Raw genomic sequence first — 115343 nt, 5'->3', positions numbered from 1 at the left:
AGCCTTCTTAATCAGCTAATAGCCAATTTGATCAGAGATTTTCCTCCGAAAATGATGTCCTCAAAAGAGTTAGTTAGAAATAAAAAGAGAAAAGAAGATGTAGACAATATTGTTGCGTATATTGAAAAAAACTATAAAAATAAAATTAGTCTTGAAGAACTTTCATCATTTTCAGGATATCATGAAAGTTATATTTCTCAAATTGTAAAGCAACAGCTCGGTATTAATTATTACGAATATCTCACAAGAATTAGACTTCGTGAAGCTACGTATGACTTAACGGATTTAAAAAGAAAAATTTCTGATATCGCTTTGTCACACGGTTTTTCTGATGTCAAGGCTTTTAATATTGCATTTAAGAAAAACTTTGGAAAAACGCCTTCAGAGTACAGGAAGCAGCTCCTCAAAGAAAAGATGCACGAGACTGAGTTGCGGGAAAAAAGATATTTAGAGGAGCATGAGTTTAATACGTTGCTTATGGGCAGGGAAGAAATGAAAAATAAAGTTGTTGCCGACCAAATCAGTAACAAGAAAATACCTAAAGGTTTGAGCGAAGAGGACTTTCTTGATATGAAGGAAATTATAGATAGTTTAGATGATTCTGTTGTTAAACTTATAAATCTATATGATAAATGGCGTAGAGAAGCAAATGATTAGTACTTGATCCTTCCTAATACCAAGCGTTGAAGACAAAAAGGCGAAAATCGCACCTACAAACAGGATGCGAGAAAAAGAAAACGTTTACAAAAAATCAAAATCACAGAAAATTAAAACAAAAAAGGAACCTTAAATTGGAAATAATAAATTTAACGATTTAAAAAAAAAAAACCAAGACCCAACCGCTGTTTAAATAAACAGATCGAATGCTGGATGCTTCCTGAGATTATCGAGCAACTTTATATGGGTGGCGGGCATGATAGTCTAAATGGAGAGCCAGCTTACCTTATTGCTGGTTCCTAGCTGGCAAGTTATGCCCACAGAGGATCCATGTCAAGTTGCTGGACGGCATGCTTCGCTTTTGGCTAAGCCCAAAAGGGATAGATTTACACATCTGCTGTAATTGTTTTGAACACCTTGTGGAAAAGAGAACCATACCATTTTTGTAAGTCAGCGATGGTAGCGACTATAGCTTCACTGTTCTTTCCGTTTATCTTAACGATCATTTCTCGGCACATCTTTCGCCCGGTTACGGTCATCAGGGTTTTATCATTGCACTTTTCTGATGACCGTGTCCATCTCCCAATGGCCGAATTCCTTGCGTTCTTCCCATTCCTGCGGGCGTTCTTCGATACTCCGTCCGAGGGTGCGCGTGTTTTTGCGACACAGTTTTTTCACCCTTGGTGCTATATAAAATCAGACAAGCAAAAAAAAGCCCTTGCATGAGGATCTCCTTAAAATGAAAGGGCAACGAAACATCAATAGGAGAAGTTCTCGTGCAAGAGCACTTTCATTTTACTACAGTCAAAAGCAATATGCCGCCATTTTCTTTTTTGTCTCCGCTCAACTGTGCATCTTCAACGCCGCAACCGTCATTTGGTAAAACAAGAAGATGACGAGATCATTGCGATTCACATTTTGGGAAAGCTGTTTGACTTTACTTCCGAACGAGCTTGGCACCGATTGGTGATCGGAAACTTATTTTCGAAAGATTTATTTCCTGAACGCTCTCGATATAACCGTCGTTGTTGAAATCTTGGCTTTGCCGTCAAATGGATCCGATATCAACTAGCCAAACGCGGACAACATTACGCTTATGCAGTAGTGGACAGCTTACCCATTGAACTCTGCCACCACGCACGAATGTATCGTGTCAAACGGTTTCAAGGAATCGCCGATATTGGGTATTGTGCATCCAAAAAGATGGCTTACTATGAGTTGAAGCTTCATCTTCAGATCACCGACCAAGCGCTTCCGATGGGATATGTCGTCACCGAAGCATCCTGCCACGACCGGACAGCTGCAGAAACCGTGATGACCCAACTTCCTCATCCGTACGCACTTGGTGATAAAGGATATGTGAGCCAAGACTTGCAAAAGAAGCTGTATGATGAATACAAGATCGCTTTTTGGACGCCCGTTCGGAAAAACCAGAAGATCCACCAATCGAAAGCATGGAAACGGTGGAAGAAACGAAAGCGCAAAGTCATTGAAACCGTGTTTTCAGTTCTTATTGATCAGTACCGGATCACAGAGATTCGAGTCAACTCTGTTTCTGGATTTGAATCAGCTTTGGATGGCATTTTACTAACTTATTCACTCGTGATTCTTAGGCTAGTTGAGCGTTAAAGTTCAACTAGCACCACGGGTTTCTTAATTATTTTTTGATTAGGATCATTTGTCCTTGTAATCCTTGTAATCACCTCCTTAAAGAGGGATAACTATATTTTGAATATTGGGAATATTAGGAATATTAAAATGATATTTTGTTTATGAGCTGCTCATGATACTAACTGACGGTCTTTTTTCTCACGCAAAAATCCGCCCGCACGCTTGTTTCGAAAAGCAATGATCTCAGCAAGAATACTTAACGCTATTTCCTGAGGAGACTCCGAACCAATATCTAATCCAACAGGATTAAATATGTGATCATATTGGTCAATGTCGTCTATTTGAAGAGCTTTAAATATTTTTTGGCATCTAGAACGCGGACCTAAAATCCCAATATACCTTGCATCCGTATGAAGTATATGTTTCAGAACATTTATATCTCGTTCAAGATGATGGTTCATAATGACCACATACGATTTGGAACTGACTTTTACCTTTTCGGGAATTGAGCTTGCATCTGCTAAAATTCTTTTCGCACCTGGAAAACGAGCTTCTGTTAGATAGGCTGATCTTGGATCGACTACGGTTGTATTAAATCCTAATCTAACACTAAACTCTGCTAAAGGAATGGCATCATGACCCGCACCAAAAATGATTAATTCAATCGGAGGAATATTTACATCAAAAAATACATCGACTTTTTCTCCGTTTGATAAGGTGAATGTTTTTGTTTCCGATTTTGGATTTGTATTTTGTAATAGATTTTTCGAAAAATCGCAGACGAATTGATGTAATTCATTATTGTCCAGCGAAGGAGCTACTCTAGATTGAGTATCAATCTCGCTAACTTATTGCCGGAATTGTGTGAACATCACAGAATATGGTGATGAGACAAAAAAATAAAGTTGTTTTCTCATTTTCCTTAACAATATAACTTTTACATTTTATTCGGATTTCTTCTGTGAATCTTTAAATTTATTAAATTTGTTGCTAATAACTGGGCTTTTGCTTTATTATTTGAAATAGATGTTGCTTATACCAATTTAATACAGTGGTCTCAACAATTGGGCTTTCTAATGTTTTGGGTATTTTTGGAATAATGGTATTTTATCCTTTTGTGTAAGAAGAATATGGACGGAACAGGCAAGGTGGCAGCCGATTTGAACTTTGCAACTATCTAAAAAAGAATTGGCGTGCTTTCATATTTCAGCTTTAACTTTACGTGATAAAGCATTGGGCATCTGCTCAATGCTCTATTGTTTGTTCATTTTACGCAGAGTGGTGAAAAGGTTATGGAATTTGTACTGATTGTATTGCCGGCTTTTATCATTTTTGCAGTCGGATATGTAGGGCAAAAAACAATTGGCTTTGACATTAAATCTATTTCGGTCATGACGACATACTTAATGTATCCGTTTCTTGTCTTCCGGACATTTTATACAAACAAAATTACACTTGATTATTTTTATATTCTTATATTTTGCTTGCTTTTATGTTTCATATTAATGGTTATCGTGAAAATTGTAAGTAAATTAAAAAAATTGCCACAATCGATAGAGTCTGCCATGATGTTATCAGCTGTTTTCATGAATAGCGGCAACTATGGGGCCCCAATTATATTGTTTGTTTTTGGACAAACTGCTTTTGATTATGCAGTCATCATGATGGTTATCCAGTCCTTTTTAATGAATACGATCGGTCTTTACTACGCTGCCATTGGCAGCAAAGAAGACAGCAGCATAAAAAGCGCCCTTATGAAAATAGTGAAAATGCCCGTTTTATATGGTTCAGCTGCCGGCATTTTGCTTCAAATCCTGCATGTTCCGGTGCCTGATTTCATCATGCAGCCTGTCGGTTTGATTGCCGATGCAACGATTCCGACCATTATGGTCATTCTCGGAATGCAGCTCGCCAACATCCAGCTAAAAAGTGTAAAAGCTGGCGACGTCGCTTCCATCTTTATCATTCGCATGATCATATCGCCTATTATTTCAATTGGTATTATTCTTTGTCTTCCGCTTGAAGACTTGCTTGCAAAAATTTTAATCATTCTTGCATCTATGCCTACTGCAGCCAACACGACAATGTTTGCTGTTCAATTTCAAACAGAACCAGATTTAGTTTCATTCAGCACATTAACCACGACGCTGGCCAGCATTGCTACAGTGCCGCTCTTGCTTGCGCTGCTCTCTTAAAAAAGAAACGAGCGAGCAGCATTACATGAACGGCAGCTCAAATGCGTCAAATGTGTCACATCTCTTTTTTATAATTTGCCATCATATTTTGCAAAATGTCCACCAGCTTTTCGATACCGACTTGCAAATCATGCTCGCTCAAATAAGAATAGCTGATGCGAATATAATGTTGTTTCGGTTCATGAAGAAAACAGGCGCTTCCGGGCAAATAAGAAATCTTATTTTTCCGAGCTGCTTCTTGCAATTTTATTGGCTGAATCACGGATGGAAGTTTAATCCAGGCATTCAATCCGCCTTTTGGTTTATAAATCATTACTTCCTCTAAACTTTTGAATGCGTCAAGAACCGTATTTCTTCTTAATTCAAGCGCAATTTTTAGTTTTTCCATATGATTTTTCATCCGCTCCGTCCGCAAAATGGGAAGCAGCGCTTTTTGCGGTAAGAGCGGGCTTCCGATATCCATCGTCGCTTTCGTGCCGTACAGCCAGTCGAATAAAACCCCATCCACAATGACAGCCGCAATGCGAATGCCTGGCGCAGTTGTTTTGCTAAATCCTTTAAGGTAAATGACGTGACCGTTTTTATCAAAGAATTTTATTGGCTTTGGCACCGTAATATTGTCAAATGAAACTTCGCTGAATGAATCGTCTTCTAAAATAAAAAAATGGTACATTTCTGCTAGTTCTACCAATTGCTTGCGGCTCTTTTCCGGCATGCATGTTCCAGTAGGATTTTGAAAGGTTGGGTTTACATATAATAGTTTTGGTTGATGCACCTGCAATTTATCCTCCAACTCATCCACTTTCAGTCCCTCTTCATCTACTCCAATCGATACGACTTGAAATCCTTTATTGACAAACACATCAATGGCCGCACCATAACAAGGGCTTTCAACCATCACAACATCCCCTGGACTTAACAAAGTTTGCGCCACTAAGTCAATTCCTTGCTGTGCACCGCTTGTAATGATCATTTTGTCGTGTTTAACAGATAAGTGATGGAAGTTAAATAAGTAATTGGCAATTTCATACCTTAATTCTTCATCTCCTTCAATAGGACCATATGTCGACAACACAAGGGGATGCTGCTCCAATATTTTTTTCATTTCTTGAACAAGGAAGTGAGATGGAAGCAGCCTTGGATAAACGACTGCTTGGGAAAAGTCATAAATCTCTTTTTCACGATAGGCGAGATATTGTGATCTTGTTCCATTCATCTTCATCTGATGCTGCCAGTCGAAAGATTCAGAGTGCTTTTCATATGATTTTTTCTTTCCCGCTGCAACAAAAACACCTTTACCTTGCTGAATCTGTATATATCCTTTCAATTCCAGCAGTTTGTAGGCTTTTTGCACCGTCAGAAAGCTTACATTAAGTTCATTTGCTAACAATCTTAAAGAAGGAAGCCTTTCACCGTGAAGAAGCATGCCCGATTGAATCCGTTCTTCGATTTGCCTGCTGATTTGTTCATAATATGGGGTGCCTAATTTTTTATTAATCGATAATTGCATTGTCTCCCCTCCCATTACATAGAAGACAAAAGATAAAAGCGCATAACTGTTATACAGTGCATTGTACTGTTATATACCGTTGTCGTTATAATATCAAAAAACTTAACAAAAAGGAGTTATTCGTCGTGGTTATTTTGAATTACTGTTTTATATGCTTAATTTTTGGAACAACTTTTTTAGCTATCAAAATCGGAATTGAAGCAGGGGCACCGCCGTTTTTTTCAGCGGGAATGCGATTTTTTGCCGCTGGGGTGATTATGATGGCCGTCTTTAAAATGCGGAACTATCGATTGAAAACCGTTTTATTTTCCTCTTCGCTCGTGTTTAACGGTTTTTGCTTAACTTTTATCACTTTTGCTTCATTATATTGGGCTGAGCAATTCATCCCGTCCGGACTAGCTGCTGTATTATCTGCAACAGGCCCGATGATGGTGCTGCTCCATCAGGCAAGAGAGAATAAACAACCGATCAAAAAAGAACAATTAGCAGGGATGGCGGCTGCTTTAATAGGCGTCTTTCTGATCTCTTCACCGGGGTTCTCTTTGTCTGTCTCCGGCATGTGGGTTTTGGCTTGCTTTATGATCATATTAAGCGAGTGGTTTTATGGACTTGGGACAGTTCGGGCAAAAATGTTTACAAGCAAACATCCGGATATCTCGCCATTTCTTTCAAATGCCGTACAAATGTTTTACGGCGGCATTTTCTTATTGGCTGTATCCTTTTTAACGGGCGAACAAGGCAAATGGCTGCTGCTGGCAAGCTATGAAACGGTGTTATCACTGCTCTATTTAATCATCATCGGCTCCATCGTCGGCCACGGGCTGTATTATTGGCTTGTTTCAAAAACAAATCCGGTTTTTCCGTCAACTTGGCTTTACATTTCGCCTCTTGTCGCGCTAATCGCCGGCTACATAATATTAAATGAAATCATGAAACCCATTACGCTGATCGGCGCCTTCTTGATCTTATTTGGTGTATTTTTAACTAATCGATCAACTTTTTATGAGTATTGGAAAAAGGGAGCGCTATTTCACAGGACCGCTTCAAAAAATTTTGATTGAAAACTCTGGAATATTTTAAAAAAAGCCGTTAAATCCCTGCGACAAAAACTTTCAGTGTGCCATTTCATCCATAGCGATTTAAAAAAATGAGGCCAGCTTGCCTCTCTCATTCAGAGGACAAGCTGGCCGGATTCTTTTGCACAGCTCTCTTAATATGTTTTAAATTTACCCATTACTTGATTTTTTTCAGATCGGCCACGTTGCGGCAAATGAAAGAACGACGACTTATCTATGTGCAAAGTGGGCTATTTTCAACAATAAAAAAGCTTGCAGAGAAAAAATACTTCTTTCTCCGCAAGCTGATAGGAAAGGAGAGTTCTATTTAACCCTCTTCAATCCATTAATTTTTTCTAAAAAAGTCAGTAAACGCGTTGAAAATTTCCAATCCTTGATAAGACAATAAAGAGAGAGCTGTAATTGAAAAAAATGCTGTTAAAAACATACGTAACCATATCATGGTACTCATCCTCCTTTGAATGATTTGTTTATGATTCATTCAAGCAGGTGAGACCACATAATTCGATTCGTAAAAGACGGGATTTAGCAAAAACCGTCTTTTGACAGATTGCACAAAGCAATAGCAGAAATAAGTGGTGCTTAACGCTATAAAAATGTAACTGGCAATATCAAACCAAGAGTCTTTTCCTATATCTGGTCCATCAATCGGAGCAAAATTTTCTGCCAAATGATCGATGGTGCTAATTTCGTGTACAGCATTTATAGTATGACTGGAACGATCACTAGAAATGTATAAACAGGTAATACTTATAAAAATAAAAATTGTCAGGGCAACGATTTTTTTCATGTATTCACGCCCCTTTAACATCTTTTCTTCATTATATACTTGGTTTTAATATTTTAAAACAAAAATGTTTTTCTGTCTTCCCCTCTGTTTGATTATTTAACGAACAATTTCTTTTCCTCGATTCTGCCATCTGCTTTAGTTCTGTAAGATTTCACTGTTGAATCCGGGAGGCAATCCGCAGTGCCTTCAAAAAACTTCACCTGTTTCTGTACAAATTTCCGAAATGCTGTCTGTCGGCAGGTTTTATTTTTTGAGACTTATTAAACGAATCAGTGAGGAGACCAAAAAAGCAGCAGCAACAGCTAGAAGAATTTTTCCGACAAGCAATGCTGTTATTTTCAGCACGAATACTGCCAAAATCATGACTAAACTGATTGCGATCATAATGAGAGAATAAGTTTTCATATGAGGTTCATCTCCTTTAGCTGTCTGTTTTCAAGCAGAAAAAATCGGCTGCCTAATTCGGCATAAATATATCGCTGGTGACTTGTAAATAAAAGGCATTGTTCCTTGAACGCTTCTTTCAGCATCATGATTGACTGCTTTTGTGAGTTCTCGTCTAATGAAGTAAAAGGTTCATCCAAAATAATCAACTCAGGTGATCTTGCTAACATACTAATAAGGAATAGTTTATATTTCATGCCTAGAGAGTAATGTTTGACCGGCTTTTGCAAAGCATGTGTCAGATCAAACTGTTCACAAAGCTCTTGGAATTTTTCTTCATATGCAGCTCTTTTTTCTTTTTTGATCCTCCAAAGTGAAAGAATAAGCTCTTTATTTTCAAATCCAGTTAATGCATCATAAACAAGTGGTTTATCAGGAATATAGGCCATTGCTTCTTTAAAACGATCTGTTCCAGGCTTATACTGTTCATTAAATAAAATGTTGCCTGAATCCGGTTGGATTAATCCCGCTATTAGCCTTAGCAAAGTTGATTTGCCGCTGCCATTTTTTCCGATGATACATGCTCGGTCTCCTGCATGTAATTGAAAAGAAACATTTTCCAGCAATGCTCCTTTTTCTGCAGTTTGTTCATACTGAAAAGCCAGTTGTGAAACTTGAAGCTTAACCATATAGAAATCCTCCAATAATCAACAAACAGTTTATAATCCAATAAAGCGAGACAATACGCCACAGCTCCTATTCTGCTTCCTTTTAGCGTAAGAAACTATTCCGTAATAAAGCAGAAATATCAGATAAAGGGATAAGTACTTTTGACTGAAAAAATAAATAGTCCCGGTATTTCAAGCACTGTGTGAGAAAAAGGTAAGTCCTACATGACAGCGGTCATATAAGTCGTGATTTCCCTATGAGAATCGTTGTAAAACAAAGTGACTGCGGTCATCTTCCATCAAGTCAACGAACCAATTCCAAACATTGATAGCTCTCTAACATAAAAATAACTGCGAAAGAAAAATTGTTTCCTAGTTGTAAATTTGGAATGCACTCATTGCGAGTATATAGCAGCGATTTCAAACACAAGAAATAAATCAGTCCCAGCGAGGCAATCACTTATTCAGTAATAGAAAGGATTTTAACTTTTTCAACATGGTCAATTCCTTTTTTCATTGTGTTCTTACAAACAATTAGGTAAATGGCTGAAACTATCATAAAATATAGAACAGATATGTAGTTGACAACACCTGCCGCTTCCCTCAATACACCAATAAATAGTGATGCGAGCAAGTAATAAATAAAAGGCATGACGAGAAAGTTCCTCATAAAAGCTTGGCCGTTATTTACTATGCTTTCCTCTTCTTCAGTTGTTCCAATCTCGTATTCATGAATAAAATGGAACTTGGTGATAAATGGAAACAAGTATAATTGAATAAATGGAAAAATGAAAAAAGAGATAGTTATTCCAATAAAAGGAATGATCATCCTGAGATCAGCTATTTGGAAATACGTAAGAATCATTATATTCCCGATCGTCAAAAAGAAAGATGGAATTAAATATAGGCAATAAAACAATTTCAATTTTGCCCAAAAGAATTCAGTTAACGAAGAAAATGATAGTTGGTACATCCATATGTTTCTTTTTTCGGTGCTAAAAGAAAAGAAAGAAGGAGTCAACATTCTCATTTCCATTGCTTGGTTAGCCAAAACCATCAAGTTCAATGTAAATAATAGCTGTATTTGGAGAGCCGTGTTCCCTGTCGCTGACATACATGCAGTAAAGAAACCTATATAAAAAAATGCTTCGTAAGATAAGAGCATATAATTAAAAAATTCTTTTGAGAGCAGCCATCTTTTTTCACGTATGATTTGTAGATCTTTATAAATCAGTGCATTCTTCGGCAAAAAAATAGAACGTACCCAATGCAGCAGCTGTAGATAGAAGTGAAAAAAGTCACGAAATCTCTTAATCTCTCCATGATCTTCAGTTGGAATCATTTTAACAGGCAAGGAAAGTACGCCAACTAGAAGGAAAATCAGAGGCCCTAACATCCATGGAGTCCCAATAAAATGTTCAATCTGCAAATATAAAGAGCCGTCTGAAAATAAACTCTTTTGAAAGGAGTTTATTTTATTCCCATATAGATTGATCAGCTGCTGAGATAGATTGACCCAAGCTGCATCTTCAGCTGCAGCCAAAAAGGATGGAAAATTATCCTTAAATGTTTTGAAAATAGGGACTAGAAGACCTGACACAAGAACGCGCCCCAGCATAAAAAAAGCAGTTGAGACAGCGGCGAAAAATACAAAACGGACCCACCCTATTTTTTTTACTACAATGTTATGAATATAGGCACCTGCAAGTTTATTGCTCGTCATAAACAACAGAGCGCCCAGCAGCAAAATATTCAACTGCTTCATCCAGAATAAAGCATCTAATGATTCCGCAATTCGTGATTGAAATAAAATATAAACAAAAAATAGGCTGGAATTTGTAAAAATGCTCCATACCAGCTCTAAAGCAATAAATGTGATATGTATTGATTTGAACGAGACTGGAGCAGCCTGAATAAGATCCATAAACGGTGGAATATGAGTTCTTCGATAAGCTCCGGCTCCCTTAAAAATTGAATAAAGAAGAAAAAAGACAATGAAACCACTCTCCCATTGCTGGCGATATTGCTGGGAGTATAGCCATTTGTACAAAACGGATACAATGAAGAAGGCAAGCAAAATATCAAGAATAAAAGAAAACATCATATACTGTTTTGAACTAAGTTTTCTTAAAAAGGGCGCTTTTTTAATAATGAATTCGATGACAGCAGAATATTGCTGCTGCATTCTAACCGATAGCATAAGTGATAATAGCTTTATTAACATTCTCTCACCTGTATTTCAAAATATGAAAATTCTTCATCGAAAAATAGTTTGACTTTCAAGCGATAATCACTTTTCTTGATTTCCTTCTTTAGATATTAACGAATTGCTGCTTAACCTGCTGCAGCGCTCAATGAACGTCCGCTGAACCAACTGCTGTTGGAATAGAAACGAGTGCAGTAAATAGCTCCGCCAGTTTCAACAACGTTTAAGACAACCGCCGCTACACTTTCACGATCTGCATCTGGAAACGCTGAAGAGAGTGAGCACAGTGCAAACGTTAAAAAGCCGACTGCTAACGCACTAAAAGAAAAGACAACTTGTTTTATTTCTTTTAGCCATTAACAGTAAATTACTTACTAAAATACTTTTTATTACCACCTAAGTTTAAGATATATTCAGACCACTATCAATACATCTTTGTAAATTTTATTCACAAAACTTTCACTCAAGTTTTTAAATTTTTTACAACACTCTAACCCAACAGATCAGGCAAGTATGAACTTCTATCCTGCTTGGCTTGGTAGGGATCTTATTACTATCGCAGATGATTTTGTAGTCATGGAAGGGTATCATTCCGCTTACGAGGCAGCATTATATCTGATAGGAAATAATGAAGGACAAGGAATCTTTTTTTCTGTGAAAATCAATTAACCATGGCTGAAGCGGTATACCCCACAATCAAATTGGATACCCTATTAACGACCAAAAAAAGGAAATAGGAAAGCAGAGCTACCTTATTTTTAGGTATCTCGTATATTTCTGAACCTTTTTGGTTATACTAATTTATTTACTGCTCTCGAAACGGTTCTTTTCGAGAAATGATGCAGTAAATGATGGTAAGCATTCGGTGCGCGATCGCAACGAGTGCTTTTTTCTTTCCCCTGCGTGCCGCCAATGACCAATATTTCGCTGCCAAACGTTGATTCCTACATCGAGACAAAGCCCAAGCCGCCTCACATAACGCCGATTTGATATGCGGATTCCCCTTCGTCGTTCGGGTACTTTTTCGTTTTCCAGCACTTTCATGATTTCCCGGCGCGACTCCCGCCCATGAAGCGAGGTGTTGAGACGTTGGAAATTGTCCCATATCGACTCCGATTTCAGCGATAATCACGGCAGCGGTTTCCTTCTTGATCCCCGGTATGGTCACAAGAAGCTCCATCTCTTGTTTGTATACTTGTAAGAGTTGGTCGATTCGTTCTTCGATGTCTCGAAGTAAACTTTCCAACGATTCGATGTGCTTCCACGATTGGCGAATCATGAACAGTTGATGGTTGGTCAATGTACCAAAGAGAGAATCCTGAATTTGTTGTTTTTTCCTCTTCATACTCCTGTGAATGCAAGCATCGACTTCGGTTTCTTCGATGTATCCCTGTTTCATTAAACGTTCCAGTAGCTTTCGCCCAGATACACCAAATACATCCGAAATCACGGAACTTAACTTGATATTGGAACATTCCAACACTTTTTGAATGCGGTTTTTCTCCGCGGTTAACTGCCCGATCCATTTTTTGCGCAAGCGAGTTAAATCCCGTAATTCTCGAATGTTCTCAGGAGGTACGAAACTCTTCTCGATCAATCCGTAACGCAACAATTTGGCGATCCATTCTGCATCGGAAACATCGGTTTTTCTCCCCGGTACATTTTTGATTCGCTGAGCGTTGGCAAGTGTAATGTCAAAGTAATCTTCCAAAATATTGAACACAGGTTTCCAGTAAACGCCCGTACTCTCCATCGCAATATGAGTGACACCACGATCTTCTAACCATTTCAGAAGACGAAACAAGTCTTTCGTGAAAGTAGGAAATGTTTCAACTTCCTTTTGAACGTGTTCTTCCTCTCCAAGAAGAGCACAAACGACAATTGTTTCGGCATGGATATCTAATCCTGCACAACGATGATAAAGAACATCCATGATTCTTACTCCTTCCATCGATAAATTCGCAAACAGGGAGTCCATTTGCACGTTAGGCATTTTTCTGTTCGTAGTCACCTTTTCACACGAAAAGGGCTGACAATGGGTGGAACACCAAATGGACTCAAACAGTTTTTATTACAGGGTCGAACCACCATTAAAGAGAACGTCTTTCAAAACTGTTTGCGTTCATATCCATTATGGGAAGGAATGATGGATTTTCATGCATGGGTGGGGAGTAAAATTACTCATGGATGTTTTTATTATATGTCTTTTCATTATAGGTCAAAAAATGCCTCTATATAACTTTATTAAGACAAAAGTAGAGCCGATTCTTTAATAGACAGACTCTAAAGTAAATTCATTCAAATTTCGTCTTAACAACTTATACAAAAACAAATTTTCCACAATTTAAGAGATATTCTTCCTTTTTCTAGAGATTTCATATTCTGAAGAAACATCTTTGGATAAGATGTTATTTATTTCTCCGATCAAATCATTTCCTAGCTCCTGAAATTTTTCCCAATCGATATTTTGATACTGAACACGATTCGTTAGTTGGTTAAATACATCATGATAACGAGAAATAAAGAGAGATAATTCATCTTCATTGTTTTCAGCTGTTTCTTCATTTTGTTGTCCTGTATTCGTTGAAGAAAGATTCGATTCATTACTCTTCCCATTACTAGCTTCATTAGTTGACTCTTGATCTTTTTGCCTGACATTTTTTCTTCACTGTTTAAAAAATAAAAAGCAGATAGACTGACAAACAGAAATAAACCGCACAACGATAACACTGCTACTTTTTTTGACTTCATTATTCTATTTTTTGATCTATTCTAAATATATAAAATTTTAAATCTATAAAAAATGACAAAAAAGCACCCATCTCATTTGAGAGGGTACTTTCAAGCAGATTAGACCAAACTTAATCTCCATCAAGACAATCAAGTTTACACAGAACTTTGAATCTTTTATGTTATACAAGAACTGCTTCTTTTTTTATTACAGTATTTTGAAGAACGAGATTGACCGGATCTCCAACTTGAAAGCGGGAAGTATGTTGAATCAATTCATGTACCGTCCATTCTTCTTCACCTACTTGTACGATGTAATACATTTCTTTTCCTTGATATTGAACAAATTTTACCACCCCATGCGAAGAACCTTCTTTTGCTTTAGACAGCGCCCATTGATCCGGACGGACAGGATATAGACCCTTTTTTTTCAAATTAATAGATACTCCTATATCCGGCCATTTTTCATTAGGAAATGGCTTCGGAATAAACATTTTTTCCTCCCATTTACCTTGAATTAAATTGCATTTGCCTACAAAAGTTGCAACAAATTCTGTCTCCGGCCTTGTAAAAATCATTTCCGGCCGGTCAATTTGTTCAATTTTCCCACGATTCATTACGACAATTCGATCTGCCATCGCAAATGCTTCGCTTTGATCATGGGTAACATATACAATGGAAGCATTTGTGTGACGATGAATGTGTTGAATCTCCTTTCTCATTTCCATTCGAAGTTCAGCATCTAAAGCACTGAGAGGCTCATCCATTAATAAAAGACCTGGTTCTGGCGCAATTGCACGTGCTAAAGACACCCGCTGTTTTTGTCCGCCGGAAAGTTCATGAGGATATCGTTGGGCTAGCGACTCTAACCCAACCATTCGTAAAACATTTTTCACTCTCTCCTCCCGCTGCTCCTTATCAGCCTTTGGAGCAAACGAATGATGCATTAAAGGAAATTGAACATGCTCATATACTGTCATATGCGGCCATAAGGCAAACGATTGAAAAACCATCCCTATGTTCCTTTTTTCCGGCGGGAGGACGGCTTCCGCTGAAGCAACAACAGTATCATTTATCGTAATGGTTCCGCTTGTCGGTTTCATAAAACCGGCCAGTAATTTTAATAATGTAGTCTTTCCACAACCAGAAGGTCCCAAAATGGCGATAAATTCTCCATCCTTGATTGTTAAATCAATGGAATGCAAAGCTGTGACATCCCCATATGATTTTGAAATCCCATCAAGCCGAATCATTTTGTTTTCAACACCTTTCGTCTCCAAACTTTTTCAAGGCTGATAAACAAAAAACTGCCGAACAAAATTCCTAAAACAATTAAACTTGAAAATGCTGTGGAATAAGTGGTATATCCAGCCTGTTCGTAGTTAAAAATAACAACTCCCACCGTTTCGGCTCCTGTAGACCATAGAAGGCTGGAAACCGTCAGTTCGGTCAAAGAGGTTAAAAAGACCAACAAGGCTCCGCCAATGATACCCGGCAAAAGAAGCGGCATGAGAATTCGCCGCCATTTGACCAAAGGTTTAGCCCCTGACGTACGAGCAGCTTCTTCAATGGAAGGCTCTACCTGTGTCAGCGCCGTGTAGCTTCCCCTAACCTGTAAAATGATAAATCTTGTAATGTAGGCAATAATTAAAATCCAAATGGAGCCGTAGATACCCGGGTTCCATCCTGGCAACGGCTGCATCCATGAAAAGATCATACTGAGAGCAAAGACAGTCCCCGGCAGTGCGTAAGGTATCGTTACAAACAGCTCCACTAACTTTGTCCATCTATTTGGTGATTTATAGCGAAGATACGCAATGGCCGTTCCGACAATCAATGAGACAATTGTCGTTAAGATCGCAAGCTTCATGCTGTTGCTGATCGCTGACATTGTTTTTGGATCAGAGAATAGAATGTATCGATAGTTTTCTAGTGATAAATTTTCTAATTGAAAAGGGAGCCCGTAAGCTTTTATTAATGATGTCGTACCCATTGAAACGAACGGAACGAAACTCGTAAACAACAAAAATGCCCAAACGGCTATTTCGATCAAACGCTTCCAAGTCAAAGATAAATGAATGCGAGGTTCTTTATCCCGTTTGACCGTTTCAATTACACGGCTTCGCCTTAAAAGAAGCCATTGAATAGACAGTCCGATTAAAGCAATTGCTCCCAACAAAATCGATAGAACGGCCGCTCTTGCAAAGGCAGCCGGTCCAAATCCGACGACTTCTTCGTAAATATACGTACTTAGCACACGAATGTTTGCCGGGATACCTAAAAAAGCAGGGATCCCAAAGTTATCAAGATTTGATAAAAAAGCGAGCATCCCGCCGCTGCAAATCCCGGGCAATGCTAGCGGAAGGATGACCTTACGTATAATAGTTCCTCTTTTAGCACCGCATGTTTGTGCCGCTTGCTCAAGCTCCAGAGGAATTTTTCTAAACACTTCCACCGTTAGTAAATATACAAGCGGATAATGAGACAAACCTAAAATAAAAATGATTCCACCTATGCTATACAAGTTTGGCAGCTTCCAATCTCCCGGAAGCATATGAAGAACAGCTGCAATTGGTCCATTGCCGCTAAAAAACTGAACCCATGCAAGTGTTGTAATGTATGAAGGAATAATAAACGGAAGAAAGATAAACAGCTGCATCCATTTTTTCCCGTTAATGTTTAAATAGGCGATAACCCATGCCATCGCAATCCCTAAAATAAGTGAAACCAAAGTAGAACCGATGACGATATAAAGCGTATTTTTCACAGTGATCCATGTTTGTTCTTCTTTCAGCACTTCTGAGTAATTCGAAAGTGAGACGGCACCCTCTTCTGTTAAACTTAATAAGATAAGGCGAAAAACGGGAACTATAAAAAATAAAATAATCAGTAAAAACCCGAAACCCATCCACAAGTTTTTCAATGGGAAGAAACGAGAAAACGAGGACGTGCTCCTCGTCATCCCTTTTGTTTGCTCTTTACCAGGAAACATCGTCCTCTCTCCTTTAATTATTGTTGACCAAATATTTCACCAAATTTTGCTTTATCTTCTTCACGAGATTGATAAAGCTCAGATATGTCTGCATTCAGTACGTTCAACTCATCAATCGTTTTTAATCCCTCTGGAGCATTAACGTCTTGGCGAATCGGTGTATATCCAAGTTCAGCTGCTAATTTTTGTCCTTCTTCTGATAAAACGAAATCTACGAAAGCTTTAGCTGCTTCTTCATTTTTTGTATCCTTCATAATACCGATCGGTTCAGTAATGACAGGAACGCCTTCTTTCGGATAGATGAATTCTACAGGTGAACCTTCTTTTTTGGCTCGCGCAGCGAGATAATCAACAACGATTCCGTATGCCTTTTCCCCTGAAGCAACCGATTTTAACACACCGCCATTCCCTTTCGTAACAGCCATTCCGTTTTCTTTTAAACGCTTGAAGAAATCCCATCCTAAATCGTTTTGTCTTGTAAACACTCCAAGATTGTATGCAGCTGCTCCTGAATAAAACGGGCTTGGCATAATCGCTTTTCCTTTTGCGTCGCTTTCCGTCAATAAATTCCAGCTATCAGGTATGTTTTGCACACTATTTGTGTTCACTGCAAGAACAGTTGCCATCACTTTTGTGCCTGTGTACATGCCGTCGCTGTCAATAAACTGACCCGGAATTTGTTCTGCTTCTTTTGATTTGTAAGAAAGTAAAAGATCGTCATTTTTTAAACTTTCAAACGTTACAGCGTCTGCAACAAGCAAAACATCTGCTTGAATGTTTCCAGCTTCTTTTTCAGCTTGTAATTTTGCAATCACTTCTTCCGTTCCTGACCGGAAAGTATTGACTTTTACATCAGGATATTTTTCATTAAAAGCTGTCACTAATCTTTGAGCATCTTCATCAGGCTGTGAAGTATAGAAATTAAGTTCCCCTGAGACTTCCTTCTTTTGTTCTGACTGCGTTTCTACATCATTGCTTGATGAGGCATTATTGCTGCTGCCACAGGCAGCTAATACAAAAAGTAATGTGAATATAGTGAAAGCGGACAACCATTTACGCATTGGAATGTTCCTCCTTACCCTCTTTTAAGAAATTTAAAGAGCATTTTCGAAACCAGCGTTCAATCTGTTCCATTTTCCGTTTGTGATGAACGGGAAACTCCACAGGTGAAACGGTAATATAACCTTCCTTTAGCTTTAAATAATCACTGTTTTCGTTGAGGTTTACTAATTGGTTTAATTCATCCTTTAACCAAAAATATACTTGACCGTGCGGATCGTTTAGCCCTACGTATCGATAACGGGAAACTGTCAAATCTAAAGGAACTACCTCAACACCTTTACAAAGATAAATCGGAATATTCGGTAAATTGATGTTTAAAAAAACTCCTTTAGGAATTCGGTTTTGTAAAATAATTTCAACCGCTTTATACAAAAGCTGTTTTGTTTTTAAATAATTTACCTTCGCTTCATCAAATTCGTTCAACGATACTGATACGGCTGGAACGTTGTAAAGAGAAGCCTCAACCGCACCTGCCAATGTACCAGAGTAATATAAATCCCTTCCTAAATTCGGACCAAGATTAATACCTGAAAACAAAATATCAGGCGGAGTCTTTAACAGTACTTCCATCCCAAGTTTGACGCAATCGGCCGGAGTACCGTTTACGGCCCATGCCCCTTTCGTTCCAGAGAATATTTCCACAGGTTTCACTTTTAATGGTGTTCTGAGAGTAATGGAATGGCCGACTGCGCTTCGCTCTTGGTCAGGACAAACGACATAAACTTCACCAAAATGCTGAAGAACTTCTACAAGTGCTTCGACTCCTGGCGCAAAAATTCCGTCATCGTTTGTAACTAAAATTCTCAACGGACGACCTCCTTCAATCGATTTCCGTTCCGTTTTATATACAGTACATTTTTCTTTAACACCATCAAATCTTTTGAAGCATCAAACCCTTCAATAATTACTGGAATATTCTCGATAGTTAAAAATTTGTTTAATATTTCTTCTCCGATATCACCGTCACCTAACGGTAAATGAAGAATTTCTTTTGTTGCATCACTAATATGAATTTTGTTTACCTCCGGCATTTCATTCCAGATAGAAAAAATGTCTGCGTGTAATGGAATGTGGGCGACATCAAATGTCGTTTGAATTTGCGGGAAAAAAGGTACAATCACTTTTTTTACGGCGGCTGGTTTAATAATAAACTCTTTCGCCTTCCATTCCATCATTTCTAACGATAACGTGAGTCCTTCTTGTCTAGCTTTTCGATCAAGTTCTTCCATTGATTCGAACAAAAGCTCTTCATGGATAGAAACGTCTGAATCCGCAAGAGTCAGCTTTCCTGGATGAAATGTAATATTATCAGCTCCAATTTGTGAAGCCAGCTCAATAGATCGAATAATTTCATGAACGGACTGCTTGCGAATGCCATTATTTAGAGAGCTTAAGTTTAAATCCCAGCTTGCTGCGTGCATCGTCAGCTGCATGTTTGTTTCTTCTTTGACCTGCCGGATTCGTTTAGGCATGCTTTCATATTTCCACACATGCTCTGCCCAAACCTCAACACCGACAAATTTTAACTCTTTTGCCAGCCTAATCACTTCCTCAACCGGAAATGCCCATGCAAGTGTAGAAGCAAAGCGTATATTCATCGAACTGATTTCCTCCTTTCTTATTTTTTAATGAAATGGAGAGATTCATTTTTACATTGCCGATTAGAGAAAGGTTTCGTGAGTTAAGTCCATGAAAATCACTTCCTCCTGAATCAACAATTGATTCTGACAAGCAATTGGAATATGTATGTCCACTTCCTTTTCATCTATCTTAAGTTTAGAAAAGATTTGTTAAGGAACACTTAAAGGCGGTTTGAACTTTTGTAAACATTCTGTAAATGAAAAAATAAAAATAAGAAATGAAAAAGCGGCTTCAAATCGCAATTATGCATCATTCTCAACTTAGAATGTAAATTGTTTGTAAATTTTTTACGATTTATTCATATTCTTTGCTAAATACACTCTTTTTTGTTTAGATATCACATGTGTTGTCATATTATAAAAATCATTGCGGACGTGATATTTTCCGAGTTTACTAGCAGTTTCCCACACAGATGAAAAAATTCAGTTTATTTTTCCAAATGAGATTGATCCCGGAAATAATCGCAAAATATTTTATATGCCCCTTTTGAGGACGCTAAAGGACATTTCGTTCAATGCGAAAATCCTTGCCGACAGTGGAATCTAAAAATTCTCTGCCTCTTCGGTTGTAGTACTTGAACTTAGCCTTCAATGCTGAATTCGCTGCTGATACAGCTTCAAAAAAGACAATGAAAAAGCGCTCAACACAATAAAATTTGACAGGCTCTGTTTGAGCGTGATATAGTTTGTTTTGAAAATACAGAAAATTTTTTAAATAATTAAAATTGTAAGCGCTTAAAGGGGGTAAAGATATGACAAGACAAGCAGTAAAGGATGCTCTCAAGGAAACTCTTGACAAGGTGTTGGATACCGCTGTAGGCAGGGCTGGAGGAGCCCCTGGTGTAGTTGCAATGGTAACTGACCGGGACGGAAACATCTATGAGGGGGCAGCCGGTGTACGCGATCTTGGAAAGAAAACACCGATGACCACCGATACAGTGTTCGCTCTTTTTTCGACCACGAAGGCCATCACCGGTACGGCATTGATGAAATTGGTCGAGGAAGGAAAAGTCAGTCTCGACGATCCGGTCAAGAAGTATGTACCTGAGATTGCCGAGATTCCAGTTCTCGAAGGGTTTGACAAAGACGGGCAGCCAAAACTAAGGGAAGCAAAAACCGACGTTACGATCAACATGTTGATGCTTCACACTGCCGGCTTCGGCTACGAGTTCTTCAGTCATGAAGATCGAAAATACCGTGAAGCAAAAGGAGTACCTTCCATTCTCACTAGTACATTTGACTCTGTAAAGAGCGTGCTTCTATTCGAGCCAGGTGAACGCTGGAACTATGGCGTCAACATCGACTGGGTTGGTAAAGTTGTTGAAGCCGTATCCGGTAAACGACTGGGCGAAGTGATGGCAGAGCGTATTTTTGCTCCACTCGGCATGTCCGACATCGGTTTCACGTTATCACCGTCGATGATGGAACGCCGCGCAACCATCCACAGCCGCAGTCAGGATGGTCAACTCACACCAAAACCTGAGCTTATTCTCCCGCAATCTCCAGAAATGGATATGGGAGGACATGGTTTGTATGCGAGCATTGGCGAATACACGAAGTTTATCCGAATGATTCTGAATGACGGTGCGGGTGTACTCAAACCAGAAACAGTCGCGCAAATGTCTCAAAACGGACTTGGGGAATTGAAGAGCGGCGGATGGATTTCGTCCGATCCAACGCTGGCTAATGACGGCGAGTTCTACCCCGGCGTACAAAAGTCGTGGTCTTATACATTCCAGGTAAACGATGAACCTACCCCTACAGGTCGTCCAGCAGGCCAATTGATGTGGTCGGGATTGGCTAACCTGTTTTACTGGATTGATCGCAAAAACGGGATTGGCGGATATTGGGCTACGCAAATATTTCCGTTCCAAGATGTGGGTTCATACTTAGGCTTCCTCGAATTCGAGTCAGCAGTCTATAGTACGTTGAAACGGTTCGGTCAGATTACGACTTGATCTAGGGAATGGAGACTATACAGATGACTCCCCCGCTTACTCCGTATCATGTCACAAAGTGCGGATGGATGATCATATAAAGTATTTTCTTTCTAACATACACTTCAGCGGCGGAAGCCATAGCTTAAGAGCTTGTTAGAAATATATTCGATAGCGCTTTCTTTAAGAATCCTTTTATGCACTGCATTTATCAATATCAATCATTGAATATCGGAGATTTTCCGGACCAATCTTTTTGCCTATCCAGCAAACTGAAACAAATTTTTAAGGGGCTTTCTAATAAGTCGATTTTCCGGCTTATAGACGCCCCTTTAATGTTTTAGAAACGTTGATATATCAACGCTTATGATGCTTCGATTTCAGTGGATTTTGACTTGCTGGACAGCCCCTGTTTGTGCTTCGAGCAGCCTTTATTGTCTTTTACATTATGACTTCGGTGAAATCTGTCAGAAATGTATATTTCCATCAAAATCACGAATTAGACTTCAATATATTAGATGAAATGAAAATTTGTGAGCGTCATAAGATACAGTCTTTACAACTTTCGTTAGAAATTCAACCTTGGAACCACCATATCGTAACAATAGTTAGAAATAAAAGATATATGAATGATATAATTCGGAAGAGCCTTTTTTTATTTTTAAACGGCGGCTTCCACATTATGACGATAATGGCAGGAGCAAACAGCGTGATTAAAATGAGTTTTATCTCAATAAATGCTATACATAAAGCTAATAATATGGAAACGTAAAAAACGGGTATAAACCATGTGCTTTTTTCATTTTCTTCATCATCTGACCCATTATTCGAATCATTCAGCAATTTTTCTAAGTTTAGTTTTTCCCATAGCATATGCTTTACACCTCCTCATGAAAATTGGGCCATTAAATATGGAGTGATCTTAGCCTCTACAACGGCAGCGATAAATGTCAAAATGATCATTAGAAAAAAGAATGTAAAGATGTCCTTTAAAAAAACGGAATTTGATTCTCCCCTCATTTTGGCAATGACCGCATCAATCAGTTTAAACCCAATAGAACCCGCAATAATCATAGCAGGAATCTCAAATATACCATGTGGAACTAGGGCTGTTACAATCTAAATTAGATCGTTCCCATGTTGAAGACTGTGCATGATAGATACACCAACTAAAAAACCATTGACTAGTAATAAAGCAGCAGAAAAAATTCCAAAAGTAAATATAGTAAAGCTTATGAAAACATCCGCAAGTACGTTATGTATAAAATAATCAAATATAGTACGCCCAACATTTGGTTCCTGTCTTTCTACAGGTAAGATATTGCAAAAAAAATACCATGATAATTCCAATCACGTATATTATAAACGCCACTGATAAAACCCGCTTATTTCGCAGTAGAACGTTTTTTATTTAACCAAAATCTTCCATATCGTTAATAATCATATTTTCGAAATTTATTATGTTTTTCATGTTCGTGTATTCCTTTAATATTTCCCCATTGATTAAAACTCCTACACGATCGCATAGATTTTGAGCAACATGCACTAAATGAGTAGACATGAAAATAATTTTTCCACTATCTGCGTATTCCCTTAAAAACTTTTTCATAAACATTGTTGTCGGAGGATCAAATGAGCTTAGCGGCTCATCTAGTAAAAGCACATCCGGTTCATGAATGATAGCACCGGCAACAGACAGCTTATGCTTCATACCAAAGGAAAGAGTTGAAATCATTTCATTTTCCTTATCTTTTAGTGAAAAATTTTTTAACAACATTTGAATACGGTCAGTTTTTTGCGAATCGGGTACTTGCTGCAGGTCAGCTATAAAATCTAAATATTCCTTTGGAGTAAGATAATTATAAATAAAAGGTGTGTCCGGCACATAACCTATATATTGTAAAAATTCGGATCGATCATCATCAATTGTCTTACCGTCAATAAATATTTTTCCAGAGTCTGGAGTGACCAATCCGATTATACATTTAAGCAAAGTGGATTTCCCAGCACCGTTTGGCCCTAATAGTCCATATATTTCTCCTCTTTTTAATGTAATATTAATTGATTTTAATACATCATACTCCTTATACCTTTTCGAAACATCTTTTATAATCATCTGCTCATCTCCCAATGAGAAGTACCGACTCGTTTAATCCAAAAGTAAAAGAATATAAAAAAGCTTATGAATAGCAAGGAAGAACCTGAGATTGCCAACACATTAAAAAGAATGCTGCTGATGTAGTTTTTCCAGTAAAGAACCCCCAACAGCCCATATATTTCTAAATTTAATATTAAAACAATTCCAAGAATCGTGTGTTCAAAAACAGAAGCTTTAACGGAAGAGCCAACATCTTCAATATGTTCCCAATCCAGACGCGGATACAAAAACGTTCCAATAATTTGAGCACTGCTGATGATAATAGCGGTAGTATTTACAAGGACAAATATCATAATGACAGTACTTAGTTTCAGATGAAAAAACGATACAACACATATAAATAAAACGTTCATGACGATCAAAATAGGAATAACATGTAAAATCGCCTTGCTTACGATTAACTGGTTCAAAGAAGAGCCTGACCCTTTATATAAAAGCAAGTTCTCCCTTTCAGCATCAGCTGATGTAATCCCTAATAATCCGTCTCCTAAAAACGAGACATTTAACGAAACTGCAAAGATGATCGGATATATTACGAAAAAAGCCGGGAATTCAAACCAATTTTGCATCATTCCTAATCCGAGCAATAAACCGATTTCGGAAGCCAGCATATAGATAGATAAATAAAACCTCTTTTTTATTAAAAAGTTCGCTCGAGTGAAAGCGATGAAATCTTTTTTCATAACCGCCAAAACTTTTCTTGATAGAAGTTTTTTTAGTTTCCTATAAACAAAGTTAGGAAAAGATCTGTTTTTTATTATGTTGACATTTGTTTTTTCATTGGAAAGCTGCGAAATATCTTTTACGTCTAAATACTTATTTACAATAAGATACGAAATATAAATTAGAATGATTCCAATAATCAGCAACAGCGGTTGATAATAGAGAAAGTATTCTACTTCCATTAGTGTATTAAATAACCAATTAGTAGGCAGCACATAACCAGTCAAAATCACATCAAGATTGAATCTAGAAATAGAATGAACGATTGATTCTATAAAGTTTTCCTCATAAAAGTAGCTAAAACCTAACCAGCCAAATACAATCGTAGACAGAAATGATAGCAGCATAACAAAAACGAAAGAAAGTACACTTTTCACAGCTGACTGAAAAACAACATGCAAAACCTTTGAATATATTATGTACAATCCTGAAGAATAAAAACTGACGACCCCAATTAAAAAAAGAACATAAAATGGAAAAGATACAAATAACAATAGCCGAGAAGTTATTGATTCTTCTGCAAAATTTAAAACGTAGAACAGGATTGGATATAAAAAGAAAAGAGTCGAAAACAGTGACTTGAAAATGATTTGCGTAAAAAATCTTACCAATAATATATCTTTTGGATCTGTTTTCACAGAGTATAGTAAGAGAAAATCTTCCGGATAAACAAACCTTTGCAAAATATCATGAGAAGAACGAAGATTGTTGATTAAATTCCATAATACTAGCAAATTGACTATCAAAACAGCTGTTTGAGAAAAATAAAGAATGATCAGTTCTACTAAATGATATAGGATAAAATTGTATACTCCAAAAATGAAAACAAATAAAACTAGTAATATTTTTTGATTCAATAAATTTTCCCCAAACGGAAAGAAAAAAAGAAATCTATTGACATAGCGCCTAAAATTCAACTTGAAATTCGAATAAAATAGATTAGATTTTAACATACTGCCCCCTGAATTTAAAATCTAGGGTGATGGCAAAAATTATTTCGCCATCACTCGATTTTTTTAATTTGCCATTTCGAGCCCATTCTTTATCTAGATTGAATATATCATAAATAATAGAAAAAATTCCATATTCTGATAAATTTTATTTTAGGGGAAATGCCCGCGCTTTTTTAATAAGCGTCCATTTTACAGAGATGATTTGACGATTACATGAGAGAGTTACAAAAAGTGAACTGGAGCAGGTTGCCTTTTGCCGTTGAAGTAGCTTCAAGTGCTGAAAGATGAGGGGAATAGATTGACAGAACTTCTCTTTAACATGAGATTCTTTTACCAGTAATTTTGTTGAAGCCCTTACAGAAAATCATAATTAAAGGATGAACGCAAAACGGAATGTTTAATAAGTTGTCAGTTTCTGTATTCTATCTTCCAAACCGAAATGCTGAAAGCCTAATGATAGGGAAAAGAGTAAAAATTGTCAAAAAAGCCGCAGTTATTGTTCTCATTGCTGAGGGAGCTCTTGCACGCTGCAATTTGGCAGGAACAATGAAAAGGGAGAAAAGAAATTGAATAAAGGACTTTTTTTATATGTAAGTCCTTTATCCGTTCAAAACGATAATAATCGGAAGGCAAAAGGCTGTAAATTGTTGTTAAAATAATCGCCGAAATAAAGAATCAATTTAATATTCATCTGTTTCCCACTGTTAATGACGGAACATATTTTTTACACACTACAATTATTGAAAAGAGAAGCGTTTTATGCCCGAATTATATTCCTAACTTGGCTCCAAAAAAAATGAAAGTTGAGAGCTTCTTACATTTACGATAATGTTTTCTTGCTTTCACATAGCTTTTGATAGCGTTCGAGAAGTTTTTCATATCGAACCATTCCGGCATCTTTGCTGCCTAGTTCAAAATTTCCATAAAAGCCGTGAAAATCAGATCCTCCTGTTTCGATCAGCTCGAATTGGTCCGCATAATATTTGACAAGTTCTTCGTCCTTAGGTCCATGCAAAGGGTGAACTGCTTCGACGCCTTCTAAGCCAATCTCAACCCACTCGGGGATTGCATCAAAATTGTTGAATTGTTTTGGATGGGCAAGTACCGGCAGACCGCCCGCCTCGCGGATGGCAACAATCGCATCTTCCACATCGACATACTGTATAGGTATGTGCGCTAATCCTTGCGGCTTTCCTTCCCCGCCTTTTGAAAAAAGCTTATCATATAGATCGCCATAGATTTTGTCAGCGTATCCTTTGTTTATTAAAGCATGCATAATATGCTGTTTGTATACCCCTGTGCCGTCTTTGGCGAATTGTTCTACTTCTTCCCATGAAATGTTAAAACCTGCTTTCATAATTCTTTTCGTCATTTCATATGATGCTAGGTGTCTCATCTTTAACAGCGGGCTGCACAGGTTTTCAATCGCTTCGTGATGCGGTTCCACAAAAAAGCCTAAAATATGGGCTCTCCGTTGTCTTTTATAGTCATAAGCCGAAATCTCGATCCCTGGAATAATGGTTACTCCGAGCTGCTCTCCTATATATTTCGCTTCCTTTAATCCTTTTGTCGTATCATGGTCCGTAATTGCCAAATGGGTGATTCCTTTTTCTTTCGCAAGAGAAATTACTTCAAATAGACTCATTGAGCCATCTGATATATTTGAATGACAATGTAAATCAATCATTACGGTCAACACCTGCTTTCACTGTTTTTATAAAATAATTAATGAGTTTCACGCAAATTTACCTTCATTCTTGTCGAAACAAATTCGAAAATGATCGCTAAAACAAGAATGAAGTAAGTAATCATTCCGATTTCCCTTAAATCAAAATAAAATCCGCTCGCCATAAACAAATCAAATCCGATCCCGCCTGCTCCTGCGGCAGCACCCATCGCAACGGCAACGGAAAAGTTAATCTCAAATCTCATAAACGTCCAAGAAATTAAATATGTCATTGACGAGGGGATTACCGTCTGAAACACAATTTGCCACCAATTGGCCCCGCAGCCCTTTAATGCTTCGATCACACCTTCATCCAGCTCTTCGAATGATTCAGAATATGCTTTAATCAAATAGCCAATGGAGTGAAACGTCATGCCAATAACAGCTGCAACACTTCCTAGACCAGCAGCGACGGAAAAAATCAGCACCCACAAAACAGTAGGAACGGCGCGAATAAATGCAACAAAGGCTTTAATGGTATTGGAAACAACTTTATTTGATAAATTTTGCGCTGCCAACAGCCCTAGAAAAAGTGCAATAACAGCTCCGAACACTGTCGTCAAAAAAGCAAGCCCCAAGGTTATCAACACTTGATAGATTGCTTCTGTTATAGTTAAACGCGAAAAGCTTGCTTCGAAAAACATTGTTTTAAAATTCGCAAATGTTTCTTTTAATCCAGACATGAAATTTGTATCGCCATAATCAAACATTGTAAAGCCATAAACAGTAATAACGAATAATGCTGTCAATGTCAGCCGGATGGCAATTGCCTGCTTCGTCAACGGTTTCACTTTTATTTTCGAAGAATGCGTTAATTTTCCGCTGTCTTTCAGAGTGCTTCCAGTTTTCATCAACCATTCATTATTCATATCATCACCCTTTCTTCCTTAAATTTTCATTCATCGTTATAAAATGACCCTTCTTATCAAATTCGAAAGATATTCAATGACAAATACCGTCAGTATGATAGTCATGACAACCAAACTCGCTGCACTATAATTGGAGCTTTTATAATACAAGTCAAAAGAAAAACCAATTCCAGTACCGGTTAAAATTCCAACTAAAGTCGCGCTGCGAATATTCGTTTCAATTTCAAATAATACCCAACTGATCATCTGAGGAAGGCTGGATGGAATGACCGACTGGAAGATGATCGAAAAAAATTGGGCGCCGGTTGCACGCAATGCTTCAACGGAACTATTGCTAACTTCATCGATCGTTTCTATAAATGCTCGCGTTAAAAAACCAAAGGAGGCGAAGAACAAAGCAAAAAATCCGGTAATGGAGCTTTGTCCAAAAGAAAAGAGCAGAATCAATGCCCATGCAGCTACCGGAATATTACGAGAAACAGTTGCAATTCCTCTGCTTATTGCACTTAATAAACCATTCACTTTCGTCGTCTTCGAACCGCATATTGCGAAAAAAGTTGCAAAAATAGCTGCTGTTGTCGTGGAAGCGACTGATATTAAAACTGTTTCTTGTAATTTACTTAAAATATCCGGAAGCTTTTCCATCGCTTTTGCATCAGGAAAAAAATTTGTCACTCCCCACTCTACTGCCTTTGCAACAGAGGCGAGTCCTTTCACAAGCTGAAAATCTGTTATCAACATAGAAAGATACGTTAACACAATCAACAATAAAAAAAATAAGGAGAAGCTTCTTCTTCTTTTTACAAAGATATCTGCTTGCATGATCTTCACCTACATTAAAGAATCAGATTCTTTACTTCAGACCCATAAATATTGCGAACAATATCTTCTGTTATTTGTTTCGGCGAGCCATCGTACACTTTCTTTCCATTATTAATACCGATAATTCGATCAGAGTACTTCAAAGCGACATCGACTTGGTGCAGGTTGACAATACAAGTAATTCCGAGTGTAGAAGAAATATTTTTTAAATGATCCATAATGATTTTGGCTGAGTTCGGATCTAAGGAGGCAATCGGCTCATCACACAATAGCATTCTCGGATTTTGAATTAAGGCTCTGGCAATTCCGACGCGCTGTTTTTGTCCGCCGCTTAGCTGATCACACCGTTTATACACTTGATCCTCCAGCCCCAACAATCCGAGAATATGAACCGCCTGCTTTTTCTCCTCCTCGCTGTATAAACCGAATGCTCCTGCCAAAGTTGACTTATAGCCGAGCCTTCCGTGGAGCACGTTTTCAATTACGCTTAATCTAGTGACAAGATTGTAATGCTGAAAGACCATTCCAATGGTTGCTCTCACTTTTCTTAAGCTTTTTTTGCCAAGCTTTAAAATGTCGACACCATCAAATATGATTTCACCGCTAGACGCTTCGATCATGCGGTTAATACACCGGAGGAGGGTTGATTTCCCCGCCCCCGATGGACCAATGATCGAAACGAATTCCCCTTCTTTTACAGAAAAGTTCATGTCTTGAAGCGCCATTGTATTGCTTCCATAACGTTTTGACACGTTATTTAATGTTAAAATGGCTGTCATCGTTTATCCCTCACCAAATCCTTATTTAGACAATTCTCTGATCGGATCAAACCAAGAATCCTCTACTTCAACGAAACGCTCATTAGCTTTTTTCGTAAACAAACCGCTAAAATCAGAATCCTCCGGCACGAAAATCTTCGTATTGTTGGCTACTTCATCAGAAACAAAAGCTTCCACAAGCTTTTTGCGATCTTCTTCAGATACGGTTTCCGTATTGACAACAAACGGAGCATTCAATACCGGTGTGACTGAAATTAAGACAAATTCCTTTCCAGGCACAGTATGAAACGGCTCAGCAGCATCTTTTTTGACTTTATATACCGCTCCCGGTTTATTTTGCTCACCGTCAACTAATTCAATATAGTTGTTCACACATGTGTCGCAAAATGCTGCTACATCTACTTTTCCAGACAGTAAGTTAACCGCAGACCCTTGATGAGAGCCTCCATATTGCACTTCGCTGAAAAACTTGCCCTCGCCGCCTTCTAATAAGTCGTCAACAGTTAAATCTTTGTACTCTTCCTTTTGGCTAAAGTACGAAACGATTTCGGTCGATGGAACTTTAAAGCCTGATGTGGAGCTGTTAGACACAAATGAAAATTTCTTTCCAGCTATATTATCAATGGAAAACCCGGAGCCGCTTTTGTACTCGTCTTCATCCCCTTTATTTACAGCAAGCCAGCTGTAGTACATGGCATCATCAAGTGTGCCGGATTCACCGCTCGGAACGACGAGAGGAAGCACTTTTTCATTTTTGTCATGAGCCTCTATGTATCCCTGTGCACCCATAAACGCTAAATCAGCATTTCCGTTTGCAATCGCCTCAATGGCAATAATGTAATCAGTTGTCGTCTTATGCTCGACTTTCTTTCCAGTTGCTTCTTCAATCAACTTAGCGATTTCGTCACGTGCCGCTTTCAAATCTTCGCCGGATTCATTCGGGTACCATGCAATTGTAAGCATATCGTCGCCGCTTTTTTGAGCGGAATCGCTTTCTGTTCCTGCTGATGATGAACAACCTGATAAAAAGATGACCAAGATGAAAGCGATGCTCATAAACCTCAACATTTTTTTCATATTCATTACCCCTTTTCCTTTCAAAATAGATTATTTTTCCATTTATAATTGAATATAAAGGATGAATGTAAAGGCATTGTTAATTCATATCGTTGAATTACTAAAGAATTTTTAATGTTTTGTAAAGGGATTTTTTTCAGAATACTTGATGATTTCCCCGTCCAGCATTCGGTATTCTACATCACATAAATTTTGCATGAACAACATATCATGAAAAATTCCCAGCATTGTTGTCCCTTCGCGAACGAGCTGTTCCATCAATACTCTTACTTTTTCCTTCGATTCATCATCTAAACTTGCCGTCGGTTCATCCAATAAAAGTAGTCTCGGACGCTTTACCATTGCTCTAGCGATGTTCAACCGCAGTTTTTCACCTCCGGAAAAAGTAGCAACATAACTATCCCAAAGCTGAGGATCCAGTTCAAAATGCGTCAATATTTTTTCTGTTTCTTCCTCCGCATACTTATCGTTATGCCCCATTTCTAATATCGCTTGTTTGACTATTTCCCTGGCCGTTATACGCGGCAAAGCATTTAAAAACTGCGATACGTATCCGATCTCATGCTTTCGTAAATAAATCATTTCTCTTTCCGTCGCTTCTCGCAAATTGATTAGGCCAAACTTTTTTGAGTTGTACCAGATGTCTCCACTTTCAGGCAAATATGTGCGATAGATGCATTTTAAAATGGTTGATTTACCGCTGCCGCTTTTACCGGTAATACCGACAAATTCTCCTTCTTTTACAACAAAGCTAATCTTGTTAATTGCGCGGATTTCCTTGTTTACACTGTGCAATCGAAATGTTTTGGACAGGCTCTCAACCGTTAAAATGTTTTCCACTGAATTCCCTTCTTCCCTCATACTTATCTAGAAATGTTTCAATATGTTGAGACAAGTCGTCAATTCGTTCTTTCAACGTTTCATACGACCAGTCCCACCACTTGATTCGTTCCAATCGTTTAACCGTTTGCTCATCAAATCGGCGCCTTAGCGGTTTGGCTGGTATTCCAGCAACGATTGTATAAGGCTCTACATCCTTTGTCACAATGGCTCCGCTGCCGACTACTGCACCATTGCCGATTTTTACACCAGGCATGATGATGGCCCCATGACCAATCCATGTGTCATGGCCGATATAGGTGATTTGTGCTTTACGCCATGATAAAAACGTGTCATCGTCATGAGTATCAACTCCATACATTTTTCTCCGATACGTAATATGGTGCAAAGTAGGGCGATTCATCGGGTGAGCGGTAGGACCGATTCGCACCATCGCAGCAATATTGGAAAATTTTCCGACTTCAACATTTTGCAGGATGCAAAACTGTCCTGTATAAGAAAAGTCCCCCATTTTTACATTTTCTAAATAATTGTGAGCCCCTATTTCTGTGTATTCACCTAATTCTGTATGAAACAACTGGCAATGTTCATGGATATAAGGTTTTTTTGACAGTTTTTTCTCGATCATAGAAACTCCCTTTCCATCATCTTTAAATTCTATAATTTGTTTTCAAGATTAAACGGCCGTCCACAAAACAAGACGTGATAACCGGAAAATCTAAGTCTATTTTTTCGATGATGACTATATCCGCTTTTTTTCCTTCCTTAATTGATCCAATTTGATCATCCAGTTTGACAGCTTTGGCCGGGTTAATCGTCACAAGCTTAAACATTTCGACTAGGTCGATATCGCTTTTTTCGCTCATTTTAAAAACAGCATGAAGCAGCGATGGAGGATAATAGTCACTACATAAAATATCGATACACCCGTGTTGAATGGCTTCTTGTGCAGATAAATTTCCGCTGTGGGACCCTCCCAAAAGAACGTTCGGAGCCCCGGCTACCGTCAGCATTCCTTTCTTTTTCGCATTTTTAGCAATTTCCAAGGTGATTGGAAATTCACTGATCGAAGCCCCAAAGCTTTGCACAAGCTCAAGTTTTTCCAACGTGTCATCGTCATGAGAAGCGATAGCAATACCTTTTTGTTGTGCCAGCGTTGCAATTTCCTTTATTCCCTCAAGTGTTAATTTTTCCTTATGCTGATGTTTTGTAATGACTCTATCAATCTCTTCATCACTGAGCTCTTGGTAGCCTTTTATCGTTTTTCTGTAAACCTCTAAATCTCTATATTGTCCTTGACCAGGGGTATGATCCATAAACGAAATTAAGTGCACCTTGCTCTCAGCAATGTACGATTTTAAGTTTTCAACTTCTTCGATGCTGTCAATTTCAAACCGTGCATGGAACCGATGTCGTATTAAATGCTTTGTATGATGAGTTTGGTGGATCATTTCAATAAATTTTCGGACATTTTCCGGCTCACGGATCGGTTTATGTGAAAATTCCGAGCTTTTATAAATAGAAAGTGAGTGAAACATTGTTGTAATCCCATGGGTGATTAATTCTTTTTCCGCTTCGCGAAGACTTAAATGAAAATTCATTAACGATGTCGGTCTTGGTGCTGCCATATGTTCAATATAGTCAGAATGAAGATCGATAAACCCAGGAGCGACATATCCGCCCGCCGCATCGAGTACTTCCATTCCTTCTTTCCAAGCGATTTTCCCTTTGCCATCAATTTTGCTAATTTTATCTCCTTCAATAAGAAGATCGTAACCATCGAGAATGGTTTCTTCCGTTATAATTCTTCCGTTTGTTATGAGATACACGTTTTTTCCTCCATTCTCACAAGTCCAAAAAATTGATCATAATAACGAATGGACGAGCTGCTGTGTATAAGGATGCTGTGGATCTTCCAAAATTTGATCGGTCAACCCTTGCTCGATAATTTTTCCTTCCAGCATGACGAACGTTCTGTCTGCAAGCATTCTGATAACGCCTAAATCATGGGAAACAACGATCATGCTTATCTTCAGTTCCCTCTGTAAATTCCGTATCAAATCTAAAACATTTGCTTGAACGGACAAATCAAGACCGGTCGTTACTTCATCGAGAAGAAGAATCGGCGGATTATTCGACAATGCTTTGGCGATTTGAACTCTTTGCTGCATGCCCCCCGAAAATTTTTGGGGCTCCTCCTTCATCCTAAATAGCGGAATGTTTACCTCCTCAAGCAGCACTTGTCCTCTTAACACCATCTGTCCAACATTCCTGTTCCCTGCCGCAATTAATTTTTCAGCAATATTGCCGATGGAGGAAAAGTTCATGCGCAAGCCGAGAAGCGGATTTTGGTAAACTTTCCCCATCAGATGGTTGCGAATGTACCGTTTTTGTTGGGAGGACTCGTTTAATACGTTTTTTTTTCCATCATGATAAAATCGGATATACACTTCACCGCTTGTGGCCTCTTGATCAAAATATAGCTGTCTCATTAATGTTGATTTACCGCTGCCGCTTTCACCTACAATGCCTAATACTTCACCGGGATAGAGATCAAACGAAATATCACGGCAAGCATATACCGTACCGCAGACAGGGCAAAAGTTTTTCACCAAAACGGCGGAATCCGCCTTTCCGCATTGGCTGCATCCAGGTCCGAATTGTTTGTTTAACTTTTTGACCGATAATACTGGATTGCTTAAATCATCCATGTTGAACACCTCTTGATTCTGATTGCTCATTTAATCTTGATAAACAATAGCTTGTATCATTGCATTGGTAATAGGTTTCACCTGTTTCCTCATTAAACAATTCATCCAAATATACTCCCGTAGCGCCGCACAGTCTGCAATGTTTATCTTCAAAGCTCTCCACTTCAAACGGATAATCGTCAAACGCAAGTGAAACGACTTTCGTGTATGGTGGTACAGCGTATATCTTCTTTTCACGACCGGCTCCAAGCAAAATTAATGCCTTTGAATAGTGCATTTTCGGATTATCAAACCTTGGTATAGGACTCGGCGCCATGACATACCGATTTTCCACCATCACAGGATGATCAAAATCCGAAGCCATATGCCCGTATTTCATGATTTGTTCAAAAAGCATCAGCCATGCGCCGCTGTATTCTTTCTCCGCATGAAGCCTTTTCGTATTATATTCGCTCGGTTCATAATCGCGCAGCGGTTCAGGCAGTGGTACTTGTAATACAAGTATCTGGCCTTCTGTAAGAGGAATTTCTGGAATTCGATGTCTTGATTGAATGATCGTTGCTTCTTGCGTCTCCTCCGTCGTTTTAATGCCCGCCGTTTTCATCACCAATTTTTTAATGTTTACCGCATTAACGGATTCATCAGAGCCTTGGTCGATTACTTTTAAAACATCATCTTTGCCAATGAGAGAAAGGGTTAATTGCAGTCCACCTGTTCCCCAGCCGCGTGCAATCGGCATTTCTCTTGATGCAAATGGAACTTGATAGCCCGGAATGGCAATTGCTTTTAATGTGGCTCTTCGAATTTCCCGTTTGGAACCTTCATCGAAAAAAGCAAAATTATAATGGATTTGCATGAATTCCTCTCCTTTTTACATTTCTTGCTTGCTTTTTGATTTGCGTACAATATCAAGCTTCGATTGGAAAGTGACATAGTGAGGCAGCTTCAAATGTGAAATAAACCCGGTGGATTCAACCGAATCAATATGATAAAGGACAAATTCCTCGTCTCCTGTCGGATAGTCCCTATTTCCTTTCTCCAAACTATTGTCTAAAATTCCCATTGCGATTGCTTTCGTTTCATTTTGACCAAAGCAAAGACCATATCCGATTTCAAACTTAATTTCCTTTTTCCCGTCCCCGATCTCAACTGTTTCCGGAATTAACATTTCGACTTCGGTTGCTTTAATTTCCCCAATATAATAAGCATCGTCTTCTCTATTAAATGAATGAAAAGGGCTATCGATGTAAACCGGCAAATAGCCGACACGCAGTTCACCTACTGTTGGATGAAGACTTCCATATCCGCGAATGACGGCATAAGCTAATGAAGTCACCGCCCCTGTCTGGCCTCTTGTTAAAACTTGGAGACGCTGACTGCGGGTGGAAGGAAACGTCAAGCTTTTTCTCGTTACATCATCAGGCTCTGTATTGTCCATTACACACTCCGAGAACAAACCTTCTTTTCTTAAGTAATCACTTACTTTTGGCAGTTTGCCAAAATGTTTTTCATCCACTTCATCGAGCATTTCCTTCTCATAGGCCGAAAGCCAATTTACTGCATCTTCATCTGTTTCCTCCATGAGGTCAAAGTCGAGCAAACGATGAGTGTAGTCAGTTGTAGCTCCCAAAATTTGGCCGCCTGGTATATCTTTAAAACTAGCTGAAATCCTTCTTTCGATACTCATGTCCTTTGTATTAACTATTTGCGAATAATGCTTGCGCGGTAAAGTGGATCGATATGCACGAAGCAGAAAAACCGCTTCTTCAAGATTGCCTTCAGCATGTTTGATCGCTAGCGCCGCAAGGGTTTCGTCATATAGACTGCTCTCTGACATCACCTGATCAATCAATCCCCGCAGGCCAGCTTCAATTCTGCCAATGTCAAGAACAACTCCTTTTTTTAACCGCTCATATTTCAGCCGTTTAATCGACTCCTCAATGGCAATTGTTCCGCCTTTCACTGCCACATATCCCATCAAAGCTTCCTCCCTTCTGATAAAATTTGCGTCGTCCTTGGCAGACATAAGAGATGATGATTTTTGTCCACAAAAATTAAATCAACCCCCATTGGAAATTCAGCGTTTTGTTGCTGTCGAACTTCCATCCAATTCCCATTTACTGAAACATTTACATAATTTGCTTCTTCAATGCCCGGACCTGTTAATTTGAAATCGCATCCATCCGTAACAGCATCTGCCTCAACAATAATGGTTGCTGAATCATGGGGATCGATGAGACTGCCGGTTTTTACTCGCTGTAATATTTGCCCAAGTTCATCTTCAGCTTTGTCATAAAGTACAAAAACGAAATCAGCGCGTTCTGCTGCATCAGCTTTTGCATAGGTTAGTTGGTTTATCCAGCGAGTTGTCTCTTCTTCCTTCTCGGAAACTACCTTAAAGGTCACTTCAGTATCTAGAAGCATTGCAGCCAGAACAAGTGTCGAGGGAAAACAGCCAGCCTCAAGATCTACTTTGGCCGCCTCATCTTTTAAGTTTGTTATCAATCCGGGCCTAGACATGGAATCAACAACTTTTCGATATGCACGTTGAATATCGTGAATAAAATTTAATTTCATTCAACCTCTGCTCCTTTTAAACATCCATCGTTTCAAAATTTACTTTTGTCTTCAAAATTTTCATGAAGGAGTTCTTTCTTTGCTCATGAATTGCTGCTTCCTCCTTCAACAAAACTTCATTCCATCGTTCCGTTTCTGGCAATTGTGCATTGTAAGCTGCATCGACCACAGCCAAATGGTATGCTAATTCCGGCTCATGTCCTTTTAATATGCCGATGCCGATATACCCGTTAATTTCCACTTTACATTCTGTTACAAAAACTTCTCCTAAGTAGAACAAACTGTTCTTTGCCGTTTCCCGAACTTTTACCATTACTAAACCGTTGTTCGGCTTTTCAATCGTTTTTACCTCATACTTAGCTAAAATTTGTTGTGCCAATGTGGCAGCAACGTTCTTATTTCCGTTGATTAAAATTTCTGTTCTTCGCCTTCTTTCCATTTCCGCCCCTCCATCATGATTTTTTGCTTCCGTTGATTTAAGCATATCTTGTTGCCAAGTGGAAAAAATTTAAAAAAAAGTAAATTCTATTAATTTTTTGCAAACGCATTTTTAAGAAAATGTTAATGAGCACAAAAAAAAAAGAGAGATTCCTTGAATGAATCTCTCTGCTGCTTTCAATCCAAAATCGAAAGCATATAAAAACAAGCAGAGAAAAACGCATGTTTTCCTCTACTTGTTGGATTTTAGGGACTTATCGGACATACCCGAAAGCAAAAGTTTTTTATATAACAAAGTTAAAGCAATCACTCCGATAAAAAATTTCTGTATGTTCAAGCACCGTTCCGGTTTTTTTATCGATACATCCTGTCTCCAACACTAAAAGCGGAATTAAGCTCGTGCATTCAAGAATTTCCCATAAGAATTTAGTCGGAAATAAAACCTTTAACACGCTTGACTTCGATTCAAATTCAGTGAAGCCTTTCTTTTGATAATAATCAAACATGGACGTGATTTCCTTGCCGTACAAATCAATATCATCAAATACGGATTTCGCCACGTAGGAAATATGCAAGGCAATTGGTCGATTATTGACAATGCGCAGCCTGCCTATTTTAAATATTCGATCCGTTTCCTCAGCACCGAGAGAATGAAAGATTGCTTTATTATAGCCGATTTCTTCGCAAAAAATGTTTTTCGATCGGAAATGGTGCCCAAGTCTAATCATTTTCCTGCTGAAGCTTTCATCCCCGGAAAGAACAAGCGGAATCTGCATTTGCCGATCTTTTACATAGCTGCCCTTTCCTTGTCTTGAATAAATATATCCCATCTCCTGAAGCCTTTCGTATACTTTGCGGATTGTCATTCGCGGAACGTTAAAATAGTCAGCAAGCTCATTTTCGGATGGTAATTTATCATTGGCCCCATACCTGCCAGAATGAATATCTGATATGATTTTATCAATGATCTCCATTTCTTCTGCCATCTGCATTCTACCCCGCTTTGAAATTGACCTGCTATTTTTTCACACGGCAGTTCAAAAACTGCGCTTTGAAAAATATTTTTTGCTACACTTTCTATTGGTTACATTCAGTATAGTTTAAGTAACTGGAACTGTCCAAGCCCATTTTATAGTCTATAGAGGATCCAACTGCTAATTTGCTTTAGATGCTGATAAATAAAGTTTTGCTGCATTATATTAATCTAATTTGCGAAGATGCTTGCTAATCGACGGCTGACTTATGTCAAACACTTCAAGAAGCTTGCAAACGCAATGTGTAAAACCCTCCTGGAAAGCATTAAGAACGTTTCAATCGAGTTGAAATACGTTCCTTCCATCCATGTTCCATAAAATTCCTTTCTGTTTCTTGTGTAGAGCCGGATCAGTTTTGGAAAATATGAATCAAAAAATACTAAAATTTTCAAGCTCTTTACTAAACCCATTCTATTTAACCCTTATCGGTAAAGGTATTGATCAGTTTTCATCATTTTATTCCACAACTTATCACTATTCTTGAAACAACTTTACTTGATAGTTTTTTATTTCGTTCACCTATTCATATCCTGTATGATCAACGAATAATTCTATTAGCGAAGAAGCAAAAACTTAAAATAGTTTTTATAAAATATAGTGTTAAAAAATTCTGAATTGTTGTATTATTATTTTAACAGCTAGCAAAAAAAGACAACAATATTCCCAAAATGACACACTTTTTTCTGTAAAAATCAAGAAGGAGGAATCAAAATGGGGGAAGCTGGGAAAGGAGCGGTTATGGAGACGTCCATTGATCACTTGTTGGTTGAAAAGCTTTCAGATCCGCGAACGATGGAGCAGCTAATCCACTTGCTTGATAAGCTGGAGAATGTAACGTTCCTTTTGGATATGCTGGAAAATTTTCTTCAACGCGGACCGGAATTTGCTGATTCGATCAATGAACTTGTCGTTCTTTTGCGACAAGGCATATCTAGACCAGAATATGTTACGCGTTTTGAGAATGCTTTAACCGCGTTGCATAAAATGCAAGAATTCCTCGATTCTCCGCAAATCCAAGAGCTGTTCAAGTCCGATGTTTTGGACGTGCGCTCGGTGCAAGTAATTGGAAAGGTGTCGCGTTCATTGTATCAAGCCTCTAAAGAAGCAGCGGAAACGGGAACGAAACGTGTGGGAATTATTGGTCTGATGCGGACATTAAGCGATCCGGAAGTACAGCCTGCACTTAATTTCGTCCTTAATTTTGCACGAAACTTATCGAAGGAGATCAGCGATGCATGAGTTGTCTATTGCCCAAAGCTTAGTTGAATTGGCGGCAGAAGCGGCGGAAAATTCGGGAATAAAGAAAGTTAAAGCGCTGTTTTTAAAGCTTGGAGTATTATCAGGTGTCGTAAAAGAAGCCTTAGAATTTTCTTTTGATGTGGTTGTTCAGGGAACTTCGTTGGAAGGGGCTAAACTTATTATTGAAGATGTCCCCGTGACCATTTTCTGTCCCAACTGCCAAGAAGAACGGATTTTGCCTGAACCGCTTCCTATGCGCTGTCCTACGTGCGGCACAAAAACTGGCCAAGTCCTTGCGGGAAGAGAGATGGAATTGTACGCATTGGAAGGTGGAGAAGAAAATGCATGATTTGACCTTAAATCCTCGAATTGTTGAAATTCGCCAGAATGTTTTGAAGAAAAATGATCTCCTTGCTAGAGAATTAAGAAAGCGGTTTCAAAATGTGGGCGTTTATGTCGTCAATCTCGTTTCCAGTCCTGGAGCGGGAAAAACGACGCTGCTTACAGAAGTGCTTACCCGCCTTGGCAAACGCTATCGAACAGCCGCTTTAGTTGGCGATTTAGCAACTGAAAACGACGCGGACCGCTTGCGGCAAAGTGGAGCAAAAGTGCGTCAAATTACTACTGGCACAGTTTGCCATCTGGAAGCGGAAATGATTGAGCGAACGTTGCAAGATTGGGAGTTGGAAACATTTGATTTCCTTTTTATCGAAAATGTTGGAAATCTCGTCTGTCCCGCAAGTTATGACTTGGGAGAAAACCAGCGTGTAGTTCTTTTTTCCGTGACAGAGGGCGAGGATAAACCGGTAAAATATCCGACTATTGTCAACAGTGCTGATACGGCGATTATCACAAAAATTGATTTAGCGGAAGCGGTAGATTTTCAGCGAAAACGATTTTATGAAGCATTGAATGAGGTGCGCCCAGGCATTCGCATTCACGAAGTTTCTGCTCGCACAGGAGAAGGAATTGACGAATGGATTTCACAGCTGGAAGCGGATAAATCAGCATTTATTCATTCGTCCGGCTCTCTATAAGCAAAATTTTAGATGAATAGAACGCTGCGAAAGACTATGATTTTGAGTCGTTTGGTTGAAATAGAAAACGATTTGAATCAAGCCGACAAGTCGCCAAACACCAGTGAGACATCTAAACAGGAGAGCGTCTATACGAAGATGTATTTTAAAATATCAGAACCTTCTGACTTTCGTTGCGCAAAGGTATTGAAATTGAAAAATCTTGCCCAAAACTTTTTGGAGGTGGAGAAAATGGTGAATCTCCTTTGGATGCACGGCGGTGCGTGCAATGGAAACACTCAATCATTTTTAAATGCGGAAGAGCCAACGGTCATTGATTTAGTAACCGATTTTGGCATTAACATTTTGTATCACCATTCTTTGTCGATGGAGTTCGGTGAGCAAGTTCGCCGCCTTTATGAGCAAATTCTCAATGACGAAATCCCACTGGATATCTTGGTGGTAGAAGGGACAATTATTCAGGGACCTGACGGAACAGGGCACTATGATATGCTTATGGACCGTCCGAAAAAAAACTGGATTTGGGATTTCGCCCATAAAGCGCAATACGTTGTCGCAATCGGTGATTGTGCGTGCTGGGGTGGAATTCCGGCGACAAAACCGAATCCGTCTGAATCGATTGGTCTTCAATATATGAAAGAAGAACGCGGGGGATTTCTTGGTACACAGTTCCGTTCGAAAGGTGGACTCCCAGTCATTAACATTCCTGGTTGTCCGGCTCATCCCGACTGGGTGACGCAAATTCTTGTAGCCATTGCTACTGGCCGTTTGGAAGATGTTGTTTTAGACGATCTTCAACGTCCGCAAACGTTCTTTAAAACGTTTACCCAAACGGGCTGTACGCGTGTGCAGTATTTCGAGTGGAAAGAGCCGGTGGAAGAGTTCGGACAAGGTACGCGAAAAGGATGTCTCTTTTATGAGCAAGGCTGTCGAGGTCCAATGACTCATTCGCCATGCAACCGCATTCTTTGGAACCGTCAATCTTCCAAAACTCGGGCAGGAATGCCTTGTATTGGCTGTACGGAGCCTCAGTTCCCGTTCTTTGACCTAGCACCTGGAACAGTTTTTAAAACGCAAAAAGTTCTCGGCTCAATTCCAAAAGAAGTACCACAAGGCACCGATCCGCTCAGCTACTCTGTGAATGCGGCATTGGCACGTGCTGTGGCGCCGAAATGGGCGAAAGAAGATATGTTTGTTCCGTGATATTAACGAAATTCGGATTTTTGTCATCAAGATGAAGTGGAATCAGATATGAGTGAAGCACCAATAAACCGTTTGTGATGTTACTTAACGGAAAAAGTGACATCTCCACAAAGACGTGAAGCTTGTTCCGTGATCATTAACAAAATTCGCAACTTTTGTCATCAGGATGAAGTGGAACCGGATATGAGCGAAGCACCAATAAACCGTTTGTGATCTTACTTAACGGAAAAAGTGACTATCTACACAAAGACGTGAAGCTTTCCGTGATCATTAACGAAAATCACGACTTTTGTCATCAGCATCTAGTGGGAACCGGATATGAGCGAAGCACCAATAAGCCGTTTGTTGATGTTGCTTAACGGAAAAAGTGACATCTCCACAAAGACGTGAAGCTTGTTCCGTGATATTAACGAAATTCGCAACTTTTGTCATCAGGATGAAGTGGAACCGGATATGAGCGAAGCACCAATAAACCGTTTGTGATCTTACTTAACGGAAAAAGTGACTATCTACACAAAGACGTGAAGCTTTCCGTGATCATTAACGAAAATCACGACTTTTGTCATCAGCATCTAGTGGGAACCGGATATGAGCGAAGCACCAATAAGCCGTTTGTTGATGTTGCTTAACGGAAAAAGTGACATCTCCACAAAGACGTGAAGCTTGTTCCGTGATATTAACGAAATTCGCAACTTTTGTCATCAAGATGAAGTGGAACCGGATATGAGTGAAGCACGAATAAGCCGTTTGTTGATGTTGCTTAACGGTAAAAGTGACCGTCTCGTCTACACAAAGGCATGAAGAAAGTTATTTTGTATGTTTGAAATCGGCGATTTCCATTTACTGCGATTCGGATATCTTTTAATGGAAACCATTTTAGAAACGAGGTGCCTAAAGAACATGAAAAAGCAAGAGGCTATTGTAAAAACAAACAAACTGGAAATTAAAGTACATTCCCTCGGTCGTGTAGAAGGAGATTTGGATGTAAAAGTAGCCATTGATGATGGCGTTGTTGTAGATGCTTGGACGGAAGCAACGATGTTCCGCGGTTTCGAGATGATTTTAAAAGGAAAAGATCCGCAGGCCGGTTTGATTGTTACTCCTCGGATCTGCGGCATTTGCGGCGGCAGCCATCTAACGAAAGCAGTTTATGCGCTCGATACGGCTTGGGGGACGGAAGTACCGCCGAATGCTACGCTCATCCGCAATATTGCTCAAGCGGCGGAAACGATTCAAAGCATTCCGCGTTGGTTTTATGCTTTGTTCGCAATTGGTTTAACTCATCGACATTACGCTTCTTCTAAGCTGTACGATGAAGTGGTTCGCCGTTGGGCTCCTTTTGAGGGAGAGCATTATGAGATTGGCGTCACTGTTTCAGCTAAGCCGGTGGAAATTTACGCGATCTTTGGCGGACAATGGCCGCATTCCAGCTTCATGGTTCCGGGAGGCGTTGTCAGCTCGCCGACATTGTCCGATATTACTCGCTCTATCTCGATTTTGGAATATTATCGGGAAAACTGGCTGGAGAAAGTTCTTCTTGGCTGTTCCGCTGAACGCTGGCTGGAAAACAAGACTTGGGACGATGTTCTTGCATGGCTGGATGAGAAGCCGGAGCATCGCAATTCTGATCTTGGCTTATTCATTCGCTATAGCATGGAAATCGGATTGGACAAATACGGAGCGGGGCCGGGCCGCTATTTAGCCACTGGAAGCTTTTTTAACCCGCAGCAATACCGCTATCCGACGATTGAAGGACGCAACGCAGCGCTGGTTTCCCGTTCGGGAATATTTGATGGGGAAAATTTCCATGATTTTGATCAAGCACGGATACGCGAGGATCATACCCATTCTTTCTATCGCGGCAGCGGTTCTTACCACCCATTTGAAGGAGTAACCGATCCGGTGGATCCAATCGAAGGGCAAAAAGAAGGAAAATATACGTTTGCTAAAGCACCGCGGTATGATATTCCAGGCATCGGAGAAACTCCTCTGGAGGTAGGTCCGTTGGCCCGCCAAGTAATTGCTGGCCGCTCTGGTGCTGAGGAGTGGCAAGATTATGATCCTCTCTTTTTGAACTTGATTAAAGAAATCGGGCCAAGTTCGATGGTGCGTGTGTTGGCTCGCCTTCACGAAGCCGCGAAATATTATTTGCGCATGAAGAAGTGGTTGAAGCAAATCGATTTAAACGAAAAATTTTACATCAAGCCGAAAGAATTGCCTGAAGGACGCGGATTCGGAGCTACGGAAGCAGCCCGCGGCGCTTTGGCTGACTGGATTCAAATTAAAGATGGAAAAATTGAAAATTATCAAGTCGTCACTCCGACAGCATGGAACATTGGACCGCGTGATCGTCACGGTCAGCGCGGACCTATCGAAACAGCGATGATCGGCGTACCTATTAAGAATCCTGAAGATCCGGTCGAATTGGCTCATATTGCCCAAAGCTATGATTCATGCCTTGTTTGCACCGTTCATGCTTATGATGCCAAGTCGCATAAAGAGTTAGCCAAATATAAAGTGATAAATATATGCTGATATCTCTAATATGCAACTTTAAGTGACGTGTTTTTCTGCAGTGCAAGCATATCAGCAGACATTTCATATACAACTGTAAAACTAATAGTCGAGTAAAACAGACAAAGAATGGTAATGGGAACGGTACGCCTGCAGAAGGAGGAATTTTGTATGAACGTTATGATTATTGGATGTGGCAATTTGCTGCGAAGTGATGATGGGGCGGGACCCATGTTGATCCGCAAATTGTGGGAACATGGGGTCCCACCGGGAGTCCGTTTGGCTGATGGCGGAACTGCTGGCATGGATGTAGCTTTTCAAATCGGGGATGCAGAGGAACTGATTCTAGTAGATGCCTGTAAATCAGGAGATGAACCGGGCACGATTTTTGAAATTCCAGGTGAAGAGGTGGAAACTCCTCCGCTAAAAGATGTTAATCTTCACGATTTCCGCTGGGATCATGCGATTGCCTTAGGCCGATGGCTTTTAAAAAGCCGCTTCCCGAAGAAAGTGACCGTTTTCCTGATCGAAGCCGAAAACATATCGTACGGATTTGGATTGTCTCCAACGGTGGACAATGCCTTAGATCGTTTAGCGGATGAGCTGCTTCATCGCTTAGGAGGGAAAAAAAGTGAAGCTTGAACTGACACCAACTGGCTATCTTCATATTCCCGCCGAAGAAACGGTGCGGTTCCCTACAGGAACAGCCATCGTTTTAATACGTGACGAAGAACTGTGGGTGATGCCGGTAAGTCATTTGGGAGCGGGCGGATTACTGTTAAAACTGCGCAATTCTCGTGGAGATCGAAGCATGTTTGTCCAAGAAATTTTGCCTGAAGGTGTGCAGCCGGGAATTCGTGACGCTGTATGGGATGAACGATATGGAGCGCTTCGCATGCCACTTTTTTGTTCCTGTGCGATGTCGGAGAAGTAAAAGTATATAAGCCGCTTCATCCCTTGACTTGAATGGTCATGATGAAGAAAAATTTTGGACCTGGCCGACAGGACGATAAGATGATATCCATACTAAATGAAACGAGAGTGAGTAATTGCACAATAATCGTTAGTACGTTAGAACATGCCGATCTTAGTTATTTAGAGGTTTCGTTGTCTTTCCAATTACAGTTTTTAAAAGGGGGAATAACAGTGCTGCAGCCACAGCCAATCGGTGTTTTTCCTGGAGCGGCAGGTTTTTTTCTTCTACCACCTGTTCCAAATGCAGATCAATTCATATCCCTTCTTCTCCGCGGACATTTTCCTGATCGTTGGCCGGAGAACTGGCGTTTTTTTGCTGCGGCGATTGAGGGAAAAAGCGAAGACGAGGTGCTAACATTATTGCCGGAAGGACCGGAAGCTGCTTATAACCGTTTTATTTTGGATCCACAAACATATACATACACTTTAGCCAAAGAAATGCTCCCAGACGATTTCTCCTTGCTTTTGGACGCAGCGGCGTGGCGCCTGAAACTGTATGAAACTCCCCCACCGCTTGGCGATACGTCAGGAGAAATACGGGCGTTTTTATTGGCAACTCAAGCGTACGACGCGTTTCAACGAAAAGATTGGCCGACTGGGCTTTCGCTACTTTCTGAAGCCGCCGCTACAGTAGAAAACGTGTCACCAGTTTTTTCCGCTCGCCTTTACGCGGAATATGCGGCGACAAAACAAATGCTTGGTGATTGCGGGAAGGAGACAGTAGAAGGATACCGGAAAGCCCTCTCTCTTTTAGAAACGTCTTCCTTTCAGGAAGCAAGGGCTGAACTGTGGTTTCAATTAGGCACAGTACATCAAACTGGCGCCGATGGACGGAAAGGTTCTCTTCTAGAAGCAGTCAGATGTTATCATGAAGCACTGAAAGTATATCGGAAAGTCACTTATCCAGAAGAGTATGCTACCGTTCATATGAATCTTGCTTTAGCGTATTTAGCCATTCCGTCTTTAGACCGCAGCGCCTATTTGCGCACAGCGACAGCGATCCAGTCATTAAGAGAGTCTTTACGCATTTTTAAAAAAGATAAACACCCGGAGCTTTGGGCAAGCGCCACGGTCAATCTAGCCAATGCGCTGCAACATGTAAAATCCTCTCATCTTGAAGATAATCTTTGGGAAGCAGTAGCTCTTTATGAAGATGTGCTCGAAGTACGCCGCTCTAAAGACGATCCAATAGCATATGCCCGCGTTTTAGCTAATCAAGGGAATGCGTTGGCACATCTAGGTGCGTTTTCCCGAGCGGTACCTCGGTTGGAAGAGGCCAGTCAATTGTTTCGTAAATATGGAGAGCATGAGGCAGCGAGTGCCATCGAAGACGTATTAGCGGAAATTGCCCTTAAGCGGAAGCAAGCAGCTGCCAATGAAAAAATGGAACAGTAAAATGTGCGAAAGAGAGGAAGGATAGCATAAATCCCCACGAACAGCAATACTTTAATCTTTTGTTGGGTATGGCGGTTGACCGCTTTTGTGAACGTATCATCCAGCGCAATGAAGGAGCTCAAAAAGCGCTGGAACGGCTTCGCGCAAATCCTCAAAGTGAGGGAATTTGGCTGAACGAATTTGTGGACGCTTTCTTTCGCGATGCCCTTCTTGATAATCCAGCGGGCTCTTGCCTCATTTTGCAGGCTTTAGCCAATCATCGCGTCAATGATTTTACTAACATTGTTGACCGTAATACGGTTGAAGAAATGCTGCAGGAGATGGCCAAACAAACATTTGCCGCTTTATTGTATCGGAAAACCGAAGAAGCTCTAGAGCAAACATTGGCTTTTGGAGGTGAGTGATCATGAAAGTTCAGCAGGAAGAGGATTTTCAAGCTTTGGCTGGACGGGTGGATCGCGTGCTGGACTCAATAAAGGGTCTGCCAGAAGACGCCCGGATGAAAGCAATGGAATTGAAAAAAGCCATTGAAGCCTTTCACGAACATGCTCTTAGAAAGCTCGTTCGCACGTTTCGTGAAACGGAGGCGGGAAAAGAATTGCTGCTGAAAGCTGCAGAAGACCCTTCTATTTATGCGATGTTTTTGATGCACGGAATCATTAAACAAGATTTATTTACCCGTACCGCCGCCGCGTTAGAAGAAGTGCGTCCTTATATGCGTTCCCACGGAGGTGGCGTGGAGCTAGTTAAAGTGGAAGGAAATACAGTTTATGTCCGCCTTCAAGGAGCTTGTTCCGGTTGCTCGCTATCCGCTATGACGTTGAAAAATGGGATTGAGGAAGCAATTAAAGCCCGCGTTCCAGAAATTGAACATGTTGTCATGGTCGAAGAGGAAGTGACCTCCGGCTACATGCCATTTCACGCTATGAATGATACTGGAAATTTAGAACAAAACGGATGGGTGCAAGGTCCATCCGCTTCGGAACTGGAAGAAGGGAGTCCTGTTCGCTTTTCGCATGAGGAGCTCGATGTTTTGCTGGTTCGCTCAGAAGGAAAAGTAATGGCATTTCGCAATCAATGCCCTCATATGGGGATGTCTCTTGACGGAGGACTGGTGGACAACTCTATTATTACTTGTCCATGGCACGGCTTCCGTTTTGATTTATCCACCGGGGAATGCATGACGGCACCTCACGTGCAGCTAGAACCCTTTCCAGTTCGGGTAGAGGATGAAAAAATATGGATACGATTAAGTTAACCGCATATCCCGAACGGTGGTTAGGGGGATCGGCCCCAGGCGGTCTTGTGCTGCCCCCTGCCCATCCAAACAGGATTCATCTTTATGCACCAAGGGGAGTATATGTAGACGATGATATTGTAGTAGCGGCCGACAGCGGCAACCATCGCGTACTCATTTGGTACAGTTGGCCGGAAAATGATCATGCGCCAGCTGACATCGTGTTAGGTCAGCCTGATTCTGAAACAGAAGGACCAAAACTGTTTCATCTCCCAACTGGCGTTGCGGTCATTGAAGGAAAGCTATTTGTCGCAGATGCTTGGCACCATCGTCTGCTCATTTGGGAAACATTGCCGAAAATAAATAACCAGCCTCCCGATTATGTCTTGGGACAAGAGGATCTGTCAGGGACATCCCCGAATCGAGGAGGAAAAGTTAGTCCGACTGGATTTTATTGGCCATATAATTTTGCATACATTGATGAATGGTTTTATGTAGCGGATACGGGGAATCGCCGAGTTTTAGGATGGAAAGGTTTACCGGAAGATGGGCGTGTTCCTGATGTCATTCTTGGTCAACCGAATGGTTATGTAAACAGTGAGAATAGGGGAAAAGGCGTAGGAACGGATACGTATCGCTGGCCTCACGCTCTTGCCGGCGACGGAAATACGTTATACGTTGCTGATGCGGGCAATCACCGCATTCTTGGTTATACGCCGCCTCCAGAGACGGACCGCCCAGCTGAGTTAGTTCTCGGTCAACAAGATTTTACTCAGTCATTTGAACTTCCCCATGTACCGCAAGGACCCCGGCGCTTCCGGTTTCCTTACGGGATCGCACAATACGACAATTTGCTAGCGGTGGCTGACACGGCAAACAACCGCATCCTTCTTTTTACTGAGTCGCCGCGAAAAGGAGCGTATCATCCTGCTTCGTATGTTATTGGCCAAGCAGATTTCGAAGGAATGGGAGAAAATCGCTGGAAAGCCGTAACAAGGGATTCACTTTGCTGGCCGTACGGGATTTGGTGTCATCAAAATCGTCTGGCAATTGCTGATTCAGGAAATAACCGCGTCATCATTTGGCGCCTTAAATTTACATGATTGTTCTAAAGAATCTCTAACAAAAGTTTCAGTGTTCGAATGAACTTCTAGTTTTCTTTACGGACAATAACATATCTAAATTTTCACATTTATTGCAAATCGGGGGGAGCGATTCATCCATGTGTTTAGCTATTCCAGGCCAAATTGTAGAAATGTTAGATGGTGACCGCCATTATGCTGTGGTGAATGTTTGCGGTGTGCGCCGCAAAATTAACATTGACTTATTAAAAAATGAACATCTCCTTCTTGGAGATTGGGTGCTTATTCATGTGGGATTTGCGATGAGCAAAATCAGTGAAGAACAAGCAAATGAACAATTGAATTTGCTAAGCATGTTAAATGAATCGGATGAAGCGATCGAGGAAGTACAAGGTTACCAATTTGATAACGAAAAAGTTTAAACATGTTAATACACAGCGCTGGAGACTTAAGGCAACAAAAGGCATATGATTGGTCAATCAAAACCCGTTCCGAAAAAGACGATATGCATGCAGGCAGTCGTTGTTGATCTAATTTTAGGAGGTGCAGTTTAATGACGACGATGAAATATGTTGACGAGTTTCGCAATCCGGAATTAATCCGCAAAATATCGGAAGAAATCCACCGTCTCGTCGATCCAGATTATCACTATCGTTTTATGGAGGTTTGCGGAGGACATACCTTTTCGATTTTTCGATTTGGATTGCAGAATCTGCTGCCTGAAAACATTGAGCTTGTCCATGGACCGGGATGCCCTGTCTGTATTCTTCCAATGGGACGTATGGACAATGGACTTTCGATTGCCAAGCAGCAGGACGTCATTTTTACCGCATTCGGTGATGTAATGCGCGTTCCCGGGAAACATGGAACGCCTCTCGAACTAAAAGCTAAAGGGGCTGATATACGTATGGTGTACTCCCCTTTAGATGCTTTAAACATAGCGATGAAGAATCCTGACCGGCAAGTTGTGCTGTTCGCGATTGGCTTTGAAACTACCGCCCCATCAACAGCATTGACGCTCATGCGCGCACGTGAATTGGATGTGCCCAATTTCTCTGTATTTTCCAATCACGTCCTAATTATACCGGCAATGCAGGCAATATTGGATTCTCCGGATATGCGCATTGATGGGTTTATCGGACCTGGTCATGTTTCATCTGTAATCGGCGCCCGTCCTTATGAAAGCATCGCAAAAAAATACCAAAAACCGATAATTATCTCCGGTTTTGAACCGCTCGATTTACTGCAATCGATCCTCATGCTTGTAAAACAAATGCGCGAGGGGCGGTTTGAAGTAGAAAATCAATATAGCCGCGTCGTTCCTTACGAAGGAAATATGTCTGCACTTGATGTAATGAAAGAAGTTTTTGAAGTCCGCTCTCTTTTTGAATGGAGGGGACTTGGGGCTATTCAGCAGTCTGCGCTCAAATTGCGGCCTGAATTCGCCAAGTGGGATGCGGAAGTTCGTTTCCAAGTCGAGGGATCTCGTGTGAGTGATCCGCAAATGGCGCCTTGCGGACAAGTATTAAAAGGTATATTGAAGCCGCATCAATGTCAGCTGTTTGGCAAAGAATGCACTCCGGAACATCCGGTGGGAGCTCTTATGGTGTCGTCAGAAGGGGCATGCGCCGCCTATTATCATTACGTTCATTTGCAAGAAGCAGTGGGTGAATAAAAAAAGAGGAAATTATATAGATTGTTTCCCTGTTAGGTGAAATACAATGCGTTTCGATTTCGGGCAGTGGCAGGGTTCATCAGCTTACTTTCAGACGTTATATGATTTGGGAGACTCTCACTGAACTTCTTAATTAATCGTTGCATCAGGAAGAAAGGAAGGAACAAGCATGAAGACAGCCAAAGTGAATTTTACTGATTCTTATATCGAATTGGCTCATGGCGCTGGCGGGAAAGCCAGCAGAAGACTGATCGAAGGACTGTTGGTTCCCTATATGATGGGGGACAAGCCAGCAGAATTAAATGATGCGGCATATGTTGAGGCAAATGGGAGCCGATTGGCGTTTACTGCAGACAGCTTTGTTGTCAATCCACTCGTCTTCCCAGGGGGATCTATCGGCGAACTTGCCGTCAATGGGACTATAAACGACTTGGCGATGGGAGGAGCAAAGCCGTTGGCTTTGGTGACAACACTTATTATCGAAGCGGGATTGACAACGTCGGAGTTGGAACGGGAGGTGGCGGCTATCGCCAAGGCAGCTCAACGTGCCGGAGTGCCTGTGGTCGGGGGAGATACGAAAGTAGTGGAGCACGGAAAAGCGGACGGTCTGTACATCACGACAGCCGGTATCGGCCTTACCGATCCGCGCGTTTCTCTTTCGTCCAGAAACGTTCAACCGGGTGATCATGTCATTTTGTCTGGTGCAATTGGTGATCATGGGATTACCGTTCTATTGGCTAGAGGGGAGTTGGATTTAGAAGCTGATCTTACTTCCGATACTCGGGCGGTTTGGCCGTTCGTATCGGCACTTATTGAGGCGGCGGCGCCGGGGCTTAGATGGCTGCGCGATCCAACCCGAGGCGGCGTAGCTACGGCATTAAACGAATTGGCAAGAGACGCTCAAGTAGCTGTTATACTCGATGAAGAGGCAATTCCAGTTCGCCCGGCAGTGCGCGGTGCCTGCGAAATTTTAGGATTGGATCCCCTTCATATTGCCAATGAAGGGCAGTTTCTTGCCGTCATTTCGCCTGAATACGCCGATATCGCATTAAAAACACTAAGAAGCATGCCGGGCGGGGAGAATGCGAAGCGCATTGGTGAAATACAAGCAGAGCCAAAAAAAGCAGTTTTAGCACGTTCTCAATATGGAGGTACACGCTTGATCGATATGCTGATTGGCGATCCGTTGCCTCGCATCTGTTAATCAATCATGAAAATGCTTAATAATAAATCATCTCTTTGGAGGATGAGAAATGATGCTGGAGCTTTATGGTGCGAAAGGATGTCCTTACACGAAGGAATTGCGGGAAAGTTTATTATGGGACGGAAAAGAATTTGTCGAGTATGATGTCGAAGAAGACAAAGCGGCATTAAAGCAGCTTGTTGTTTTGACGGGAGGAGGTACTGTTCCAGTCTTAGTAGAAGACGGGCAGGTCATTCAAATAGGAGTTTCCGGCCGCGGATGCATGGTTGCATTGCCGTCCGCAAAGGAGGAGAAGCCGTTATCTTAAACGGGCGCCCCCTCTCTTCTCTTTAGGTAAGATACATGCAAAATAAACGGATACATCTCTAGGAAAGTGGAATATGTCGGCATGAAAGGTTCTGTTATGTATACGCCTTCAGTTCAGAATGCGAGAATAAAGCTAAATGCCAGCGCATTAAGTTCAACGGACAATGTTTTCTTATTCAAAGTTCGGACGGTCCACTGAGCTCTATTTATCTGTTTGAAAGCTCCAAAATCTCCCGTTTTATAACGAAAGCAGGTGATTCATCATGAAAATAGCGCAGCGTATTCTAATATATGGTGTTGTGCAAGGGGTCGGTTTTCGTCCTTTTGTCTTTCGTAAAGCAAAGCGGTGGAAGCTCAGCGGATGGGTGCGCAATGGAGAAAGCGGCGTGGAGATTCATGTGGAAGGGGACGCAGATGCCATTCAACAATTTGTTCAAGACATTACAGATCGATACCCTTCCTCAGCTAAAATAACCAATTTGGAAATTAAAGATGCGCCTTTACAAGAAGCAGCTGATTTCGAAATTTTGGCCAGCACGCTCCATAATCGGCCGACAGTGCAAATTCCTGCTGATCTTGCGGTTTGTCCGAAATGCTTGTCAGAATTGTTTGATCCAGCTAACCGCCGATTCCTTTATCCATACATCAATTGCACGGATTGCGGTCCACGATATACGGTCATTGAGCGGCTGCCGTATGACCGGCCTTATACGACAATGCATATGTGGTCTATGTGTCCGGCTTGTTCAGCGGAATATTATGATCCGGCGGATCGACGGTTTCATGCGCAGCCAACTGCTTGCCCCGATTGCGGTCCTCATTATCATGTGCAGGGACAGGATGGAGAAATACATGGTGATGAAAAAGCGATCAAAAAAACGGCCGAGCTCCTTCGTTCTGGGCGCATCGTTGCGATCAAGGGGCTTGGCGGCTATCTTTTGGCGTGTGATGCTGAAAACGAAGAAGCGGTATGGGAGCTTAGAAGGCGGAAACGACGCGGGGAAAAGCCGTTTGCCTTAATGGTAAAAGATCTCGAGACAGCAAGGGCGTTTATCGATATATGTGCGGAAGAAGAAAATCTCCTTACATCTTCCGCCCGACCCATCGTGTTGGCACGGGCTCGCCGATTGCTGCCGGGAGTAGCTCCTGATAATTCCGATTTAGGAGTAATGCTTCCATACACCCCTCTCCATCATTTGCTGTTTCATTTCGACGCACCAGAAGTGCTTGTAATGACAAGTGCTAACCGTTCCAGTGAACCGATCATCTATGATGATGAAGAAGCGATCAAGGCACTTGAAGGCATCGCGGACGCATGGCTTATTGGGGAGCGCCCTATTGCCCGCCGCGTCGATGATTCCGTCGTTCGCGTCAGCCCATTTGGCCCTACTGTACTTCGGCGGGCGCGGGGGTATGCGCCGCTTCCTGCTGCCCAATTGCCCAGTGATCGGCCTGTTCTTGCGGTTGGAGCTGACCTAAAAAATACCATTACATTAGTGGTCAACGGACAGGCGATCATGAGCCAACATTTAGGAGATTTAATGAAATACGAAGCATATATGTCATTTGAGCAAACGGTCCATGATCTTTTGTCGATGTATGATGTTCGATTGCAAGAAACGATTGTGGCGTACGATCTTCATCCCGACTACCAATCTACCGCCTTTGCCCACAATCTAGAAGCTTATCAACATATTGGCATCCAGCACCACCGCGCTCATGTGGCGTCCGTGCTGGCGGAGCGAAATGCATTGGACAAACGGGTGATCGGAGTGACGTTTGATGGAACAGGTTTTGGCGACGATGGAGCGATCTGGGGCGGCGAGCTGTTTGTCGGAAGCGCTGCGGAAGGTCTAAAACGGCGCGGACATCTTCGTTACGCCATGCTTCCTGGCGGAGATGCGGCGGCACGCATGCCGCTTCAAGCGCTGGCTGGTTTCTTTGTGGATGATCCGAAATGGGCAATAAATGTCGGCAAGCAGCTTTCGTTTCCTGAACGATTTTTCACGGCAGTGAAGATGGTAGAGAAACAATTGCGCACCTTTCCAACAACGTCCGTCGGCCGTTTGTTTGATGCAGCAGCGGCCCTTTTAGGATTTACCGGTCCTATCTCTTTTGAAGGACAGGCAGCCATTTGGCTGGAGCATTTAGCACGTACAGCTCCATTAGAGAAGGTATATTCTTTCCCGTGGAATGGAAAAGAGCTAGACTACCGTCCTTTTTTAAAGGAAATGGCAGAAGACCGTCTAAAAGGAAAAGATGCAGCGGTGATTGCTCGCGCATTTCATCGAAGCGTCGCAGAAGGCATATTTAGAAGTGTTCGTTCTTTAGGAGCAGCCTATGAAATTGACACTGTTGTGTTGTCCGGCGGCGTATTTCAAAATTCGCTTTTGTTAGCTGATTTGAAAGAGTTATTTTTTGAAAGCGATATGCATATCTGGGTCGGTGAAGAAGTTCCGCCTAACGACGGCGGCATTAGTCTCGGGCAGGCAGCGCTTGCAGCTGCAGCGCATTCGAATTTATGAGTCGTTATTGCTTCAAAAGCTGTAAATATTGGTCTATCACTTGCTATGTTTTAATTGTTCTACATTCATTTTTCCATTCAATGTATTGTAGACCGCTGACTCGAATTCGAGGAAGCCCAAGTATGACCCCACATCAATTTATGTTTCATTCTTCGCATCGTCTATTAAAAATTTTTTACAAGACATCTTTCGGCGACTGCACTTAAATAAGGAAAATTCCTTTTCCGTCCAATTTGTAAAAATGAATAAAAAAGCAGATTCATCAAGGTCTGCTATGCCAAAAATGTGCAGGAAAGCTGTCCAGGCTGCTGCCCTAAACGGATGAATCTGCTTCTTATCTATTTGTCTTCCTTTTGCATTAGAACCGTTTAAACACCCATCGAAATATACTTAACTTCTAAATATTCGTCTATTCCATGGTGTCCCCCTTCTCGGCCTATTCCGCTCTCTTTCACGCCTCCAAATGGCGCTTGGGCGACAGCAGAAATCGAATCGTTCAAACCGACGATGCCAAATTCCAATGCTTCCGAAACTCTAACGGACCGAGAACAGACTCAATAGAAGGTCTTCCGTTATCCGGGCAATACAAATCCTTAACCTTTTCAGTGATATATGTATTGATCTATTTTTCGTAAAAGGTGATCTTCCGGTACAAGTTCCTCAATACAACAAATTTATATTCATTTTGACTCTCTTTATTTGTAGTTCACATGGTTATTATCCTCCTAACTAATATTATAATAAATTAACACGGTAAACTGATAAAGATTATAAATAAAAATAATGGCTGTCGAAGTTTCTCGACAGCCTGAGGATAAGGAATTTTCTCCCTTGTCCTTTTCCTCTTCGAGCAGTGCCAGACATCACTTATACTGCTTGTTTTTGGATGTCAGCTCTAGGTTTTTCTCGTTTGACAAGTAACATAAAGAAAGCAAACACAAGTAAGCCGCTTAAGAAATACAACCCGGCACTTGTTCCTCCCGTCAAATCTTTCAATGCTCCTACTGCATATGGACCGATAAAACCGCCAAGATTGCCAATCGAATTTACTACAGCTATCCCAACAGCTGCTTTTGCTGGATTAAGCATTGTTGTAGGCAGCGCCCAAAAAGGACCTTTATAACAATACATGCCTGTAAGTGATAAAGTGATGAATAACATGCCCAATACAGGTTGGAGTGTTACTCCAGCGCCTATCAATGTTATTGCCCCTACCAAGAGCGGCAAGGCAGCATGAAGCCATCTTTCTCCTTTGCGGTCAGAGCGGGCTGACCACCAGTTCATGGCAATAGTAGCAACAATATAAGGAATGGTAGCAATTAGACCAATTTGTGTATTAGATAAAGACGCTGACATTCCATCAATAATTTGCGGCATCCAGTAACTGACACCAAGAGTACCGGCAATATAAACAAAATAAATAATGGCAAAGTACCACACTTTTGCATCACGAAGAGCTTCTATATGTCCGCTATGCTTTGCAGAACCTTTTTGCCATCTGCTTCTTTTACTCTTTCCTTTTCCAATTCAGCAATTAGCCAATTCTTTTCTTCTTCGGTGAGCCATTTTGCATCCTCTGGTTTATCCGCTAAATAAAATAGGGTCACGATCCCAAAAATCACAGCCGGAGCACCTTCAATTAAAAACATCCAGCGCCAGCCTTCAACATTGAACCAATGAATGTTGTCCATAATCCATGTCGAAAGTGGAGCACCGATAATATATGATACAGGAATCGCACTCATTAACATGGCAATGGTTTTTGCGTGATCTTTTGCCCGAAACCAATATGTTAAGTACAAAACAATTCCCGGGAAAAAGCCAGCTTCTGCAACACCGAGCAAAAATCTAATAATGTAAAGATGACTTGCTTCCTGTACAAACCCAGTCGCCATCGATATAATTCCCCATGTAATGAGGATTCGCGCAATCCAGACACGGGCGCCAAACTTCTCCATCAAAATATTACTTGGTACTTCAAAAAGAAAATAGCCGATAAAGAATATACCAGTTGCCAGACCGAAAACCTGGCTGGTCAAACCAAGGGCATCATTCATCTCCAAAGCGGCATAACCAATGTTAGCCCGGTCCAAATACGAAATAATATAAAGGAAAAATACAAATGGAATAATCCTCCTTGTTACTTTTCGCACTGTTTGCTTTTCCAAAGACACTGCGTCATTCATCATACCCACTCCCCCTAAATTTAAAATGAATATAGAAAAAACTGTATAGATTGAATGAAGTAAATGTTCCGAAAATTATTGAAACGAAATTACTTCGCTTTATTTACAATTAGGAATCAACACATCTTAAATTTCACAGGCTGAAGGCCAAAAATCTTATAAAAATGTAAGTGTTTACATTTTCAGGCTAATATAAAGGTTCCCCATCTTGTGTTGGATCCTAATGTAAATAACATGTTCTAATAATTTGTTATTTGTAATACAAATTAGTAATACAAATTTCACTGTATATCTTGTGTTTTTTATTTTTTTTGATTATTATAATCATAAAATAGTGTGTTGTAAATTAAAAATTCAAAAAAATTACTGAAAAATTATTATAAATTTGTTATATAAATTAATAAATTTGTTATACAATTTTCGTCCATTCCTATTTTAGAACTACGAAAGGAGAGGGAGTCATGGCCAAAAAAGAAAAAGTTTCGCAAATGATATCTCGTGAATTATTGAAACAAATTGAAATCGGAAAATTTCCACCAGGCTCTAAGCTGCCGACAGAAATGGAGTTGGCTGCTCAATTCGGTGTAAGTAGAGTACCTATTCGCGAGGCTTTAAGTATGCTGCGTGCAGCAGGTGTCATTTCCTCGCGTCAAGGCGGCGGGAGTTATGTAGAAGAATCAACAAATTCATCATTATTACAGCGTATTCGAATTGAGAGCGATGATGTGGACAGCATTAAATATTTATTTGAAATGAGAAAAATTTTGGAGCCGGAAGCAGCATATTTAGCAGCACTCCGACGTACACCTGAACAGCTAGAGCAAATGAAACGAATTTTAAAAACAATGGAAAATGAATCTTTAGAAGAAGGAGACATTTCAACAGAGGCCGATATCGAATTCCATCGTTCGATTATTTTGGCTACACATAATCCAGTTTTAATTCAAACACTTGAAAATCTATCCTCTCTTTATGAAAAAACATTAAAGATTACGTTGCGACCTAACGTGGAGTTAAAACAAAAACGAAAAGCTGTATATCAAGAACATTACAATATTTTACAAGCAATCGAAGCAGAAGAACCGGACCTCGCCAAAATCCAATGTCTCATCCATTTAAAAAATGCTGAGAAAAAATTAAGTCTGCTTTTAAGAGATTATACGATATAGAAAATTGGAAAGTGAGAGATTCATATGAAGGTAGTTACACCGAGTCATATTGAAGAGATTAAATCAATAGTTAAAGCCGGTAAAGTACTCATTGATGAGAGCGACCGTTTCAGCTATTCATTTGACGGCTCTTTCGGAACATTTCTGCCGGATGTGGTCATTCAAACAAAGAGCGTGGAAGAATTAGCATCCCTTGTGAAGCTTGCCAATCGCGAGAAGATCCCAGTTTATCCTCGCGGTCAGGCCACATCATTAAGCGGCGGCCCGCTGCCTGTCAAAGGCGGTATGGTATTGGATTTATCGGTATTAGATGATGTACTTGAAATTCATGAAGAAGACTTAATCGCCGTTGTATCCCCGGGAGTATTAACAGCGGATATTCACAAAGCAGCCGAGAAAAAAGGATTAATGTATCCTCCAGATCCAAGCAGTTCACATGTGTCTACTATTGGCGGAAATTTAGCTGAGAACTCTGGAGGTCCAAGAGGATTAAAATACGGAGTAACGAAAGATTATGTGATTGGTTTGGAGGTTATCACTCCTGAGGGTGAAATCATTCATACTGGCGGACGCACTGTAAAAAATGTAACCGGTTATGATTTAACAAAACTCATTGTCGGATCAGAAGGAACCTTAGGCATCATTACAAAAGCAATTTTGCGCCTTCTTCCAAAGCCGCCCGCTTCCGAAACCATTATGGCGGTATTTGACAGCCTTGTTGATGCGGGAAGCGCCATTTCAAAAATTTTATCGTCAGGTATTTTGCCTGCCAAAATGGAGTTAATGGATCAAGCTTCGATTGTGGCGGTCGAAAATTACGAGCCTTTAGGCCTGCCTGTAGATGCAGAAGCGATTATTCTCATTGAGCTCGACGGCCATCCTTTAGCTTTAAAGGATGAGATCAAACAAGCAGCGGAACTATGTTATCTTGTCGGAGCAAGAGCTGTTCGCATTCCAAAAAATGAAGCGGAAAAAGCGGAGATCTGGAAAGCTCGAAAGCTGGTATCTCCGGCTATCGTACGTATAAAACCGACCAAAATTTCAGAAGATACCACCGTACCACGAAGCAAAATACCTCAAATGTGCGCAAGATTGCAGGAAATTCGAGATAAATATAATATTCACCTCGTCGTATTCGGTCACGCAGGTGATGGCAACCTGCATCCAAACATTATTTGCGACAAAAACGACAAAGAAGAAATGCGCCGCGTAGAACAAGCTGTCGCTGAAATTTTCACAGCAGCAGTTGAACTTGGCGGAACGCTTTCAGGCGAACACGGCATCGGAACTATGAAGGCTCCTTTTATGGAAATGGAATTAGGACCAGTCGGTCTGGATATGATGAAGCGGATTAAAAAAGTTTGGGATCCAAATAACATCATGAATCCAGGAAAAATTTTCCCCGAAAAGGGGCAGAAATTGGAGTTGAGTTAACATGAAAGAATCTCTTGAAGAACTAAGGGAAGAATTTCAATATAATAAAACGAACAGCTGTGTACAGTGCGGTTATTGTCTGCCCGTCTGCCCGACATATGTAACTACGCGAATAGAAACACATTCACCGCGCGGACGTATTAATTTAGTCAAAATGGTTGGCGAAGGAAAAATCACGGATCTATCAGTGCTTGAAGAGCCGTTGGATTTATGCCTTGGATGCCGGGCTTGTGAAACGGCTTGTCCGACTGGAGTGGAATATGGTTCCATCCTTGAATCAGCAAGGGCTGCACTTGTGAAACGCAAGAAATTTAAAGCTCCTGTTCGTCTGCTGAGAAAGACAATGTTTCAGAACGTATTCCCTAGTAAAACAGCCATGAATGTGATCGGCAATACGTTTTGGCTTTATGAGAAAAGCGGATTGCAAAAAGCGATGCGCAAAACTGGTATTATGAAAAAGCTGCCTTATCATTTAGGTGAATTCGAAGCGACAATGTCTCAGGCAGTTTCACCAGCAGAGCGTAAACAAGCTCCTTCCAAAGCGAAAGCAAAAGGTGAAAAAAAATATACAGTTGCATTTTTCACCGGATGTATCATGGATGCTATGTTCCATCGCATCAACCGGTTGTCTGTACAGCTGCTTGCAGAAGCGGGTTGTGATGTCATTGTCATCCCTAATCAGACATGCTGCGGCGCACTGCATGCGCACTCTGGTGAAATAGAGGAAGCCAAGCGTCTCGCAAAACAAAACATCGCCGCATTTGAACAAGAGAACGTTGATTTTATTGTGAATAATGCCGGAGGATGCGGAGCTATGCTGCATGAATATGACCACCTGCTCGCAGATGATCCAGAATGGGCTGATAGAGCGGCTGCGTTCACTGCAAAATCAAGAGATATCAGCCAAGTGCTAGTCGCTTGCGGCGGACTGCCTAATCTTCGGTCAAATCCGGAAGAACGAGTCACATATCAGCCTTCGTGTCATATGACCAATGTTCAAAAAGTGACTGAGGAGCCTTTAAACCTTCTAAAAAGTATTTCAGGAATTAATTTTGTTGAGATGGAGCAAGCAAACATGTGCTGCGGTTCAGCAGGAATCTATAATATTATTAACTATGATGCCTCAATGGACATCCTTGATGAGAAAATGAAGCATACGAAAGCGACCGGAGCATCAGTCGTGATTACGACCAACCCAGGATGTCTCATACAGATGAAGCTTGGTATCGAACGCGAAAAACTGTCTGATTCTGTGCGGGCATTGCATCTAGTCGAATATTTGGCCGAAGCTGCCGGAATTTCATAAATTTTGCTTACACTTATGATGGATACGTGTTTATTGTACATTTGATGGAAGCATTAAAAATGACATTCCGCACCTGAAAGGAAAACTTCCATCTTTTTTTCAGGTGCGTTTTTTAAAAGTTTTCACTTATCATTTAATTCCTTTTTAATCAACTTCTTCCACCTTCATTCTTTTTTCGATAATTTCCATCGATCATCTATTTTGCCTGCTCCGACACACGGATGGAAAGGAAAGATTATAGCCAGCCTCAAGTTCAAATAACCCTTTTGATTGTTAGCCGATGTAATCAAGTCAGCCGGAAAAGAATTCGATCCGCTAATACAATCGGATTTTCTTCACGCTGAAAATCTCCAAAATGTGTCCAGTTACATTGAATTGGACGATGTTTCAGAGCAACGTTTTTCGTATTTCCATTGAGAATCTGTCTGTAAAAATAAGAAAATGAAGCTTTATATGACGTTTTATTAATGTTTCTGTTTATTCATATAGGTTTGTAAATTCCGCATATCCGAGAACAGCCAAGTACGATTAATTCGAAGTCATAAACACCTTGATATTGCCATTCTCAGCCAAAGAATCCCTAGTTTGGTAACAAACTAAACCGGACCAATTTTTATTTCTCGAAATATTTAAAAAAGATCAAAAAAAAAAAAAAAAAAAAAAAAAAAAAAAAAAAAAAAAAAAAAAAAAAACTTAGACGGAATAAATAACACCAACATTAAATTTAGGTTATAATAGACCTGAATTTTATTTAAGTTGGTGATTATTTATGCGTACCAAAAATAGATTAAATCCAATCGAATCAAAATACTTTAGACCCGAGATAACTAATTGTCCAGAATGTGGTAATAAATTAGTATACTGTCACCCTGTTTGGAGAAAAACAATTTCTACCCTAAAAGGTGAATTTAAAATCATAAATCTAGGATACCGATGTGAGAATAACTCCTGTTCTAATGACACCGTATATCGTTCAGCTGAAGCCGAACAATTAAGTATGAAGCACATTACTTATGGAATGGATGTCATCGCATATATCGGATATTTACGGTTTAAAGAACATAAGACTCGATCTGAGATAGCTACTATATTATCGGAAAAAGAAGTGAAAATTTCTGAGAGGCAAGTACAGAAACTTTATGAAAGATATGCGTTATTACTGCGGGCAAGCGTTAAAGAAAATATGAAAGAGACATTAGAAAATATTGTGAAAGAACATGGAGGACTTGTCTTATCTATTGATGGTGTCCAACCCGAAAAAGGTAACGAAACATTGTATGTCATCCGTGAAGTTCTTAGTGGTACTATTTTAGCTGCACATAATTTAAAAAGCAGTGCTTCTCAAGAACTGATAGGTATTATTCAACCCATTTTAGACTGGGGTTATCCAATCCAAGGTTTTATCAGTGATGGGCAACAATCCATTCGTTTAGCAATTGAACAAATAGCTCCAGATATTCCGTATCAATATTGTCAGTTTCATTACTTTAAAGACATAGCCAAACCATTAGTTGAAAAAGATAGAAAACTAAAAACGAATATCAAAAAGAAGCTAAGGGGAATAAGGGAAGTTGAAAGAAAAATTGAAAATTCTCCATCTAAAAACATAGAAGAAGAGGTAGCAAGTGACTATATTGCGGCTATTCGATCCGTTCTTCTAGAAGATGGTAAGCCACCATTCGAATTACCAGGCACTTGTGTTTTTGAACGAACGAATGCGATTAAAGATTCGATTGAAAAATGCCTGGATAAAAAAGGGGACTCCTCTACTTGAAAAGTTGTTCAGAATAGTCAGAAATGTGGATAACTATAAGGAAGATTATCAACTCGTAAAACGTTGGGATACACGATTTAAAAGGATTGCCACCATTATGGAACCTTCTGAGAATAAAACAAGTTTTTGGGTCGAAAACAGATTGAAGCAATATTTAAACCAAATGGAAAAAGAGCTCAATCGGAAAGAAGATCAACCGTTTGTAGAGAACCTATTAAAGTATAGTAAAGGATTTTGGAAAGGACTTTTCACCTTTTATGATTATCCACTTATACCGAGAACGAATAATGATTTAGAACTCTTTTTAGAAGAATAAAGCAAAAACACCGAAGAATCACTGGTAGTCGGACTTGGAATCGATATATTATCCGACACGGTGAAAACATTGTATTTGTAGAAAATGTCTCTAATGAACAGGAAGGGCTACAAATGATAAAAAATGTTAATTATTCAGCATATAAAACTGAAGCGAATAAATGGGAACAACGTATTGGCGAGCATATAAAACAAAGAAGATTCAAAAAAGAACCAAATGAATATTTAAACACTATTGAAGAGAAATGGAAAAGGCACAACTAATTTATTGTGTTGGTTGTGCCGTCTAAGAAAAAAAAAACATTTATTGATTTTTAATAAACTCAACTTTCGCAGCTCAATTTTGGTAAATAAGCCTTGATATAATTAGGCAAAACTACAATCCATTTACGTAATTGACTTTCGATGAATTTTTTAATCTTTTGATTTACATTTTGAAGTGCATCTTCAAGAATTTCAATGAGTAGTTGAAGTGCAAAGGCCCAATCTAGTTCATCGATTTCATCACAAAGTTCATAAAAAATGCCGCCTAATGTTCGATAATCTGTACTTACTCGGTTTTGCCAAGACAAAACAATGTACCTTGTAAACACAATAGTGGTATGGCTGATCATGGAATCATAAGATCTTCCTTGGAACTCTTTTTGGAGTTTCAATAAGGATTTGACTGTTTTGAAGAATACTTCAATATCCCAACGTATCCCATAAATACGAATGATTTCTTGATCCGATAAAGTACAGTCTGTACTCAAAATAGCTAGCCACTGTCTCTTTTTATTACGATTACGGACAAATACCACTTTAACAGGTACGCCATTTGCCATCGTTGTGTGAATAGAGCGCAAAATACCCTTTTGATGTTGTGATGGTTTAGCTGTTTGGTATAGTTTTTTTAGGCTCACCCATTCACCGTTCACTTGATATCTTTGTTTTGTATCCTTCACCATTCCAATAACATCCAACCCTTGATCCACAATGGACTTGATCAAAGGCTGTTGGGTAAACCATGTATCCATTAAAACGTATGAGGCATCGATTCCTTGAGAAAGTGCCCGTTTAATCATATTGGGAATAACTTCCGGCGCTTTTTGTAAAGCTTCGACACGCCGCTTATAACCGGATGTACGCTTATCGATTCGGTTATCAATCCCATTGATTTGGGAATTCGTAGAGCTTAATAAAGCAAAATCAATAGGCAAAAATGTAGCACCATCTGACCAGCCGAGTGTAAGCATACGAAATCCTTTGTAATAACGCATTTTTTGAGAAGAATGATCGAAACAGCGAGCAAGCAGTTCAACCTTTTTACTGCGATTTCGTTCATAAGATGAGTCGTCCACGATCAGCACTTTCGGACGGTCGTGTCTCGTTAAACTACTTACCTTCATAATGGTGAAAGTACTCAAAACAAGTAAAAACCTGCGCCAATTGTATTGAGGGTTATTTAAGAAGCGATAAATAGCGTTTTTTTCCGGCAAATCTTTAGCTTTTTTACTTTGAAGAAGTCGAAACAAATTTTTGCCTTCAAAAACTAAACTAAAAACTAGTTGGAATAAATAGGCGCAGGAATAACCGAAACCCTTGTTAATTCCCACTTTCCTTAAATATTTTAAGATTTCAAGTTCATCAAATATAGCTTTTACTTCTTTTGGTAGTTGATTGTTCAGTCTGTTATTCGTTATCATAATAAGAGACACCTCACCTGCTTTTGGTAATGTTTTTTCTGGACAATTAAACTATACCAAAAGTTGAGGTGTTTTTTTTTTGCAAATTTTTATGTCAAGAAGTATTCGAAACAACCAACAAACCCATTAACCGTAAGGCTTAGAAATCCAATTTACTGTGAGAAAGTTGAGTTTTAAAGTAATTTGCTATATTTTTGTCAAACCTCTTGTTGTGGTAGCGTCAAAGATTCGTTGCCCATTTGAACGTACATTCCAATGCAAATGCGGTTTTGTAGCTGATAGAGATTGGGATAATGCACTCAACATCAAAAAGGAAAGATTGCGGTTATTAGCATAATCCTATATAGAGCATGGTACCGGCTTGATAGTTCTGTCTCCATATCGTATCGTTAGATAAGATTATCCGAGAAGTCTTCCTTCTAAACGAAGCGTAGGTGGAGGATAGTTCACTGAATATAAAAATACCGAATGTTAATCGTTTAAAAAATTGGTATATTAATTTATTTTTATTTAAAAATTATTGAATAAAATTAAAAAATGAATTAATATAATTAAAAGGGGTGGTTATATGGAAAGAGATGAAATTCCATCATGGGTACTATCTCTAGATAAAGAATCATTAGAGTTTATAAGAAAGTTTATTTTGAATTCTGGATCATTGAAAGCTATGGCGCGCGATTATAAAGTATCTTATCCTACTGTACGTACGATGTTAGACAGATTGATAAAAAAAATCGAATTGCATAGCAAGGAAGAAGACGTCGAATTTGTAAACATGATTAAAAATCTCGTCATTGATGAGCGTATAAGTTTAGATGTTGCAAAAATTATTATTGATAAATACAAAAGGGAAAAGGAAAAGGGAGAATAAAAATGGAACATATTTTACAATTCTCGATAGCTGTTTTAGTTTTAGTTTTTCAATATTTAATTTCTAAAAGAGGGCATGTGCTCTTAGGTGCAATATTACCCTTGCTTTATATTGGATTTTTTGTATACGGATATCTGAATAATATATTTCCTGTAAGATCTGGGGAAGCGATACTTGCATTATTAGGAGGAACAGTGCTTCTTGTATCAGGATGGGTTAGTGGGAGAGAATCTTTATCTAGGAAAAGAAAGAAAGAACTAGATAAAATAAAAGCAAGGGATCTATAAAAATAAAGATAGTAACAAAAACTTGTATATTTTTAAAGGATGATTTAATGAGATCAAAACATTACTAGGGTAGAGCAGAATAGAATGAGCAATTAGTGTTAAACAAAAAGAGGAATTAAGGCATATTACTTATTAAAGAAAGAAAGGGCAGTAGCCCTTTCTTTCAGGTTCTTACAGAGTAGGAAATATTCTGAAATATTCTCCTATCCTATCCTATCCTATCCCAACCTAACAATTGGACTAGAACAAAATCTATATGATGTAGTAATAAAATGATACATTAAGTATTAACCAACAATGTTATTAATTTTATCAATGATCCAGTCAATTGCCATACCACCTCTGATCCACTTTAACACTTTATCTTTGTTATCCCAAGCCCATTTCGCAGCTTTAGAACTTAATTGAGCAACGATTTTCAAAAAAAGTATCCATTTTTACTCTTTATTTCCAATTTTATATAATATTGTTGAAATTAGGTATAACATATATTACAAAAAATGTCTATAGAATGTTCTGATTTTTTACTGTTTTTATATTGTTTTTACATTTATTTTATTTTTTACAAAAATTATCTGAATTTGTAAAATAATTTAATAAAAAATATACTTTTTCTATAATGTTAAGTGTAAATTCAATATTAATGTGTTTTGAACAAGGGCGCCCTATTTTTTAATTAATATCTATTAAACACCAACGTCTTTAACAAACAGAAAAAACGAAGATCAAGCTGGATAAATCATATTTTTAACAACTTTATTTTCCTATTATTACCTGTTTATGGTGTGCAGAATAAACAAAATGATACAACTTTATAGAAGGAACGAAGCTTCCAGAAAAATATCCGTAGTACACTTCATTTTTAAACGACCTTATTGTTAATAAAATCGATTTGTAGAAATTTGTATACTTGTGTTTGGATTAAATTTGTCAAATTTTTTTAAATCGTCCGGTATTACTAGCTATATTTGGATCATAGCTGCAGCGATTAATTTCTACTTCTGGCCAAATTTCTGGTATATATAAGTGGCTTTGTTTGTTCTTATTAATACTTCACAACTATTAAATGGTTTGTATAGTTGCTACAATCTATGTTGTTCCTTTATCCAAATTCAAACTGGATCTTTTTCTACAAAATTATTTATAACAACCCGAATGAAATTTAAGAGTTAAAAGTGACGGAATCACTATTACAGCGAATGTCTCGAAATTTCAACACGTTCTAAATCAATTCAAGTATTGAAAATTTCAGATATTCCTAATGATATAGCAATTCGTTATTATCAATGGTATGCAAATAAGGACAACCATTGAAATCATATGAGGTTTTATAAAGTAATCTCAGACAACTGCCTTGTTAACTTCATAATTAAAGCCGGTTGATAATTGACACTTAATAGCTTTATAGGTGTCTTTATTTAAATGGATATAAGGTACAGAAAGTAATAAAACTAAGGATGAATTCGGTATATAAATTTTATTTTTGTTCAAAAAAAATTGAATAAAATTAAATTTTAGTTTAATATAATTTAGTAAGGGGGATATGGAAAGAGATGTCACTCCGTTATGGGTACTACCTCTAGTTAGAGAACTGGTAAATCATTAGGAAAGGAGAGGGTATTTTTGAAATCGGCACTACCGCCGATAATTTTGGACTAATTATATCCATTGTGTGGGGGTATTTCTCCGATTTGAGACATGGAGAAACGCAAGTGTTTATGATTAGACTTATCGTTGTACCTTTATTACCTTTATTACTTTTATTACTTAGTAAGATGCGTGAAGCTAAAGAAAAGGAATGAGCTTGCTTCTCTAGGCTATTTAAACATCTAAAGTAGCTCCTTTTGTTAAAACCTTCTTTTAAATTATTGGAAGATATGTGAAACATGAATGCTTCAGAATTTAATAGTAAGTAACCTTTTAGAGTCAAAAATCGTGACTGATAGTATGGAATTTGCAGAAAGAGGGAGAGAGTACATGGCAGTAAAAGCCCTAGAAGTTCGATCTTTAACGAAAAAAGTAAAAAATAAAGTGATTGTCGATGATGTTAGTTTCGCCGTTGAAAAAGGTGAAATATTTGGGTTGCTTGGCCCTAATGGTGCCGGAAAAACGACGATTATACGGATGATCGTGGGCTTGATAGGGCGCACGAAGGGCAGTGTGTATGTGAATGGCTACAATTTAGATGAGCAATTTAAAGAAGCAATGAGTGAAATTGGAGCGATTGTAGAGAATCCAGAATTCTATAAATATATGAACGGATATAAAAATCTAAAGCACTATGCAAACATGGCAAGACACAAAGTCACTGAGGAACGTATTCAAGAAGTAATAAGGGTAGTAGGTCTTGAACAAGTTATTCACCAAAAGGTAAAGACATATTCACTTGGAATGCGGCAACGATTAGGATTAGCACAAGCTTTATTGCATAATCCATCTTTATTAATACTGGATGAACCAACAAATGGACTTGATCCTCAGGGGATTAGAGAATTCAGGGATTATTTGCGCTCTTTAACGAAAGAGGGAATCTCTGTTATCGTATCCTCTCATTTATTATCAGAAATGCAATTAATGTGTGACCGATTTGCCATTATTAAACAAGGAAAACTAATTCATGTTTCTTCTATGGACTTACATAATGAACAAGATCAATCATTACAAAATGTGGTGTTTGAGGTTAGTGATGTAGAAACAGCAGTTCAGCTTCTCCAAGAAAATAAGTTGACCGATGAATTAAAAATAGTAGGTGACCAACAGTTTTCAATTAACATAGACAAAGAGACAATTGCAGTAGTTAATCAGCTATTAGTGAAGAATAATGTCAATGTATATAGAATCAATCTAGTAACTACAACGCTTGAGGATCGTTTCTTAGAATTAACCGGCAAAGGTAAGTAGGAGGGTAAAGACTAGTGTTTTCTCTAATTAAAAATGAGATGGTGAAGATTTTTGCGAAAAAGGCTAGTTGGATATACATCTTGATTCTGATTTTAGCTGTAGTCATTGGAGGCATCATTCAACAAAAAATATATGGGGAACCGAGCGATAATTGGCGCGAGGAAACTCAAACCGAATTGAACCAATTAAAAAAGGATTTGGAAGCTGCTCCAAATGAAGATAAGGAATGGATTATGGAGCAAATAGAGCAAAAGCAACGCTATCTTGATGAAAATATAAATCCAAATGCAGTAAGTAATTGGCATTTTATGAATGGAACTGTGATAGGCATGACAATGTTGGTCACTCTGTTTGCAGTTATTGTAGGCAGTGCAAGTGTATCATCAGAATTTGCCGAAGGGACAATCAAACAGCTATTAATTAGACCCCATCAAAGATGGGTCATCCTTCTGTCTAAGTATATCTCAGTATTACTCTATTCTATAGTGTTATTGATTGTTCTTATTATATCAGGATATATTGTAGGCTTGATTCTTTTCGGGAGCGGGGATTTTAACGCAAAAATCTTTGAAACCACTCTTGATGGCCAACAAAAGTTAGCTGTTGTGGGGACACAATTCTTTTTAAAGGTCATGTATTATATTCCAAGTCTATTGATTATCATAACGATTGCTTTCATGTTATCTACCTTGTTTAAAAGCCAAGCATTGGCCGTGGGTATCGGAATATTTGTTTTGTTCCTATCCTCAACTATTGGCGGTATGATTGTGTTATTAGCAGAAAAATATACCTGGGCAAAATTTTTAATCTTTCCACACTTGGATCTAACAGTTTATGCTCTACAAGAAAAAATACTCCAAGACGTAACATTGCCAATGTCCTTAATCATTTTGGCGGTGTACTACACTATATTCTTGTTGATAACATTTACCTTTTTTCAAAAAAGGGATATTAGCATATAAAATAATTTAGGTTCAAATCGGTAAACCTTGATATGATGTCAATGCTTGTATTCATGATCTTCACGTATTTTATATAACATACTGTAGATGAGCAAATTCACTAACATAAATTTACATCCGAACAAAAAAGGAGACATGAACCCGATTCCTTGATTAGAATAGATGTGTCACCAAACCATTCTCAAGGAGGTTCATGTCTCATGAATAGACTACCACATCACCAAGGAATCGACAAGTTTTTCGCAATGTTGGGGCTGGCCCTTTATTTCTCTAAGCCGGTCATGAAGCATCTCGTTCATATTATCGATGCGCTGACAACGAAAGGATTTGTGGGAACCTTGACCGATCTGCATCATGAGAGCTTTCATCCCAACCATCGAACGACACTGAGCCATTTTTTCACGAAAAGCCCTTGGGATGAAGAAATCTTGCTTCGCAAACTCCAGCAGTGGATGCTTCGTCATGTGGAACGAACGGCCAAGCGAAAGAATCACCCCATTTTTGTTTCGATCGATGATACGATCTGCCGAAAAACGAAGCCTTCGTCACAGGCGAAACACGCTATTGAAGGGTGTAATTGGCATTATTCTCACGCGGACAAAAAGTCGATTTGGGGACACTCTCTCGTCTGGCTCATGGTTCATACGATGACGCAAGCCTTTCCCTTTGCGTTTCGCCTCTACGACAAGGCGGATGGGAAAAGCAAGGGTCAATGGGCCATCGAGATGCTTTCTTCTTTGGATGTGCACGGTTCTGTTTATGTGCTGATGGATTCTTGGTACCCATCGAAAACACTCGTGGAAGCCTGCCTGAAAAAAGGATTCCACGTCATTGCGATGCTCAAGACGAATCGGGTTCTTTATCCAAAAGGCATCGCCATCCAAGCCAAACAGTTTGCCCGCTATATCGAACCGAACGACACCCATCTCGTCACGGTGGGAGAAGAGCGTTATCGCGTGTATCGCTACGAGGGAGCGCTGAAAGGTCTCGATGATGCCGTTGTGTTGTTGGCTTGGAAAGCCGATCAGCCGATGACACCTGAACATCTTCACTGCGTCTTGAGCACCGACCGGGAGCTAAGCGATGAAGAGATCTTGCGCTACTATGCCCAGCGTTGGTCGATCGAATGCTTTTTTCGACAAGCGAAAGACCAGCTGAAGCTCGATGGGTACCGCGTTCGTCAACGTCGGGCGGTGAAACGGTATTGGATCTTGGTGCAACTCGCTTATGTGTACAGTATGGTCGAATCCAACAGCGATTTCTCTACCGGGCTTGACTTCCTTCGAAAGAAGAAAGGACATAGCCTCGTGGAGTTTATTTACGATGCAGCGAAACAAGATATTCCCATTGATGTCGTTAAAAAACAGCTTCATGTGGCATAAGGGGTACTCCGTTTGTCTCTTTTTACATGGTAATTATTGTAATGAAAATTGCTCAACTACAGTAACATATTCTATTGTAGTGTTGAGTAGCATTTTTAGTAACTTGTTGGATAACATTTTGTAAATAGTAAGGGAGATAAAGTATCAATGAAAAGAATAGTAGAGGTAATATTGGCTATTTTAGGGATTTTGTCGTACGGACTAGTGATAGCTTTAGGTGGGCTTATGTTCTTTCTACGAAATAACGAAGAATTTCTTAAAGAATTTTCAAGCAATGGGGCGGATGATTTGGAAACAGTGGTTAAGATAATGAGCACAGGGGGAACAATGTTTATAATCGCATCCATTCTTGCGATCATATTAGGTATTATAGCAATTTTCACGATTAAAGGGAATAAACGCCCAAAAGGAGCTGGTACTATCTTCATTGTGACAGCTGTCTTGGTTGCAATTATTACAGCGGGGATTGGTATTATTCCTGGTATCTTTTATTTCATTGCTGGACTTATGTGTTTTGTTCGAAAGCCTCCTCAAGTGACAGGATGAGTAGCTTTAAACATACATATTCCCCTCTCTAATTTCATTATACTGACTATTTCTACTCTTTGTTATTGAAGAAATGACAAAATTATAATAAAAATATTAATAATTTAGAGTCATATAATGTATTTTGCAATAGAAAAGTGCAGAGAAATGCAATTAAAAATGCAGAGGTTTGCCACCCATTTAATTCCTTTTCGACAATGCGTGGGACAGTCTATAGCTCTCGCCATGAAAAGAGATGATATGGGCGTGATGAATTAGCCTGTCCACTAACGCTGCTGTTAATCGAGAATCTGTAAAGATCCGGTTCCATTGACTAAATTCTAAGTTAGATGTAATAAAGAGAGGTGATTCAAATTGCAAAATGCAGAAGAATACAATTCAGTAAATGTACAAGAAAAAATTAATTCAAATAAACGCTTTATTTCTGTACTGTTTATGTGGTGTGGTCAATTATTTTTTGTTTTATTTGTTCCGTAATGTTTTATCCAATCAATTATATTACCTTAAAATTTACCCCAGCTTCCTATTTTTTATCATTTGCTGCAGTGTTTATTAGCAGTGGCGTTTTATTTCACCGATTCTACTTATTTCTATACGATCATGTTGTAATCTTGGCAAAAAATCAAAACGATAGAATTTGGAATATGATAGCTCTTACTTTGTTTAACATAACTGGTCCATTCGCTGGATTGTTAATTTATTTGTTCACCGACAACCTGATTTATGGGGGAACTACAGTTTTATTTATTTCTACGGCTCTGTGAGTTGGTTTATACCTCTAAATTTTATAAGGAAGGAACTTAAGGAAAGAAGGGAAAGGAATTTTAATATTGTCTTCATAGACGAGAATGGAAATAAACGGATCTATTTCAAATTATAGGTCTTGTATCTACTAATGATAATGCACTTGTAAAAATAATTAATAACGATTATTAATTATAAGTATAATGGATTCATATATGAATCAAAGAAAACCAGATTGACTAGAAATAGTTAACAAATTTCTTTTTAAAAAGAAGGGATTTACTGATAAATAGTGTCAGGATAAATCATAACACCTTAGATCCTTCTGACATTGTTCCCCTATGTCTTTTGCGCTTTCTTGTGTTTACTTCTTCTTTGTTTTGTAAAATTTATACACAAAAGATCAATTGGTTTTTTTAGCTATTTGGTCTTTTCTTATTTTTTAAGGGAATGTTATATTCCTCGTAATTGGAATTTAGTAAAAATTTATTAACGAAAATATTAAATTCATTGCCCGAAAAAAATCCATACATAGAAGAATAAGTAATGGTTACTATCAAGAAATATAAAAAAAATCAAAAAAATAAGAAATGAAATAACATTTATTAAATACTCAGCTTTCGCAGTCCAAAATCTTGTTTAAATGCTTGATGTAAATGGTTTTGGGAAGTACAAAATTATCATTTGACATTTTTTAAAACATAAAGAAAGACACCTATTCTTTTGGTAAAATATTGGTGACGAAACCAAATCCAAAAGAAAGGTGTCACCACTATGATAACGAATAAAGACTACTTTGCGCAATTACCAAAAGAAATTAAACAAGGATTTTCCGAATTAAATATTGGATATCATTTAAGAAAAGCGAATATTACGAAACTTTCCGGGTATTCTTGTCTTACTGTTTTCAAACTGATTTTTCTTTTAGTCTTCCAATATAAGAACTGGTTTCGTGCTTTTATGAGTAAACGATCTCAGGATCTGCCCGGAAAGGATACAGTCTATCGCTTTTTAAATACACCAACCTATCATTGGAGAAAGTTTCTACTTTCATTAAGCAGTGAAATGATCCGTCTGCTTCAACCATTAACTTCAAAAGATCGTGTCACAGCTTTTGTGATTGATGATTCTGTCTTTTCAAGAAACCGTAGTAAGTCGGTTGAACTGTTGGCTAAGGTTTTTGATCACTCTACCCATCAGTACTTGAAAGGGTTTCAAATGCTTACCCTTGGCTGGACCGATAGTTTTACTTTTATTCCCGTTGATTTTGCTCTTCTAAGTTCACCGAAAAAGGAAAATCGCCTGCAAGAAATCAATCCCAATATTGATAAACGAACATCTGGCTATAAGCGTCGCCAGGAAGCTCTGAAATCAAAACCGGACGTGGCTTCAGCTTTACTTGATCATGCGCTTGAAAAAGGGATTATAGCTGACTATGTTCTCATGGATTCCTGGTTTACACAAGCGCCTTTAATTGAGAAGATTACGAACAAAGGGTTATTTGTCATTGGCTTGGTGAAGCAATTAAAGCAGCGATACGTTTACAATGGTGAACGTTTCACACTGAATCAACTTTACAAATTGGCAAAACCTCACATGGGTAAAAAAGACATTCTCGGATCCGTTTATGCTACTTTAGACAATGGAATTCCAGTAAAAATTCTATTTGTACGAAACCGTAATAAACGGAGCGAATGGCTTGCCATTCTCAGCACAGATACAACATTAGAAAATGAAGAGATCATTCGTATTTACGGCATGCGTTGGGACATTGAAGTCTTCTTCAAATGCAATAAATCCCTTTTAAATTTAGAGAAAGAATTCCAGGGACGTTCCTACGACATGTTAATTAGCCATACAACCATTGTTTTTACACGATATATTCTCATTGCTTGGCAAATGCGCAAAGAGGAGGATCCTAAGACGCTTGGCAACCTTTTTTACATCCTTTGCGAAGATGTAAAAGACATAGATTTTATTACTGCCCTTCAATCACTTATTGACCTTTTCCAAACTTTGGCGGAAGCCGAGGTTTCTTTGAACATGGACATCTTTAAAAATCAAATGAATAAATGGTTGGCCACTATACCTAATTATATCAAGCAATGCTTAAATATTTCTGTGTGCGAAAGTTGAGTAATAAATATATTGGGTCTAATCTCTTCTGTCATTTCTTCTTAACCCTAACAGTCCTGCAAGACCAACTAAACCAATCCATCCCCAATCTGTATCTTCATTATCATCACTATTATCAACATCTGTATTTTGAGCCATTTGAGTAATTTTGTTTGTGTTGTTATTGACGTCTATGCTGTCATTTTCAGCGTAGACAACTATCCCAAAAAGCATCAACGCAACTGATAGAGCGCAAAATGAATGGAGAATTTTTTTTAACATGGTTTTCACCTCCCTTTTAATAATTGTTAACATTTAATATGTCCATCAAAAGAACAATTATTCTTTAGATATAGAAGCCGTTTAGGGCGTCATTTTTAAACCTATTCAATTCAATAAACGAGTGCGTTAAAGAAAAAATAGATGGTAAAAAAAGAGAAATGAATGCAATTACAAGGTATATATCTTCTATAAAAGAAGGGGAGCTATTATCAAATGTTTTAAGGCAGGGATTGGGGATTTACTGTTATTCCACAAACGTGATGAATGGTTGGCATACAAAAGACGATTTTTAAAAAGTAAAAGCTTGCGGCATCGCAAGCTTTTCCATATTTAGCAATCCGAACTTTTCACGTTGAGCGGCGGTGGAACTAGCCAGCCTTTTTCTTTGTTTATTCTAAGCAATTTAGCACCATATTGCGCTTTTTTTACGTGAAATTGACCAAACATTAAAGCAATATCTTCCCTGATGCACTCTCCTATAATTGTACTGCATGCCACTAAACCAGCAGAAATATCTTTGCTAAGCATTGCAGCTATTTCCGGGTCGGCAAATCTCGCACCAACTGGAATATCTTCCAAACATGCTTTTGGCCGTTCTGGGGGTGATGGCGGAAGTGCTATTCCATTTTCTTTTAACAAGTTTTCTATTTCTTGTATTTCCGGTTTTAAAACGTTTTCGATGCTATCCTCTATAAAACGTTTTAAATCCTTATCGCCTGTGTGGTTGAGCAATGTTTGATATCCTGCAACAAATCCTTTAGCCGTTTGTAAATACGACCATACGCCAAATATTTCTCCGTAGTGCATTGGCTCTTCTTTTGGATTACCGCTTAAAATTCCCATAATAAACCTCCTAACAAAATTCATATATCACCATTCTTTAGATAATATGGATTGATTGAAATACAATTATGCAAAGGAAAGTGAAGTTTTAAAAAAACTTATTATGTTATTGGAATTTTGTACGAAGGATGAACAAAGAAGTTTGTGTAATGCATTGATTAGATCATCAAATTTAGTTAAATTTTCAATCCTTCTAACAGTACTTCTCGATAGGAAATTTGACTACAAAAAAGGACTACCTCCTTTCTTCTTAGTAAGGAAGTAGTCCTCACTTATTCTATAGACCAGTTCTCAAAAAAAGTGGTCAATTTTATTACATGCACCCTACATATCCTTTTATTGTAATAATTTTACAGTTCCCTTTCACTTTCGTGCATTTTGATTTTAGAGGGCAATGACTACAGTCTTCACATTCATAGATTTTGAAGCTTTGTTCATAACCAGACGGGTCCTTTTTGTTTTGGTATTTTTTAAACGCAACTTTCCTTCCATTTGGGCAGATAAAACAATTATCTTGCTCACAATACGTCCAGTTTTTCGCAATTTTGATGTCTTTTTGTATTTGTGTGTTGTTCTTGTACGTAGGTGCCATAAGAAATCAGAAAATCAAATCGAGGCTCTTTCTCAACACCAACTGCATATAGTTTTCTTCACCGCCATATCCTGCATCCGCAATGACTGCTTTCGGCTTGGGTAAAGAAAATTTGCCAGTTTCTCCATATTTTCTTGGATGAGCTTTTCGATTCCCCGGCAGGAATAAATCTTTTGGGAATAAGCGTACAGAAAACTATATTTTTTGCATCAATTTTTCTATTCGATTGGAGCTTCCGAAAATCTCAATATGGTATTTGACATTTTCATATGCGGCACGGATAACATCTTGATGAAACACAAAATAATCTGTATAGCAAGAAGATTGGACATTTTTATTTATATGATTGATAACATTGTTGAAGGTTGAAGTAGCAACATTAATTTTTCTAATTCCTAACTTAATGCATTCTTTAAAATCATTCTCTTCGATTCCCGATCCACCGTGCAATACAAGCGGTATTTCAACTCGATCATCAATTTCCTTCAAACGGTCAAACCGCAAATTTGGTTCACCTTTATATACGCCGTGGGCGTTCCCGATTGCAATTGCTAATGCATCTACTTTTGTTTCTTCAGCAAATTTCTCAGCTTCTTCAACCCCTGTAATAGTTATTTCGATATCTTCTGACCCATCTTCGCTTCCTCCGACTCTTCCAATCTCAGCTTCAACGGTTGCACCGTAGAAGTTCGCCAGTTTAACAATTTCTTTTGTCTTTTCTATATTTTCTTTTAAAGGTAAATGTGATCCATCATACATGACAGATGTAAAGCCGATATCAAGTGCCTGCTTGATTTTTTCATAAGTTAAACCGTGATCAAAATGAACTGCTACTGGGACAACAGATTGTTTCGCAGCTTCAACCATTAATGGGCCGATTAAATGAAGTGGAGAATGCTTCAAACGAACTTCGGCAATTTGCAATATAATGGGCGATCTTAATTCCTCTGCCGCTTGGATCGCCCCCATAACCATTTCCATATTTGCAACACTAAATGCACCGATTCCAAAATTATCCTCTTCTGCACTTGCGAAAATCTCTCGCATTGTCACTAAAGGCATTTATTCATCATCCTTTTCCTATACCGACTATTTTCTAGGGAAAATCTGTACTTGCTATTACGTTTTCTATACAAGATCTTCAATGAAAAACAACGAATTTTTTTCTTAAATGGTTTGTTAAAACTCGACTTTCACCGGTACTCCTTTTTCAAATGACTCTTGCGCAGCTTTGGCAATTCTTTGTGCTTGCAAGCCATCAAATCCACTGCACAAAACAGATTCATTATCCATGCAAGCATGAACAAATTGCTTAACTTCTTCAATATAGGCTTCAGAATAACGTTCAAGAAAGAAATAGAGCGGTTTATCCTTCACAACATGGTCAGATGTTGATAATTCAACTGTTGTCGGCCGGCAATTATCAGCAGTTGCCGCCCCTTTATCTCCAAAAATTTCTACTCTCTGATCATATCCATAAACGGCCTGTCTGCTATTATCAATGACACCTAATGCACCATTTTCAAATTTTAGTGTTACAACTGCCGTGTCGATATCACCGGCTTTGCCAATTTCTGAATCTATTAAAACGGCTCCTTGAGCAAAAACTTCAACTACTTCACTGTTTACAATATAACGAGCCATATCGAAATCGTGGATCATCATATCCATAAATAAACCGCCTGAAGTCCGCACGTAATCAATGGTTGGCGGTTTTGGATCCCTTGAAGTAATTTTTAAAATATGAGGTGTTCCAATTTGTCCTTGTTGAACAAGATCGTGTAGCCTTTTAAAATTCGGATCAAAGCGTCTGTTAAATCCTACTTGAAATTTGACGCCAGCCTTTTCAACTTCATTAATTACCTCTACTGTTTCTTCAACTGAAAAACTAACCGGTTTTTCACAAAAGATATGCTTACCGGCCGCCGCAGCCTTTTTAATAATTTCGGCATGCGTAGTAGTTGGAGAGCAAACAAAAATGGCATGGATTTCCGGATCACGTAAAAGATCCTCATAATTATCCGTAACTATTGAAATGTTCTTTTCTTTTGCCCAATCTTCCATTTGAGCAATCATTACATCCGATATTCCTTTAATCTTTACATTTGGTATATGCTGCATGTTTTCTGCATGCAGCCGCCCGATTCTCCCTGCTCCAATAATTCCAATGTTTATCATGTTCCGATCTCCTCCATTTTCACCAAGAAAATGACCATCATTTGGCATGATGAAATCTGCTTGCTCATCATTAAAAGTTTTTTATTTAAGTAAATAAAGGATCATTATATTAATGAGCTCGAGCTAAAGAAGCTCGAGCTATTTAATGCTTTTACGTGTCCGACAGACTTGTTGTTGCGAACAACCATCTTTTCATCAGTTAACAAAAATTTATTCTTTCGTAATGCTTTTCAAGAATTCTAATTTTTCTTGCGCATTTTCTTTTGTGATGACATCAATGCCGCTGTCAATTCTTTTTTCAACTTTTTCACCTTTTATAGCTTTAATTGCATTTTCAACTCCTAAATATCCCATGTCATAAGGGCTTTGAGCAATTGTTCCGGCTAATTTTCCGGCTATAATCGATTCAACAGCTTCAACTGTACCGTCTGTGCCAATGACCGGGATTTTCATTCCTTTAGCTTCAACTGCCCGGAGCACTCCAAGTGCCATATCATCGTTTGCAGCAAATACACCTTTAATATTTTTATTGTTCTGTAATATATTCTCCATTACTGACATCGCTTTTGATTTATCACTATCTGCCGGTTGTTCAGCTACTACTTTCATCCCAGCATCTTCTAAAGCTTTTTTGGCTCCTTTTATACGCTCATCTGTTGCAGTGTTCCCAAGAGCACCGCTAATAAGAGCTACTTCATCCCCTTTATTCAACATTGATGCAAGCAATTTTCCAGCTTCCTGACCAGCTGTGAAGTTTTCTGTTCCAATAAATGTTGTTTTATCTTTCAGTTCTGCGTCTGTATCAATGAGCAATACAGGAATGCCCTGTTGTGTAGCCTGTTCTAGTGAAGGAACAACAGTTGAAGGCTGAGTTGGCGAAACAACTAATGCCCCCGGCGATTGATTGATTTGGTCCTCAATCATATTTACTTGTTCGATCACTTGAGACTCTGAAGCTGGTCCTACAACATTTACTTCAACACCCAATTCTTTTCCAGCTGCTTTCGCACCAGCCTCTACATATTTCCAATATGGGCTGCTTAACGTTTTTAAAACGACTGATATTGTTTTTCCTTCTAAATCGTTGCCTTCTTTCTCACTACTTCCCCCTGAAGATTTTTCACCCCCACATCCGGATGCAATAATCATGCTAGCAGCCATTGCTACAACACCTAAAGATTTCACCCATTTTTTCATAAAATCATCCCCCTTGAATTTATAAATAAATTTTAAATATTAACACTATTTTTAAAAAAGTTAGTCTTTCTTGCTTTTTCTCTGTCTAATCACATCTACATAAACAGCCGCTATAATAACAAATCCTATGACTGCCATTTGAAAATCGGCTGAAACATTCAATAAGTTAAGGCCATTTCTCAACACAGCAATAATTAAAGCTCCTATCAGAGTTCCCCAAACTGTTCCAACTCCACCAAAAAAGCTTGCTCCGCCAATAATTACCGCTGCAATGGCATCCAACTCATATGATAAACCTGCAAGCGGGAAGGCAGAATTTACTCTTCCTACCATAACTAATCCTGCCAGCGATGCCATAAAACCACTGATTGTATAAACAATGACAAGAACACGATCAACATTGATTCCAGATAAATGAGCTGCTTCTTTATTTCCTCCAATTGCATAAATATATCTTCCGGTTTTTGTTCTAGTTAAAAATATATGGAAAATGAAATACATCACGATAACTAGCAAAAAGCTCACAGGAATTGGACCGACAAATTCTCTCCCCAAAAATTGAATTAAATACGGAAATCCGGCAATTGGTGCAGCTGCTGTTACAATCAGCGCTAAACCACGTGCTATGTTCATTGTTCCAAGAGTAGAAATAAACGGATGAGGCAATTTAAGCTTTGTCAGCAATATTCCGTTTAACCATCCAAAAAAACACCCAACTAATAAGCATACAAGAATTCCTAAAATGGGATGCATGCCCATATTAACGGAAACAATCCCCATTAACATGATTGAAATAGCTAAAATGGATCCGACCGATAAGTCGATACCTGCAGTCAAAATCGGCAAGAGCATCCCTAAAGCCAACAATGCATTAATGGATGACTGTCTGGCGATATTCATGATGTTGTTGATGGTTAAAAACTTATCCGATAGAATCGTGAGAACTGTACATAAAATGATAAGCCCGATCAGAGCGCCAAACTTACTAAGATAATGCTTGACAGATTTCTTTTCAACATTCGTTTCCGAGCTGTTCACCGCTAACTCTCTCATCAATTACTCCCTCCTGTAGCCGCTTTCATGATCTTCTCTTGCGAAGCTTCATTAATAGGAAAGTCTGCTGTTATTTTTCCTTCAGACATCACCAGTACGCGATCGCACATTCCCAAAATTTCCGGCAAATCAGATGAAATCATTAAAACGATGGCTCCATTTTCAACTAATTGATTCATCAACCGATATACTTCCACTTTAGCGCCAACGTCGATACCACGTGTCGGTTCATCAAATATAAAGACTTTCGCTTTTGTACAAAGCCATTTGGCTATAACGACTTTTTGCTGGTTTCCTCCGCTCAGCTTTCTTGCATTCAGTTCAATATTTCCCGGGCGGATTTTCAATTCTTTTACATAGTCCATGGCTCCCTGCTTGATTTTTTTCAAATCTATTAATTTGCTCTTTTTTCTAAAGTTATCCATATTAGCAAGGACAATGTTCATGTATAACGGTTGATCCAGCAGCAAACCTTCACTTTTTCTATCCTCTGTAATAAAGGCTATTCCGGCAGAGATGGCGTCCCTAGGTGATTTAATGTCGACTAATTTTCCGTCAACATAGATCTTCCCTTTTTCCTTTTTATCTGCACCAAAAATGGCTCTTGCCAGCTCCGTTCTGCCGGCACCAACAAGTCCGGAAATACCGACAATTTCGCCGCGGCGAATACTAAAGCTGACAGGTTCTTTAAAGCCGCTAACTTTTAAATCTTCGACTCGAAAGCCTTCTTCCCCTAACGTAAAGGTTTGTTTTGGATATTTTTCTTCAAGAGTTCTACCTACCATCAGTTCAATCCAATGATCCGTGCTCGTTGTCTTTACTGGAAGTGTATCGATTTTAAAGCCGTCTCTTAAAATAGTGATTCGATCGCCAATTCGTTTAATTTCTTCAAGTCTATGAGAAATAAATATGATAGCAATTCCTTTTTCTTTTAATTGTTCAACCGTTTTATATAACTGTTCTACCTCCGACTGGCTCAAACTCGCTGTTGGTTCGTCCATGATAATTAATTTCGCATCTAAAGTAAGAGCTTTCGCAATTTCGACTAGCTGCTGCTGACCTATTCCTAAGTAACCGAGCGGCTGCTCTGCAATAGCTGGATCTTGTCCAAGCATCTGCAAAAATTGCTTCGCGCTTTCTTTCATTTGTTTGTGGTTGATAAATGAAAATTTTCCATTCCCTTTAATTTCCCGGCCTAAAAATATATTTTCATAGACTTTCAGCTCTGGAATCACGTTTAGTTCTTGGTATATCGTTGCTATTCCAAGTTGCATGGCATCCAAAGGTGAGCTGATTTGAACCGGCTGGCCTTCCCAATAAATTTCTCCTTCATCTTTTTGATAGGCTCCCGTCAAAATTTTAATCAACGTTGATTTACCAGCCCCATTTTCACCTAACAGCACATGAACTTCCCCAGGTTTCACTTCAAAATCAATGCCCTTCAAAACATGATTATTTGAAAAGCTTTTTTTAATGCCCTTCATCACCAGTAAGCTTCCTTCAGCACTAGCCAATGTTTTTTCCTCCTTTCTCTGCGTATAGGAACTAATCTATTAAGAGAATCAACAGCTATTCTGAAGACAAAATCATAATATTTTAGATGTTTTCAAGGAAACTTTTTCTTGCTTAAAAAACGATTCTTGTGCCGCAACAGCAATTTCTTGAGCTTTTACTCCATCTTCAACAGTTACTTTAGGTTGATACCCCTCTAGTAAAGCATTGAAAAAGTCTTCCAGCTCGAGATAATAGGCGTCTTTAAATCTAGTCGGAAAATCTTGAACAATATCATGAACTGCGCCAGAACTGGTCAAAACTTGAATGTTATGTTGACGCAAGCCGCCAATAAAAATCGTTCCTTCCGTACCTATTACTTCCGCACGTATATCATAGCCATAATGGGCATTTCTGCTGGATTCAACGTCACCAACGGCTCCCGATTCAAATTCTAAATAACAGAGAGATTGATCCACATCTTGATATTTGGACATAAACGGATATTTTAAAACTTTGCCGTGAGCTGATACTGCTTCAACGTCTGATTCCATTAAATACCTTGCAATGTCAAAATCATGAATGGCCATATCAATAAATATACCGCCGCTATTTTTTATAAATTCTTCAGGAGGCGATGCTGGATCGCGGGAAATTCCCCGAAAATAAATTGGTTTTCCGATATCTCCTCTTAAAATTCTTTTTTTGGCTTCAGCGTATGCTGGATCGAACCGTCTCATAAAGCCGACCTGACAAATTGTGTTATGCCGCTTCATTATTGCAAAAATTTCTTTCGCTTCGTCTAAATTGCTGACAAGCGGTTTTTCAACAAAAACTGCTTTATTGCTAAAAGCTGCTTCCTTCAACAGTTCAAAATGCGTACTCGTAGGAGAAGCAATGATAACAGCCTCAATCCGATCATTGGAAAAAATATCACTTGGATTTGTAGTGAAGTTAGGAACATCTAATTCTATGGAAACTTTTTTGGCAAGCTCTTCATTTCTATCACAAATGTATACTAGTTCGGCGGATTGGATTTTTGTCTTAACGTTTACGGCATGCCAATATCCAAGACGTCCCAGCCCGATCACTGCACAGCGAATTTTTCTGTTCATTTTCATTACCTTCCTAAAATTTATTTAGACTTGCTACTACGGATTGATTGCGCAAAGATTCATAACCTTTTTCTATATAATGAATAACTTGAATAGAATTTCGGATTCCATAAACTGGTTGTTTTCCGTTGATAATGCAATCATTTACATGCTCCACTTGATTGAAATACTGATTATCTTTATATGTTTCAAACAGTATTATTTCGTTATTGTCATCTTTTACAATTACTTTGCCCTTTTGATCTGATGACACATCAGGCCGAAAAGAGGAATCTACTAAAATGGTTCCGCGCTCTCCTATAATTTCATACCGATTAATAAATGGCAGCTTCATGCTGGCGGTAATTTCGGCTGTTCTTCCAAACTCATCTACAAAAATACAAGTTGATAACATATCCACTTTATGTTCAGGGTCAACTTCCCCCAACATAACAACTTTCTCTGGTTTTATTCCGATGATCTGGCTCATCGCATGAACTCCGTAACACCCGACATCCCACATAGCTCCTCCGCCTAATGCGGGGTTTAAACGAATATCATCCCGGTCTTGCAAACTCCAAGAAAAATGTGATTTTACATGCAATATGCTTCCGATCATCCCCGAAGCCAATAAATCCTTTACACGTGCATGTTGTTTATGGAATTGATACATAAAGGCTTCCATAAAAATTACGTTGTTTTGCTCTACAGCTTCCTTTACCTTCAATAATTCTTTCGTACTAACAGCTGCAGGCTTTTCTACTAAAATATGCTTTCCCTTCTGTGCAGCTTTTATTGCCCATTCGGCGTGCAGGGCATTTGGAAGAGGAATATAAACTACATCTATCGATTCATCTTCTAACAATTGATCGTAATCACTATAAACCTTTGGAATATTGAATCGGGCGACTTTTTCTTTGCTTCTGCTCGCAATCGCTACAACTTCGGAACGAGAGGATTGTCTCAGGGCAGGAAGAAGCTGCTCGTAAGCAATATTAGCTGCACTCATAATTCCCCACTTTACTTTTTCCATTTTGATCACCTTTCACAAAATTTTCTGAACGGCAAAGGTAAAATCATGACCGCCCACCATCCCATTACAATCAAAGTTACGAATCGATTGTTTCGATTAACGGGTGACATTTTTTTAAAGAGCGAAACTGTTGTTTGTTTCATCCCCCATGCCCTGCTTAAGAGTTGTTTAATAATTTTTCATTTATATACTTACGAGCAATTAAAGCGTATTCCAATGGATGGGCTATTGACGGATCTTGTTCGGCTTCAACGATAATCCATCCTTTGTATTGATGGTCCAATAGTTTTTGATAAAGTACGGTAAAATCAATGCAGCCATCCCCTGGTACCGTAAAGATTCCGCTTAAGAAGGAATTCATGAATGATTTTCCTTCTTTTTTGCACTCCTCCATTATCTTTTTTCTTACATCTTTAAAGTGCACGTGTTTTATGCGGTCAATATGCTTGTTTAATAGCTGCTGGCAATCTTCATCGGAAACATAGATGTGGCCTGTGTCATAGAGCAGGTGCACGTAGTTTGCATCAGTGTTTTCCATTAACCGATCAATCTCCGGAAGGGTTTGAACCCCCGTTCCCATATGATGGTGATAAACTAATTTCAAACCGTACTGCACAGCGATTTTTCCCAGTTCGTTCAGGCCTTCGCATAATTGGGTCCACTCGGCATCTGTAAAGTGCGGCTTTTCGGAAAAAACATTTTTATCGGTACCTTGAATGCTGTAAGTCTGCTCAGAAACTACTGCCACATCTGCATGAACTTCATACAAGTATTGACAATGCTGATGGAAAGCCCGTTTAGCTTCTTCTATGCCGTCGCGGATAATAAAACTGCTAAACCACCGTCCTGCTATTTTTAAGTTTCGCAGCTCCAATTCCTTGTTTAACACTTTCGGCTCAGGGAAAAAGCCGCCAACTTCGGTGCCTTCAAAACCTGCGACAACAATGTCGCTTAAAAGGTGCTGCAACGTATTTTCAGCTCCGATTTCCGGTATATCATCATTTCTCCAGCCGATCGGCGAAATTCCCCATAAGATGTCTTGCTCTCCCATTGTTTGTCTCCTTCTTTAATATTGTTTGGCAGTTTTTAAATTTTCTTGTTTTTCTTTAAATGCTTTTTGCACACTTTCCTTTTCAGAGACTTCCGCAACCCCGACATGCCACCAGCTTTCATAGCCATTTGTCATGGTCTTTGGAAGCACTTTCATTTCTATTAAAGTAGATACATTTTGTTTCTTGGCATCTTCTAATGCTGCTTTCAATTCTTCGACTGTATTGGCACGGTAAGTTTTGGCTCCGTAGCCTTCAGCCACTTTTGCATAATCAATGTTCATAATTTGATTGTCATGTGTTCGGAATTCGCAATAATAGCTTCCCATTCCATTGCCCATTTGCAGGTTGCTAATACAGCCAAATCCTGAGTTGTCAAACAGCAAAATATTAATTTTATGATTATATTGAATGGCTGTAACCAATTCAGAATGCAGCATGAGGAAGCTGCCGTCGCCGACCATGGCATAAACTTCTTTGTCAGGCTGCGCAAGCTTGATTCCTAAAGCACCCGACACTTCATATCCCATACACGAATACCCGTATTCCATATGGTATGTGTTAGGTTCTGTTGAATGCCATAAGCGTTGAAGATCTCCAGGCAATGAACCAGCTGAACCGATGATGATACTGTCAGGCGAAACCGCTTCATTAATCGCCAATAATGCAGTGGTTTGCGCCAATTCTGTATTTAACGCATCTGCATATTCATTCAGCACTTCTTGGGAAAACTGATCTTTTATTTCCGGTGTAAAGTTTTCCCTGTCAAACACTATCTTGCTTAAACGGTCGCGCTCTCTCAGCCACTCCTCTTTTAATTCGACAATTTGATCTCCGAATTCGCTTTTATACCCGTCCAACAGCGGGAATAACAGCTCCAAAGTTGTTTTGGCATCTGCGACTACTTGAAAACCATCCATTTTATAGGCCTGCAAACGGCTGACATTAATGTTCAAAAACTTTGCCTGTTCAAAATTGAACGCTGTTTTCGACGAAGTTGTAAAATCTGTATATCTTGTTCCCACTCCAATAATCAAATCCGCTTCTTTAGCCGCTTTATTGGCAGCTAATGTTCCGGTTACTCCGATTCCGCCCAAATTATTTTTAAATGTTGATTCGACTGTCGATTTTCCGGCTTGCGTTTCGACAAGCGGAATATCATGCTTCTCGGAAAGCTTGATTAAAATATCCCTCGCTTGGGAATATTTTGCACCGCCGCCCACAATGATAAGTGGTTTTTTGCTTGATTTTATTAATTCTGCAGCTCCCTTTAGCTCTCGATCGGTCGGCAATTTGCGGTCAAGATAGTGCACCCGTTTTTCAAAAAATTTCTCATCAAAATCAAACGCTTCCCCTTCGGCATCTTGCGAAATGCAGATGGTCGCAGGACCCGCTTTGGCCGGATCTGTCATCACTTCAAAAGCTCTGATTAAACTTGACATCAACTGTTCAGGGCGTGTGATCCGATCCCAATATCTTGATACGGGCTTGAGCGCATCATTGGTTGTCACCGCCGTACTATATTCATGTTCCACTTGCTGCAAAACAGGATCAGGCTGGCGGGTAGCAAACGTATCTGCAGGGAGCAGAAGGACGGGAATATTATTGGAAAGAGCTGTACCCGCTGCCGCGACCAAGTTGGCCGACCCCGGTCCAACCGACGTGGTGACGGCAAATATTTTTTGCCGAAGCATTTGTTTGCTGTAAGCAATGGCTGCATGCGCCATTCCTTGTTCATTTTTCCCTTGAATTACTTTTAAATGGCCGGGATCTTGCTCAAGCGCCTGACCAATTCCTAAAACATTGCCATGTCCGAACACATTGAAGATTCCTTCCACAAAGGGAAATTCTTTACCGTCAACGTGAATGTATTGTTGGTTCAAAAATTTGATTAAAGCTTGAGCTGTTGTCAACCGGATAGTTCCCATCTTTTTCACCCCTGATCGTATTCAATTATGATCTTTCGGCAATGAGTTGTTCGATTTCTTCTGCTTTCGGCATTGCATCAGAAGAGCTGTGTCTGCTGACGACAATAGCTGCTGAGGCGCTCCCGTATTTTAAAGCCGTCTCAATGTCCTTGCCTGTAATTAGCGCATACAAGAAGGCTGAAGCGTATGCATCCCCTGCACCGAACGTTTTTAATACTTTTGTCCGATAAGCATTCGCTTGAAATGTTTCACCTGATTTCGCATACGCATAAGAGCCTTCAACGCCATGCTTAATGATAATCAGGTCCGGCGAATGCTGAAACAAATAGCGAACGGTCTCTTCGTTTTTCCCGTCTTTTGTTCCTTCCATGATATCGTATTCGTCGCGGGTGCCGATCACAACGTCTGCCTTTTCCGCCACCAATGAATAATAAACAGAAGTTTCATCAGTAGATGTCCAAGTGTACGGGCGATAATCCAATTCAAATATGACTTTCACATCATGTTTTTTCGCCAGAGAGATCGCTTTCAAAACAGCTTCTCTCGAAGGGCTTTTAGATAGCGCCGTACCGGAAACAAGCAAAATTTTGGATCTTTTGATATATTCCTCATCTACCTCGGACGGTTTCAAATAGAGGTCTGCTACATTTTCACGATACATTAAGATGCTGCAGTCTTCCGGACTTTTAATTTCTGTAAAAGTCAATCCGGCTTTATGCCCCTCCTGATCAACGACCATATGGGATGTGTCAACCCCAACATTGCGCATATACTGCTCAATAAAACGGCCATGCTGATCGTCTGAAATTTTTCCGATGAATCCAGCCTTCAGCCCTAATTTTGAACAGCCAATGGCGATATTAGCCGGAGAGCCTCCAACATATTTTGTAAAAGTCATCGTTTCTTCCATCGGACGGTTGTATTCCACAGCGTTTAAATCAATGCATGCACGGCCAATTGCAATGATGTCAAATTCTCTGTCGGTATTGAAATCATATCTCATCTTTGATAAACAGCTCCTTGTATTTTTTAACGTTTCAATATCCATTCATGATCAGGGTCATTGTAAAATTTCCAAATCCGTTTCGGGCCTGCCATAACATTTAAATAATAAGAGGTATAACCGTCTGGTACGCCGACCGGATGATATCCTTTCGGCACGATGACAACATCGCCGTTTTCAACTGTCATCGTTTCATCTAGTGAACGATCGTCCGTATAAACTCGCTGAAAAACGAATCCTTGAGGCGGATCCATTTCATGATAATAGGTCTCTTCCAATAGCGACTCATTTGGCAAGTTATCACGGTCATGCTTATGCGGAGGATAGCTTGACCAATTGCCGCTTTCCGTAAACACTTCCACCACTAAAAGACTATTCGCACTTGGATCTGAATCAGGCAAAATATTGTGGACAAAACGTTTATTGTTAAGTATCCCCCTATGCTCGATTCCTACATTTTCTGCTTTAATCCATTTCGTAGGCAGCTGACGTTCAGACGGGGAATAGCATAAGGCAACGCGCGCTTTTGTTACTCCTTCAACCTCAAAATGGCGCTGATTGGAAACATATACGCTGTCCGTCGGGATCTTTTCAAAAACACTTTCCCGCGTGCCTAAATTTTCGAAATTTTCATCACCGACTGAAACATTAATTTTTCCCGTTAAGGCGACGATGCAGCATTCTTGGTTTCCTAATAATTCCGAATATTTTGCGTTCGGATCTAAATCGATGACTTTAAATCCCACATATTCCAAAGGAGAGTTTTCTGATGTTACTTCATGAACAACCATTACTCCCTTTTCGATTTCTTTCTTGTTCGGTTTTCGCAGCAAATGACTCATATATACCTCCCTCACATGGCGGCGGTTTTCTTTTTCTTAAAGGAAAAAAACCGAAAAAACAATTGTTTTCTTAAAGCTTTTGACAAAGCCGTTGCGCTCTCTTTTCCGATTCATTTTCAGGCTCATGAAGCTAATAATGAGCCTGAAGGATGAATCTTCTATCACATTACCAATCTATTATTCAAAACTTGGCGTTTTATAGCGAGCTGTGACAACCTTTTTGCGCGTATAAAAATCAACGCTGTCTTTTCCGTTGGCGTGCAATGTTCCAAAGAACGAAGACTTCCATCCGGAGAACGGGAAAAACGCCATTGGAGCCGGCACTCCTAAGTTAACGCCTAACATACCTGCATCAATATTTTCGCGGAAATAGCGAATGGCTTGAGCGTTCGTTGTAAAAATACATGCGCCGTTGGCAAACTCAGATCTATTTGCAATTTCGATCGCTTCTTTTAAATGTTTCACCCGAATGATCGATAAGACAGGTGCAAAAATTTCATCTTTCCAAATGGTCATATCGGTTGTAACATTGTCAAAAATCGTAGGTCCGATAAAAAACCCGTCGTCTGTTGCGCGATTGCGTCCGTCACATACCAAGGTTGCGCCTTCTTCAACACCCTTTTCAATATAACGGATCGTGCGTTTTTTATTTTCTTCTCGGATGACCGGTCCTAGCAAGACACCGTCATCAAGGCCGTTGCCCATTTTAATATTTTCTGTTTCTTCTTTTAACTTGGCGATAAATTGATCAGCAATTTCTTCTTCCACCGTCACAACTGAACATGCCATGCATCGTTCTCCTGCTGATCCGAATGCTGAAGAAATAATGTTGGTAACAGCATCATCCAAGTTGGCATCCTTTAACACAATCGTATGGTTTTTCGCTCCAGTCAACGCCTGAACACGTTTTAAATTTTCACTAGCCCGTTTATAAACGTATTCGCCAACCGGTTTGGAGCCAACGAACGAAATCGCTTTGATATCCGGATGATCCAAAATTCCATTGACAACATCATGCGCTCCATTTACCACATTTAATACACCTTTTGGAAGACCCGCTTCTGTAAACAAGTTGACTAATTTTTCGATTAAGAGCGGTGTTCTTTCAGATGGTTTTAATATAAAAGTATTGCCAAGCGCTATTGCCATTGGGAACATCCAGCAAGGCACCATCATCGGGAAGTTAAACGGAGTAATCCCGCCGACCACGCCGATCGGATAGCGGTAATTGGTCGCCTCAATATCAGTCGCAATCGTTGATAAGGAATCCCCCATCATTAAAGTAGGCGCTCCTGCCGCAAACTCTACATTTTCTATTCCGCGCTGAACTTCTCCTAATGCTTCAGAATAACTTTTTCCATTTTCAATCGTAATGATCCGCGCTAATTCTTCCCTATGCTTTATTAACAGCTGCTGAAAATTAAATAGAATTCTTGCACGGCGAGGAACAGGGACGTTTTTCCATTCCTCAAAAGCTTTTTTGGCAACTTCTACAGCTTCATCCACTTCCTCTTTTGTAGAAAGCGGAACTTGGCCAATTACTTCTTTTGTAGCAGGATTGTAAACATCTTCATATTTTGTTGCTTTACTTTCAACCCATTCGCCATTAATGTAATTTTTTAATTTTAATGCGTTAGACATTTTCTGTCCCCCTTAATTCATCAACACTAGTTGATCATAAATAGTTGGTATGTTTTTTAAAAAATTGATGATATTATTGTTATATATTAGTTATATTTTGGTTATATCTCGATTTTTATGATAATATTAAAAGCGTTTTCAGTCAACAAAAATTTAAAAATATTTCTGCGACTAATCGGCTAAATCTTCATTATTATTGAACTTATAGGGTAATATAGATATAATTAACGTTGATGGTTAAGTTTTGGTTAACTTTATAATTTGTTTCAAATATTAGCCAGTGAAAACTAAAGAAAGCAAGAGGGATCCACATGTTAAAATCTAAACGAATAGAACAAATAGAAAAATATGTTTTTGAACATCAAACCGTTTCGTTGGACGAACTTGTTAAGGAATTCAATGTGTCAAAAAACACCATCCGGCGCGATGTTCAACAATTAGTTGAACGGGGAACGATCAAAAAGGTGTACGGAGGAGTTGCTGTTAATCATACAACATTAGAATCATTTACGGTCAGACAAACCCGCAATCAAAAGCAGAAAAAAGCCGTTGCCAAAGCAGCCGCAAAATATGTTGAGGACGGCGATATTATTTATATTGATTCGGGAACAACAACATTGGAAATGGTGGAATATTTGCAAACAAAACAGGTTACGATCATCACAAACAACTTGGACTTTATTATAAATTCGTACCCTTATCCAAACTTAAACGTTCTGACAACAGGTGGAGTATTTGAACGTAAAACGAAATCGTTCGTCAGTCTCAAAAATATGGATATATTACAAAGCTACAATATTAATAAAGCTTTCATGGCATCAACCGGCATCTCCATTTCAAATGGCGTAACGAACTCTTCCCCGCTTGAAAGCGAAATAAAACAAACAATTGTCAAAAGAAGTGAACAAGTTTATTTATTGGTAGATCATGATAAATTTGATAAATACGCTTTAATGACTTATTGCCGTCTTGATGAGGTTGATTATATTATTACGGACACTGCTCCGAGCGAGCAATACCAGGAATTTGCCAAAAAACACAATATCCAGCTTGTCATTGCTGATAATGAAAATTAAACATAAAACATCGTTGACAAGCGGCTAGCAGCTTTTTCTTTTGTCAAATTGTTTTTGAGGTGACTGAATCCTTGTTCTCATCATGACTTCCTCAAGCTTGTTCACCTTTTAACGATGGAGACATATTTTAATAGATTTTCGAAATCGTTCCTGCTGTTCTATGGAACAGGAAGTAATTGATTCATTCAGTAGATAAGTGTAAATGTTTTTATTTTAACGGACACAACAGAGTGAAAGCCATTCGATTATTCTATTTTCAAGCTGCTGGTCGAACCAATTGGCAAAAAGGATTTAAACCTGCGGTTACAATTGGACAATTTGCAAACAGAGAAGCCCTCCCTTCAACACCGCTTGATCAAAAATCAACTTAGTTATGCAAAAACCCCCGCCTTTTTTTCGTTTTGGGAACTAACTGTTGCAAAGTATGTATAAAGATTTTTAAGGCAAATCATGAAAACCTCCTTCGGCAAACATAAAACCCTTGGACAAATCCTTTTACTTTACTGGATTGCCCAAGGGTTTAAGAATATTTGCGAAACGAATTCATGAGTTGAGGAGTTACACCACATGTCGCTCACCGCCGCATATTTGCTTAGCATAGTTCTTCCTGAAACATTCTTCCAGTGATTATACCCTAACAGCTTACGAAGCAATGTTTCCAACCACCTTTTCCTTATCTAAGAGATGGTTTCAACAAAAAAAGAGAATTGCCATAAGATTTCTATAATCAGGAACTGTATCATACGACTGGAATTTTCAGTAAATTCTCAAAACAAAACCTATCAAAGGAAAAATACCTCCTTTAAAGGTTCTGCCTTAGGAAAGGCTGGGACTATAAGATGCGAATGGGTAATTATAAGGGTAATGATGATAATGATGGATATAATTTGGATTTTGGCGGGTCGATCTAGTTTGATCATTTTCATATTTCTTACGTTTACAGTTTTTATGTGGGCCGATAAATGTGTTCGGTTGAATAGGAGCTATAGTTTTCTTCCATTCCTGTTCATTCAGGCAATAAGTATGCGCCATGATATTTGACGGAGTAAGCTTTAAGATATCTGAACCTAAAATCACCTCAGGAGTCGGGGCATCAAATATTGCCAGAAGGTGTGTATTATCCTTGGTTGCTACTTCGTAATGCCACCATGCTTGCGGAATATTTACCACCTGCCCCGGCTTAATTGGATAGTTATGAATTTGTTTTGTAAATGGGTTCAACATCGAGACAGTGGCAGCACCGGAAATACAATAGACCAGCTCAGCTGCATTTTGATGATAGTGAGGTTCTATAACATTATTTTTGCTTAAAAAAATATCCAATAAAGATATGTTTTCTAATGTGTTTAACTGTTTAATTCCCAAGATATTTATAAAGTTGTGTTTATCCTTTGTGAACGATCTACTCTTGTTGACATCGAAGGTGAATTGCGTTTTAGGTGATGTGTAATCCAAATATGCAACCATGTGCACTCATCCTTTGTGTTTAAATATTTCACCATAATCTATGCAGACACGTATTAGTAGTGCAAGTACCTAAATAAAAAAGCCAAAGATCTCCCTGTACCTAAAATATGGGCGATATAAAAAATTAGGGATAATCTTTTCCAGAAAGGGTAATATGCCGAAACTTCCTTGAGCTTTCTCGCAGCCAAAGGCAATTTTCCCCCTGACCGATTCGCTATCTATGCAGGATCATGAAGACGTACACATTAATCGGAGCGAAATAGTTGAACTTTTATCGTTGCAAAAACATCAGGCAGCTCAATATCAACGTCATCTCTATTTTGTGATTTGGCCAGTTATTTTTCAGTCAAAATCATTTTTGAAAACAATAATGACTTTGTTTTAATTCGAAAATAGTTGCACAACTGACCAATGTAAGACTATACTTTTTGGGATAAGCAAATCACATACTGCCTAAGCCTTCCTTGGTCAATGGTTATAAATTCAGCATTCTGTTTGAAAGAAGAGTACTTCCTAATTGTAAAAAATAAAATGTTAAACAATAACTAATTTACCAATATTCCAAACCATACCAACTTGATACTTGGTTTATGAATAATATTCATTTATATCCCCCTCGTAAGAAGATGATAAATTAAAAAAAATGAGAGTATAAAAAGAAACAGTAATTCAAAGCCCAAAAAAAGGAATTTTAACATTTTATTGTTTATCTTTCCTTCTAATTGCCAAGTAAGAATAAACATAGACAAAATTAAGGGGAATAAACCTAAATATAGATTTTTAGTTAGTACTATAACGATCAATGCTAAGAAAAAAAGGGCAGTTGATAGAAAATTTGCAAATTTTGCACTCATGACATGACCTCCAATATTATAATGGGGTTATATACCATTCTATTATTGCTGCCAATGTAAGGAAAATTAATATTATACTGGTTAATAGGGCTATTTCAAATAACGTCTGTTTTATTAGCTGTTTTGCACTTAAAGAAGTACGGAAATATTCAATAATAATTGATACGCCTTTTAATCCAATGATTCCACTTATTAATATCGCAGGTATCTCAAATATTCCATGCGGGATTAGCTTTACAAAAATACTTGAAATAGACAATCCAAGCTCCAATTGCTGCTGAATAGAGGAACCGACTATTAACCCATTAGTTATCAAAAATATAACAGTAGAAATACCAAGAGAAAGTAATCCTGAAGCAATAACTAGTGATGCCTTTATATTATTAAAAAGTAAGTTTTCTACATCAGAAGCCTGTATATAGTTTAAGTCTCCTCTTACTGCATCTATTCTAAACAAATACCCCCCTGCCATCCCCCCAAAAAATAAAAGTAAAGAAATGACAAACAATATTTTGTTATTCGATACAAGCTTACGAACAACATCTTTTATACCCCTTCCCTGAAAATTCATTTGCTCATCATTTCTCCAGAATTTTTACCTAAGTAAACTGATGTAATACGCTTTTCTATTGAATCGAGACTTAATTTATTGGTTGAAAATTCCTCGACAATTTTACCTTTATGTAAAATCCCTATTTTATCGCATAGAGAATGTGCCAATTCAAGTAAATGTGTCGTTAGAATAACTGTTTTATCTGCTTTTACAAACTTTTTTATATGTTGTCTTATAATATGTGAATTGATTAAATCGATTCCTGTCAAAGGTTCATCTAATAATAATATATCTGGATCGTTCAATAATGCTGATGCAATAGATACCTTTTGTTTCATTCCGTGGCTATATGTCTTAATCAATTCATCTTTTGCTGATGTTAAATTGAAGAGGTCAAGTAAATAAGAAACTTTATCTTTTCGCAACTCTTTCGGAACATCTAAAATAGATGCAAAGAACAAAAGATATTCTTCCCCGCTTAAATATTCATATAAAGAAGCGGAATCAGGAACAAAACTTATTTTTTTATTACTATTATTACCAACACGTTTTATGTTATCAATGTATATTTCACCATGATCTGGTTTGGATAAACCTGCAAGGATACGTAGAAAGGTAGTTTTCCCAACACCATTCGTACCAACAATCCCATAGATACAACCCGTATCCACTTGGAAATTAAGGTTATCTAAAACGATATTTTCATCATATCTTTTAGATAAATTTTTCACCTTAATCATTTTTTAAGAAAACCTCCCTGACTGAAATTTGTTTAGTATACGCAGCAACGATGGCATAAGCGCAAAAGAAAAAAGCAACGAGAATTAATATAAGAATACATGCAACCACAGTGTTTAATTTTAATCCGAAAAATTGATCTGCGATCAGTAATCCTCCTATGAAAACCGTGTATAGATAAGTTAGACCATTATTTAAAATGCTTTCTATAAAATTAGCTTTATGGGATTCACCAATTTCATAGGGATGCTCCCAATTTATCCGTGGGTATAACGCTGTTGAGAATATTTGAAATAAACCACTCAGTCCACCATAGGTGAGCATAATAGTGATTGATAAAGCATACAGAAAAATATTTACATTTATAAAAACAGAAGATAATAAGACGACGAAAAAAGTGACTAGAAATGTAAAAATAAAATATATATACCATTTTTCTTTGACAATATCCCACATTGTATATTTGGTATAAACAAGCAAGTGTATATTCTTGGCCTCTGTATCAATCGCTAATATCATTTTTAGTGAGTCGCCAACAATTTGAAATATGGCAAAAGCAAATACTGTTATAATGGATAAAAAAAACAACGGTGATGTTGAATCAATAAAATGTTGTACGACTGGCAAGGCGATTCCGATAAATACTAGCAAGCCTAATATAGTTTTTCCTATATGCCCAATAAACCATGAACTAACACGCTTAATATGAAGTATGTCTTTTACAAAAAAATATTTATTCGTATTTATGAACTTATCTTTATCAGATATAGAGCTTTTACGGGTACGAATTTGGTAATAAGGTATTAAATCTAAATGATTTAATGTTTTGATCCATATCAAAGTGAATACACCAGCTATGAATAGCATGAAAAGAAAAACGATGAAAAGTTTATGAAACTCGAGATTATATATGTCCTTAGGCAGACCGAGTTCCATTAAAAAAGACTGATATTTTATCACAATATTTGCTAATTTAATTCCAAATTTTTGTGAATTGAATAACAGTGAAGCGATCGTGAAGGGTAATAAAAAAAATAAGAGCCCAACGACTATAAATAGAAAAAAGCGATTTAATAAACGCAGTGATTGTATATAAAAAAAATGGGCAAACAAAAAGCGGAAGTATGAAAAAAACATAGTCATTATTAAACTTAATAGACTAAATAGCGGAAAATAGTAAATCAAAAATTTCAGCTCAAAACTTGGGTAATTTATATGTATCCCTAAAACTACAGGCATTAACAAAACGAACCACATTATCACTGTATTTTTCAATGAGTCACCATAAATAGAAGCAATGACTTGCAACACTCTATAACTTTTTAATTGAGACAACATTTTTGTCGTGTCATAATAAAAAACAGAAGATTTTTTATTAAAGAAACTTAATGAGTTGAAGAAAGCAAGAAATATTACAAAGCTCAAAAAGACATTTAACCATGTATTTGCATCTAGATCTTTGATGATATAACCAGTTAAAAATACTGTGAAAAAAAACAAAGCACTCATAATAAAAATCATAATGAGTGTAATCCATCTATATATCTTTCTAAGATCAATTTTATCCAGCTGCCAGTCTGCTAAAAATTTTCGCAGAGCAGATTTTCTGTTATATTTTATTATATTGATCATTTTATCTAAAAAAGAAAAGACAGAATTACTAGTAAACATTATTTAACTGGCACCTCCTGACTAGGTAAACAGAAAAAAGAGGGGGCTTGTTAATTTTAGTATTAGCTGCGAATACAAGTTTTGCCGGATTTCCGCAGCTTGTGCTTGTACTCTTTCAGCTTTAATTACCAAGCAATAGCATATTTTCTTCCTGAATTTTGAATAACGGCTTTAATTGCAGTAATACCTCCAATTGCGCCGCTAAGTCCAGCTACTGCCGCAACAATCGACCAAAGAGTTGAACCTCCAGAAACCAAATCAATAATAAGCCCTGCTGTAGCCTGTTTAATTCCGAGTTTAGTAGCTAATCATGCGAAAGATGAATTTACAGTTCCTATTTCAGTAGTAACTTGAGCTGCCATTTAACCTAATGCAAAAGTTAAAAGACTAGCAAGTAATCCTAAAATCACAATTTTTTTCAGGTCTACACATTGCTTCATTGTTACTATCTCCTAAATTAGCAATTTTATACAAATCCCTTCAACCCCCTAGATTACCATATATAGGGTTGATTGTAAATTAAATTCCATATAACACTTGTAAAATAGGAACTACTAACTATTATCATGCTTTCATCCTGGTACACAATTTTATTAATAGTTAACCGTGTCCGATTGTTCCATATAAGCCAAATTTTTTTCATATAAGTCCCCATCTCAAAGCCTTGTTGTTATAAGACCTTCAATTTAACGCTGCCAAGAAAAGAAAAAATACATAGAGCACAAACAGTATAGACATATCTTTAAAATCTCTTTTTTGGAAAAAGGGCTTTTTTAATATAATGCACTTAAAAGTCACTACTGCAGGCTTTAGTGCGAATGCCCCAACAAGTATAATTGCTAGGATTTCAAAAACACCATGAAAAATTGTATATTTAAATACAAACCAAAAAGAGAATGGGGGTGTTTAATAAGTCGTTTTTACGGCTTATGACGCCCCCATTAATGCTTTAGAAACGTTAATATATCGGTGTTTATGATTTTTTGTTTTCAATGGCGATTTGACTTTCAAAGACAGCCCCTACTAGTACTTAATAAATATCCTTGTAAAAGGATATACCAAAAAGAAACGAAACCAAATGAAAACACACCAATACATGCTGGCAATAAAATCATGAAATTATGAAAAAATATAGACTGCCACGTAAGCTCCTCATCATCGAGGTTTTCTGAAACTATTACTACAGCCTCCTGTTCCATGTCTGTTGCTTCTCTTACATCAGTTAACTGCAAATAAATCATTGGTCCAAAAAACTTATTAAAACAATTAAAAGTGAAAGTAAAAAAACATCTCGATTTCTTTCCAAAAATGCCATACCAAACGCCTTAAGTCGAAATATATTTTTCACGTTCATACCAAGTCCTTGATAAAGTTAATTCTTTTTTGGAAGGATGGATGAGTTTCTTTCCACTCTTTCCTTTTGAAGTCAAACTCGTCATTCTCTTTTTCACTGATTCGCTCTAACTTCATTAATGTTTGAATATATAACTCCTTATTCCCCAATTGCCTTACAGCAAATTCATCTGCTTGGTGTTCAAACATTTTACTAATTTTATTCGGAAGCCATTCTGTGAGCCCTATTAAAGCGATTATACCAACTGGAAAAATAAGGATATACTGTCCCCATCCAAATCCTAGCATAATTTTTCTAGTAAAGAACATCAGCAAACTAATAAGCGTCGCTACTCCAAAAGTAATAAACAGTATCCAACGACCATGCTTTCGTTTGATATGTCCAATTTCGTGAAATAACACTGCCTTTACCTCATCTAAAGTAAATTTTTTTATCAAACCTTCTGTCATGTAAATGTTAATGCTTTTTTTAGATGCAAAAGGAGTACTATACACCCAAGCATTCGTCTCATTCTCGGACTCTTTCTTCGTAAATAGGTTAACGTTTATACTACATGCAGCTTCTATCGTTTTTTTCAAAGAGTAAAATTGCTCGGTGAATCCCACATTTTCATAGTTCCCCATGAAACGATGTATTACAGTATAAACTAGCATTATAATAAGGGTTAACGATAAATACCAAGCAGCAAATAAATACCATTTGTCCACAATTTTTACATATAGGGATAGTGGAAAAAGGAAAAATGAGAAAAAGTAAGCAAGACTTCCTATGGTGAGTACAAAAATTATAACTTTTTCCCTTTTTGAAAATTCAAGGAAATCTGATTCCTCCATTTCAGACTCTCCTTCAATATCCTCATCACTTTTTATCGTCCATTGGTATATAGCAGTTGTCAATGAAACTGATAAAAACGTCGGGAGAAAGATACATAACAAAATGCTCCAAATGTATGATTTTGTTAAAAGTAGTGCGTAACCCATCGAAAAATGATAGTTTAATATCAATGGAAGGATTCCAGCTAAGATAAACGGAACAAACAATGTAAAAAGATTGCGCCATGGAAGAACCTTGTTAATAAACAATGCCAAAAGAAAAGGCAATAAAAATGAACAACCATATATCAAAAAAGTAAGAGTTTTACTAAACTCCGTCTTCAATTGGATGGAGAATGATCCATCATTTTTTGCAGCACGTATTGTATATTCATTAAAAAAAAATTTCCTCTTACTAGACTGAATCGTCACTTCCTTACTAAAAGACGGTTCAACCCCTCTTCTCGTCATAACAGTCAGCTCTTCTCCAGCAGGTAAGATAATGTTTTCTGTATTGACTTTGATAAATTGATAATCAATAGGTCCAATATGAAAAGCGAGCGGACGATTGGTAGAGTCTTCTTCAGTATTTTCAATATTTAAAAGATAGTCCCCTTGGTATATGGAATAGCCAGTTAAAAGCTTCTGGACTCCTACATTTTTTTTTGAATCGAGAAGAATAAATGGCGATAAAACAGCTGAACGGATACTTAACTCAACCATAATAACCGAAACTGTAAAAAACGCCGTGACCAATAAAAATATGAGCATTCTTTTTTTCATAATAACTACTCTCCTTAATTTATAGGAAACTTGTCATAATCGATGGAATTGTTTTTAATGTCAAGTTTGCTACAAAGATAATACTTACAATAAGTAAAGGAGCAACCCGTCTTTCAGATTTCAATAATGCTTTAACACCAAAATACAATAAAACAAACTGCCATATTAAAAAAGGCTCAACTTGATTAAGAAGAGCAACAGCCACATCATGATCTAGATTTGGAACCAGAACCCGCAGTCCTACCGGTTCAAATACTTCTCCTGTAATTAAAACAAGTGTGGCAAAAGATATTGTTTACAGAAAATGATGAAGAGACGACAATTTTTTTACATGCCCTTTATTTATCAATTACCATATATAGGGTTAATTGTAAATTTTATTACATGTAAAACAGGAAATATGAACTATTGGAAAGAAAGATGAAATAATAGGCCGGAAGAAGCAGAAAATCTGATATAAGAAGAATTAGACTATCTTGTAAATGAAGAAAGAACAAGCTGAGGACTTACCTGTTTGAAGCTGCAAAACAATGAATGGAAGAAGGAATTAAAGTTATAGATTCTGAATCGGAAATTACTATTATATTTGATCCGCCAACTGTAAAACTAAGAAAAATTAAGATAATAGGACTAGATCCGTTTCAACAAAATTGCAATAACTAGTATTGAATCTGTGAAAGCTTAACAGATTCAAAATCTTACAACTTATAGTATTCAGAATATTTCAGATTTTGATACAATCTATAAATAATAGAATTGTATAAATTACTACTTGCCGGAGGGAAAATAATATGAAAAGAGATTATGGTCTTTGTTTATGGACGTTTGGAGATATAGATTTTGAAGAGAAATGTAAAATATCCAAGGAGATTGGTGTTGACGGAGTGGAGGTCCAAGGGGATTTGTCACAATCTCCGGAAGAGTTAGCAGCGATTTTAAAAAAATATGACTTGAAGGTATTGTCCGTAACACCTGAAAATGTAGACATTTCCAGTTCTGATGAAAATATTCGAGCTAGTGCCGTACAATATTTTTTAGACCTAATCAGTTGGGCGAAAAATTTAGGCGCCAACAGAATCTGCTTACATGGTGATGTTGGGAAAATACATGGATGCGGAGATTTAACAAAAGACTGGGATTTGCTTGTAGCTAGTACGAAGGAGATTGTAAATAAAGCGGAGGAAGTTGGCCTTCAAGTTGTATTTGAAGTACTCAATCGGTATGAGAACCATCAAATCTTAACAGCAAAGGAAGCGATTTCATTAATTAATGAAGTAAAAAGCGACAACCTTTATATATTATTAGATGCATATCATATGAATATTGAGGAGGCTTGTCCAATTCAGGCAATCAAGGACGCAGGGAATAAGCTGGGTGTTTATCATGTCGCTGATTCCAATAGGCAAGCTATAGGTAACGGACACTCTGATATTAGAGGTCAAATAAAAGCTTTAGATGAAATTGGTTTCAAAGGACCGATTATAATGGAAATGGTCGCAGAAGGACCCAATCCATTTACGCCGATTAAGCATGGAAACTATTTAGATGTGGTGGTCAATTACTATAAAGAATCTTTAAGACAACTAAAACAATGGGATGAAATGAAAGTTCAAGTATAAAGAAATCTCCTGACAGAAGTCGTTTTATTTCGATTGATATGATTTCAAAAACATTTTAATCCCTGTTTAGACCTTTTGAAATCACTTGTGAATCATTGAGTTTTTATACAATCAAAGCCTTGTACAGTGGCATCATATTCAACCTGTGGGGCGGGTGTGGTGATAGACTGGTCTGTATGCCGTGCAAAGTCCTATCACCTGCCCCTCTTTGCAAAAGCTCATGCCTGAATATAGAAATGAATGTTATACAGGAAGGGGATGTTTTTGTTTTTCAAACGGACTCCATACCAAGTTTATAGGAATCAAATGAACAGCGTTTGCGGGCTAACTAAAAGCAATGGATTTCGTCGAAAGCGCCATTTGGTTATTCACTCCGCTTAAGCAGCCACATAAATCAATACGTTTTGAAATTTGATTCAAATTTCTGTATTTTTAAGTATTTTGTAATCTTCCATATCACTATTAAACAAACTTTCTTCTGAAAAAACTAAATTATCAAAAAACGATCCAGAATTTCTTATCTAAACTATGATAATAGATAGGCTACATGGTATTTTGTGTATGCTCTATCTATTATTTTTTTACATAAGTAAATATCAATACTGAATGCAAGTTAAAACGGGAAATGACAGATGCAAGCAAAGATGTCCTTATCGTTGCTAAAAACAAGCGTATATAAGAGTTAGAGGAAGAATTCAAACGGTTAATAGGTATTCTGGCACAGACATTGTGATGATTATGATAAAGGTATATAATGACAATAGTTAATGCATATTTATTGCGTATTAGCAGGAAATAGCGAAGCTATAAAAGGAGTGTGTACATAATGGTTGGAGTAGAAATTGATATGGTTGTTACAGACAGCTTGAAAGCATTGGAATTATACGAAAAAATATTCGATATCGAGCGTGTTGAGGTTACAGATTTTCCTAAAGGTGAAAATGAAGTCATTTTTACCCTATATGGAGTACGCTTTCACATGTTGGATGAAAACCCAAAATTCGGATTGAAAGCCCCAAACCCGGATGAACCTAAAACGATTTGGTTTAACATCCTTGTTCCTGACATCAAGGAAACATTTTCAAAGGTGACCAGTGCGGGCTGTACTGAGGTGCAACCGGTGACTGAAATGCCTGATTACGGAGTGTCAAATGCCATATTTATTGACCCTTTCGGCTATCAATGGATGCTGCATCAAATACACAAAGAAGTGAGTTTTGAAGAACGCACACGACTTTGGGAGGAAAAAAGGGATAATTAACAATTGGTGCATTATAAGCATAATACGAAGTTAAATTGGTTTATTGTACGAATCGAGTTACCCGCAAAGTTATACACAATTTATAGTAGAGTAGAAAACTGTGGTATGTCAACACTAAACGAGACACTTTTTTTGAGGTGTTTCTCTTTATACTCCATCGGCTCAAATACCCTAGCGTTCCATGGATTCTAATATGATTAAACCAATGAACATAATCATCTAATTCCATTTTGAGTTGTTCTACACTTTCGAAATATTTACCCGGTCTTCATGATTTTAAAGGTTGCTTCAGCTACTGCGTTGTCATAGGGGCAGCCTTTCATGCTTAACGACCGATTAATCTGAAAAGTATCTAGAGCTTCATCAATGGTCTTGTTTTTGAATTCGTTGCCTCTGTCTGTGTGGAATAATTGAATTTGCTGCAAATCAGCTTTCACAGTCGACAATGCTTCATAGACGAGTTAGGCATCTTTGTTGGGACCTGCACTATGGCCGATAATTTCTCGATTATAAAGATCGACAAATAAACAGATGTAATGCCATTTTTTCACTCTCACGTATGTTAAGTCGCTAACTACAACAGTTAATTCCTCTTGTGGGTCAAATTCCCTTTTCAACACGTTTCTGTTTATTGCAGAAACGCACCCGTTTGAAAAAAGAACATCGTTGCTATTTGAACAAAACACACCAAAATTTAATTAATGGGAATAGATACGTTGCTTAACTGATGACCTTTAGCATCATAAGCCACTTAGAAATATTTTGTCACGACCAAAGTATCGCCTCTTTGCAGTTCAGCAAGCAACTTCTTGCTTATACACGTATGAGCCCCCAGCAGTTTTAAGCCATGTTAAATTTGTTGCTTTGTATGTTTTATATTTCATGTTATTTTCTCCTTTGATTTATGTCACTATGTTTTGACACCTTTTGAAGCCTTAATAATACTAGATTTTTAATGTAGAAGTTATTGTGCACCTATTTTAAGCATTATTTTATAAAAATATAGTTTTTATAAATTTACTTAATTCCGATAACTAAACTATCCCGTGCAGCTTCATGTATTTAAATTAACGTTACAGGTTAGTTGAACAAGTTGTAAATTGAATAGTTTAAGTTATAGAGTATTTCTTTGAAATGAGGAATGCTTTTTATTTTTGTCTAAAATTAAAAGGATATTTCTATAAAACAATAAAAATATAATAAAATTAAATAATAATTTATTGTAAAACGATAAAATGCGTATTAAAATCAAATTAACAATAAATAAGTGAGGTTGTTTTTATGAAACAAGGATCAACATTGTTTTTAAAAATAGCTGTTTTTATTATCGGAACTCCAGTTCTTGCTTTATGTATATTTGGGTTGCCTATGTTAGCTAAAGAAGCAGCAGAAAGTGATTCGGAGTTCGCTTATGTACTATATGGCTTATTAATAGTTATGTATGTATCGGCGGTACCATTTTTCTTTGCTCTGTATCAAGCTTTTAAACTTTTAAGTTATATTGACAAGAACAAAGCTTTCTCGGAATTATCTGTAAAGGCTTTAAAGAATATAAAATACTGTGCAATCATAATCAGTTTATTGTATGTGCCAGGTTTGCCATTCTTCTATATCGCTGCGAAATTAGAAGACGCCCCAGGTATCATGCTAATCGGATTGGGCGTTATTTTTGCTTCAACGATTATTGCAGTCTTTGCAGCTCTTCTTCAAAAGCTTTTAAAAGCTGCCATTGATATAAAATCAGAAAATGATTTAACGATCTGAGGTGAATAACTTGGCAATTATAATCAATATTGATGTAATGCTGGCTAAAAGGAAAATGAGCGTTACAGAGCTTTCGGAGAGGGTTGGAATAACGATGGCTAACCTTTCTATATTGAAAAATGGAAAGGCAAAAGCGATTCGATTATCAACTTTAGATGCGATTTGTAAGGCTTTAGAATGTCAGCCTGGAGATATTTTAGAATACAGAAGTGACGAAGACACCCAAGGATAATAAAGCGTGATATTTTACAGGTTGTTATTGTTGACATTTTTTATAAGTACTAATTCTTTCAAAAATGGTGGCAGTAGGAGGGTTAACATTTCATTTTTTCGTTGGCAATCTCCTATTCCACCATGATATTCTGAGTTTCTATCATTGCTGTAATAATATCCAGTATCAAATGAATCAAATTTATAAGGGGAGTTACTCATGAGTTTAACCATTCATAATGTTTTGGAATAAAAAGGAATTAGATGATATAAATCTTCTTTAAACAGCCTTTTAAAATAAAAGAAATTATTCGGTGGTGAACCTATGTACATAACCCTAAATCTATTTAGCTACTATACTAAGCAGGGCTTACATATATTCAGAAAAAACCTTTGGAGGCACAGATCATGAGAGCCCTAAAACAACTCGTTCGTTTTGGTTGGGAGCAGGCTCTATCATGTTTGTTTCCTGTCGTTATTTTTGCCTCTTTGGCTTTCACAAAAATCATGCCACTTCCCTTCCTGCCACGGTATGACTGGCTGCTCATCATCTGCCTTCTGATGCAGTGGTGGATGGTGCGTTCTGGGCTTGAAACACGGGATGAACTAAAGGTTATCACATTGTTCCATCTTATTGGACTTGCTCTTGAACTTTTCAAGGTACATATGGGCTCATGGTCTTATCCAGAGGAAGGATATTTCAAAATTTTTGGAGTGCCTTTGTATAGTGGATTCATGTACGCAAGTGTAGCGAGTTATCTTTGCCAGGCGTGGAGGAGGCTTAAGGTTGAACTGGTTAATTGGCCACCATTTTTGGTAGTTGTACCTCTTGCAGCTTCGATTTATTTGAATTTTTTCACCCACCATTATTGGATTGACGTTCGTTGGTGGTTAACTGGAATTGTAATGATCGTTTTTTGGCAATCATGGGTCGCATTCGAGGTTGATGGAACTCGTTACCGTATGCCACTCGTACTTTCTTTTGTGCTCATCGGATTTTTTATATGGATAGCCGAAAATATCGCAACGTTCTTTGGAGCTTGGGAATATCCAAACCAAACCGATGCATGGAGCCTCGTTCATCTAGGAAAGGTAAGTTCGTGGTTCTTATTAGTGATTGTTAGCTTTCTTATAGTAGCGACGTTAAAGCAGGTTAAGGGAAAAATTGTTTCACCCAAGAAGGATAAGGTTTAAAGAGGCGTTTGATAATCATTTAAAGGAACGAGATAGAGGTTCTTTTTAGGCTATACCCACTAATGAAAGCTCACGTGTTATTCAGTTATCGGGCGCCTTTTTGGAGTCACGATAAAAGAGGCTGTCCAAAAGGTCAGGGTAACTGATTTTTTGGACAACCCCGTGGAGGAAACAGTCCCTCTCTATTCCAAATCCATTTCAGCGATCCCCTATCTATCTTACATTACACAAAATTGTTGACGGTACCTAGTCAGTAAATATTGTCCCTATTAATTATCATTTCTCTACATCGTTATTCTATTAAAAAGAAAATAATGTTGCGCCATTAATAATAAAGAAGCTCCCCAAAAGCCCAGTGAAACTTATGAGAAGCTTTATAAAAATTTGTGATTTTTTCGTGGTCAAAATGTGGTCAAAAAAATAAGGAACACCAGGAAACCCTGGTGTTCCAAGATTTTTGAGCAATTATTACATCATTCCGCCCATGTCAGGCATGCCTGGGTTGCCGTTGCCTTTGTTTTCTTCTGGTTTGTCAGCAACAACTGCTTCAGTTGTTAAGAACATAGCGGCAACGGATGCTGCGTTTTGAAGAGCAGAACGAGTTACTTTTGTTGGGTCAACGATACCAGCTTCGATCATGTTCACCCATTCGCCTGTAGCAGCGTTAAAGCCGATTCCAACTTCTTCTTTTTTCAAGCGTTCAACGATAACAGAGCCTTCTAAACCAGCGTTGTGAGCGATTTGGCGAACTGGCTCTTCTAAAGCGCGAAGAACGATGTTTACACCAGTTTGAACGTCGCCTTCTGCTTCAATTTCAGCAACTTTTTTGTAAACGTTAACTAGAGCTGTACCACCACCGGAGACAATTCCTTCTTCCACTGCTGCACGAGTGGAGTTAAGAGCGTCTTCGATGCGAAGTTTACGTTCTTTCAATTCTGTTTCAGTAGCGGCACCAACTTTGATAACTGCTACGCCGCCAGCTAATTTTGCTAAGCGCTCTTGAAGTTTTTCTTTATCAAATTCAGAAGTTGTTTCTTCCAATTGAGCTTTAATTTGATTTACGCGAGCTGCAATTTTGTCGCTTGCGCCTGCGCCTTCAACAATTGTAGTTGTTTCTTTCGTTACAACAACTTTTGCAGCGCGGCCTAATTGAGAAATAGTAGCGCTCTTAAGATCTAAACCTAAATCTTCTGTAATAACTTCACCATCTGTTAAAATGGCGATATCTTCTAACATTGCTTTGCGGCGGTCACCGAATCCAGGAGCTTTTACAGCTACAGCATTAAATGTACCGCGAAGTTTGTTCACAACTAATGTTGCTAAAGCTTCGCCTTCAACATCTTCAGCAATGATTAATAAAGGTTTGCCTTGTTGTACAACTTGCTCAAGAACTGGCAAGATTTCTTGGATGTTAGAGATTTTCTTGTCAGTAATTAAAATGTATGGATTTTCAAGAACAGCTTCCATTTTATCAGAATCTGTTACCATGTATGGAGAAGCATATCCGCGGTCAAACTGCATTCCTTCTACAACGTCAAGCTCAGTAGTGAAACCTTTAGATTCTTCAATAGTGATAACGCCATCGTTACCAACACGTTCCATTGCTTCAGCAATTAATTTACCTACTTCATCATCCGCAGCAGAAATAGCAGCAACTTGAGCAATTGATTCTTTTCCTTCAATTGGTTTAGAAATTGCTTTTAATTCTTCAACAGCTGTAGCAACTGCTTTTTCAATTCCTTTACGTACACCCATTGGGTTTGCGCCAGCTGTTACGTTTTTAAGTCCTTCGCGGATCATTGCTTGAGCTAAAACTGTTGCAGTAGTTGTACCGTCCCCAGCAACATCGTTTGTTTTGCTAGCAACTTCTGCAACTAATTTTGCACCCATGTTTTCAAATGGATCTTCTAATTCAATTTCTTTTGCAATCGTAACGCCATCGTTTGTAATTAACGGAGAACCGAATTTTTTCTCAAGAACAACGTTACGGCCTTTTGGTCCTAAAGTAACTTTAACCGCATCTGCTAATTTATCCACACCACGCAGCATTGCACGACGTGCTTCTTCACTGAATTTAATTTCTTTTGCCATGTTGCGAAAACCTCCTCAAAATTTAAATTGTCTATGATATTGGGCTGTCTCTATTAGCCGATCACAGCCAAAATGTCGCTTTCACGCAAAATTAAGTATTCTTTGCCGTCATATTTTACTTCTGTGCCGGCGTATTTTGAGAAGATAATGCGATCGCCAACAGCAACTTCAACTGCAACACGTTCACCGCTGTCTAATACACGACCAGTACCAACTGCTACTACTTTACCTTCTTGAGGTTTTTCTTTAGCTGTGTCAGGCAATACGATGCCGCTTGCTGTTTTTTCTTCTGTTTCAACAAGTTCAATTACAACGCGATCACCTAATGGCTTTAACAAGGGAAACAACCTCCTCAAATATCTTTTGAGATTTTCAAAATTTATTCCTTATTCATTATTAGCACTCATTGCTATCGAGTGCTAACACCAATTATTATATTAAAGAAACCTCCTCTATTTTTCAAGTCTCTTTTAAAAAAATTTTAACATCCACCATTAAGTGCTTACCTTGTCAAAATTGTTTTTCTTTCTTTAAAACATTGTGTGTTAAAATAGTCATATGAATCTTTTATAAAGGAGAACTATTCGTGAAAAAGCAATATTGGTGGATCATCATTACGTACATCATTATGCAGCTCTCATCCTATATTGGAGTTCCCCTTTTTTATGAACTGGGTGTTGGCGTCGATGAAAATCTCAATGCAGGACTTTTTCAAGCGCAAGCATATTGGTCGATTACAAGTTTTACTGCTGCGTTTGTCATTATTTTATTTCTCCTTCGTCATGAACGAAAAAATAATGTCCGGATTGAAAAAGCTTCTTTCGGCGAATCTGCCATATGGGCTGTTTTCGGAGTTTTTTTAGCTTTTTTCATTCAAACAATCGTTGGCAATATTGAAATATATGTACTTAAAGTTAATCCGATGTCGGAAAATACTCAAGTCATTATGGATTTAATTGAAGCAACGCCTTATTTGATTATTGTCACATCAATAATAGGACCGATTCTTGAAGAAATTATCTTCCGAAAAATTATTTTCGGGGTGATTTATCAAAAAACGAATTTTTGGATCGGCGCGCTTGTCAGCTCGCTATTGTTCGGCATCGTGCATGGGGAGCCTGAACTTTTATTGCGTTATACAGCAATGGGGTTTACGTTCGCTTTTTTATATTATAAAACAAAACGCATATTAGTCCCTATTTTTGCCCATACAATGATGAATACAATCGTAGTCATCATTCAAACAATTTATCATGATGAGATTGAAAACATGATGAAGCAAATGGAACAAATACAAATCATTATTGGAGGCAGCTAAGATTATGAATTTTCATCCCGTTTCCATGGGACTCTTCTATTTTATCATGGGAGTTCTATTTACATATTTAGCAATTCATCATGCTGAAAATGGTATGTGGACAGCTACAAATATGATTTTAATGATTTTAGCCACGTTTGATTTTGCTGTTTCCATCCGCATGTTCACTTTCTCATATAAAATTCGGAAAGCAAAAAACAACCGATGAGGTGTAATGATATTATCCCTCTTGTGTAGACAGTAGGAAAAAAGCCTATACTGTCTTCACAAGAGGGATATGTTTATAACAGCCCATCGGTTTTACTTTTGATCTGATTCTTTTATTTGAGAAGACTGTGCTTTTTTGTAAGCAAATCTTGAAACAATGATACTTATTTCATACAAAATGAATAGCGGAATCGTGACCATTAAATGCGACACAATTTCAGGCGGCGTAATAATCGCTGCGATAACAAGCAATACAAAATACGCATATTTTCTAACCTTTGCCAAAAACGCCGGATTGATGATCCCGAGTCTTGTTAAAAACATAATGACAACGGGAAGCTGAAACAACAGTCCGAAAGGCAATGTTAACTGCAGCAGGAAACGAAAGTATTCATTTATTCCTATCATTTGTTGAATGTTTAAATCATTGGAAAGCCGCCCCATAAAATCGATGACAAAAGGAAACAAAATAAAATAAGAGAAGCTTATACCTAAAAGAAATAAAGCAACCGACAACGGTATATAGCTTAATGTGACCCGCCTTTCTTTTTCATACAGTCCTGGGCTGATAAACGCCCAAAGCTGGTACAATAAAACAGGGAAAGTTAGAATTAAAGCAATAATAAATGTAATCTGCATATAAACGATCAATGGATCTGCAGGACGAAAAGCATTTAAGGCGAATTGCTTTGCTTCATCAGTTTGCTGTAAAAAAACAATAATTGGCTTCGCTATGAAAAAGCCAGTAATCATAGCAACGAAAAAGAAAACGACTACAATAATCAGCCGTTTTCTAAGCTCCGCTATATGCTCCAACACGGACATTTTTTTTTCGCTCATCATTATTCATCCATTCTTCTTGCTATTCATTTTTCTTGTTTTCTTCATCATCGTCTGCTAAGCCCTTCGTGGCACTTTTAAACTCCTTTAATGATTCTCCTATAGCTTTTCCAAGCTCAGGAAGTTTTTTCGGCCCGAAAACAAGCAGAGCTGCAAATACAATCAACAGCAAGCTTCCAATTCCAATTGTTGGCATTTAATATCGCTCCTTCAATCTTCATTCGAATAATGTTTTAAAAAATATGCAAGAGCCTGAAGTTCAACAGATAGATCGATATGATGAATCCGAATTTTATCCGGAACATTTAAGCGAGCCGGCGTAAAATTTAAAATGCCTTTTATGCCTTTTTCCACTAACCGATCCGTTATTCCTTGAGCGGCAGTTGCCGGGACCGTTAATATCGCAACAGGCACATCATCAGGCAATTCACTTTCTAGCTGATCCAAATGATAAATTGGAACTCCACCAATTTTCATTCCTACTTTTCGTTTATTAATGTCAAATGCAATAACAATTTGTGTGTTGTTATTTTTTGTAAAATTGTAATTTAAAAAAGCTGTTCCCAAATTTCCGACTCCAATGAGGGCAACTTTGGTCAACTCATCTTGGTCAAGCGTCTTTCTAAAAAATGATAACAAATAATTGACATTATATCCATAACCTTTTTTGCCCAGCGCTCCGAAATATGAAAAGTCCCTTCTAATTGTCGCAGAATCTACTTTTACTGCTTCACTCAGTTCTTGAGAGGAAACACGTTGTTTTCCCGAGGCATGTAAATTTTGCAAAAACCGATAATATAGAGGTAATCTTTTTGCAGTTGCTTGCGGTATCTTAGATTGATCTTGATTCAATGCTCATCCCTCGCAATCCAAAACAACCTGACTAATTTTGTTTTTAACTATGTTTTCTAGCAAGCGGCTGCTCGCCTGTATGAAACAATATCAGACTGATAACGCTTCCATCCTGATCTTCTTCTCCGTCTACATTTCTTTTTATTTGTTTTTTCTCCAAACTCTCCTTATATAAAAACTATACACTATTTTTTTATTCGTGTCTTTTGAACGATTGTTACAATTTCTTGTCCTTTTGTTCATCAGGTCAGTTGCCTGCAGTCAAATATATAGGCTACACTTATTCTAGCAAAGATTGAGGTGAACTATGGATGATTTTATTGCAGTTAAACAAAATCACAAAATATTATGGTGCTGACCTTATTTTATCGAATATTAAGCTGGAAATCCAAACAGGAGATAAAATCGCCGTTGTAGGCCGCAATGGAGCCGGAAAATCAACATTATTGAAAATCATTGCCGGTGAAATGCCCTTTGATTCTGGTGAAATTGTGAAGCCAAAAGATTTAACAATCGGCTATCTGGCACAAAACACAGGATTAGAATCAACTAAGTCGATATGGGATGAAATGCTAACCGTTTTTGAAGAGCTGCGGAACATCGAAGCTGAGCTGCGAAATATTGAACAAAAAATGGCAGCTATCTCCTCAGCTGGAGATTCTCATGCTTTGCAAAGCTTAATGAAGGAATATGATTCACTCCAACATTTATATAAAGAAAATGGCGGATATCAATATGAGGCGGATATCCGTTCTGTGCTGCATGGATTAGGGTTTGCTGATTACGACTATTCAACTAAAATTTCGGTTTTGAGCGGAGGACAAAAAACCCGGTTAGCACTCGGAAAGCTCCTGTTGAAAAAACCGGATCTGCTCATACTCGACGAGCCGACAAACCATCTCGACATGGAAACATTAAACTGGCTCGAACAATATTTACAGCATTATAATGGAGCGGTTCTAATTGTTTCCCATGACCGGTACTTTTTAGATCGCGTTGTCAACACTGTTTATGAAATATCACGAACAGTTTGTACGAAGTATGTTGGGAATTACAGCGCTTATTTAAAACAAAAAGCGGAAGCGTACGAAAGGGAATTAAAACAATTTGAAAAACAGCAAGAAGAAATCGCGCGGATGAAAGATTTTATTCAACGAAACTTAGCAAGAGCATCGACAACGAAACGTGCGCAAAGCAGAAGGAAAATGCTTGAGAAAATGGAAATACTGGACAGGCCCGCTGGGGACGAGAAGTCAGCCAGCTTTTCCTTCGAAATCGAAAAGCAAAGCGGCAATGACGTGTTAAAAGCCATTGATTTGTCCCTTTCCTACGATCAAAAAACTCCGATCGTGAAAAATATTAACTTTTCGATCAACAGGAAGGACTCAATTGCCTTAATAGGGCCAAACGGAGTTGGAAAATCTACCTTATTAAAAACGATCATCAACCGCTTAAAGCCGCTGAGCGGAAAAATTCAGTTTGGATCTAATGTCCAAATCGGATATTATGACCAGGAACAAGCGGATTTGTCTTCATCTAAACGGGTTTTAGATGAATTGTGGGATGACTATCCCGAAAAAACAGAAAAAGAAATCCGAACGGTTTTAGGGAATTTCCTTTTTTCAGGAGATGAAGTGCTGAAAACCGTCTCGTCTTTAAGCGGAGGAGAAAAAGCTCGGCTCGCTTTAGCGAAATTAATGCTAAAAAAAGCTAACTTTCTCATCATGGATGAACCTACGAATCATCTGGATCTCGACAGCAAAGAAGTATTGGAAAACGCTCTGATAAATTTTCCTGGAACAATCTTGTTTGTTTCGCACGATCGTTATTTTATCAACAAAATCGCGACCAAAATTTTTGAATTATCCACAGAAGGCATTGCCGAATATATCGGGGACTATGATTATTACATTGCAAAAAAAGCGGAGATGATCGAGCTTGAACAGTTGAAAGAACCAACTATCGAAACCAAAGAGCAAAAACAAGGAAAATTATCTTATGAACAAGAAAAAATATTGAAAAAAAAGGAACGGCAAAGACAGCGCCGCATTGAAGAACTTGAAAACAAAATAGCAGAAATTGAAGAAGCGATCGCTGAAAACAATGAAATGCTTTGCGATCCAAATATATACCAAGATCATGAAAAAGCTCAAAAACTTCATGATCAAAATGTCATGTTAACGGAACAACTAGATCAGCTGATAGAGGAATGGGAATCACTTCTTTCTGAATAACCGGCTCATGCCGGTTTTTTATTTATTTTGTTTCCTTCAGCATGTTTCTCTCAAACAGTTATCCACATCATTAGTTCCTTATCTTATAATATTTGTCTTATTTGTTCACATTATCCACAACAAACCCCTTTAGTTATCCACATGTTTCACCTTGTTTTTTCTTCTTCTATTTCAATGTTTCGTCTTATTTATCCAAAATGAAGATTTTCTTTGTGGATAACCTGTGGTTAAAACAAAAAAATAGGGCCGCTGTTCATTCGACCCTATTTTGCCTCTATATATATGACGTTAATTCCAATCCAGGATGAGCATTCATACGATAATCACCGAAAATTCCTTTTTCATAAAGTACATCAGCGAAAGCTGCAATCATGGCCGCATTATCTGTGCATAAGGACAATGGTGGAATGACGAGGTCGATCCCTTTTTTCTTTTTGAATGCTTCCTCCATAGCAGTTCTTAATCCTTTATTCGCCGCTACTCCGCCTGATAAAAGAACTTGCTTAGCTTGATACTTCTCACTGGCACGAACAGTTTTTTCCACTAAAACTTCTACAACACTTTGCTGAAAACTTGCAGCCATATCTTTCGGATCTATCGTGATCCCTCTTTGCGCCGCGTTATGAAGAGTGTTAATCACCGCTGACTTCAGCCCGCTGAAACTAAAATGAAACGAGCCTTCTTCAAGCCATGCTCGCGGCAAATCAATGGAAGCAGTTCCTTCATGTGCTAGCCTGTCGATATGAGGCCCGCCCGGATAAGGCAGGTTTAATGTTCGCGCTACTTTATCATAAGCCTCTCCTGCTGCATCATCAAGTGTTTCCCCAATCACCTCAAAACAACCGTGCTCCTTCATATAGACAAGCTCTGTATGGCCGCCGGAAACAACTAATGCAATCAGCGGGAAAGAAAATTCTTTCACAAGACGGTTCGCATAAATGTGTCCTGCAATATGATGTACTCCGATTAGTGGAAGATCATACGCAAAAGCTAAAGCCTTTGCGGCATTGACTCCAATCAATAATGCACCAACCAGCCCCGGTCCTTCTGTCACGGCTATGGCGTTCAAATCGTGATACGACAGATTCGCCTGTTTTAACGTTTCTTCTAATACGAGAGTAATTTGCTCGACATGATGGCGTGAAGCGATTTCTGGAACGACTCCCCCAAAACGTTTATGGCTTTCAATTTGGGAAGCAACGACTTGTGCAACAATTTCTTTTCCGTTTTTCACAATGGCAGCTGCTGTTTCATCACAGCTTGTTTCAATTCCTAAAATTAATCGATCTTTCATTATAAATTCACCTGCATTAATATCGCATCTTCTTGGTTATCCGTATAATAGTTTTCCCGGATTCCGATTGGTTCAAAATTCAATTTCTTATATAATGATTGCGCAACCGTATTCGAAACTCGGACTTCTAATGTAACGGTTTTGGCTCCTTTTTCTTTTGCTACGTTTAAAACGCTTCTAAGCAGGGTCTCTCCCAGCTTTTTTCCCCGATACGCTGGAGAAATAGCAATATTGGTAATCTGCCCATCATCAACAATCACCCATAAACCGCAATAACCTACAACTTTTCCTTCATATTCTATTACTAAATAAGTAGCAAAATGGTTATGGACCAATTCCCGATAAAATGATTCCTTTGTCCAAGGAACCGAAAATGACAGCTGTTCGATTTCATAAACACGATGTATATCTTCAACTGTCATTTTTCGAACATTTACTTGATTATTAATCATGTTGACGTTTTTTGCTGCTCGATCCATTTCGCTTCCGCCTCTGCTAACCTTAAATAATTTGGCACAAACTGATGAACATTGACTGCTTCTCTAGTCATTCCCAGCAAACCTAGCAATCCCGGACGCGGCTGGTGCAATGACGGATCCCCGATGACTGCCAACTCACCCATTATTTCTTTGATCAGATCTAAATGAAGAGAAACATCATTCCCTAAAAAGAGCACCCGCTTTTTGAGCTG

General features: G+C 38.6%; 106 protein-coding genes and 8 pseudogenes (2 of these 114 running past the window's edge). 45 read left to right on the top strand and 69 right to left on the bottom strand.

Annotation, left to right across the window (positions count from 1 at the left end; translation table 11 throughout):
• Positions 1-657, top strand: the 3' portion of a protein-coding gene (locus NSQ71_RS02590) for an AraC family transcriptional regulator (protein WP_044748621.1). Its footprint begins 429 nt before the window's first position; 657 of the gene's 1086 nt are visible here — the last part of the coding sequence; its start codon lies beyond the left edge, outside the window; it ends in the stop codon at positions 655-657.
• 776 nt (positions 658-1433) lie between these two features.
• Positions 1434-2286 (top strand): annotated as a pseudogene (locus NSQ71_RS02585) (IS982 family transposase).
• Positions 2287-2438: 152 nt separating this feature from the next.
• Here NSQ71_RS02585 and NSQ71_RS02580 read toward each other — a convergent pair.
• Positions 2439-2921, bottom strand: a complete 483-nt coding sequence (locus NSQ71_RS02580) for an XdhC family protein (protein WP_339211592.1) — start codon at positions 2919-2921, stop codon at positions 2439-2441.
• A gap of 639 nt (positions 2922-3560) precedes the next feature.
• Here NSQ71_RS02580 and NSQ71_RS02575 point away from each other — a divergent pair.
• Positions 3561-4463: an AEC family transporter gene (locus NSQ71_RS02575; protein WP_063387889.1), complete on the top strand. Its 903-nt coding sequence runs from the start codon at positions 3561-3563 to the stop codon at positions 4461-4463.
• Between the two features lie 55 nt (positions 4464-4518).
• Here the strand turns inward: NSQ71_RS02575 and pdxR are convergent, their stop codons facing one another.
• On the bottom strand, positions 4519-5973 hold the full coding sequence (gene pdxR, locus NSQ71_RS02570) for a MocR-like pyridoxine biosynthesis transcription factor PdxR (RefSeq protein ID WP_340732716.1): 1455 nt from the start codon (positions 5971-5973) through the stop codon (positions 4519-4521).
• A gap of 125 nt (positions 5974-6098) precedes the next feature.
• Between pdxR and NSQ71_RS02565 the strand changes: the two genes are divergently transcribed.
• A complete protein-coding gene (locus NSQ71_RS02565) occupies positions 6099-7034 on the top strand; it encodes a DMT family transporter (RefSeq protein WP_066246979.1) in 936 nt (311 codons plus the stop codon).
• A gap of 496 nt (positions 7035-7530) precedes the next feature.
• Here NSQ71_RS02565 and NSQ71_RS02560 read toward each other — a convergent pair whose 3' ends face one another.
• The 10 genes from NSQ71_RS02560 to NSQ71_RS02515 all read right to left on the bottom strand — a co-directional run bounded on the left by NSQ71_RS02560 (position 7531) and on the right by NSQ71_RS02515 (position 19479).
• Positions 7531-7839 carry a hypothetical protein gene (locus NSQ71_RS02560; RefSeq protein WP_063387892.1) on the bottom strand — a complete coding sequence of 103 codons (309 nt, stop codon included), beginning with the start codon at positions 7837-7839 and terminating at the stop codon, positions 7531-7533.
• Positions 7840-8082: 243 nt separating this feature from the next.
• Positions 8083-8244, bottom strand: coding sequence for a hypothetical protein (locus tag NSQ71_RS02555; protein ID WP_162877049.1), 162 nt, complete (start codon positions 8242-8244; stop codon positions 8083-8085).
• The gene (locus tag NSQ71_RS02550) at positions 8241-8912 is read right to left on the bottom strand and encodes an ABC transporter ATP-binding protein (RefSeq protein ID WP_340732713.1); all 672 of its coding nucleotides are present in this window, start codon (positions 8910-8912) and stop codon (positions 8241-8243) included. Before NSQ71_RS02550 ends, NSQ71_RS02555 begins: the two co-directional genes overlap by 4 nt.
• Before the next feature lie 439 nt (positions 8913-9351).
• A complete protein-coding gene (locus NSQ71_RS02545) occupies positions 9352-11115 on the bottom strand; it encodes a hypothetical protein (RefSeq protein ID WP_340732711.1) in 1764 nt (587 codons plus the stop codon).
• Between the two features lie 787 nt (positions 11116-11902).
• On the bottom strand, positions 11903-13030 hold the full coding sequence (locus NSQ71_RS02540) for an IS110 family transposase (RefSeq protein WP_340734388.1): 1128 nt from the start codon (positions 13028-13030) through the stop codon (positions 11903-11905).
• Between the two features lie 979 nt (positions 13031-14009).
• Positions 14010-15080 (bottom strand): ABC transporter ATP-binding protein, encoded by a 1071-nt coding sequence (locus NSQ71_RS02535; RefSeq protein ID WP_066248188.1) that lies wholly within the window; start codon positions 15078-15080, stop codon positions 14010-14012.
• Positions 15077-16819 (bottom strand): ABC transporter permease, encoded by a 1743-nt coding sequence (locus NSQ71_RS02530; protein WP_340732709.1) that lies wholly within the window; start codon positions 16817-16819, stop codon positions 15077-15079. Before NSQ71_RS02530 ends, NSQ71_RS02535 begins: the two co-directional genes overlap by 4 nt.
• A 17-nt stretch (positions 16820-16836) precedes the next feature.
• A complete protein-coding gene (locus NSQ71_RS02525; protein WP_340732707.1) occupies positions 16837-17880 on the bottom strand; it encodes an ABC transporter substrate-binding protein in 1044 nt (347 codons plus the stop codon).
• The gene (gene surE / locus NSQ71_RS02520) at positions 17873-18688 is read right to left on the bottom strand and encodes a 5'/3'-nucleotidase SurE (protein WP_066248180.1); all 816 of its coding nucleotides are present in this window, start codon (positions 18686-18688) and stop codon (positions 17873-17875) included. Before surE ends, NSQ71_RS02525 begins: the two co-directional genes overlap by 8 nt.
• Positions 18685-19479, bottom strand: coding sequence for a sugar phosphate isomerase/epimerase family protein (locus NSQ71_RS02515; RefSeq protein WP_066248178.1), 795 nt, complete (start codon positions 19477-19479; stop codon positions 18685-18687). The genes surE and NSQ71_RS02515 overlap by 4 nt, the downstream gene beginning before the upstream one ends.
• Positions 19480-20273: 794 nt before the next feature.
• Between NSQ71_RS02515 and NSQ71_RS02510 the strand changes: the two genes are divergently transcribed.
• Positions 20274-21479: a serine hydrolase domain-containing protein gene (locus NSQ71_RS02510; RefSeq protein ID WP_311066826.1), complete on the top strand. Its 1206-nt coding sequence runs from the start codon at positions 20274-20276 to the stop codon at positions 21477-21479.
• A gap of 555 nt (positions 21480-22034) precedes the next feature.
• Here the strand turns inward: NSQ71_RS02510 and NSQ71_RS02505 are convergent.
• The 4 genes from NSQ71_RS02505 to NSQ71_RS02490 all read right to left on the bottom strand — a co-directional run bounded on the left by NSQ71_RS02505 (position 22035) and on the right by NSQ71_RS02490 (position 25196).
• On the bottom strand, positions 22035-22331 hold the full coding sequence (locus NSQ71_RS02505) for a hypothetical protein (RefSeq protein ID WP_063387903.1): 297 nt from the start codon (positions 22329-22331) through the stop codon (positions 22035-22037).
• A 15-nt stretch (positions 22332-22346) separates the two neighbouring features.
• Positions 22347-22577, bottom strand: a complete 231-nt coding sequence (locus tag NSQ71_RS02500) for a stage II sporulation protein M (RefSeq protein ID WP_340734393.1) — start codon at positions 22575-22577, stop codon at positions 22347-22349.
• 292 nt (positions 22578-22869) lie between these two features.
• A complete protein-coding gene (locus NSQ71_RS02495) occupies positions 22870-23574 on the bottom strand; it encodes an ABC transporter ATP-binding protein (RefSeq protein WP_340732703.1) in 705 nt (234 codons plus the stop codon).
• A complete protein-coding gene (locus NSQ71_RS02490) occupies positions 23571-25196 on the bottom strand; it encodes a hypothetical protein (RefSeq protein WP_340732702.1) in 1626 nt (541 codons plus the stop codon). Before NSQ71_RS02490 ends, NSQ71_RS02495 begins: the two co-directional genes overlap by 4 nt.
• Before the next feature lie 489 nt (positions 25197-25685).
• Between NSQ71_RS02490 and NSQ71_RS02485 the strand changes: the two genes are divergently transcribed.
• Entirely contained in the window at positions 25686-25862 is a 177-nt protein-coding gene (locus NSQ71_RS02485) for a hypothetical protein (protein WP_340732700.1), read from the top strand.
• A gap of 250 nt (positions 25863-26112) precedes the next feature.
• Here NSQ71_RS02485 and NSQ71_RS02480 read toward each other — a convergent pair whose 3' ends face one another.
• The 15 genes and pseudogenes from NSQ71_RS02480 to NSQ71_RS18465 form a co-directional block, all read right to left on the bottom strand.
• Positions 26113-26979, bottom strand: coding sequence for a PHP domain-containing protein (locus NSQ71_RS02480; RefSeq protein WP_130156538.1), 867 nt, complete (start codon positions 26977-26979; stop codon positions 26113-26115).
• 38 nt (positions 26980-27017) lie between these two features.
• Positions 27018-27869, bottom strand: coding sequence for a PhnE/PtxC family ABC transporter permease (locus NSQ71_RS02475; RefSeq protein WP_340734392.1), 852 nt, complete (start codon positions 27867-27869; stop codon positions 27018-27020).
• A 54-nt stretch (positions 27870-27923) separates the two neighbouring features.
• Positions 27924-28709, bottom strand: coding sequence for a PhnE/PtxC family ABC transporter permease (locus NSQ71_RS02470; RefSeq protein WP_340732697.1), 786 nt, complete (start codon positions 28707-28709; stop codon positions 27924-27926).
• 14 nt (positions 28710-28723) lie between these two features.
• Positions 28724-29488, bottom strand: coding sequence for a phosphonate ABC transporter ATP-binding protein (phnC, locus tag NSQ71_RS02465; RefSeq protein ID WP_340732696.1), 765 nt, complete (start codon positions 29486-29488; stop codon positions 28724-28726).
• A gap of 21 nt (positions 29489-29509) precedes the next feature.
• Positions 29510-30565: a phosphate/phosphite/phosphonate ABC transporter substrate-binding protein gene (gene phnD, locus NSQ71_RS02460; protein WP_340732694.1), complete on the bottom strand. Its 1056-nt coding sequence runs from the start codon at positions 30563-30565 to the stop codon at positions 29510-29512.
• A 111-nt stretch (positions 30566-30676) separates the two neighbouring features.
• Positions 30677-31405 (bottom strand): phosphonate C-P lyase system protein PhnL, encoded by a 729-nt coding sequence (locus tag NSQ71_RS02455; RefSeq protein ID WP_063387911.1) that lies wholly within the window; start codon positions 31403-31405, stop codon positions 30677-30679.
• A complete protein-coding gene (locus tag NSQ71_RS02450) occupies positions 31383-32033 on the bottom strand; it encodes a DapH/DapD/GlmU-related protein (protein WP_063387912.1) in 651 nt (216 codons plus the stop codon). Before NSQ71_RS02450 ends, NSQ71_RS02455 begins: the two co-directional genes overlap by 23 nt.
• A gap of 22 nt (positions 32034-32055) precedes the next feature.
• Entirely contained in the window at positions 32056-33234 is a 1179-nt protein-coding gene (phnM, locus tag NSQ71_RS02445) for a phosphonate metabolism protein PhnM (RefSeq protein WP_340732691.1), read from the bottom strand.
• Between the two features lie 36 nt (positions 33235-33270).
• Complete coding sequence (locus NSQ71_RS02440; protein ID WP_063387914.1) at positions 33271-34116, bottom strand: ATP-binding cassette domain-containing protein; 846 nt, start codon at positions 34114-34116, stop codon at positions 33271-33273.
• Positions 34109-34972, bottom strand: a complete 864-nt coding sequence (locus tag NSQ71_RS02435) for an alpha-D-ribose 1-methylphosphonate 5-phosphate C-P-lyase PhnJ (RefSeq protein ID WP_063387915.1) — start codon at positions 34970-34972, stop codon at positions 34109-34111. Before NSQ71_RS02435 ends, NSQ71_RS02440 begins: the two co-directional genes overlap by 8 nt.
• Before the next feature lie 15 nt (positions 34973-34987).
• On the bottom strand, positions 34988-36094 hold the full coding sequence (locus tag NSQ71_RS02430) for a carbon-phosphorus lyase complex subunit PhnI (protein ID WP_063387916.1): 1107 nt from the start codon (positions 36092-36094) through the stop codon (positions 34988-34990).
• Complete coding sequence (gene phnH, locus NSQ71_RS02425; RefSeq protein ID WP_340732686.1) at positions 36094-36693, bottom strand: phosphonate C-P lyase system protein PhnH; 600 nt, start codon at positions 36691-36693, stop codon at positions 36094-36096. The genes NSQ71_RS02430 and phnH overlap by 1 nt, the downstream gene beginning before the upstream one ends.
• A gap of 16 nt (positions 36694-36709) precedes the next feature.
• Positions 36710-37132, bottom strand: coding sequence for a phosphonate C-P lyase system protein PhnG (gene phnG, locus NSQ71_RS02420; protein WP_340732683.1), 423 nt, complete (start codon positions 37130-37132; stop codon positions 36710-36712).
• 283 nt (positions 37133-37415) lie between these two features.
• Complete coding sequence (locus NSQ71_RS02415; RefSeq protein WP_340732681.1) at positions 37416-38117, bottom strand: GntR family transcriptional regulator; 702 nt, start codon at positions 38115-38117, stop codon at positions 37416-37418.
• Between the two features lie 213 nt (positions 38118-38330).
• A pseudogene (locus NSQ71_RS18465) lies at positions 38331-38426 on the bottom strand (ArsR family transcriptional regulator); the annotation flags it as partial.
• 450 nt (positions 38427-38876) lie between these two features.
• On the opposite strand from NSQ71_RS18465, the gene NSQ71_RS02405 reads away from it, so the two are divergent.
• From NSQ71_RS02405 to hypF, 16 genes are all read left to right on the top strand, one after another.
• A complete protein-coding gene (locus tag NSQ71_RS02405) occupies positions 38877-39404 on the top strand; it encodes a DUF1641 domain-containing protein (protein ID WP_339198563.1) in 528 nt (175 codons plus the stop codon).
• A complete protein-coding gene (gene hypA / locus NSQ71_RS02400; RefSeq protein WP_063387609.1) occupies positions 39397-39753 on the top strand; it encodes a hydrogenase maturation nickel metallochaperone HypA in 357 nt (118 codons plus the stop codon). The genes NSQ71_RS02405 and hypA overlap by 8 nt, the downstream gene beginning before the upstream one ends.
• The gene (hypB, locus tag NSQ71_RS02395) at positions 39746-40441 is read left to right on the top strand and encodes a hydrogenase nickel incorporation protein HypB (RefSeq protein WP_063387610.1); all 696 of its coding nucleotides are present in this window, start codon (positions 39746-39748) and stop codon (positions 40439-40441) included. The genes hypA and hypB overlap by 8 nt, the downstream gene beginning before the upstream one ends.
• 138 nt (positions 40442-40579) lie before the next feature.
• Complete coding sequence (locus NSQ71_RS02390) at positions 40580-41644, top strand: hydrogenase small subunit (protein ID WP_340732678.1); 1065 nt, start codon at positions 40580-40582, stop codon at positions 41642-41644.
• Between the two features lie 900 nt (positions 41645-42544).
• Complete coding sequence (locus NSQ71_RS02385; protein WP_066248150.1) at positions 42545-44179, top strand: nickel-dependent hydrogenase large subunit; 1635 nt, start codon at positions 42545-42547, stop codon at positions 44177-44179.
• A 150-nt stretch (positions 44180-44329) separates the two neighbouring features.
• Positions 44330-44800, top strand: a complete 471-nt coding sequence (locus NSQ71_RS02380; RefSeq protein WP_339198560.1) for a hydrogenase maturation protease — start codon at positions 44330-44332, stop codon at positions 44798-44800.
• Entirely contained in the window at positions 44790-45092 is a 303-nt protein-coding gene (locus tag NSQ71_RS02375; RefSeq protein ID WP_063387613.1) for a hypothetical protein, read from the top strand. The genes NSQ71_RS02380 and NSQ71_RS02375 overlap by 11 nt, the downstream gene beginning before the upstream one ends.
• A 212-nt stretch (positions 45093-45304) precedes the next feature.
• Entirely contained in the window at positions 45305-46528 is a 1224-nt protein-coding gene (locus tag NSQ71_RS02370) for a tetratricopeptide repeat protein (RefSeq protein ID WP_340732673.1), read from the top strand.
• Between the two features lie 68 nt (positions 46529-46596).
• The gene (locus tag NSQ71_RS02365; RefSeq protein ID WP_340732671.1) at positions 46597-46932 is read left to right on the top strand and encodes a hypothetical protein; all 336 of its coding nucleotides are present in this window, start codon (positions 46597-46599) and stop codon (positions 46930-46932) included.
• A 2-nt stretch (positions 46933-46934) separates the two neighbouring features.
• Positions 46935-47786, top strand: coding sequence for a NifU family protein (locus NSQ71_RS02360; protein ID WP_339198553.1), 852 nt, complete (start codon positions 46935-46937; stop codon positions 47784-47786).
• On the top strand, positions 47768-48868 hold the full coding sequence (locus NSQ71_RS02355; protein ID WP_340732668.1) for an NHL repeat-containing protein: 1101 nt from the start codon (positions 47768-47770) through the stop codon (positions 48866-48868). The genes NSQ71_RS02360 and NSQ71_RS02355 overlap by 19 nt, the downstream gene beginning before the upstream one ends.
• A gap of 119 nt (positions 48869-48987) precedes the next feature.
• Positions 48988-49269, top strand: a complete 282-nt coding sequence (locus tag NSQ71_RS02350) for a HypC/HybG/HupF family hydrogenase formation chaperone (protein ID WP_063387617.1) — start codon at positions 48988-48990, stop codon at positions 49267-49269.
• A 131-nt stretch (positions 49270-49400) separates the two neighbouring features.
• The gene (gene hypD / locus NSQ71_RS02345; RefSeq protein WP_242513757.1) at positions 49401-50522 is read left to right on the top strand and encodes a hydrogenase formation protein HypD; all 1122 of its coding nucleotides are present in this window, start codon (positions 49401-49403) and stop codon (positions 50520-50522) included.
• 169 nt (positions 50523-50691) lie between these two features.
• Positions 50692-51726, top strand: coding sequence for a hydrogenase expression/formation protein HypE (gene hypE, locus NSQ71_RS02340; protein WP_340732664.1), 1035 nt, complete (start codon positions 50692-50694; stop codon positions 51724-51726).
• A gap of 49 nt (positions 51727-51775) precedes the next feature.
• Positions 51776-52033 carry a Uxx-star family glutaredoxin-like (seleno)protein gene (locus NSQ71_RS02335; RefSeq protein WP_242513756.1) on the top strand — a complete coding sequence of 86 codons (258 nt, stop codon included), beginning with the start codon at positions 51776-51778 and terminating at the stop codon, positions 52031-52033.
• 262 nt (positions 52034-52295) lie between these two features.
• Positions 52296-54557, top strand: coding sequence for a carbamoyltransferase HypF (gene hypF / locus NSQ71_RS02330; RefSeq protein WP_339198549.1), 2262 nt, complete (start codon positions 52296-52298; stop codon positions 54555-54557).
• A gap of 368 nt (positions 54558-54925) precedes the next feature.
• Here hypF and NSQ71_RS02325 read toward each other — a convergent pair.
• From NSQ71_RS02325 to NSQ71_RS02310, 4 genes and pseudogenes are all read right to left on the bottom strand, one after another.
• Positions 54926-55090 (bottom strand): annotated as a pseudogene (locus NSQ71_RS02325) (aldehyde dehydrogenase family protein); the annotation flags it as partial.
• Between the two features lie 11 nt (positions 55091-55101).
• A pseudogene (locus NSQ71_RS02320) lies at positions 55102-55260 on the bottom strand (IS5/IS1182 family transposase); the annotation flags it as partial.
• Positions 55261-55424: 164 nt separating this feature from the next.
• On the bottom strand, positions 55425-55997 hold the full coding sequence (locus NSQ71_RS02315; protein ID WP_339198546.1) for an MFS transporter: 573 nt from the start codon (positions 55995-55997) through the stop codon (positions 55425-55427).
• A 20-nt stretch (positions 55998-56017) separates the two neighbouring features.
• A complete protein-coding gene (locus NSQ71_RS02310) occupies positions 56018-56746 on the bottom strand; it encodes an MFS transporter (protein ID WP_339198543.1) in 729 nt (242 codons plus the stop codon).
• Positions 56747-57204: 458 nt separating this feature from the next.
• On the opposite strand from NSQ71_RS02310, the gene NSQ71_RS02305 reads away from it, so the two are divergent.
• The 6 genes from NSQ71_RS02305 (at position 57205) to NSQ71_RS02280 (ending at position 63005) form a co-directional block, all read left to right on the top strand.
• A complete protein-coding gene (locus NSQ71_RS02305; RefSeq protein ID WP_063387623.1) occupies positions 57205-57912 on the top strand; it encodes a FadR/GntR family transcriptional regulator in 708 nt (235 codons plus the stop codon).
• A gap of 24 nt (positions 57913-57936) precedes the next feature.
• Positions 57937-59346: an FAD-binding oxidoreductase gene (locus NSQ71_RS02300; RefSeq protein WP_340732657.1), complete on the top strand. Its 1410-nt coding sequence runs from the start codon at positions 57937-57939 to the stop codon at positions 59344-59346.
• A gap of 1 nt (position 59347) precedes the next feature.
• Positions 59348-60652, top strand: coding sequence for a (Fe-S)-binding protein (locus NSQ71_RS02295; RefSeq protein WP_066248135.1), 1305 nt, complete (start codon positions 59348-59350; stop codon positions 60650-60652).
• A 769-nt stretch (positions 60653-61421) separates the two neighbouring features.
• Positions 61422-62426: a transposase gene (locus NSQ71_RS02290; protein ID WP_152642860.1), complete on the top strand. Its 1005-nt coding sequence runs from the start codon at positions 61422-61424 to the stop codon at positions 62424-62426.
• Positions 62427-62451: 25 nt separating this feature from the next.
• Positions 62452-62742 carry a hypothetical protein gene (locus NSQ71_RS02285; RefSeq protein WP_340732649.1) on the top strand — a complete coding sequence of 97 codons (291 nt, stop codon included), beginning with the start codon at positions 62452-62454 and terminating at the stop codon, positions 62740-62742.
• A 113-nt stretch (positions 62743-62855) separates the two neighbouring features.
• Complete coding sequence (locus NSQ71_RS02280) at positions 62856-63005, top strand: hypothetical protein (RefSeq protein WP_340732647.1); 150 nt, start codon at positions 62856-62858, stop codon at positions 63003-63005.
• Positions 63006-63064: 59 nt separating this feature from the next.
• On the opposite strand, the gene NSQ71_RS02275 is transcribed toward NSQ71_RS02280, so the two are convergent.
• On the bottom strand, positions 63065-64426 hold the full coding sequence (locus tag NSQ71_RS02275; RefSeq protein ID WP_094245809.1) for an IS4 family transposase: 1362 nt from the start codon (positions 64424-64426) through the stop codon (positions 63065-63067).
• Positions 64427-64994: 568 nt separating this feature from the next.
• Between NSQ71_RS02275 and NSQ71_RS02265 the strand changes: the two genes are divergently transcribed.
• Both NSQ71_RS02265 and NSQ71_RS02260 read left to right on the top strand, forming a co-directional pair.
• Complete coding sequence (locus NSQ71_RS02265; protein ID WP_013401959.1) at positions 64995-65297, top strand: DUF2089 family protein; 303 nt, start codon at positions 64995-64997, stop codon at positions 65295-65297.
• Positions 65298-65299: 2 nt separating this feature from the next.
• Positions 65300-65584 carry a hypothetical protein gene (locus NSQ71_RS02260; protein WP_339198529.1) on the top strand — a complete coding sequence of 95 codons (285 nt, stop codon included), beginning with the start codon at positions 65300-65302 and terminating at the stop codon, positions 65582-65584.
• A gap of 287 nt (positions 65585-65871) precedes the next feature.
• Here NSQ71_RS02260 and NSQ71_RS02255 read toward each other — a convergent pair whose 3' ends face one another.
• Positions 65872-66015 carry an aureocin A53 family class IId bacteriocin gene (locus NSQ71_RS02255; protein WP_339199944.1) on the bottom strand — a complete coding sequence of 48 codons (144 nt, stop codon included), beginning with the start codon at positions 66013-66015 and terminating at the stop codon, positions 65872-65874.
• Between the two features lie 1546 nt (positions 66016-67561).
• On the opposite strand from NSQ71_RS02255, the gene NSQ71_RS02250 reads away from it, so the two are divergent.
• From NSQ71_RS02250 to NSQ71_RS02235, 4 genes are all read left to right on the top strand, one after another.
• The gene (locus tag NSQ71_RS02250) at positions 67562-68485 is read left to right on the top strand and encodes an ABC transporter ATP-binding protein (protein WP_339198525.1); all 924 of its coding nucleotides are present in this window, start codon (positions 67562-67564) and stop codon (positions 68483-68485) included.
• 14 nt (positions 68486-68499) lie between these two features.
• Positions 68500-69447 (top strand): ABC transporter permease, encoded by a 948-nt coding sequence (locus NSQ71_RS02245; RefSeq protein ID WP_339198521.1) that lies wholly within the window; start codon positions 68500-68502, stop codon positions 69445-69447.
• A 200-nt stretch (positions 69448-69647) separates the two neighbouring features.
• A complete protein-coding gene (locus NSQ71_RS02240; RefSeq protein ID WP_063388773.1) occupies positions 69648-70829 on the top strand; it encodes an IS701 family transposase in 1182 nt (393 codons plus the stop codon).
• Between the two features lie 147 nt (positions 70830-70976).
• The gene (locus NSQ71_RS02235) at positions 70977-71375 is read left to right on the top strand and encodes a DUF4064 domain-containing protein (protein WP_339198518.1); all 399 of its coding nucleotides are present in this window, start codon (positions 70977-70979) and stop codon (positions 71373-71375) included.
• Between the two features lie 180 nt (positions 71376-71555).
• On the opposite strand, the pseudogene NSQ71_RS02230 reads toward NSQ71_RS02235, so the two are convergent.
• Positions 71556-71717, bottom strand: a pseudogene (locus tag NSQ71_RS02230) (ATP-binding protein); the annotation flags it as partial.
• 1176 nt (positions 71718-72893) lie between these two features.
• On the opposite strand from NSQ71_RS02230, the gene NSQ71_RS02225 reads away from it, so the two are divergent.
• Positions 72894-74255 (top strand): IS4 family transposase, encoded by a 1362-nt coding sequence (locus NSQ71_RS02225; RefSeq protein WP_340732629.1) that lies wholly within the window; start codon positions 72894-72896, stop codon positions 74253-74255.
• 18 nt (positions 74256-74273) lie between these two features.
• On the opposite strand, the gene NSQ71_RS02220 is transcribed toward NSQ71_RS02225, so the two are convergent.
• The 15 genes from NSQ71_RS02220 to iolA form a co-directional block, all read right to left on the bottom strand.
• A complete protein-coding gene (locus NSQ71_RS02220; RefSeq protein WP_339210894.1) occupies positions 74274-74516 on the bottom strand; it encodes a WGxxGxxG family protein in 243 nt (80 codons plus the stop codon).
• A 330-nt stretch (positions 74517-74846) separates the two neighbouring features.
• A complete protein-coding gene (locus tag NSQ71_RS02215; protein ID WP_311066814.1) occupies positions 74847-75359 on the bottom strand; it encodes a DUF3231 family protein in 513 nt (170 codons plus the stop codon).
• 313 nt (positions 75360-75672) lie between these two features.
• Positions 75673-75951, bottom strand: coding sequence for a transposase (locus NSQ71_RS18460; protein ID WP_445206695.1), 279 nt, complete (start codon positions 75949-75951; stop codon positions 75673-75675).
• Positions 75952-76146: 195 nt separating this feature from the next.
• Positions 76147-77013, bottom strand: coding sequence for a class II fructose-bisphosphate aldolase (locus NSQ71_RS02210; RefSeq protein WP_339198512.1), 867 nt, complete (start codon positions 77011-77013; stop codon positions 76147-76149).
• 117 nt (positions 77014-77130) lie between these two features.
• Entirely contained in the window at positions 77131-78129 is a 999-nt protein-coding gene (gene iolG / locus NSQ71_RS02205; protein WP_063387650.1) for an inositol 2-dehydrogenase, read from the bottom strand.
• Positions 78130-78339: 210 nt separating this feature from the next.
• The gene (locus NSQ71_RS02200) at positions 78340-79326 is read right to left on the bottom strand and encodes a sugar ABC transporter substrate-binding protein (RefSeq protein ID WP_063387627.1); all 987 of its coding nucleotides are present in this window, start codon (positions 79324-79326) and stop codon (positions 78340-78342) included.
• A gap of 60 nt (positions 79327-79386) precedes the next feature.
• The gene (locus tag NSQ71_RS02195) at positions 79387-80379 is read right to left on the bottom strand and encodes an ABC transporter permease (protein WP_339198509.1); all 993 of its coding nucleotides are present in this window, start codon (positions 80377-80379) and stop codon (positions 79387-79389) included.
• Positions 80379-81863, bottom strand: a complete 1485-nt coding sequence (locus tag NSQ71_RS02190; RefSeq protein WP_063387651.1) for a sugar ABC transporter ATP-binding protein — start codon at positions 81861-81863, stop codon at positions 80379-80381. The genes NSQ71_RS02195 and NSQ71_RS02190 overlap by 1 nt, the downstream gene beginning before the upstream one ends.
• A gap of 102 nt (positions 81864-81965) precedes the next feature.
• The gene (gene iolG / locus NSQ71_RS02185; protein ID WP_094245025.1) at positions 81966-82985 is read right to left on the bottom strand and encodes an inositol 2-dehydrogenase; all 1020 of its coding nucleotides are present in this window, start codon (positions 82983-82985) and stop codon (positions 81966-81968) included.
• A 13-nt stretch (positions 82986-82998) separates the two neighbouring features.
• Positions 82999-83997 carry a Gfo/Idh/MocA family protein gene (locus tag NSQ71_RS02180; RefSeq protein WP_339198506.1) on the bottom strand — a complete coding sequence of 333 codons (999 nt, stop codon included), beginning with the start codon at positions 83995-83997 and terminating at the stop codon, positions 82999-83001.
• Between the two features lie 157 nt (positions 83998-84154).
• A complete protein-coding gene (iolE, locus tag NSQ71_RS02175; RefSeq protein ID WP_339198503.1) occupies positions 84155-85048 on the bottom strand; it encodes a myo-inosose-2 dehydratase in 894 nt (297 codons plus the stop codon).
• 15 nt (positions 85049-85063) lie between these two features.
• Positions 85064-86974 (bottom strand): 3D-(3,5/4)-trihydroxycyclohexane-1,2-dione acylhydrolase (decyclizing), encoded by a 1911-nt coding sequence (gene iolD, locus NSQ71_RS02170; protein ID WP_066248127.1) that lies wholly within the window; start codon positions 86972-86974, stop codon positions 85064-85066.
• 25 nt (positions 86975-86999) lie between these two features.
• Positions 87000-87977, bottom strand: a complete 978-nt coding sequence (gene iolC / locus NSQ71_RS02165; RefSeq protein WP_117017316.1) for a 5-dehydro-2-deoxygluconokinase — start codon at positions 87975-87977, stop codon at positions 87000-87002.
• 26 nt (positions 87978-88003) lie between these two features.
• Positions 88004-88819: a 5-deoxy-glucuronate isomerase gene (gene iolB, locus NSQ71_RS02160; protein WP_094245021.1), complete on the bottom strand. Its 816-nt coding sequence runs from the start codon at positions 88817-88819 to the stop codon at positions 88004-88006.
• A gap of 177 nt (positions 88820-88996) precedes the next feature.
• Positions 88997-90460, bottom strand: coding sequence for a methylmalonate-semialdehyde dehydrogenase (gene iolA / locus NSQ71_RS02155; RefSeq protein ID WP_063387635.1), 1464 nt, complete (start codon positions 90458-90460; stop codon positions 88997-88999).
• Positions 90461-90771: 311 nt separating this feature from the next.
• On the opposite strand from iolA, the gene NSQ71_RS02150 reads away from it, so the two are divergent.
• Together NSQ71_RS02150 and NSQ71_RS02145 are read left to right on the top strand one after the other, a co-directional pair.
• On the top strand, positions 90772-91536 hold the full coding sequence (locus NSQ71_RS02150; RefSeq protein WP_063387636.1) for a DeoR/GlpR family DNA-binding transcription regulator: 765 nt from the start codon (positions 90772-90774) through the stop codon (positions 91534-91536).
• Between the two features lie 230 nt (positions 91537-91766).
• Positions 91767-91907: a hypothetical protein gene (locus NSQ71_RS02145; RefSeq protein ID WP_339198498.1), complete on the top strand. Its 141-nt coding sequence runs from the start codon at positions 91767-91769 to the stop codon at positions 91905-91907.
• 445 nt (positions 91908-92352) lie between these two features.
• On the opposite strand, the gene NSQ71_RS02140 is transcribed toward NSQ71_RS02145, so the two are convergent.
• The 7 genes and pseudogenes from NSQ71_RS02140 to NSQ71_RS02115 form a co-directional block, all read right to left on the bottom strand.
• A complete protein-coding gene (locus tag NSQ71_RS02140) occupies positions 92353-93003 on the bottom strand; it encodes a cupin domain-containing protein (RefSeq protein ID WP_063387638.1) in 651 nt (216 codons plus the stop codon).
• An 870-nt stretch (positions 93004-93873) separates the two neighbouring features.
• Positions 93874-94428: a stage II sporulation protein M gene (locus NSQ71_RS02135; RefSeq protein WP_327856894.1), complete on the bottom strand. Its 555-nt coding sequence runs from the start codon at positions 94426-94428 to the stop codon at positions 93874-93876.
• Positions 94425-95150, bottom strand: a complete 726-nt coding sequence (locus NSQ71_RS02130) for an ABC transporter ATP-binding protein (RefSeq protein WP_339198495.1) — start codon at positions 95148-95150, stop codon at positions 94425-94427. Before NSQ71_RS02130 ends, NSQ71_RS02135 begins: the two co-directional genes overlap by 4 nt.
• Positions 95143-96819 (bottom strand): hypothetical protein, encoded by a 1677-nt coding sequence (locus tag NSQ71_RS02125; protein ID WP_339198491.1) that lies wholly within the window; start codon positions 96817-96819, stop codon positions 95143-95145. Before NSQ71_RS02125 ends, NSQ71_RS02130 begins: the two co-directional genes overlap by 8 nt.
• A gap of 125 nt (positions 96820-96944) precedes the next feature.
• A pseudogene (locus NSQ71_RS02120) lies at positions 96945-97115 on the bottom strand (circular bacteriocin, circularin A/uberolysin family); the annotation flags it as partial.
• Between the two features lie 385 nt (positions 97116-97500).
• A pseudogene (locus tag NSQ71_RS18455) lies at positions 97501-97698 on the bottom strand (hypothetical protein); the annotation flags it as partial.
• A 471-nt stretch (positions 97699-98169) separates the two neighbouring features.
• A complete protein-coding gene (locus NSQ71_RS02115; protein ID WP_340732614.1) occupies positions 98170-99768 on the bottom strand; it encodes a M48 family metallopeptidase in 1599 nt (532 codons plus the stop codon).
• Between the two features lie 791 nt (positions 99769-100559).
• Here NSQ71_RS02115 and NSQ71_RS02110 point away from each other — a divergent pair.
• Together NSQ71_RS02110 and NSQ71_RS02105 are read left to right on the top strand one after the other, a co-directional pair.
• Positions 100560-101387: a sugar phosphate isomerase/epimerase family protein gene (locus tag NSQ71_RS02110; protein WP_094245009.1), complete on the top strand. Its 828-nt coding sequence runs from the start codon at positions 100560-100562 to the stop codon at positions 101385-101387.
• A gap of 826 nt (positions 101388-102213) precedes the next feature.
• The gene (locus NSQ71_RS02105; RefSeq protein ID WP_044747371.1) at positions 102214-102648 is read left to right on the top strand and encodes a VOC family protein; all 435 of its coding nucleotides are present in this window, start codon (positions 102214-102216) and stop codon (positions 102646-102648) included.
• Positions 102649-102772: 124 nt separating this feature from the next.
• Here the strand turns inward: NSQ71_RS02105 and NSQ71_RS02100 are convergent.
• Positions 102773-103154, bottom strand: a pseudogene (locus NSQ71_RS02100) (transposase); the annotation flags it as partial.
• Between the two features lie 775 nt (positions 103155-103929).
• Between NSQ71_RS02100 and NSQ71_RS02095 the strand changes: the two are divergent.
• The 3 genes from NSQ71_RS02095 to NSQ71_RS02085 all read left to right on the top strand — a co-directional run bounded on the left by NSQ71_RS02095 (position 103930) and on the right by NSQ71_RS02085 (position 105816).
• On the top strand, positions 103930-104412 hold the full coding sequence (locus NSQ71_RS02095; RefSeq protein WP_130158258.1) for a DUF2975 domain-containing protein: 483 nt from the start codon (positions 103930-103932) through the stop codon (positions 104410-104412).
• A 10-nt stretch (positions 104413-104422) separates the two neighbouring features.
• Positions 104423-104644, top strand: a complete 222-nt coding sequence (locus NSQ71_RS02090) for a helix-turn-helix domain-containing protein (RefSeq protein ID WP_063388940.1) — start codon at positions 104423-104425, stop codon at positions 104642-104644.
• A gap of 386 nt (positions 104645-105030) precedes the next feature.
• Positions 105031-105816, top strand: coding sequence for a DUF817 domain-containing protein (locus NSQ71_RS02085; RefSeq protein WP_066248107.1), 786 nt, complete (start codon positions 105031-105033; stop codon positions 105814-105816).
• A gap of 468 nt (positions 105817-106284) precedes the next feature.
• Here the strand turns inward: NSQ71_RS02085 and groL are convergent, their stop codons facing one another.
• A complete protein-coding gene (gene groL / locus NSQ71_RS02080) occupies positions 106285-107907 on the bottom strand; it encodes a chaperonin GroEL (protein ID WP_063388690.1) in 1623 nt (540 codons plus the stop codon).
• A gap of 53 nt (positions 107908-107960) precedes the next feature.
• The gene (gene groES, locus NSQ71_RS02075; RefSeq protein WP_063388689.1) at positions 107961-108245 is read right to left on the bottom strand and encodes a co-chaperone GroES; all 285 of its coding nucleotides are present in this window, start codon (positions 108243-108245) and stop codon (positions 107961-107963) included.
• Between the two features lie 248 nt (positions 108246-108493).
• Here groES and NSQ71_RS02070 point away from each other — a divergent pair, with 248 nt between their 5' ends.
• A complete protein-coding gene (locus NSQ71_RS02070; RefSeq protein WP_063388688.1) occupies positions 108494-109225 on the top strand; it encodes a CPBP family intramembrane glutamic endopeptidase in 732 nt (243 codons plus the stop codon).
• 4 nt (positions 109226-109229) lie between these two features.
• On the top strand, positions 109230-109433 hold the full coding sequence (locus tag NSQ71_RS02065; RefSeq protein WP_063388687.1) for a YdiK family protein: 204 nt from the start codon (positions 109230-109232) through the stop codon (positions 109431-109433).
• A 92-nt stretch (positions 109434-109525) separates the two neighbouring features.
• On the opposite strand, the gene tatC is transcribed toward NSQ71_RS02065, so the two are convergent.
• Genes tatC through NSQ71_RS02050 form a run of 3 tightly spaced genes read right to left on the bottom strand, consistent with a single transcriptional unit; the run spans position 109526 to position 111124 of the window.
• Positions 109526-110272, bottom strand: coding sequence for a twin-arginine translocase subunit TatC (gene tatC / locus NSQ71_RS02060; protein WP_066248101.1), 747 nt, complete (start codon positions 110270-110272; stop codon positions 109526-109528).
• Positions 110273-110294: 22 nt separating this feature from the next.
• Positions 110295-110468 (bottom strand): twin-arginine translocase TatA/TatE family subunit, encoded by a 174-nt coding sequence (locus NSQ71_RS02055; protein WP_063388685.1) that lies wholly within the window; start codon positions 110466-110468, stop codon positions 110295-110297.
• Between the two features lie 14 nt (positions 110469-110482).
• Positions 110483-111124, bottom strand: coding sequence for a redox-sensing transcriptional repressor Rex (locus NSQ71_RS02050; RefSeq protein WP_063388684.1), 642 nt, complete (start codon positions 111122-111124; stop codon positions 110483-110485).
• A 311-nt stretch (positions 111125-111435) separates the two neighbouring features.
• Here NSQ71_RS02050 and NSQ71_RS02045 point away from each other — a divergent pair, with 311 nt between their 5' ends.
• Positions 111436-113358 (top strand): ABC-F family ATP-binding cassette domain-containing protein, encoded by a 1923-nt coding sequence (locus NSQ71_RS02045; protein ID WP_066248100.1) that lies wholly within the window; start codon positions 111436-111438, stop codon positions 113356-113358.
• Between the two features lie 274 nt (positions 113359-113632).
• On the opposite strand, the gene tsaD is transcribed toward NSQ71_RS02045, so the two are convergent.
• The 3 genes in view from tsaD to tsaB are tightly spaced (each overlapping or abutting the next) and all read right to left on the bottom strand, a layout consistent with a single transcriptional unit that may run on beyond the window.
• A complete protein-coding gene (gene tsaD / locus NSQ71_RS02040) occupies positions 113633-114652 on the bottom strand; it encodes a tRNA (adenosine(37)-N6)-threonylcarbamoyltransferase complex transferase subunit TsaD (protein ID WP_130158245.1) in 1020 nt (339 codons plus the stop codon).
• Complete coding sequence (gene rimI, locus NSQ71_RS02035) at positions 114652-115131, bottom strand: ribosomal protein S18-alanine N-acetyltransferase (RefSeq protein WP_063388681.1); 480 nt, start codon at positions 115129-115131, stop codon at positions 114652-114654. The genes tsaD and rimI overlap by 1 nt, the downstream gene beginning before the upstream one ends.
• On the bottom strand, positions 115101-115343 hold the 3' end of the coding sequence (tsaB, locus tag NSQ71_RS02030) for a tRNA (adenosine(37)-N6)-threonylcarbamoyltransferase complex dimerization subunit type 1 TsaB (RefSeq protein WP_066248096.1). Its footprint extends 453 nt past the window's final position; the window shows 243 of its 696 coding nt (coding positions 454-696); its start codon lies off the right edge, out of view; the stop codon is at positions 115101-115103. The genes rimI and tsaB overlap by 31 nt, the downstream gene beginning before the upstream one ends.

Source organism: Aeribacillus sp. FSL M8-0235 (genome assembly GCF_038000355.1).
Taxonomy (GTDB): Bacteria; Bacillota; Bacilli; order Bacillales; family Aeribacillaceae; genus Aeribacillus; species Aeribacillus composti.
The sequence above is the reverse complement of the archived record's forward strand: the minus strand, read 5'-3'. Positions and strand labels throughout refer to the sequence as shown.

Coding starts and splice junctions, on each gene's coding strand:
- NSQ71_RS02495 (WP_340732703.1), bottom strand. CDS start 23,574: ATGATTATAAAAGATGTTTCGAAAAGGTATAAGGAGTATGATGTATTA.
- groL (WP_063388690.1), bottom strand. CDS start 107,907: ATGGCAAAAGAAATTAAATTCAGTGAAGAAGCACGTCGTGCAATGCTG.
- NSQ71_RS02295 (WP_066248135.1), top strand. CDS start 59,348: ATGAAAGAATCTCTTGAAGAACTAAGGGAAGAATTTCAATATAATAAA.
- NSQ71_RS02140 (WP_063387638.1), bottom strand. CDS start 93,003: ATGGTTGCATATTTGGATTACACATCACCTAAAACGCAATTCACCTTC.
- NSQ71_RS02310 (WP_339198543.1), bottom strand. CDS start 56,746: ATGATGAATGACGCAGTGTCTTTGGAAAAGCAAACAGTGCGAAAAGTA.
- NSQ71_RS02365 (WP_340732671.1), top strand. CDS start 46,597: ATGGCGGTTGACCGCTTTTGTGAACGTATCATCCAGCGCAATGAAGGA.
- NSQ71_RS02130 (WP_339198495.1), bottom strand. CDS start 95,150: ATGATTAAGGTGAAAAATTTATCTAAAAGATATGATGAAAATATCGTT.
- NSQ71_RS02560 (WP_063387892.1), bottom strand. CDS start 7,839: ATGAAAAAAATCGTTGCCCTGACAATTTTTATTTTTATAAGTATTACC.
- NSQ71_RS02110 (WP_094245009.1), top strand. CDS start 100,560: ATGAAAAGAGATTATGGTCTTTGTTTATGGACGTTTGGAGATATAGAT.
- NSQ71_RS02555 (WP_162877049.1), bottom strand. CDS start 8,244: ATGAAAACTTATTCTCTCATTATGATCGCAATCAGTTTAGTCATGATT.
- NSQ71_RS02360 (WP_339198553.1), top strand. CDS start 46,935: ATGAAAGTTCAGCAGGAAGAGGATTTTCAAGCTTTGGCTGGACGGGTG.
- NSQ71_RS02390 (WP_340732678.1), top strand. CDS start 40,580: ATGTATTTTAAAATATCAGAACCTTCTGACTTTCGTTGCGCAAAGGTA.
- NSQ71_RS02045 (WP_066248100.1), top strand. CDS start 111,436: ATGATTTTATTGCAGTTAAACAAAATCACAAAATATTATGGTGCTGAC.
- NSQ71_RS02485 (WP_340732700.1), top strand. CDS start 25,686: ATGTTTAATAAGTTGTCAGTTTCTGTATTCTATCTTCCAAACCGAAAT.
- NSQ71_RS02290 (WP_152642860.1), top strand. CDS start 61,422: ATGCGTACCAAAAATAGATTAAATCCAATCGAATCAAAATACTTTAGA.
- tsaD (WP_130158245.1), bottom strand. CDS start 114,652: ATGAAAGATCGATTAATTTTAGGAATTGAAACAAGCTGTGATGAAACA.
- NSQ71_RS02415 (WP_340732681.1), bottom strand. CDS start 38,117: ATGGCAGAAGAAATGGAGATCATTGATAAAATCATATCAGATATTCAT.
- NSQ71_RS02350 (WP_063387617.1), top strand. CDS start 48,988: ATGTGTTTAGCTATTCCAGGCCAAATTGTAGAAATGTTAGATGGTGAC.
- NSQ71_RS02150 (WP_063387636.1), top strand. CDS start 90,772: ATGTTAAAATCTAAACGAATAGAACAAATAGAAAAATATGTTTTTGAA.
- NSQ71_RS02125 (WP_339198491.1), bottom strand. CDS start 96,819: ATGTTTACTAGTAATTCTGTCTTTTCTTTTTTAGATAAAATGATCAAT.
- NSQ71_RS02250 (WP_339198525.1), top strand. CDS start 67,562: ATGGCAGTAAAAGCCCTAGAAGTTCGATCTTTAACGAAAAAAGTAAAA.
- NSQ71_RS02550 (WP_340732713.1), bottom strand. CDS start 8,912: ATGGTTAAGCTTCAAGTTTCACAACTGGCTTTTCAGTATGAACAAACT.
- NSQ71_RS02195 (WP_339198509.1), bottom strand. CDS start 80,379: ATGAGAGAGTTAGCGGTGAACAGCTCGGAAACGAATGTTGAAAAGAAA.
- hypE (WP_340732664.1), top strand. CDS start 50,692: ATGAAGACAGCCAAAGTGAATTTTACTGATTCTTATATCGAATTGGCT.
- NSQ71_RS02210 (WP_339198512.1), bottom strand. CDS start 77,013: ATGCCTTTAGTGACAATGCGAGAGATTTTCGCAAGTGCAGAAGAGGAT.
- NSQ71_RS02380 (WP_339198560.1), top strand. CDS start 44,330: ATGAACGTTATGATTATTGGATGTGGCAATTTGCTGCGAAGTGATGAT.
- NSQ71_RS02190 (WP_063387651.1), bottom strand. CDS start 81,863: ATGAAGGGCATTAAAAAAAGCTTTTCAAATAATCATGTTTTGAAGGGC.
- NSQ71_RS02265 (WP_013401959.1), top strand. CDS start 64,995: ATGGAAAGAGATGAAATTCCATCATGGGTACTATCTCTAGATAAAGAA.
- NSQ71_RS02335 (WP_242513756.1), top strand. CDS start 51,776: ATGATGCTGGAGCTTTATGGTGCGAAAGGATGTCCTTACACGAAGGAA.
- NSQ71_RS02355 (WP_340732668.1), top strand. CDS start 47,768: ATGGATACGATTAAGTTAACCGCATATCCCGAACGGTGGTTAGGGGGA.
- NSQ71_RS02540 (WP_340734388.1), bottom strand. CDS start 13,030: ATGGATGTTCTTTATCATCGTTGTGCAGGATTAGATATCCATGCCGAA.
- NSQ71_RS02440 (WP_063387914.1), bottom strand. CDS start 34,116: ATGGATGATTTAAGCAATCCAGTATTATCGGTCAAAAAGTTAAACAAA.
- phnH (WP_340732686.1), bottom strand. CDS start 36,693: ATGAAATTAAATTTTATTCACGATATTCAACGTGCATATCGAAAAGTT.
- NSQ71_RS02135 (WP_327856894.1), bottom strand. CDS start 94,428: ATGAATTTTCAGGGAAGGGGTATAAAAGATGTTGTTCGTAAGCTTGTA.
- NSQ71_RS02220 (WP_339210894.1), bottom strand. CDS start 74,516: ATGTTAAAAAAAATTCTCCATTCATTTTGCGCTCTATCAGTTGCGTTG.
- pdxR (WP_340732716.1), bottom strand. CDS start 5,973: ATGCAATTATCGATTAATAAAAAATTAGGCACCCCATATTATGAACAA.
- hypD (WP_242513757.1), top strand. CDS start 49,401: ATGACGACGATGAAATATGTTGACGAGTTTCGCAATCCGGAATTAATC.
- NSQ71_RS02475 (WP_340734392.1), bottom strand. CDS start 27,869: ATGAAAACTGGAAGCACTCTGAAAGACAGCGGAAAATTAACGCATTCT.
- NSQ71_RS02200 (WP_063387627.1), bottom strand. CDS start 79,326: ATGAAAAAATGGGTGAAATCTTTAGGTGTTGTAGCAATGGCTGCTAGC.
- NSQ71_RS02510 (WP_311066826.1), top strand. CDS start 20,274: ATGACAAGACAAGCAGTAAAGGATGCTCTCAAGGAAACTCTTGACAAG.
- NSQ71_RS02180 (WP_339198506.1), bottom strand. CDS start 83,997: ATGGAAAAAGTAAAGTGGGGAATTATGAGTGCAGCTAATATTGCTTAC.
- NSQ71_RS02260 (WP_339198529.1), top strand. CDS start 65,300: ATGGAACATATTTTACAATTCTCGATAGCTGTTTTAGTTTTAGTTTTT.
- tatC (WP_066248101.1), bottom strand. CDS start 110,272: ATGAGCGAAAAAAAAATGTCCGTGTTGGAGCATATAGCGGAGCTTAGA.
- NSQ71_RS02430 (WP_063387916.1), bottom strand. CDS start 36,094: ATGGGATATGTGGCAGTGAAAGGCGGAACAATTGCCATTGAGGAGTCG.
- NSQ71_RS02065 (WP_063388687.1), top strand. CDS start 109,230: ATGAATTTTCATCCCGTTTCCATGGGACTCTTCTATTTTATCATGGGA.
- NSQ71_RS02105 (WP_044747371.1), top strand. CDS start 102,214: ATGGTTGGAGTAGAAATTGATATGGTTGTTACAGACAGCTTGAAAGCA.
- iolA (WP_063387635.1), bottom strand. CDS start 90,460: ATGTCTAACGCATTAAAATTAAAAAATTACATTAATGGCGAATGGGTT.
- hypF (WP_339198549.1), top strand. CDS start 52,296: ATGAAAATAGCGCAGCGTATTCTAATATATGGTGTTGTGCAAGGGGTC.
- iolE (WP_339198503.1), bottom strand. CDS start 85,048: ATGGGAGAGCAAGACATCTTATGGGGAATTTCGCCGATCGGCTGGAGA.
- NSQ71_RS02545 (WP_340732711.1), bottom strand. CDS start 11,115: ATGTTAATAAAGCTATTATCACTTATGCTATCGGTTAGAATGCAGCAG.
- NSQ71_RS02405 (WP_339198563.1), top strand. CDS start 38,877: ATGGGGGAAGCTGGGAAAGGAGCGGTTATGGAGACGTCCATTGATCAC.
- rimI (WP_063388681.1), bottom strand. CDS start 115,131: ATGGATCGAGCAGCAAAAAACGTCAACATGATTAATAATCAAGTAAAT.
- NSQ71_RS02505 (WP_063387903.1), bottom strand. CDS start 22,331: ATGCTATGGGAAAAACTAAACTTAGAAAAATTGCTGAATGATTCGAAT.
- NSQ71_RS02280 (WP_340732647.1), top strand. CDS start 62,856: ATGATAAAAAATGTTAATTATTCAGCATATAAAACTGAAGCGAATAAA.
- iolD (WP_066248127.1), bottom strand. CDS start 86,974: ATGGGAACTATCCGGTTGACAACAGCTCAAGCTTTAATCAAATTTTTG.
- NSQ71_RS02235 (WP_339198518.1), top strand. CDS start 70,977: ATGAAAAGAATAGTAGAGGTAATATTGGCTATTTTAGGGATTTTGTCG.
- NSQ71_RS02115 (WP_340732614.1), bottom strand. CDS start 99,768: ATGAAAAAAAGAATGCTCATATTTTTATTGGTCACGGCGTTTTTTACA.
- hypB (WP_063387610.1), top strand. CDS start 39,746: ATGCATGATTTGACCTTAAATCCTCGAATTGTTGAAATTCGCCAGAAT.
- NSQ71_RS02305 (WP_063387623.1), top strand. CDS start 57,205: ATGGCCAAAAAAGAAAAAGTTTCGCAAATGATATCTCGTGAATTATTG.
- iolG (WP_063387650.1), bottom strand. CDS start 78,129: ATGATAAACATTGGAATTATTGGAGCAGGGAGAATCGGGCGGCTGCAT.
- NSQ71_RS02085 (WP_066248107.1), top strand. CDS start 105,031: ATGAGAGCCCTAAAACAACTCGTTCGTTTTGGTTGGGAGCAGGCTCTA.
- NSQ71_RS02450 (WP_063387912.1), bottom strand. CDS start 32,033: ATGATCGAGAAAAAACTGTCAAAAAAACCTTATATCCATGAACATTGC.
- phnD (WP_340732694.1), bottom strand. CDS start 30,565: ATGAAAAAAATGTTGAGGTTTATGAGCATCGCTTTCATCTTGGTCATC.
- NSQ71_RS02515 (WP_066248178.1), bottom strand. CDS start 19,479: ATGAATATACGCTTTGCTTCTACACTTGCATGGGCATTTCCGGTTGAG.
- NSQ71_RS02055 (WP_063388685.1), bottom strand. CDS start 110,468: ATGCCAACAATTGGAATTGGAAGCTTGCTGTTGATTGTATTTGCAGCT.
- iolB (WP_094245021.1), bottom strand. CDS start 88,819: ATGAGTCATTTGCTGCGAAAACCGAACAAGAAAGAAATCGAAAAGGGA.
- NSQ71_RS02385 (WP_066248150.1), top strand. CDS start 42,545: ATGAAAAAGCAAGAGGCTATTGTAAAAACAAACAAACTGGAAATTAAA.
- NSQ71_RS02525 (WP_340732707.1), bottom strand. CDS start 17,880: ATGCGTAAATGGTTGTCCGCTTTCACTATATTCACATTACTTTTTGTA.
- NSQ71_RS02225 (WP_340732629.1), top strand. CDS start 72,894: ATGATAACGAATAAAGACTACTTTGCGCAATTACCAAAAGAAATTAAA.
- NSQ71_RS02575 (WP_063387889.1), top strand. CDS start 3,561: ATGGAATTTGTACTGATTGTATTGCCGGCTTTTATCATTTTTGCAGTC.
- phnC (WP_340732696.1), bottom strand. CDS start 29,488: ATGACAGCCATTTTAACATTAAATAACGTGTCAAAACGTTATGGAAGC.
- phnG (WP_340732683.1), bottom strand. CDS start 37,132: ATGGAAAGAAGGCGAAGAACAGAAATTTTAATCAACGGAAATAAGAAC.
- NSQ71_RS02480 (WP_130156538.1), bottom strand. CDS start 26,979: ATGATTGATTTACATTGTCATTCAAATATATCAGATGGCTCAATGAGT.
- NSQ71_RS02275 (WP_094245809.1), bottom strand. CDS start 64,426: ATGATAACGAATAACAGACTGAACAATCAACTACCAAAAGAAGTAAAA.
- iolG (WP_094245025.1), bottom strand. CDS start 82,985: ATGAACAGAAAAATTCGCTGTGCAGTGATCGGGCTGGGACGTCTTGGA.
- NSQ71_RS02300 (WP_340732657.1), top strand. CDS start 57,937: ATGAAGGTAGTTACACCGAGTCATATTGAAGAGATTAAATCAATAGTT.
- NSQ71_RS02435 (WP_063387915.1), bottom strand. CDS start 34,972: ATGCAAATCCATTATAATTTTGCTTTTTTCGATGAAGGTTCCAAACGG.
- hypA (WP_063387609.1), top strand. CDS start 39,397: ATGCATGAGTTGTCTATTGCCCAAAGCTTAGTTGAATTGGCGGCAGAA.
- iolC (WP_117017316.1), bottom strand. CDS start 87,977: ATGAGATATGATTTCAATACCGACAGAGAATTTGACATCATTGCAATT.
- NSQ71_RS02530 (WP_340732709.1), bottom strand. CDS start 16,819: ATGTTTCCTGGTAAAGAGCAAACAAAAGGGATGACGAGGAGCACGTCC.
- NSQ71_RS02535 (WP_066248188.1), bottom strand. CDS start 15,080: ATGATTCGGCTTGATGGGATTTCAAAATCATATGGGGATGTCACAGCT.
- NSQ71_RS02240 (WP_063388773.1), top strand. CDS start 69,648: ATGAATAGACTACCACATCACCAAGGAATCGACAAGTTTTTCGCAATG.
- NSQ71_RS02470 (WP_340732697.1), bottom strand. CDS start 28,709: ATGCAAGCAGATATCTTTGTAAAAAGAAGAAGAAGCTTCTCCTTATTT.
- NSQ71_RS02215 (WP_311066814.1), bottom strand. CDS start 75,359: ATGGGAATTTTAAGCGGTAATCCAAAAGAAGAGCCAATGCACTACGGA.
- NSQ71_RS02095 (WP_130158258.1), top strand. CDS start 103,930: ATGAAACAAGGATCAACATTGTTTTTAAAAATAGCTGTTTTTATTATC.
- NSQ71_RS18460 (WP_445206695.1), bottom strand. CDS start 75,951: ATGGCACCTACGTACAAGAACAACACACAAATACAAAAAGACATCAAA.